103 protein-coding genes, 1 tRNA gene, 2 pseudogenes and 1 riboswitch (2 of these 107 cut by a window edge) are annotated in these 112986 nt (G+C 60.6%); of the genes and pseudogenes, 45 read left to right on the top strand and 61 right to left on the bottom strand.

All coding sequences use genetic code 11. The features are described 5' to 3' along the window. From ACB034_RS04745 to ligA, 3 genes are all read left to right on the top strand, one after another. Positions 1–391, top strand: the 3' portion of a protein-coding gene (locus ACB034_RS04745) for an AAA family ATPase (protein ID WP_371172226.1). 2984 nt of this gene lie to the left of the window's left edge; 391 of the gene's 3375 nt are visible here — the last part of the coding sequence; its start codon lies off the left edge, out of view; it ends in the stop codon at positions 389–391. Between the two features lie 15 nt (positions 392–406). Further along, positions 407–1522, top strand: a complete 1116-nt coding sequence (gene zipA / locus ACB034_RS04740; protein WP_371172225.1) for a cell division protein ZipA — start codon at positions 407–409, stop codon at positions 1520–1522. 99 nt (positions 1523–1621) lie between these two features. Further along, positions 1622–3628 (top strand): NAD-dependent DNA ligase LigA, encoded by a 2007-nt coding sequence (gene ligA, locus ACB034_RS04735; RefSeq protein ID WP_371172224.1) that lies wholly within the window; start codon positions 1622–1624, stop codon positions 3626–3628. 63 nt (positions 3629–3691) lie between these two features. Here ligA and ACB034_RS04730 read toward each other — a convergent pair whose 3' ends face one another. Continuing rightward, positions 3692–4666, bottom strand: a complete 975-nt coding sequence (locus tag ACB034_RS04730; protein WP_371172223.1) for an ABC transporter substrate-binding protein — start codon at positions 4664–4666, stop codon at positions 3692–3694. 446 nt (positions 4667–5112) lie between these two features. Between ACB034_RS04730 and nrdD the strand changes: the two genes are divergently transcribed. From nrdD to ACB034_RS04710, 4 genes are all read left to right on the top strand, one after another. After that, complete coding sequence (gene nrdD, locus ACB034_RS04725) at positions 5113–7230, top strand: anaerobic ribonucleoside-triphosphate reductase (protein ID WP_042027843.1); 2118 nt, start codon at positions 5113–5115, stop codon at positions 7228–7230. A gap of 99 nt (positions 7231–7329) precedes the next feature. Further along, a complete protein-coding gene (nrdG, locus tag ACB034_RS04720; RefSeq protein WP_225634319.1) occupies positions 7330–7839 on the top strand; it encodes an anaerobic ribonucleoside-triphosphate reductase-activating protein in 510 nt (169 codons plus the stop codon). A gap of 64 nt (positions 7840–7903) precedes the next feature. Then, positions 7904–8074 carry a YqaE/Pmp3 family membrane protein gene (locus ACB034_RS04715; RefSeq protein WP_010673454.1) on the top strand — a complete coding sequence of 57 codons (171 nt, stop codon included), beginning with the start codon at positions 7904–7906 and terminating at the stop codon, positions 8072–8074. Positions 8075–8241: 167 nt separating this feature from the next. Then, positions 8242–8634: an energy transducer TonB gene (locus ACB034_RS04710; protein WP_026456627.1), complete on the top strand. Its 393-nt coding sequence runs from the start codon at positions 8242–8244 to the stop codon at positions 8632–8634. Positions 8635–8678: 44 nt separating this feature from the next. Here ACB034_RS04710 and ACB034_RS04705 read toward each other — a convergent pair whose 3' ends face one another. The 4 genes from ACB034_RS04705 to slyA all read right to left on the bottom strand — a co-directional run bounded on the left by ACB034_RS04705 (position 8679) and on the right by slyA (position 11823). Then, on the bottom strand, positions 8679–9035 hold the full coding sequence (locus ACB034_RS04705) for an MliC family protein (protein WP_201940840.1): 357 nt from the start codon (positions 9033–9035) through the stop codon (positions 8679–8681). A 191-nt stretch (positions 9036–9226) separates the two neighbouring features. Beyond that, positions 9227–10255: a DUF2955 domain-containing protein gene (locus tag ACB034_RS04700; RefSeq protein WP_201940841.1), complete on the bottom strand. Its 1029-nt coding sequence runs from the start codon at positions 10253–10255 to the stop codon at positions 9227–9229. Positions 10256–10265: 10 nt separating this feature from the next. Continuing rightward, a complete protein-coding gene (locus tag ACB034_RS04695; protein WP_371172222.1) occupies positions 10266–11321 on the bottom strand; it encodes an HlyD family secretion protein in 1056 nt (351 codons plus the stop codon). Position 11322: 1 nt separating this feature from the next. Beyond that, entirely contained in the window at positions 11323–11823 is a 501-nt protein-coding gene (slyA, locus tag ACB034_RS04690; RefSeq protein ID WP_371172221.1) for a transcriptional regulator SlyA, read from the bottom strand. Between the two features lie 255 nt (positions 11824–12078). Between slyA and ACB034_RS04685 the strand changes: the two genes are divergently transcribed. From ACB034_RS04685 to ACB034_RS04675, 3 genes are all read left to right on the top strand, one after another. Further along, on the top strand, positions 12079–12237 hold the full coding sequence (locus tag ACB034_RS04685; RefSeq protein ID WP_223378661.1) for a hypothetical protein: 159 nt from the start codon (positions 12079–12081) through the stop codon (positions 12235–12237). A gap of 623 nt (positions 12238–12860) precedes the next feature. Next, complete coding sequence (locus ACB034_RS04680; RefSeq protein WP_371172220.1) at positions 12861–14429, top strand: ATP-binding protein; 1569 nt, start codon at positions 12861–12863, stop codon at positions 14427–14429. Positions 14430–14432: 3 nt separating this feature from the next. Further along, on the top strand, positions 14433–15125 hold the full coding sequence (locus ACB034_RS04675; protein ID WP_371172219.1) for a response regulator: 693 nt from the start codon (positions 14433–14435) through the stop codon (positions 15123–15125). Positions 15126–15231: 106 nt separating this feature from the next. On the opposite strand, the gene ACB034_RS04670 is transcribed toward ACB034_RS04675, so the two are convergent. Next, on the bottom strand, positions 15232–16119 hold the full coding sequence (locus ACB034_RS04670; protein ID WP_371172218.1) for a DMT family transporter: 888 nt from the start codon (positions 16117–16119) through the stop codon (positions 15232–15234). A 96-nt stretch (positions 16120–16215) separates the two neighbouring features. On the opposite strand from ACB034_RS04670, the gene ACB034_RS04665 reads away from it, so the two are divergent. Continuing rightward, a complete protein-coding gene (locus tag ACB034_RS04665) occupies positions 16216–17007 on the top strand; it encodes a helix-turn-helix transcriptional regulator (protein ID WP_042027826.1) in 792 nt (263 codons plus the stop codon). 80 nt (positions 17008–17087) lie between these two features. On the opposite strand, the gene ACB034_RS04660 is transcribed toward ACB034_RS04665, so the two are convergent. Further along, the gene (locus ACB034_RS04660; RefSeq protein ID WP_371172217.1) at positions 17088–18605 is read right to left on the bottom strand and encodes an aldehyde dehydrogenase family protein; all 1518 of its coding nucleotides are present in this window, start codon (positions 18603–18605) and stop codon (positions 17088–17090) included. A 234-nt stretch (positions 18606–18839) separates the two neighbouring features. On the opposite strand from ACB034_RS04660, the gene ACB034_RS04655 reads away from it, so the two are divergent. From ACB034_RS04655 to ACB034_RS04595, 13 genes and pseudogenes are all read left to right on the top strand, one after another. After that, on the top strand, positions 18840–20537 hold the full coding sequence (locus ACB034_RS04655) for a sigma-54-dependent Fis family transcriptional regulator (protein ID WP_371172216.1): 1698 nt from the start codon (positions 18840–18842) through the stop codon (positions 20535–20537). Positions 20538–20684: 147 nt separating this feature from the next. Next, positions 20685–22007 (top strand): GGDEF domain-containing protein, encoded by a 1323-nt coding sequence (locus ACB034_RS04650; RefSeq protein ID WP_338610912.1) that lies wholly within the window; start codon positions 20685–20687, stop codon positions 22005–22007. Further along, positions 22004–22417 carry a VOC family protein gene (locus tag ACB034_RS04645; protein WP_371172215.1) on the top strand — a complete coding sequence of 138 codons (414 nt, stop codon included), beginning with the start codon at positions 22004–22006 and terminating at the stop codon, positions 22415–22417. The genes ACB034_RS04650 and ACB034_RS04645 overlap by 4 nt, the downstream gene beginning before the upstream one ends. Before the next feature lie 101 nt (positions 22418–22518). Next, positions 22519–23208, top strand: coding sequence for a phosphate regulon transcriptional regulator PhoB (gene phoB, locus ACB034_RS04640; RefSeq protein WP_026457670.1), 690 nt, complete (start codon positions 22519–22521; stop codon positions 23206–23208). 9 nt (positions 23209–23217) lie between these two features. Continuing rightward, positions 23218–24513 carry a phosphate regulon sensor histidine kinase PhoR gene (gene phoR / locus ACB034_RS04635; protein ID WP_216993971.1) on the top strand — a complete coding sequence of 432 codons (1296 nt, stop codon included), beginning with the start codon at positions 23218–23220 and terminating at the stop codon, positions 24511–24513. 248 nt (positions 24514–24761) lie between these two features. Then, positions 24762–25736, top strand: a complete 975-nt coding sequence (locus ACB034_RS04630) for a PstS family phosphate ABC transporter substrate-binding protein (RefSeq protein WP_124238748.1) — start codon at positions 24762–24764, stop codon at positions 25734–25736. 183 nt (positions 25737–25919) lie between these two features. Then, positions 25920–26726 (top strand): M48 family metallopeptidase, encoded by an 807-nt coding sequence (locus ACB034_RS04625; protein ID WP_026457721.1) that lies wholly within the window; start codon positions 25920–25922, stop codon positions 26724–26726. Then, a complete protein-coding gene (locus tag ACB034_RS04620) occupies positions 26714–27220 on the top strand; it encodes a GNAT family N-acetyltransferase (RefSeq protein ID WP_338610905.1) in 507 nt (168 codons plus the stop codon). Before ACB034_RS04625 ends, ACB034_RS04620 begins: the two co-directional genes overlap by 13 nt. A gap of 107 nt (positions 27221–27327) precedes the next feature. Next, entirely contained in the window at positions 27328–28230 is a 903-nt protein-coding gene (locus ACB034_RS04615) for an ROK family protein (protein WP_042073071.1), read from the top strand. Positions 28231–28271: 41 nt separating this feature from the next. After that, positions 28272–28997, top strand: coding sequence for a copper homeostasis protein CutC (locus tag ACB034_RS04610; RefSeq protein WP_371172214.1), 726 nt, complete (start codon positions 28272–28274; stop codon positions 28995–28997). Positions 28998–29035: 38 nt separating this feature from the next. Then, positions 29036–29128, top strand: a pseudogene (locus tag ACB034_RS04605) (copper homeostasis protein CutC); the annotation flags it as partial. Positions 29129–29284: 156 nt separating this feature from the next. Beyond that, the gene (locus ACB034_RS04600; RefSeq protein WP_371172213.1) at positions 29285–29896 is read left to right on the top strand and encodes an FKBP-type peptidyl-prolyl cis-trans isomerase; all 612 of its coding nucleotides are present in this window, start codon (positions 29285–29287) and stop codon (positions 29894–29896) included. 157 nt (positions 29897–30053) lie between these two features. Further along, positions 30054–30368: a DUF2845 domain-containing protein gene (locus tag ACB034_RS04595; protein WP_371172212.1), complete on the top strand. Its 315-nt coding sequence runs from the start codon at positions 30054–30056 to the stop codon at positions 30366–30368. Between the two features lie 54 nt (positions 30369–30422). Here the strand turns inward: ACB034_RS04595 and ACB034_RS04590 are convergent, their stop codons facing one another. Beyond that, entirely contained in the window at positions 30423–30641 is a 219-nt protein-coding gene (locus ACB034_RS04590; RefSeq protein ID WP_371172363.1) for a DUF1107 family protein, read from the bottom strand. Between the two features lie 206 nt (positions 30642–30847). Here ACB034_RS04590 and yfcD point away from each other — a divergent pair, with 206 nt between their 5' ends. Next, positions 30848–31330, top strand: a complete 483-nt coding sequence (yfcD, locus tag ACB034_RS04585) for an NUDIX hydrolase YfcD (RefSeq protein WP_371172211.1) — start codon at positions 30848–30850, stop codon at positions 31328–31330. Positions 31331–31383: 53 nt separating this feature from the next. Here the strand turns inward: yfcD and ACB034_RS04580 are convergent, their stop codons facing one another. After that, the gene (locus tag ACB034_RS04580; protein ID WP_042027807.1) at positions 31384–32310 is read right to left on the bottom strand and encodes a phenylacetate--CoA ligase family protein; all 927 of its coding nucleotides are present in this window, start codon (positions 32308–32310) and stop codon (positions 31384–31386) included. A 143-nt stretch (positions 32311–32453) separates the two neighbouring features. Here ACB034_RS04580 and ACB034_RS04575 point away from each other — a divergent pair, with 143 nt between their 5' ends. Next, positions 32454–32927, top strand: coding sequence for a peroxiredoxin (locus tag ACB034_RS04575; RefSeq protein WP_371172210.1), 474 nt, complete (start codon positions 32454–32456; stop codon positions 32925–32927). 125 nt (positions 32928–33052) lie between these two features. After that, entirely contained in the window at positions 33053–34021 is a 969-nt protein-coding gene (locus ACB034_RS04570) for a calcium/sodium antiporter (protein WP_371172209.1), read from the top strand. A 68-nt stretch (positions 34022–34089) separates the two neighbouring features. Here ACB034_RS04570 and ACB034_RS04565 read toward each other — a convergent pair whose 3' ends face one another. Beyond that, on the bottom strand, positions 34090–35241 hold the full coding sequence (locus ACB034_RS04565) for a type III PLP-dependent enzyme (RefSeq protein ID WP_342012973.1): 1152 nt from the start codon (positions 35239–35241) through the stop codon (positions 34090–34092). Between the two features lie 507 nt (positions 35242–35748). Beyond that, positions 35749–35859: riboswitch (glycine riboswitch) on the top strand. A gap of 264 nt (positions 35860–36123) precedes the next feature. Between ACB034_RS04565 and ACB034_RS04560 the strand changes: the two genes are divergently transcribed. After that, positions 36124–37500, top strand: coding sequence for an alanine/glycine:cation symporter family protein (locus ACB034_RS04560; RefSeq protein ID WP_371172208.1), 1377 nt, complete (start codon positions 36124–36126; stop codon positions 37498–37500). Between the two features lie 116 nt (positions 37501–37616). Here the strand turns inward: ACB034_RS04560 and ACB034_RS04555 are convergent, their stop codons facing one another. Both ACB034_RS04555 and ACB034_RS04550 read right to left on the bottom strand, forming a co-directional pair. Beyond that, the gene (locus ACB034_RS04555) at positions 37617–38318 is read right to left on the bottom strand and encodes a protein ligase (RefSeq protein WP_371172207.1); all 702 of its coding nucleotides are present in this window, start codon (positions 38316–38318) and stop codon (positions 37617–37619) included. Positions 38319–38404: 86 nt separating this feature from the next. Beyond that, the gene (locus tag ACB034_RS04550) at positions 38405–39814 is read right to left on the bottom strand and encodes a nucleobase:cation symporter-2 family protein (RefSeq protein ID WP_201940857.1); all 1410 of its coding nucleotides are present in this window, start codon (positions 39812–39814) and stop codon (positions 38405–38407) included. A gap of 246 nt (positions 39815–40060) precedes the next feature. Between ACB034_RS04550 and ACB034_RS04545 the strand changes: the two genes are divergently transcribed. Then, the gene (locus ACB034_RS04545) at positions 40061–41182 is read left to right on the top strand and encodes a diguanylate cyclase (RefSeq protein WP_371172206.1); all 1122 of its coding nucleotides are present in this window, start codon (positions 40061–40063) and stop codon (positions 41180–41182) included. 34 nt (positions 41183–41216) lie between these two features. Here the strand turns inward: ACB034_RS04545 and ACB034_RS04540 are convergent, their stop codons facing one another. Together ACB034_RS04540 and ACB034_RS04535 are read right to left on the bottom strand one after the other, a co-directional pair. Further along, complete coding sequence (locus tag ACB034_RS04540) at positions 41217–41465, bottom strand: YciN family protein (RefSeq protein WP_026458620.1); 249 nt, start codon at positions 41463–41465, stop codon at positions 41217–41219. 123 nt (positions 41466–41588) lie between these two features. Next, positions 41589–42968, bottom strand: coding sequence for an MATE family efflux transporter (locus ACB034_RS04535; RefSeq protein WP_371172205.1), 1380 nt, complete (start codon positions 42966–42968; stop codon positions 41589–41591). Between the two features lie 120 nt (positions 42969–43088). Between ACB034_RS04535 and ACB034_RS04530 the strand changes: the two genes are divergently transcribed. Together ACB034_RS04530 and ACB034_RS04525 are read left to right on the top strand one after the other, a co-directional pair. Continuing rightward, a complete protein-coding gene (locus ACB034_RS04530) occupies positions 43089–43946 on the top strand; it encodes a helix-turn-helix transcriptional regulator (RefSeq protein ID WP_371172204.1) in 858 nt (285 codons plus the stop codon). Positions 43947–44002: 56 nt separating this feature from the next. Beyond that, positions 44003–45697, top strand: coding sequence for an NAD-dependent malic enzyme (locus ACB034_RS04525; protein WP_042027788.1), 1695 nt, complete (start codon positions 44003–44005; stop codon positions 45695–45697). 86 nt (positions 45698–45783) lie between these two features. Here ACB034_RS04525 and ACB034_RS04520 read toward each other — a convergent pair whose 3' ends face one another. The 4 genes from ACB034_RS04520 to ACB034_RS04505 all read right to left on the bottom strand — a co-directional run bounded on the left by ACB034_RS04520 (position 45784) and on the right by ACB034_RS04505 (position 50262). Next, positions 45784–46815 (bottom strand): OmpA family protein, encoded by a 1032-nt coding sequence (locus tag ACB034_RS04520; RefSeq protein WP_371172203.1) that lies wholly within the window; start codon positions 46813–46815, stop codon positions 45784–45786. Positions 46816–47027: 212 nt separating this feature from the next. After that, positions 47028–48026, bottom strand: coding sequence for a porin OmpA (locus ACB034_RS04515; RefSeq protein ID WP_026456662.1), 999 nt, complete (start codon positions 48024–48026; stop codon positions 47028–47030). A gap of 318 nt (positions 48027–48344) precedes the next feature. Further along, a complete protein-coding gene (gene ompA, locus ACB034_RS04510) occupies positions 48345–49358 on the bottom strand; it encodes a porin OmpA (RefSeq protein WP_042027784.1) in 1014 nt (337 codons plus the stop codon). A gap of 307 nt (positions 49359–49665) precedes the next feature. Beyond that, the gene (locus ACB034_RS04505) at positions 49666–50262 is read right to left on the bottom strand and encodes a hypothetical protein (RefSeq protein WP_371172202.1); all 597 of its coding nucleotides are present in this window, start codon (positions 50260–50262) and stop codon (positions 49666–49668) included. 258 nt (positions 50263–50520) lie between these two features. On the opposite strand from ACB034_RS04505, the gene ACB034_RS04500 reads away from it, so the two are divergent. Then, a complete protein-coding gene (locus tag ACB034_RS04500; protein ID WP_026456659.1) occupies positions 50521–50787 on the top strand; it encodes a DNA-binding transcriptional regulator in 267 nt (88 codons plus the stop codon). Between the two features lie 197 nt (positions 50788–50984). After that, positions 50985–52346, top strand: coding sequence for a sodium-dependent transporter (locus tag ACB034_RS04495; RefSeq protein WP_216993984.1), 1362 nt, complete (start codon positions 50985–50987; stop codon positions 52344–52346). Between the two features lie 72 nt (positions 52347–52418). On the opposite strand, the gene rssA is transcribed toward ACB034_RS04495, so the two are convergent. Both rssA and ACB034_RS04485 read right to left on the bottom strand, forming a co-directional pair. Then, positions 52419–53288, bottom strand: coding sequence for a patatin-like phospholipase RssA (rssA, locus tag ACB034_RS04490; RefSeq protein ID WP_042027780.1), 870 nt, complete (start codon positions 53286–53288; stop codon positions 52419–52421). 33 nt (positions 53289–53321) lie between these two features. Next, positions 53322–54884 (bottom strand): diguanylate cyclase, encoded by a 1563-nt coding sequence (locus ACB034_RS04485; protein WP_371172201.1) that lies wholly within the window; start codon positions 54882–54884, stop codon positions 53322–53324. 198 nt (positions 54885–55082) lie between these two features. On the opposite strand from ACB034_RS04485, the gene ACB034_RS04480 reads away from it, so the two are divergent. The 3 genes from ACB034_RS04480 to ACB034_RS04470 all read left to right on the top strand — a co-directional run bounded on the left by ACB034_RS04480 (position 55083) and on the right by ACB034_RS04470 (position 61794). Continuing rightward, complete coding sequence (locus ACB034_RS04480) at positions 55083–56132, top strand: efflux RND transporter periplasmic adaptor subunit (protein WP_371172200.1); 1050 nt, start codon at positions 55083–55085, stop codon at positions 56130–56132. Next, on the top strand, positions 56132–59248 hold the full coding sequence (locus ACB034_RS04475) for an efflux RND transporter permease subunit (RefSeq protein ID WP_371172199.1): 3117 nt from the start codon (positions 56132–56134) through the stop codon (positions 59246–59248). Before ACB034_RS04480 ends, ACB034_RS04475 begins: the two co-directional genes overlap by 1 nt. Before the next feature lie 152 nt (positions 59249–59400). Further along, entirely contained in the window at positions 59401–61794 is a 2394-nt protein-coding gene (locus ACB034_RS04470; protein WP_371172198.1) for a YgiQ family radical SAM protein, read from the top strand. 113 nt (positions 61795–61907) lie between these two features. Here the strand turns inward: ACB034_RS04470 and ACB034_RS04465 are convergent, their stop codons facing one another. Further along, positions 61908–62618: a hypothetical protein gene (locus tag ACB034_RS04465; protein ID WP_371172197.1), complete on the bottom strand. Its 711-nt coding sequence runs from the start codon at positions 62616–62618 to the stop codon at positions 61908–61910. Positions 62619–62858: 240 nt separating this feature from the next. Between ACB034_RS04465 and ACB034_RS04460 the strand changes: the two are divergent. Further along, positions 62859–63170 (top strand): annotated as a pseudogene (locus ACB034_RS04460) (DUF3362 domain-containing protein); the annotation flags it as partial. A 59-nt stretch (positions 63171–63229) separates the two neighbouring features. Here the strand turns inward: ACB034_RS04460 and ACB034_RS04455 are convergent. Together ACB034_RS04455 and ACB034_RS04450 are read right to left on the bottom strand one after the other, a co-directional pair. Then, entirely contained in the window at positions 63230–64261 is a 1032-nt protein-coding gene (locus ACB034_RS04455; RefSeq protein WP_371172196.1) for a hypothetical protein, read from the bottom strand. Positions 64262–64349: 88 nt separating this feature from the next. Further along, a complete protein-coding gene (locus ACB034_RS04450; protein WP_082037550.1) occupies positions 64350–65210 on the bottom strand; it encodes a hypothetical protein in 861 nt (286 codons plus the stop codon). Between the two features lie 603 nt (positions 65211–65813). Between ACB034_RS04450 and ACB034_RS04445 the strand changes: the two genes are divergently transcribed. The 3 genes from ACB034_RS04445 to ACB034_RS04435 all read left to right on the top strand — a co-directional run bounded on the left by ACB034_RS04445 (position 65814) and on the right by ACB034_RS04435 (position 67950). After that, positions 65814–66035: a hypothetical protein gene (locus tag ACB034_RS04445; RefSeq protein ID WP_026458329.1), complete on the top strand. Its 222-nt coding sequence runs from the start codon at positions 65814–65816 to the stop codon at positions 66033–66035. Between the two features lie 157 nt (positions 66036–66192). Next, the gene (locus ACB034_RS04440; RefSeq protein ID WP_371172195.1) at positions 66193–67101 is read left to right on the top strand and encodes a Gfo/Idh/MocA family protein; all 909 of its coding nucleotides are present in this window, start codon (positions 66193–66195) and stop codon (positions 67099–67101) included. A 114-nt stretch (positions 67102–67215) separates the two neighbouring features. Then, positions 67216–67950, top strand: coding sequence for a dienelactone hydrolase family protein (locus ACB034_RS04435; RefSeq protein WP_371172194.1), 735 nt, complete (start codon positions 67216–67218; stop codon positions 67948–67950). Positions 67951–68032: 82 nt separating this feature from the next. Here the strand turns inward: ACB034_RS04435 and ACB034_RS04430 are convergent, their stop codons facing one another. The 3 genes from ACB034_RS04430 to ACB034_RS04420 form a co-directional block, all read right to left on the bottom strand. Continuing rightward, entirely contained in the window at positions 68033–68380 is a 348-nt protein-coding gene (locus ACB034_RS04430) for a TusE/DsrC/DsvC family sulfur relay protein (protein ID WP_042027767.1), read from the bottom strand. 21 nt (positions 68381–68401) lie between these two features. Continuing rightward, entirely contained in the window at positions 68402–70570 is a 2169-nt protein-coding gene (gene yccS, locus ACB034_RS04425; RefSeq protein ID WP_371172193.1) for a YccS family putative transporter, read from the bottom strand. Positions 70571–70750: 180 nt separating this feature from the next. Beyond that, positions 70751–71407 (bottom strand): Bax inhibitor-1/YccA family protein, encoded by a 657-nt coding sequence (locus tag ACB034_RS04420; protein WP_026457102.1) that lies wholly within the window; start codon positions 71405–71407, stop codon positions 70751–70753. A 184-nt stretch (positions 71408–71591) separates the two neighbouring features. Between ACB034_RS04420 and ACB034_RS04415 the strand changes: the two genes are divergently transcribed. Next, a tRNA-Ser gene (locus tag ACB034_RS04415) sits at positions 71592–71679 on the top strand. 101 nt (positions 71680–71780) lie between these two features. On the opposite strand, the gene ACB034_RS04410 is transcribed toward ACB034_RS04415, so the two are convergent. The 14 genes from ACB034_RS04410 to ACB034_RS04345 all read right to left on the bottom strand — a co-directional run bounded on the left by ACB034_RS04410 (position 71781) and on the right by ACB034_RS04345 (position 86761). Continuing rightward, positions 71781–73586 carry an amidohydrolase gene (locus tag ACB034_RS04410; RefSeq protein WP_371172192.1) on the bottom strand — a complete coding sequence of 602 codons (1806 nt, stop codon included), beginning with the start codon at positions 73584–73586 and terminating at the stop codon, positions 71781–71783. A gap of 280 nt (positions 73587–73866) precedes the next feature. Then, positions 73867–74640 (bottom strand): chitin disaccharide deacetylase, encoded by a 774-nt coding sequence (gene chbG, locus ACB034_RS04405; protein WP_371172191.1) that lies wholly within the window; start codon positions 74638–74640, stop codon positions 73867–73869. A 55-nt stretch (positions 74641–74695) separates the two neighbouring features. After that, the gene (locus ACB034_RS04400) at positions 74696–76042 is read right to left on the bottom strand and encodes a 6-phospho-beta-glucosidase (protein ID WP_338610848.1); all 1347 of its coding nucleotides are present in this window, start codon (positions 76040–76042) and stop codon (positions 74696–74698) included. 161 nt (positions 76043–76203) lie between these two features. Then, positions 76204–77031, bottom strand: a complete 828-nt coding sequence (gene chbR, locus ACB034_RS04395; RefSeq protein ID WP_026457346.1) for a transcriptional regulator ChbR — start codon at positions 77029–77031, stop codon at positions 76204–76206. Between the two features lie 54 nt (positions 77032–77085). After that, positions 77086–77439, bottom strand: coding sequence for a PTS N,N'-diacetylchitobiose transporter subunit IIA (gene chbA / locus ACB034_RS04390; protein ID WP_026457347.1), 354 nt, complete (start codon positions 77437–77439; stop codon positions 77086–77088). A 27-nt stretch (positions 77440–77466) separates the two neighbouring features. Beyond that, on the bottom strand, positions 77467–78849 hold the full coding sequence (locus tag ACB034_RS04385) for a glycoside hydrolase family 1 protein (protein ID WP_371172190.1): 1383 nt from the start codon (positions 78847–78849) through the stop codon (positions 77467–77469). Between the two features lie 52 nt (positions 78850–78901). Next, positions 78902–80263 carry a PTS N,N'-diacetylchitobiose transporter subunit IIC gene (gene chbC, locus ACB034_RS04380; protein ID WP_042027756.1) on the bottom strand — a complete coding sequence of 454 codons (1362 nt, stop codon included), beginning with the start codon at positions 80261–80263 and terminating at the stop codon, positions 78902–78904. 10 nt (positions 80264–80273) lie between these two features. Beyond that, on the bottom strand, positions 80274–80594 hold the full coding sequence (locus tag ACB034_RS04375) for a PTS sugar transporter subunit IIB (RefSeq protein ID WP_026457940.1): 321 nt from the start codon (positions 80592–80594) through the stop codon (positions 80274–80276). Between the two features lie 769 nt (positions 80595–81363). Beyond that, positions 81364–82671 carry a TRAP transporter large permease gene (locus ACB034_RS04370; RefSeq protein ID WP_042027755.1) on the bottom strand — a complete coding sequence of 436 codons (1308 nt, stop codon included), beginning with the start codon at positions 82669–82671 and terminating at the stop codon, positions 81364–81366. A gap of 2 nt (positions 82672–82673) precedes the next feature. Further along, positions 82674–83234 carry a TRAP transporter small permease gene (locus ACB034_RS04365; RefSeq protein ID WP_342010151.1) on the bottom strand — a complete coding sequence of 187 codons (561 nt, stop codon included), beginning with the start codon at positions 83232–83234 and terminating at the stop codon, positions 82674–82676. Between the two features lie 52 nt (positions 83235–83286). Beyond that, positions 83287–84297 (bottom strand): TRAP transporter substrate-binding protein, encoded by a 1011-nt coding sequence (locus ACB034_RS04360; RefSeq protein ID WP_124238776.1) that lies wholly within the window; start codon positions 84295–84297, stop codon positions 83287–83289. 319 nt (positions 84298–84616) lie between these two features. Then, on the bottom strand, positions 84617–85090 hold the full coding sequence (locus ACB034_RS04355; protein WP_371172189.1) for a YhcH/YjgK/YiaL family protein: 474 nt from the start codon (positions 85088–85090) through the stop codon (positions 84617–84619). A 95-nt stretch (positions 85091–85185) separates the two neighbouring features. After that, positions 85186–85806, bottom strand: coding sequence for a bifunctional 4-hydroxy-2-oxoglutarate aldolase/2-dehydro-3-deoxy-phosphogluconate aldolase (locus ACB034_RS04350; RefSeq protein WP_371172188.1), 621 nt, complete (start codon positions 85804–85806; stop codon positions 85186–85188). Then, positions 85790–86761: a sugar kinase gene (locus ACB034_RS04345; RefSeq protein WP_371172187.1), complete on the bottom strand. Its 972-nt coding sequence runs from the start codon at positions 86759–86761 to the stop codon at positions 85790–85792. Before ACB034_RS04345 ends, ACB034_RS04350 begins: the two co-directional genes overlap by 17 nt. A 380-nt stretch (positions 86762–87141) precedes the next feature. Between ACB034_RS04345 and kdgR the strand changes: the two genes are divergently transcribed. Beyond that, positions 87142–87948 (top strand): DNA-binding transcriptional regulator KdgR, encoded by an 807-nt coding sequence (gene kdgR, locus ACB034_RS04340; RefSeq protein ID WP_371172186.1) that lies wholly within the window; start codon positions 87142–87144, stop codon positions 87946–87948. A gap of 75 nt (positions 87949–88023) precedes the next feature. Here kdgR and ACB034_RS04335 read toward each other — a convergent pair whose 3' ends face one another. The 21 genes from ACB034_RS04335 to ACB034_RS04235 form a co-directional block, all read right to left on the bottom strand. Then, positions 88024–88533, bottom strand: a complete 510-nt coding sequence (locus ACB034_RS04335; protein WP_371172185.1) for a YgjV family protein — start codon at positions 88531–88533, stop codon at positions 88024–88026. Positions 88534–88598: 65 nt separating this feature from the next. Continuing rightward, entirely contained in the window at positions 88599–89360 is a 762-nt protein-coding gene (gene kduD / locus ACB034_RS04330) for a 2-dehydro-3-deoxy-D-gluconate 5-dehydrogenase KduD (RefSeq protein ID WP_371172184.1), read from the bottom strand. 84 nt (positions 89361–89444) lie between these two features. Next, positions 89445–90281, bottom strand: a complete 837-nt coding sequence (gene kduI, locus ACB034_RS04325; protein WP_042027741.1) for a 5-dehydro-4-deoxy-D-glucuronate isomerase — start codon at positions 90279–90281, stop codon at positions 89445–89447. Between the two features lie 399 nt (positions 90282–90680). Beyond that, positions 90681–91448, bottom strand: a complete 768-nt coding sequence (gene exeN, locus ACB034_RS04320) for a GspN family type II secretion system protein ExeN (RefSeq protein WP_371172183.1) — start codon at positions 91446–91448, stop codon at positions 90681–90683. Continuing rightward, positions 91445–91936: a GspM family type II secretion system protein ExeM gene (gene exeM / locus ACB034_RS04315; protein WP_061475846.1), complete on the bottom strand. Its 492-nt coding sequence runs from the start codon at positions 91934–91936 to the stop codon at positions 91445–91447. The genes exeN and exeM overlap by 4 nt, the downstream gene beginning before the upstream one ends. Further along, positions 91933–93117 (bottom strand): GspL family type II secretion system protein ExeL, encoded by a 1185-nt coding sequence (gene exeL / locus ACB034_RS04310; protein ID WP_371172182.1) that lies wholly within the window; start codon positions 93115–93117, stop codon positions 91933–91935. The genes exeM and exeL overlap by 4 nt, the downstream gene beginning before the upstream one ends. Before the next feature lie 106 nt (positions 93118–93223). Next, entirely contained in the window at positions 93224–94225 is a 1002-nt protein-coding gene (exeK, locus tag ACB034_RS04305) for a GspK family T2SS minor pseudopilin variant ExeK (RefSeq protein WP_371172181.1), read from the bottom strand. Further along, positions 94215–94976 carry a type II secretion system minor pseudopilin GspJ gene (gspJ, locus tag ACB034_RS04300; RefSeq protein ID WP_371172362.1) on the bottom strand — a complete coding sequence of 254 codons (762 nt, stop codon included), beginning with the start codon at positions 94974–94976 and terminating at the stop codon, positions 94215–94217. The genes exeK and gspJ overlap by 11 nt, the downstream gene beginning before the upstream one ends. Continuing rightward, positions 94976–95335 (bottom strand): GspI family T2SS minor pseudopilin variant ExeI, encoded by a 360-nt coding sequence (gene exeI / locus ACB034_RS04295; RefSeq protein ID WP_371143625.1) that lies wholly within the window; start codon positions 95333–95335, stop codon positions 94976–94978. The genes gspJ and exeI overlap by 1 nt, the downstream gene beginning before the upstream one ends. After that, entirely contained in the window at positions 95332–95943 is a 612-nt protein-coding gene (gene gspH / locus ACB034_RS04290; RefSeq protein ID WP_371143624.1) for a type II secretion system minor pseudopilin GspH, read from the bottom strand. Before gspH ends, exeI begins: the two co-directional genes overlap by 4 nt. A 4-nt stretch (positions 95944–95947) precedes the next feature. Next, positions 95948–96379: a GspG family T2SS major pseudopilin variant ExeG gene (gene exeG, locus ACB034_RS04285; protein ID WP_026457825.1), complete on the bottom strand. Its 432-nt coding sequence runs from the start codon at positions 96377–96379 to the stop codon at positions 95948–95950. Between the two features lie 150 nt (positions 96380–96529). After that, positions 96530–97750, bottom strand: coding sequence for a GspF family T2SS innner membrane protein variant ExeF (exeF, locus tag ACB034_RS04280; RefSeq protein WP_371172180.1), 1221 nt, complete (start codon positions 97748–97750; stop codon positions 96530–96532). A gap of 1 nt (position 97751) precedes the next feature. Beyond that, complete coding sequence (gene gspE, locus ACB034_RS04275) at positions 97752–99257, bottom strand: type II secretion system ATPase GspE (RefSeq protein WP_371172179.1); 1506 nt, start codon at positions 99255–99257, stop codon at positions 97752–97754. After that, on the bottom strand, positions 99257–101290 hold the full coding sequence (gene exeD / locus ACB034_RS04270; RefSeq protein WP_224210108.1) for a GspD family T2SS secretin variant ExeD: 2034 nt from the start codon (positions 101288–101290) through the stop codon (positions 99257–99259). Before exeD ends, gspE begins: the two co-directional genes overlap by 1 nt. A 22-nt stretch (positions 101291–101312) precedes the next feature. Continuing rightward, positions 101313–102161: a GspC family type II secretion system variant ExeC gene (gene exeC, locus ACB034_RS04265; protein ID WP_371172178.1), complete on the bottom strand. Its 849-nt coding sequence runs from the start codon at positions 102159–102161 to the stop codon at positions 101313–101315. Positions 102162–102411: 250 nt separating this feature from the next. After that, entirely contained in the window at positions 102412–103086 is a 675-nt protein-coding gene (gene exeB / locus ACB034_RS04260) for a GspB family T2SS assembly factor variant ExeB (RefSeq protein WP_371172177.1), read from the bottom strand. Beyond that, positions 103086–104654 carry an ExeA family protein gene (locus tag ACB034_RS04255; RefSeq protein WP_371172176.1) on the bottom strand — a complete coding sequence of 523 codons (1569 nt, stop codon included), beginning with the start codon at positions 104652–104654 and terminating at the stop codon, positions 103086–103088. The genes exeB and ACB034_RS04255 overlap by 1 nt, the downstream gene beginning before the upstream one ends. Positions 104655–104984: 330 nt before the next feature. Continuing rightward, positions 104985–106430 (bottom strand): HD domain-containing phosphohydrolase, encoded by a 1446-nt coding sequence (locus ACB034_RS04250; protein ID WP_371172175.1) that lies wholly within the window; start codon positions 106428–106430, stop codon positions 104985–104987. Positions 106431–106478: 48 nt separating this feature from the next. Then, positions 106479–107600: a beta-ketoacyl-ACP synthase III gene (locus ACB034_RS04245; RefSeq protein ID WP_371172174.1), complete on the bottom strand. Its 1122-nt coding sequence runs from the start codon at positions 107598–107600 to the stop codon at positions 106479–106481. Positions 107601–107657: 57 nt separating this feature from the next. Then, positions 107658–108821: a VWA domain-containing protein gene (locus ACB034_RS04240; RefSeq protein WP_371172173.1), complete on the bottom strand. Its 1164-nt coding sequence runs from the start codon at positions 108819–108821 to the stop codon at positions 107658–107660. Next, the gene (locus ACB034_RS04235; RefSeq protein ID WP_371172172.1) at positions 108822–109664 is read right to left on the bottom strand and encodes an AAA family ATPase; all 843 of its coding nucleotides are present in this window, start codon (positions 109662–109664) and stop codon (positions 108822–108824) included. Between the two features lie 167 nt (positions 109665–109831). Here ACB034_RS04235 and cysK point away from each other — a divergent pair, with 167 nt between their 5' ends. The 3 genes from cysK to ptsI form a co-directional block, all read left to right on the top strand. Beyond that, complete coding sequence (gene cysK / locus ACB034_RS04230) at positions 109832–110800, top strand: cysteine synthase A (RefSeq protein WP_042027719.1); 969 nt, start codon at positions 109832–109834, stop codon at positions 110798–110800. A gap of 453 nt (positions 110801–111253) precedes the next feature. Further along, positions 111254–111511: an HPr family phosphocarrier protein gene (locus ACB034_RS04225; RefSeq protein WP_026457936.1), complete on the top strand. Its 258-nt coding sequence runs from the start codon at positions 111254–111256 to the stop codon at positions 111509–111511. A 44-nt stretch (positions 111512–111555) separates the two neighbouring features. After that, a protein-coding gene (gene ptsI / locus ACB034_RS04220) for a phosphoenolpyruvate-protein phosphotransferase PtsI (RefSeq protein WP_042027718.1) crosses the window boundary here: on the top strand, positions 111556–112986 show its 5' portion. Its footprint extends 297 nt past the window's final position; 1431 of the gene's 1728 nt are visible here — the first part of the coding sequence; its start codon is at positions 111556–111558; its stop codon lies off the right edge, out of view.

Here is a 112986-nt window from a genome sequence, read left to right as displayed (position 1 = left end):
GCTTGAACTGACCTCGGATGATCTTTTGGAGGCCGGAGTGAGCATCATGGCGAGACCTCCGGGTAAGAAGAATGCTACCATTGCCCTGCTTTCCGGGGGGGAGAAGGCGCTAACCGCCCTTGCGCTGGTTTTTGCCATCTTCAGACTCAATCCAGCACCTTTTTGTCTGCTGGATGAGGTGGATGCACCGCTCGATGAAGTGAACGTCGGTCGCTTCTGTTCTCTTGTCAAAGAGATGTCGAGCACAGTACAGTTCGTTTACATCAGTCATAATAAGGTCTCCATGGAGATGGCTGAGCAGCTGGTTGGCGTCACGATGCAAGAGCCCGGAGTTTCGCGCATTGTGTCGGTCGATATCGGTGAAGCCGTCGCTTTGGCTGAGCAAAACTAGAAAGAGAAGCAGCTAATGCAGGAATTGCGTTACATCTTGGTTGCCCTGGGCGGTATTGCCATCGCGGCATTGCTCATTCACGGGTTGTGGAGCAACAGAAAAAATCGTCAGGCACCGATCAAGGAAAAACCGCTTGGCCGGATGGACTCCAAATCGCGGGATCGTGATGACGATGCCTTCGACAGCGATGGCATAGGTCAGGTTCGTGTAGTCAGTGGTGGCCGTCGTGCCGAGCCCAAGCTCCACCGCGAAGAGCGTCAGCCCGAATTGAGCCGTCGTCCTGCCGCCCCTGCCTTCGATGAAGATGAAGAAGACGATCTGCCGCCCCCCGTCGTGCGCAAGCCTGCCGCCCGTCCGGTTCCGCCCCCTCCGGTTTACGAGGAAGAGGAAGCCTTCGACGAGCCGCTGCCAGAGCCGCTGGAGGAGGTGCCTGCCGCCCCCGTGCGCAAGCCTGCCCAGGTCAATCGCCGTACTCCGGTTTACCGTTCCCGTCCCCAGCGTGAACCCGTGATGCCGGTGGCCGACGATGAACCGCTGGTCGAGCCCGCTTACGCCACCGCACCGACCTTCGGTGCCCGCGAACCGGCTCATGCCCCCGAATACCAGGCCCAGCCCCGTCATGTGGCCCCCGAGCCCGTGCATGAGGAGCCGGCCTATGAAGCGCCCGTGGCCGAAGAGCCGCGTCTCGCCCCGCAGCCGGTTGAGAAAATCTGGCAGGATGTTTATGTCATCAACCTGATGGGTCGTCCGGGTCACGATCTGCAAGGGGCAACCCTGCTCTCCTCCCTGATGACGCTGGGCTTCAAGTTTGGCGAGATGGACATCTTCCACCGCCACGAAGATCCCAATGGCAAGGGCGAGGTGCTCTTCTCCATGATCAACATGGTCAAGCCGGGCACCTTCAATCCGTACCGGATGGAGCAGTTCTCCACCCCGGGTGTGTCGCTCTTCATGCAGCTGCCCCTGCGCAGCAACGCTGCCTTCGCCTTCGAAGACATGCTGCAGGCCGCCGATCAGCTGGCAAGCGATCTGGATGCCATGCTGACCGACATGGAGCGCAGCCCCCTGAGCGACGAGACCATTGCCCGTTACCGCCAGGAACTGGCGGCCTACGAGGCCAGTCGCGACTAAGACGCCACGGGCTCTGAGCAATAAAAAGTGCGGTACCTGGGTGCCGCATTTTTATTTGTCCCCTGGCAGGTTTTACCCATCACACTTCGAGACTTTTTCATGAGCGATATCCTCTCCCGCCACCGTCAACTGTGTGAGCTGCTGACCGAATATGGGCATCAGTACTATGTGCTGGACAACCCCACAGTCCCGGACGCCGAATACGATCGCCTGATGCGCGAGCTGCTTGAGCTGGAAGCGGCCCATCCCGAACTGAAAACTCCGGCATCCCCGAGCGTGCGGGTAGGGGGTCAGCCGCTGTCTGCGTTCAAGCAGGTGCGCCACGAGATCCCCATGCTGAGCCTGGACAACGTGTTCAGCAGTGAAGAGCTGCAGGCGTTCGAGCAGCGCATGAGCGATCGCCTCAAGCGCGAGGTTTGCTTCACCTTCTGCTGCGAGCCCAAGCTGGACGGTCTGGCGGTGAGTCTGCTCTATGTGGATGGCCAGCTGGTGCAGGCCGCCACCCGGGGGGATGGCACCACCGGTGAGGAGATCACCGAAAACGTGCGCACCATCAAGGCCATTCCGCTCACCCTGCGAGGCACGGGCTGGCCGGCAAGGCTGGAGGTGCGCGGCGAAGTCTTTATGCCCAAGGCCGGTTTCGAGGCGATGAATGCCAAGGCGCTGGCTGCGGGCGAGAAGGTGTTCGTCAACCCGCGCAACGCCGCCGCCGGCAGCCTGCGCCAGCTCGATTCGCGCATCACCGCCGCCCGTCCGCTGGCCTTTTATGCCTACGGTGTCGGGGTCGGTGGCGACGAGCTGGGGGAGTCCCACTTCGGCCGCCTCAATCAGCTGAAAGCCTGGGGGTTGCCGCTCAGTCCCGAGGTGAAACTCAAAGAAGGGGCGGCCGGTTGTCAGGCCTTCCACGACGACATCCTGGCCCGCCGTGGCGAGCTCCCTTACGAGATTGATGGCGTGGTCTACAAGGTCGATAACATCGCCCTGCAGCAGGAGCTGGGCTTTGTGGCCCGTGCCCCGCGCTGGGCCACCGCCCACAAATTCCCGGCGCAGGAGGAGATGACGCTGCTCGAGAACGTCGAATTCCAGGTCGGTCGCACCGGCGCCGTGACCCCGGTGGCCAAGCTCAAACCGGTTTTTGTCGGCGGCGTCACCGTCTCCAACGCTACCTTGCACAATGCCGACGAGATCGAGCGGCTCGGCGTCATGGTCGGCGATACCGTGATCGTGCGCCGGGCGGGGGACGTGATCCCGCAGATTGTCGCCGTGGTGGAGGCGCAGCGCCCGGCGGATGCCCGCGCAATCCTGTTCCCGACCCAGTGCCCGGTGTGCGGCTCCGCGGTGGAGCGGCTGGAAGGGGAGGCGGTGGCCCGTTGCTCCGGCGGCCTGTTCTGCGAGGCCCAGCGCAAGGAGGCGATCAAGCACTTTGCCGCCCGCCGCGCCATGGACGTGGACGGCCTTGGCGACAAGATTGTCGAGCAGCTGGTGGACAAGGGGCTGGTGAAGACTCCGGCCGATCTGTTTGCCCTCAACGCCATCCAGCTGGCCGGGCTCGAGCGGATGGGGCAAAAGTCTGCCCTCAATCTGGTGGCCGCCATCGACAAGGCGCGCAGCACCACGCTACCGCGTTTCCTGTTTGCCCTCGGCATCCGCGAGGTGGGGGAGGCGACGGCGCTGAACCTGGCCAACCACTTCCTGACTCTGGATGCATTGCGCGCCGCCTCGGTCGAGCAGCTGCTCGAGGTGGCGGACGTGGGGGACGTGGTGGCCAAGCATGTCTACTACTTCCTGCGCCAGCCCCACAACGTGGAAGTGCTGGAGGCCCTGCTGGCGGCCGGCATCCACTGGCCCGAGATCGAGAAGAAAGAAGCCGCGGAGCAGCCTTTTGCCGGCAAGACCTTCGTGCTGACCGGCACCCTCACTACCCTGTCGCGCAATGATGCCAAGGCGGCGCTGCAAGCGCTTGGCGCCAAGGTGGCGGGGTCGGTATCGGCCAAGACGGACGTGCTGGTCGCCGGTGAAGCGGCGGGCTCCAAACTGGCCAAGGCTCAGGAACTCGGCATCACCATCTGGACCGAAGAGGAGCTGCAGGCGGCGCTGCAGGGCTGACCATTGGGTACGTCGTTCCATCATGAAAACCCGGCCATCAGGCCGGGTTTTCATTTTTGGGGCTTAGTCACGCCATTGGACCTTGCTTTGCCATCTTTCTGGCAGGGTCAGGCCCCAGCGGGCCAGTTCATACTTGCTGAAGACATACTCCCCGCGCAGTGCGGCCCTGGGGGATAACCGTCGGGGGAAGGTACCGGCCAGTATGGTGTTGATCAGTTCGGCGGCCTTGATCCCCTGCTCGTGGCCATCCAGCACCAGACCGCCGATGCTCTTGCCCTTGCCCACCGAAAATTCCCAGAAACTGAACAGGGGGACCGGGCTGTGAGCACTGGCCCAGGCCAGCGCAGTCTGCTCGTTGACATGCTTGCCGTTTTTATCCGCCAGGGTGTGGTAGAGGCCGATAAAGATGGCCTGGTAACCATTTTTCCTGGCATCAAGAATTGCTTTCTGCCAACTGGCGTAGTCCCCTATCTGCTGACTGTCGATCAGGGTACGGCCGATGCGCAGGCTGGTCTGCTGCTTGAATTCGTACTCGATGGCGGTGCGTGCCACATGACTGGCATCAAACAGCACCAGGGCTTTGCCAAGGCCGCCCATCAGCTGGCTCATCTCGCTGATGCTGCGCTTGAGCAGGGGGCGCTCCAGCACCCCGGTGATCTTGACGTGACCGACCAGTCCGTTGTTGCGGGGGTTCTCGTTCATCCCGAGAAAGACCACAGGGGTGCCGAAGGACGCGATATCGTTGGCCAGATACTGGATGGCGATGTCGTCTCCCAATACCACCAGATCCGGTTTGACCTTGTGGTAGTAGGTGAGGGCCCTGTCGGCTACCTCGTCGTAATTACTGGCGGGGTGGCGTTTGGTATCCATGTAGAAGTGGCTGAAGGTGTGATCACCCTTGAGGCCTTCACGTAGCCCCTCGTTGTAGCTCTGATCCCATGAATAGCCGGCGTGATAACTGCTGATCACCAGAATATGGGCTGCCCACAGGGGAAGCGGCAGGGTGCAAAGCAGAACCAGCATCAGGGATTTGAGCATGCAGTTTCCCGTTTTTTGTATGTGGTGTGTGTCTTGCCAGTATGCGGGGGCAGGGGGCGGGTTGTCATGTGTCGCATGCTGGCGCAGGCATCAAATTTTCTGATGAGGCCGGATCGGACGCCAGCCCGCATCCCCATTGAGAAGAGGTCTGTTTGGCGCTCTTTTTGGCTGGTTGTGATCTGTCCCGCCAATGGCAAAACCTGTTCTGGATCAATAAATGATGGTCGGCTTTCGGGCCTAATAGACCCCACATATAGGTCTGCATTCGATTTTAATCCCTATATGTTGTGTTATTAAGCTGTGTATAAGCTGTTCCCTTTCTATCTTCAGCCCTGGCTTGTCAAGCCTCGGCTGAATTTGTTTGCGTCCAGGACGAGATGCGGGGAGGGGAGCTCAACAAGGGTGAGCCATCGGCACAGTGCCTGGCCTTTTAACGGGGAAAATCCATGAAACCGGTTGTGATCAAACGTGACGGATGTCGCGCACCATTCAATGCCCAACTGATCGGCGAAGCGGTCAGTCGAGCGGCGGAAGCGGTCAATCAGGCCAATCCTGCCCTGGCGGAGCGCATTGCCAATGCGGTCAGCCAGGAACTGGAGGGGCGTGGTGAAGTTGATATCCACGAGATCCAGAACCGAGTCGAAAACCATCTGATGGCTTCCGACGACAAGGCCATTGCCCGTGCCTATATCGAATATCGTCACGATCGGGATCTGGCCCGCGAGGCCCGCGGCCGTCTGGCCCAGGAGATCCGCGGCCTGGTGGAGCAGACCAACGCGGCCCTGCTCAACGAGAACGCCAACAAGGATTCCAAGGTGATCCCGACCCAGCGCGACCTGCTGGCGGGCATCGTCGCCAAGCACTACGCCACCAGCCACATGCTGCCCCGTGATGTGGTTCAGGCGCACGAGAGCGGCGATCTGCACTTCCACGATCTCGACTACTCTCCCTTCTTCCCCATGTTCAACTGCATGTTGATCGACCTGAAGGGGATGCTGACCCACGGCTTCAAGATGGGCAACGCCGAGATCGATACCCCCAAATCCATCAGCACTGCCACCGCGGTGACCGCCCAGATCATCGCCCAGGTAGCGAGCCACATCTATGGTGGCACTACCATCAACCGCATCGATGAAGTGCTGGCGCCCTATGTGACCATCAGCTGGGAGAAGAATCGCCAGGTGGCCGAGGAGTGGGGCATTGCGGACGCCGAGGGCTACGCCATGGCCCGCACCGAGAAGGAGTGCTACGACGCCTTCCAGTCCCTCGAATACGAGGTGAACACCCTGCATACCGCCAATGGCCAGACCCCGTTCGTCACCTTCGGCTTTGGCCTGGGCGAGAGCTGGGAGTCGCGGATGATCCAGCGCGCCATCCTGCAAAACCGCATCGCCGGCCTCGGTAAAAACAAGAAGACCGCCGTCTTCCCGAAACTGGTGTTTGCCATCAAGGATGGTCTCAACCACAAGCAGGGCGATCCCAACTACGACATCAAGCAGTTGGCGCTGGAGTGCGCCTCCAAGCGCATGTACCCGGATATCCTCAATTACGACCAGGTGGTCAAGGTGACCGGCTCCTTCAAGACTCCCATGGGCTGCCGCTCCTTCCTCGGTGCCTACGAGGAGAATGGCGAGCTCATTCATGAGGGGCGCAACAACCTGGGGGTAGTGAGCCTCAACCTGCCGCGCATCGCCCTCAAATCCCGCGATGAGGCGGACTTCTGGGACAAGCTGGATGCCGCCCTGCGGGTCGCCAAGAAGGCGCTCATGTACCGCATCAAGCGTCTGGACGGCGTCAAGGCGCGGGTTGCGCCCATCCTCTATATGGAAGGGGCTTGCGGGGTGCGTCTCAAGGCGGACGACAACGTCAGCGAGATCTTCAAGAATGGTCGCGCCTCCATCTCGCTCGGCTATATCGGGATCCACGAGACCATCAACGCCCTGTTTGGCGACAAGGTGCACCTGTTCGACAATGGTGAGTTGCAACAGAAGGCCATCGCCATCGTCGAGCGCCTCAAGGCGGCCACCGACGAGTGGAAGGAGGAGACCGGATACGGTTTCAGCCTCTACTCCACCCCGAGCGAGAACCTCTGCTCCCGCTTCTGCCGCATTGATGCCAAGGAGTTTGGCGTGGTGCCGGGTGTGACCGACAAGGGTTACTACACCAACAGCTTCCACCTCGACGTGGAGAAGCAGGTGAACCCCTATGACAAGCTGGACTTCGAGGCGCCCTATCCGCCCATCGCCAGCGGCGGTTTCATCTGCTACGGCGAGTACCCCAATATCCAGCACAACCTGGAAGCGCTCGAGAACGTCTGGGACTACAGCTATGACAAGGTGCCCTACTACGGCACCAACACTCCCATCGACGAGTGCTACGAGTGCGGCTTCACCGGCGAGTTCGAGTGCACCTCCAAGGGCTTCACCTGCCCGCGCTGCGGCAACCACGACCCGGCCAAGGTGTCGGTGACCCGCCGTGTCTGCGGCTACCTCGGCAGCCCGGATGCGCGCCCCTTCAACGCGGGCAAGCAGGAAGAGGTCAAGCGCCGCGTCAAGCATATGTAAGCGCAATCGTGATGAAGAGCTGGCCCCTGACTCAAGGGGCTATTTTCATTGGGCGGCGACAGGTTTCTGTCGTTGCCTGAGCGAGGCAGGAGAGAAGCGATGCACTACCACCAGTACTACCCGGTCGACGTGATCAACGGCCCCGGCACCCGAGCCACCCTGTTTGTCTCGGGTTGTGAACACCAGTGCCCCGGCTGCTACAACCAGAGCACCTGGCGCCTCGATGGTGGCCACCCGTTTGATCAGACCATGAGCGATCGCATCATTGCGGATCTCAACGATACCCGCATCAAGCGGCGGGGTCTGTCGCTCTCCGGCGGTGATCCGCTCCATCCGGCCAACGTGCCCCACGTGCTGGCGCTGGTGAAGCGGGTGCGTGCCGAGTGCCCCGGCAAGGACATCTGGTGCTGGACCGGCTATCTGCTTGGTGAGCTCTCCGATGCCCAGCGCGAGCTGGTTTGCTTGCTGGACGTGCTGGTGGATGGCAAGTTCGAAAAGGGGCTGGCGGACCCCGGTCTGCTCTGGCGCGGCAGCAGCAATCAGCAGATCCACGATCTCAACGCCTGGCGGGAAGGGGGTGAGCGCATTCCCTGTCTGGTTTGCAGTTGAGGCCAATGCTGTTTATGGTTAGGCCACCCAAGTATCGTGACAATCTTTGATGAGGCATTGCGAGATGAACAATCTGCTCAAGATCCTGCTGGCCATTTTCCTGCCCCCTGTGTGCGCCTTTATCCAGGTCGGCTTCAGCCTGCATTTCTTAATCAACATAGTGCTGACCCTGCTCGGCGGCTTGCCCGGCATGGTTCACGCGCTCTGGCTGGTGGTGAGCGACAAGCGTGCCTGACCATCTTCCCTCGTCATCCCGCTCAATTGTTGAAAAAGAAGGGCCAACCTCACGGGTTGGCCCTTTTGTACATGTTCAGCCGACAGCTTTTTCGTTAGGATTCATCACTGACCAAATGGAGAAGCCCGATGGCTTGCAGGCCCGGCAGAGAGAACAAGGAGCGTGGTATGAAGTGGAAGATGGCAATCTGGTCAGGGGTGATGCTGGCACTGCTGCAAGGGTGCCTGTCCCGCGAGGTGGCAGTGGTCGACCGTGAGCCTGTCGCTGTGACGCTGGAACAGTTGCCGAACTACTGGATACAGCAGAACCAGCGCTCATGGTTTGCCAGCGATGAAGAAGCGCTGCCCACCAAACCGGTCAAGGGCTATGTGGACGTGCGTTATGTGATTGATGAGGATGGCAGGCCGACCAAACCCGAGGTGGTGGCGGCCGAGCCGCCCGGCGAGCTGGAGCAGAGCGCCCTGGCGACTCTCTCGCGGATCCGCTACAGCCCGGCAGAGGACAATCCGGACGCCATTCCGGTGCAGGTGACCAACCGTTTCAACATCGAGGTCAATTGACCCGAGCGCGATGACATCAGACCCCGGCCGTGCCGGGGTCTCTCTTATTGCTGTTTGCACTCCCGATAGGCGATCTGCCACTCCCCTTGCGGATCCCTAAGCTCGACAAAACCTTCTTCCCCCTTGTTCCACCAGACAGCCTGGAACTCGTCGCTATAGCGGGCCCCCGACGCGGAGACGGCTTGGGGCAGGGTGTAATCCTTGCCATCCGGCAGTGCCAGTTTGATAAAGTCGAGGCTCTGATCGGAGAGGGTGAAATAGCGTACCTGTACTTTTTGCCCCTGCTCGCACAGGTAGTTGATTGGCTCGCCACCGGTGGCGACCAGAGTGTCATTCTGGGCACAGCCGGTGAGCAGGACAAACGCCAAAGCCGAGGTGGTGAAAAGGGAAATGTGGCGCATGATGTGGACTCCTTTGCTATCTAACGCCGTGAGCCTAACAGGTTGGGCAGGATCTGCAATTGTCCGTTTTTGGGATGTGTCGGCAGCTGTCCATAGCGCTTCTGCCGCCACGCCATAGAGCTTGGCCATAAAAAAACGCCCCGGCAGGCTGCGGGGCGAAAAGCGGATCATCCTTGAAGCACCATGAAAAGTCAGTAGCCGAAGCGGGTCGCCTCGAAGCGGTTGAGCAGGCGATGGATGAGGTAGCAGGCGAGCAGGGTGGCGACGATGGCAAACAGTATGCTGCTCACCCGGTAGAGAGCGCTGAACACCAGATCGTTGCCCGGGGTCAGGTACTGGCCAAACAGGATCCCCAGGGTGGTGAGGGCGCCGAAACCGACACCGGAACCGCTCGCCTCCTTCACATGGGCATGGCTGAACAGCATGGCGCCGAGCCAGAGCAGGGGCGCGACCAGGATCAGCTGCCCGGACCAGTCATAGAGCAGCAGCTGGCCGATGAGGCCAAAGCTCACCCCGAGCAGGGTGCCCATGGCCCGCTTGCGGGCATAACTCAGGGCGCCATTCCAGTGCATGGGAAACAGCAGCAGCAGGGTGGTGGCCTGGGCCGACATGGAGTCGCGCAGATCGAAGGCCTGGAACACCAGGAAGGAGAGGGTGGCGATGCTGGCTCCCAGCAGCGCCTCGTGGCGCATCCGGTGCGGAGCCTTGGGGGCAGCCGCCGGCGTCGGCCGTAGCTCCACATCCGGGAGCAGGGCCGTCATCAGGTAGGCGATCAGCACCGACAGCACACTGGCCCACAGGTTGTTGAGGATCAGATCGTTAAGATCGGTCTGTGGGTAGCTGGCAAAGTGCAGCATGATGCTCAGACTCAGCACTCCATTGGCACCGAACAGGAACAGGCTACCCCGGGACATGGCGGCAAAGCGATAGAGAAACAGCAAGAAGACCAGGAGGGTCATCAGCGCCGGGTGGCTGCCAAATAGTCCCCCAAGCAGGCCCACCTCCACCCCGCAGACGATGGCGGAGGCGATCAGCTGGCGTGCCGCATGACCATTCATCACCGGCACCATGCCCAGCAGCAGGACGGGCGTCACCGTGTAGAAGACGCCATAGTTCCAGCCGAAGATCTTGCAGAGCAAGAACCCCGTGGTGCAGCCAAAGGCGATGCGCAGGCATTGGCGCAACTCGTTGCCGGTCAGGGGCCTGTGCCACAGAGTCATGGTCGTCACCTTAATAGATGTAGTGCAGCAGGCTGAGCAGATGGATCTGGGCGCGAGCCAGCATGGCGGTCAGGCCGTTGTCCGGCAGCAACTGCACGGTAGCGCGGGCGCCGGCCGGCAGATGGCTGGGCAGCTGCTCCAGGGTCAGGTGCAGGCGCAGGCGTTGGGCATCCCGCACCCAGCGATCCGACTCCACCGGGGCCGCCAGGGTGCCATTGGCATCGAACTGGCCGGCGCTCACCCCGGCGTCCAGGCTGCTGACCCGGGCCGGGTAGAGTTCGCCTGGATTGCCGTCGAAGGCGACCAGTGCCCGGGTCTCATCCCCCACATGGCGCAGGCTTTTCTCGCGAAAATCGGCGATCACGTCCACCTGATCCGCCACCAGCGCCAGCAGCGGACCGCCCGCCGTCGCCATGCTGCCCGGTTTGAGTTGCAGGTTGGTGATGATGCCATCCTGATCGGCATGAACCCGGCTGTAGGCCAGCGCCAGTTCGGCCTGGGCCAGCTTGTTGCGCGCCTGGCGCAGCAGCAGGTTGTCCTCACCGCTGGCACCGCGGCTGGCCCTGATCTCGTCCCGTTTGGCCTTGCTGGCCGCCAGGTTGGCCCGGGCGTTGCGCAGGGCGCTGTCCGCTTCGTCTTTTTGTTGCAGTGACACCATGTGGCGCTGGTAGAGGGAACCGATCCGCGCCGCTTCCCGTTCCTTCTGGCTGGCAAGGGCCTCCTTGGCTTTGATATCCGCATCGGCGGCGGCCAGGGCGGCATCCAGCTCGCTGTTTTGTTGCTCGGCCTGATCCAGGGCGAGCCGGGCCTGTTCCACCGCGAGTTCAAAGGGCACGGGATCCAGGGTAAAGAGCAGATCCCCTTTCTTGACATGCTGGTTGTTGTGGACGGCCACTTCCACCACCTTGCCGCTGACCTGGGGGGCCAGCTTGGTGACGACCCGGGTCGCCATGGCCTGGGGGGTGAGGGGCATCAGCAGATCGGCTACCAGAAAGTAGGCAAAGAGAATGACGAAGCCGGCCATGGACCATTTGATCCAGCGGGCAAATTGTTGATCCGGGGTCATTTTACTCTCCTGCTTCAGGGTGTTTCTGGTGGTCGGCCAGTTGCTCGTGGTGCCACTCGATCCTGCCGAGGGCATTGGCCGAGATACGCTGCACTATGGCTTCAAACTGGCGCAGGCTCTGTTCATCTATGCCGACCAGCAGCTCCTGGCGAACGCGCATGATGCGACCGGCAATCTGGTCGAGCAGAGCCTGGCCCTCGGCGGTGACGCAGACGATGCGAGCCCGTTTGTCCTGGCTGCAGCAGTGGCGCTTGATCAGCCCCTGTTCCTCCAGCTGGCCCAGGGTGCGCATCAGGGAGGGCAGTTCGATCTCGAGGGCGTCGGCCAGGGTTTTCTGGCTCACTTCTCCCCCCATGCGGGAGAGTTTCCACAAGGCGGTCCAGCGAGGATGAGTGAGGCCCAGGGGCGCGAGCTCCAGATCGGCGGCGGTGCGCCAAAGCCGGTGCATGCGGGCTATCTGTTCGGCGAGGGAGAGCTCGCGCAACCTTTCCAAATCCTTCACGTCGATCACCTCAGTTTACTTAGCTTGCTAAGCATTATATTTATTTAGCAGGCTAAGTAAATAGTGTGATGTAGATCATCTTTTTGCGCAGGGTGGCAGGTGAGCCTTGGGTGGGATCGATAGAGTCTTTTTTTGCGATGATACGGACAGAGGAAAATAGTGACTCATTATTTTCAGCGTATTTTCATGTCTATCGTGCAGCTTGTTTTTTATTCGCTAATATTATTCAGGTCTGGATCAGGGAGGCATTTTGCGATGGAAAAATATGAGATGGATGGGGGATATCTGGTACTGGATCGCCTGTTAAGCGATGCAGAAAATGCATCTGAATTTCATGCGGGAGCGGGTTGGGAGAGTAGCGAAATATGTCATGAATTTGACCCTGCCAATATTCCTGTGTTGCTGGCGGAATAACTGGAGCATCTATATCTACTCGAATGAATAAACCGGTATGCAGGTATTGGCCGGTTTGTTCCGGCTCTCTCACTCCCTCATTTTCCCATCACCTTTTCCGCGCTCTGCCGACGGGAGCGCTGGCTCCCTGTATGGCGATACGGCCTGGATGACTGTCTGTTGCTGACGAGAAGAATCTGGGGTCGCCATACTCTTCTGTATTATTGTTGGCCTGGCGTCCTGATTGGCGCTGGCAGTTGATCCGGTTTCTCACAGGTGAATGCTGCATGGAGCAATAGTGTGAGAGGCTGGCCGCCGGATTGCCATGCCCCGGTGTCGGTAAAGCATGTCGGGATGGGAGCCGTGGTGTTTAAGTTTTTAATGTTTTTATATGTTTTTGTCGCTTGGGTAAATGACGAAAGGGATGACACGCAATAGAGTGCAGGATGAAACACACGCAGTATTACAATAAACGGCGACCCCGCCCGGGGTCGCCAATAATATCCGCCCGGTGATGTTACTGTGCCGTACGGGTGATACTGCCATCATAGAGCCGCACGCGTCGAAACGCCGGTATCCATGATTGACCCTGCCTCCCGGCATCCGCACTATTGGGTGGCGTTCTGACGTTGTAAGGTTTTTGCATGAAACTTCGCCACCAACTGGTGACCCTCTCCCTCGGTTTATCCCTGCTGCTGATCCTCATTCTGGGCTCGCTGCTCGCCCTCTTCATCCGTCATCTGCTGGAGAGCAATCTGGAGGACAAAGGGGGCGATCTGGCCCGCATCATGTCTGCCGACAGCCGGGTGGTCGCCGCCCTGCAACGCGGTGAGGATCCCGCCCTGCGCGACTATGTGGAAGGGATTTGCCGGCGCACCGATGCCACCTACATGGTAGTGACCGACGAACATGGCCGGCGTCTGAGTCATCCTAGAGCCGAGCTGATCGGCCAGCAATTTCGCGGCGAGGATATCTGGCCTGCCCTGCAGGAGCGGCGCAGCTACTGTTCCCGTGACGAGGGGACCCTGGGGCTGGCGATCCGCTGCTTCTCTCCGGTGATCGGGGCCGATGGCCGCCCCATGGGGGCGGTCGTGGTGGGTTACCTGATGACGGCGGTGGAGGGTATTTATCTGCAGCGCATCTCGCTGCTGGTCTGCGCCATCGCCGCCGTATTCGGTTGCGCGCTGGTGCTGGCATTCTGGATGCAGCAGCGGCTGCGCAAGACCCTGCTCGATCTGGAGCCCGAGGCGATCGTGCGCCGCTTCACCCTGCAGGATCTGCTGCTCGAATACATCACCGAAGGGGTGATAGCGCTCGATGACAACGGCAACATCAGCATGATCAACAGCACCGCCTGCTACCAGTTGCGCCTGCCCGGCACGGGTCGCCATGCTCTCCTGGGGCAGTCGCTGGCCGAACTGGTGCCATCGCTGGCCCCTTGCCTGACCCAGGAGGGTGGCGAGCTCAGCTTCGCCATCCAGGGGGAGCCCTTTGTCGGGCGCTGGCAGGTGGTCAATGGCCGGGCACCGTGGCGGCTGTTCATCTTCAGTCGTCCCGAAGTGGCGGCGAGTCTCGGGGTGCAGGTGACCCACCTGCGCCAGTATGCCGAGATGCTGCGGATGCAGAGCCACGAGTTTGCCAACAAGCTGAGCAGCCTCTCCGGTCTGCTCCAGCTTGGCCACGTGGATCAGGCGGTGGAGCTTATCCAGCAGGAGAATGAAGCCTGCCAGACCATGCTGCAGGAGCTGTTGCGGCTCATCGACAACAAGCCGGTGGCCGGTCTCATCCTCGGCAAGTTCAGCCGTGCCAGGGAGCTTGGGGTGACGCTCGAGCTCGACCCCGATTCGTCGCTCGGGGAGTACTCCGCCTCGGTCTCGGCGGATCTCATTACTCTCATCGGCAACCTGCTGGACAACGGCCTGCAGGCCGCCTGGCGCAACCGCCAGCAGTGCCCCCCCAGGGTGCTCTTGTCGCTGTGCGATGTGGGGCGCCGGTTGGTGATCGAGGTGGAAGACAGTGGCGAAGGGGTTGACGAGGAGCTGGCCGATCATCTGTTCGATTACGGCGCGACTCGCCAGAGCGGTGATCACGGGGTGGGCCTGTTCCTGGTCAAGGAGACGGTGGGGCGACATCAGGGTGTGATAGAATGGCGGCGAACTGCCGAACGGACCACATTGTTTGGCATCTATTTGAATAAAAACCAGTTAATGTGAGCCATGGACCCAATAATCACGCTTGTTATTGAAGATGACGATCGGATCGGCGCCATCCTGTCGGAGCTGGTGGCGGCGACCCCGGGGTTTTCCCTGCTGGGGCGGGCCGGCACCCTGGCCCAGGCCGACGAGATGATGGCCGGGGTGGTGCCGCAACTGCTGCTGGTGGATATCTCCCTGCCCGATGGCTCGGGTCTTGAATGGGTGAACCGCCTGCGCAGTCACAACCGTGAAGTCTATGTCATCATGGTGACCGCCTCCCGCGAGGTGGAGACCATACAGCAAGCGCTCAATCTCGGGGTGCATGACTACATCATCAAGCCGCTGCGGCTGTTTCGCATCCAGCAGAGCCTGGACGAGATCCTGCAACTGCATCGCAAGCTGTGTGAGCGGGGGCGGCTGGAGCAGGAAGATCTCGACAAGCTGCTGGGCAAGGGGCGACCCCAGGCCAGAGAGATGCGCATCACCCCCAAGGGGATCGACAGCATCACCCTGCGTCAGGTGCTCGAGTTGCTGGCGGGGGAGCCGGACAGCGTTTTCTCCACCGATACTGTGGCGCTGCGCCTCTCCCTGAGTCGCACCACGGCGCGCCGCTATCTGGAATATCTGGAGTCGGAAGACAGAGTGGATGTGGAGCTCAACTATGGCCAGCGGGGCCGGCCGGAGCGTCGCTATCGCTGGCGCCGGGAGAGCTGATCTGCCAGCTCGCCACGCATACACAAACGAATATTCAGACAAAAGGGAGCCGAGGCTCCCTTTTTGCTGTTTGTGATCCCGTGTCCTTGCTAAGGGAGCGTCGTTTTCATGCCTCCTGGGCAAGGGCGGGGCGGGCTCTTGGCTTGCGCTGGGCGAGCATAACGCCCCCCAGGATGAGGCTGCCTCCCAGCAGGTGATAGCCGTGGATGGGCTCTCCCAGGGTGATGACGGCGATCAGCGCCGTGCACAGTGGCATCAGGTTCATGAAGACCGAGGTGCGCTCCGCCCCCAGGCTGGCGAGGCCGCGCATCCAGCAGTAGGCGGCGAAGATGGAGGAGGCGAGCCCGGCAAACAGCACCATGCCCCAGCCCTCCCGGGGCACCGCCAGCGACTCGGCGCTGAGGGCGACCGGGACCAGCAGCAGGACCGCCAGCAGGATCTGCAGGTAGAGGTTGAGCCAGGGGCCAAACGGCAGTTGCCAGCGGCGGATCAAGAGGCCATAGAGCGCATAGCTGGCGGCCCCCAGCAGCATCATGCCATCCCCCGGGTTGATGCCGGTGTGCAGCAGCGCCAGCGGCCGGCCTTGACCGAGCAGCCAGAGCACCCCGAACAGGGAGAGGCTCATTCCCAGCAATGCTTGCTTGCCGGGGCGCTGGCCGAAGAAGAGCGCACCCTGCAGCAGGGTCAGCAGGGGCAGCAGGGAGCCGATGACCCCCATGTTGGTGGCCGAGGTCGAGTGGGCGGCGTAGTAGGCGAGGCACTGGTAGAGCACCATGCCGAGCAGGGAGAGCACCAGCAGCTTGCCGAACCAGGGGCGGATCTCGCTGCGCCGGCGCCACAATGCGGGCAGGCAGAAGGGGCTCAGGGCCAGGGCGGCGATCACCCAGCGGTAAAACGAGATGGCGGCGGGATCCACCACGCCGGCGGCGGCCTTGGAGACCACGGTATTGGCGGCCCAGATCAGGATGGCGAGCAGGGGGAAGAGAATAGGCATAGGCACTCCTTGAGTCGATGGCGAGAGTCTAGCCTTGTCTTGAACGATGCAAGTAGCGTAAATAAGACATCTCATAACCGGTTTGGGACATTCTCCATGGGTGACCTCACGATGGCCGAGCAGGATCGCCTGCTGGCCGCCCCCAATCCTCTCTACTTTCGCTATAGCCAGATCCAGGGAGGCAACGCCTGCGCCGAGCACGCCCACCCCTGGGGCCAGCTCAGCCTCATCAGCCTGGGGGTCATGGTGGTGGAGGTGGCGGGGCTGCGGCTGGTGGCGCCGCCCGACTACCTTATCTGGGTGCCGGCCAACCTGCCCCACAGCGCCTTCAACGAACAGACCCTGGACTACACCTCCATCTATGTGGGACACACCCTGGCAGAACGCCTGCCAAGGGAACCCGTGCTGCTGGCGCTGACCCCCCTGCTGCGGGCCCTGCTGGAGGACTTCACCCAGCGCCGGCTCGGTCATATGGAGGATGAGTGGGACCGGCGCCAGGGCGAGCTCTTCATCGAGAAGCTGGCCCGTACCCGCTGTCAGCCGAGCTATTTGCCCCAGAGCCGTGATCGCCTGCTCGCTCCCTTGTTGGCGGCGCTACAGGCCGCGCCGGAGGACAACCGAACCCTGGCCGAGTGGGCCAGTGTCTTGCACACTACGGAGCGCACTTTGGCGCGACGCTGCCAGAAGGAGCTCGGCATGAGCCTCGGCCAATGGCGTACCCGGCTGCGCATGGTGCGTGCCCTGTCCTGGCTGCGCGGTGAGATGCCGGTGCAGGAGATCGCCTGGCGGTTAGGTTACACCTCCACCTCGGCCTTTATCGCCATGTTCCAGCGCGAGCAGGGCTGTGCCCCCCAGCGCTATCGTCAGCAGCTGGGTCAGCCCGGGTGATCCCTGTGGCAGTTGGGAAGCGTTCGACGGAAAAAAGAGAGGGCGCCTTACAGGCGCCCTTTTTATCAGCGATGGCCGGTTTAGAAGAAGCCGAGCGGGTTGATGTCGTGGCTCACCAGCAGGTTCTTGGTGTTCTGGTAGTGGTCCAGCATCATCTTGTGGGTCTCGCGACCGATCCCTGACTTCTTGTAGCCGCCGAAGGCAGCGTGGGCCGGGTAGGCGTGGTAGCAGTTGACCCAGACCCGGCCGGCCTGGATGCCGCGCCCCATGCGCCAGGCCAGGTTGCTGTCGCGGGTCCACAGGCCCGCCCCCAGGCCGTACTGGGTGTCGTTAGCGATGGCCAGGGCATCCGCCTCGTCCTTGAAGGTGGTGACCCCGAGGGCCGGCCCGAAGATCTCCTCCTGGAACACCCGCATCTTGTTCTGGCCGTGGAAGATGGTGGGCTGGATGTAGAAGCCCCCTTCCAGCCCGTTCACCTTGGCCGCGCCGCCACCGATCAGCATTTTTGCCCCTTCGCCGCGGCCGATCTCCATGTAGCTCAGGATCTTGTCGAACTGCTCGCGGGATGCCTGAGCGCCCACCTGGGTATTGGTGTCGAGGGGGTTGCCCTGGACGATGGTGCGGGCGCGGGCCAGCACTCTGTCCATGAAGTCGTCATAGATGCTCTCCTGCACCAGGGCGCGGGAGGGGCAGGTGCACACCTCGCCCTGGTTGAAGAAGGTCATCAGCATGCCTTCCACCGCCTTGTCGATGTAGCTGCTCTCGTGCTGCATCACGTCGGCGAAGTAGATGTTGGGGGACTTGCCGCCCAGCTCCACGGTGGAGGGGATCAGCTTGTCGGCGGCGCAGCGCAGGATATGGGCGCCCACCTCGGTGGAGCCGGTGAAAGCGAGCTTCTGGATCCGGTTGCTGGTGGCCAGCGCCTGGCCCGCCTCGGCGCCGAAGCCGTTGACCACGTTGACCACGCCGGGGGGCAGTATGTCCTTGATGAGATCCATCATCAGCATGATGGTGACCGGGGTCTGCTCGGCGGGCTTGAGCACGCTGCAGCAGCCGGCCGCCAGCACGGGAGCCAGTTTCCAGGCGGCCATCAGCAGGGGGAAGTTCCACGGGATGATCTGGCCGACCACACCGATGGGCTCCTTGAAGTGGTAGCTGACGGTGTTCTGATCCAGCTCGGCGGCGGAGCCCTCCTGGGCGCGGATACAGCCGGCGAAGTAACGGAAGTGATCCACGACCAGCGGCAGGTCGGCGGCCAGGGTTTCGCGCACCGCCTTGCCGTTCTCCCAGGTCTCGGCGATGGCGAGCACTTCGATATTTTGCTCGATGCGATCGGCGATGCGCAGCAGCAGGTTGCTGCGTTCGGTGACGCTGGTCTTGCTCCAGCTGGCGAACGCCTTGTGAGCGGCGTCGAGCGCCAGCTCGATGTCGGCGGCGTCAGAGCGGGCCACCTCGCAGAACACGCGACCATCCACCGGCGAGATGTTTTCGAAGTAGCGGCCGGCGTGCGGCGCCACCCAGTCGCCACCGATGAAGTTGTCGTAACGGGATTTGAAGCTGACCAGGGCACCTGCCTGACCGGGAGCGGTATAAATCATCTCATCATCCTTATGTGTGTGGTCCTGACCGGCCCGATAAAGGGGCTGGTTGCCACGGATATCGCAAAGGGCGTGCCAGAGGGTCTGACCAGCGCCTCAAAAGTTACAAAAACGTTATCAAACGGGATGTGGCAGCGTATCTTGGTTAACCAGTGACCCCGGCTGTGACCATGAAACTGTGCCATTTCTGGACAGTGGTCGTGACAGTCGTGCCATTTGTGAACAGGAGGCGTGATGAGCGAATTTCCCCAATCCGGCCCTATCCAGCGCTCCTGGCAGCGCTGCCTGCATCAGGGGCTGAGCCGCCAGCAGAGCGCCGAGCTGGATCTGTTGCCAAGAGGAGAGCTCACGGCGAGATTGGAAGGGCACAGGGAGCTGATCGCCTGCTTTGAGCGTTTCGTGCTGCCGCTGTTTGGCCAACTGCTGGCGGGGCGTCCTTGCCGCCTGTTGCTGTGCGACGCAGAAGGGGCGATTCTGGCCGCCAGCGGTGACGACGGCTTCGCCCGCCACGCCGAGCGGGTCTTTTTGCGCAGCGGTGCCCGCTGGGGGGAGGGGAGCAAGGGCACCAACGCCATCGGCACGGCGCTCGCCGAGCAGAGCGAGGTACAGGTGCTCGGTGCCCAGCACTTTTTCGCCCAGCACAGTTTTCTCAGCTGTAGCGCCTGCCCGCTGCTCGGGCCCGACGGCAGACTGCTCGGGGTGCTCGATATCTCCACCGAGGCGGCCCACCACGGCGGCGATATGCTGGGAACGGTTCGGCTGTTGGCTATGGCGCTGGAAAACGCGCTGCTGGCGCGCCAGCCGGGCTGGCTGGTGGATCTCGATCCCCAGAGTCTCTGGTCCGCCCGCCTGCTGTTGGGGGAGGGGGGCGAGCTGCTCGGTGCCAACCGGGCCGGCCGGCTCTGGCTTGGCCAACACTCCTTCGATGGCAAGCAACTGCTGCGCGAGGGACGCGGCCTGCGGCTGGTGCCCGAGCCGGTCGAAGGGCCCTCGTCGCTTCCGCTATTGGGGAGCGGGCGGGAATCCTTGCCAGAACCTTCACAGGTACCGCTTAAGATGCTGGAGCGCGGCATCTCCCTGCTTATCGAAGGGGAGACCGGCAGTGGCAAGGAGCATCTGGTGCGAGCGCTGCATCGTCAGTCGAGCCGCCAGGATAAACCCCTGGTGTGCGTCAACTGCGGCGCCCTGCCGGCGGATCTGGTGGAGGCAGAGCTGTTCGGCTATGTCGGCGGGGCCTTTAGCGGTGCCCGCAGCCAGGGCAGCCAGGGCTATCTGCGCGCCGCCCACGGCGGCATCCTGATGCTGGACGAAATTGGCGAGCTGCCGCTCTCGGCTCAGACCCGGCTGCTGCGGGTATTGCAAGAGCGCGCCGTCACCCCGGTGGGCAGCCACAGACCTGAGGCGGTGGATTTCTGGCTGGTCAGCGCCAGCCATCGGGATCTGGCGGCCATGGTGGCGGCCGGCAGCTTTCGCGAAGATCTCTATTACCGCATCTGCGGCTGGCGCCAGCAATTGGCGCCGCTGCGAGATTGGCCGGCCCACGAGCGGCGGGCACTGATCCTGCGGTTGCTGACCGAGATGGATCCGGCGCTGCAGCTGACCCGGGAGGCGGAGCAGCAACTGCTGGCTCATCCCTTGCCCGGCAACGTGCGCCAGCTCAAACAGGCACTCGAAGTAGCTTGCGTGCTGGCGGAAGGGCAAGAGTGGGTTGAAGCCTCCCACCTGCATCTGCCTGCGGTCGTTGCTGCGCCCGCGCTGATACCTGTTCCGCCATCCACTTCAGTGACTGCGGGCATCACCAGCTTGCGCGAGCAGAGCCGGTACCAGATACAGCAAACTCTGGTGGATTGTGGTGGCAACGTGAGCGAGGCGGCGCGCCGGCTCGGCATCAGCCGCACCACTCTATATCGGGCGCTGAAGGCATGTAACTGATGGAATTTTAAGTATTTTCAATTAATTGCATGCTTGTTCCCGCCATCCTTTGTATCATGTCGGACCAGAACGGTGCTGAACCATGAGTGGATTCAGTGCGACCCTGCCCCGTTGGGCAGCTGCGTCAATCGTGATGCCAGGCTAAGCATGACCTCTTCCTACATTCGTCTTGTCGACCGCTCTTTTCGCGCCCTGCTGGGGCTGACCCTTGCCATCATCCTGCTGTTCGAATTCGGCCCGGAGCGGGTACTGGATCTGCAGGAGTGGCCCGTTATCGTCACCGTGCAGCGGGCGGCGGATGTGACGCCGGAGCAGGCGCGCTATCTCTCGTCGCCGGAAGGCAAACCTGGCGTGCAATGCATTCTGCCCGCCCGTCAGCACATAGTGCCGGGCTGCAGACTGACCTTGACCCTGACGCTCCCCGATGAGGGGCTCGACCTCGCCCGCTTTGACACCCTGCATGTGCGCCTGAGCGTGACTGGCGAAGGAGGTCAGGATTGGCGTCTCTATCTGCGTAACCATGATCCGGCCAGCGATCTGCCCGGGGATCCCCTTGCCCCCAAGTTCAACGAGATCATCTTTCGTCCGGCGGATTACGGCAGGCTCCACAAGGTGCCCCTCGACGTGTTCGCACCGGCAACCTGGTGGATCAAGCAATACAATGTGCCGCTGCAGCAGCAAGGGCCTGACTTGCACCGGGTCTATGCTATCGAGCTCGCCGCCGGTTACGATATGCAGCCTGGCACACACGGGGCCATTATCGAGGAGTTGCATTTTCATGGCCCCTGGCTCGATGCCAGTCTCTTCTATCGCCTGATCCTGGCGGTCTGGTTTATCTATGGTTGCATCATACTGGTGGCCAACCATCTGCATATGAAACAGCGACTGCAGCATGCCCATCAGGCCAGATTGGCGGCGGAGGAACACAATCGCACCCTCTGTGAGGAGAGTCGCCGCTCCCGCGAGGAGGCTACTCATGATCCCCTGACCGGTGCCTTCAATCGTCTGGGCGGAGAAGAGCTGCTGGAGGGGTTGGGTGAGCGCGCTTTTTCCCTCATCTATCTGGATGTGGATCACTTCAAGCAGATCAACGATGGCCATGGCCACCCGGTGGGGGATGAGGTGCTCAAGCATCTGGTCAGCCAGATCCTGCGCCACTGTGATACTTTCTGCCACCTGGTGCGCTGGGGCGGGGAGGAGTTCGTGCTGATCTGCCTTCACTACGATCAGAAGCAGGCTTGCGCACTGGCCGAGCGGCTGCGCCTGATGCTGGCGGCGGATCCCCACTGGCCCGAAGCGCTCAGGGTGACCGTCTCGTTCGGGGTGGCCGAGCGCGCCGGCGATCCGCTGGAGCAGGTGATCCGGCGGGCAGATGCCGCCCTCTATCAGGCCAAGCAACGGGGCCGCAACCGGGTGGAGACAAGCTCGCCAGTCTCTCCCTCCATACTGACGACAAGGGAAACAACATGACGGGACAAACAATCGGCGCTCTGACCCTGCTGGTGGCCGACTACGACGAGGCCATCGCCTTTTTTACCCGGGGGCTTGGCTTTACGCTGCTGGAAGACACACAGCTCGATGAGCCGGGCAAACCGGGCAAGCGTTGGGTGCGGGTCGCCCCGGCGGGCGGGCAGGGTTCGGCCCTGTTGCTGGCCCGCGCGGCTACCCCGGAGCAGCAGGCCGCCATCGGCCGGCAGGGCGGCGGGCGGGTCTTCCTGTTTCTCGAGACCGATGACTTTTGGCGGGATTACGAGCGGATGCAGGCCTATGGCGTGCATTTTTGCGAGCAGCCGCGCAGCGAACCTTACGGCACTGTGGTGGTATTTGAGGACATCAGTGGCAACCGCTGGGATCTACTGCAACGCACGGCTGCCAACTGAATCTGAAAACGTTTATCATCCGCCCTGTCATCGAGTCATAAAAGTGTCACAGAAAATTCTAATAATTGGCGCACCCATCTTCACAGAGGAGAGAGAAGGGAATGGCTAAGCGAATTCTGGTGGTTGAGGACGAGGCACCGATCCGCGAAATGCTCTGTTTCGTACTGGAGCAGAAGGGATACGAGACGATTGAGGCGGAAGATTTTGCCGATGGACTGGCGAAGGTGCGTGAACCCTACCCCGAACTCATCGTGCTGGACTGGATGATGCCCGGTGGCAGCGGTATCCAGTTCATCAAGCAGCTCAAGCAGGATGAGGTGACCCGCCAGATCCCGGTGGTGATGCTCACCGCTCGTGGCGAGGAAGAGGACAAGGTCCGCGGTCTCGAGGCGGGGGCCGATGACTACATCACCAAGCCGTTCTCTCCCAAGGAGCTGACTGCTCGCCTGCATGCGGTGATGCGCCGGGTCTCTCCCACCTCGGTGGACGAGGTGATCGAGGTGCAGGGGCTCAAGCTGGATCCTGTCTCTCATCGGGTCAGTGCCGAGGAGAAGGCGCTGGATATGGGGCCGACCGAGTTCAAACTGCTGCACTTCTTCATGACCCATCCCGAGCGGGTCTACAGCCGCGAGCAACTGCTGAACAATGTCTGGGGGACCAATGTGTATGTCGAGGACAGAACCGTGGACGTGCACATTCGTCGCCTGCGCAAAGCGATCGAAGAGACTGGACACGACAGACTGATCCAGACGGTACGTGGAGCCGGATACCGTTTCTCAACCCGTCTCTAAGAGGCAATTATGTTGCAACCTTACGCCTGGCGGCGACAGTTGTGGCGAATGGTATTCTTCTATTCGCCGTTCGTGTTGGTCGGCTGGTTGATTGATCATCTTGCCCTCTGCCTGCTGGTGGCAGCCCTGCTCCACCTCGGTTGGCACTACCGTTTCCAGAAGCGCCTGTCGGACTGGCTGTGGCACGATCGCAGCCTGGTTCCCCCCCATGGCAGTGGCAGCTGGGAGCATATCTTCAACGGTATCTACAAGTTGCAGCAACGCCACCGGGCCAGACGGCGCGAGCTGGCGGGCCTCATCCGCCGTTTTCGCGAAGGGGCCGAGGCGCTACCCGATGCGGCCGTGGTGATCCGCACTGACGGCAGCATTCTCTGGTGCAACCGGCTGGCCGAACAGCTGCTGGGGTTTCGCTGGCCGGAGGACGCGGGCCAACACGTGGGCAACCTCATCCGCAATCCGGCTTTCGGCGCCTACCTCGGCAAGGGGGAGTATGACGAGCCCCTCGAGATGAACTCCCCGGTCAACGAGGAGAAGTTTCTCGAGTTTCGCATCATGCCCTACGCCGAGGATCAAGCCATGCTGGTGGTGCGGGACGTGACCCGGCTGCGCCATCTGGAGAAGACCCGCAAGCACTTCGTCTCCAACGTCTCCCACGAGCTGCGCACCCCGCTCACCGTGCTCAAGGGCTATCTGGAGATGACCGAGGAGCCGCCGCCCCCCGCAGTGTGGGCCAAGGCGCACAGGGTGATGATGGAGCAGACTATCCGCATGGACAACCTGGTCAACCAGCTGCTCACCCTGTCGCGCATCGAGGCGGCGCCGTCGGTGGATCTCTCCCATCTGGTGGACATGCCCGCCATGCTGGGGCTGCTGGAGCTGGAGGCCAGGGCGCTCTCCGGCGAGCGGGGACACCAGATCGAGTTCAACGTGCAGTCAAACCTGTTCGTGCGCGGTGATCAGGAGCAGTTGCGCAGCGCGGTGTCCAACCTGGTCTACAACGCCATCCACTACACCCCGGCGGGGCGCAACATCACGGTGGAGTGGCGTACCCAGGGCACCATGGCGCTGTTTGCGGTCAAGGATGAGGGGGAGGGGATTGCCCCCGAGCACCTGGCGCGGCTCACCGAGCGTTTCTATCGGGTCGACAAGGCCCGCTCGCGCCATACCGGTGGCTCGGGGTTGGGCCTTGCCATCGTCAAGCATGCCCTCAGTCATCACGACTGTCACCTCGACATCGAGAGTCGGATCGGCCTTGGCAGCCGCTTCAGCTTCCTCATCCCGGCGCGCATGGTGGTGATTAAATAATCTTTTTAGACAATGAGTTAGATACGAAAGAAGGGCTGCATCCGCAGCCCTTCCTGCATTTGTGCAAATCCTTGCTCATGTCATTAAAGTGTCACATTAAATCCATAAATTTGTCACTGCCAGGTCAGATACTGGCGCCGTTTCAAGAACGGACCTTCTGTAACTTTGGAGAGGGTGATCGGGTTTGAACCATGTATCAACGTCATACTGACGATTGCCTTCTGCAACCTTGGACTTGGAGAGATTGGATGAAACTCAACAAACTGGCTGGTGTTATCGGATTCACCGCTGCAACCCTGTTTTCTGCCAGCACCCTGGCCTATGGTGTCGATAAGGATCTGCCAGAGTACGCCCCGACCAGCGGCATCTCCGGCAACCTGTCTTCCGTCGGCTCGGACACCCTGGCCAATATGATGACCCTGTGGGCCGAAGAATTTAAGCGTGTCTATCCCAACGTCAACGTGCAGATCCAGGCCGCCGGTTCTTCCACCGCGCCGACCGCCCTGACCGAAGGGGTTGCCCAGTTTGGCCCGATGAGCCGCGCCATGAAGGCGGGCGAGATCGAGGCGTTCGAGAAGCGTTACGGTTACAAGCCGACCGCCATCCGCGTGGCTGTCGATGCCCTGGCGGTGTTCGTCAACAAGGACAACCCCATCAAGGGGCTGACCATGCAGCAGGTTGACTCCGTCTTCTCCAGCACCCTCAAGTGCGGCGAAGCCAAGGCAGCCACCAAGTGGTCTGATCTGGGTCTGGAGGGCAACTGGTCCAGCAAGGATCTGCAGCTGTTCGGCCGCAACTCCGTCTCCGGTACTTACGGCTACTTCAAAGAGCACGCCCTGTGCAACGGCGACTTCAAGAGCGGCGTGAACGAGCAGCCGGGTTCTGCCTCCGTGGTGCAGTCCGTCTCTGCCTCCCTGAACGGCATCGGCTACTCGGGCATCGGTTATGTCACCTCCGGGGTGCGCGCGGTACCGCTCTCCAAGGATGGCAAGACCTTCGTCGAGGCGAACTCTGATAACGCCATCACCGGCAAGTATCCGCTCTCCCGCTTCCTCTACGTTTACGTGAACAAGCACCCGAACAAGCCGCTCTCCCCGATGGAGCAGGAGTTCGTGAAGATGATGTTGTCCAAGGCGGGCCAGAGCATTGTCGCCAAGGACGGTTATGTGCCGGTACCGGCCAAGGTCGCCATGGCCGACCTGAAGAAGCTGGACATCATGTAACACAGCTGCCAGCCCGTGACGCAAAAACGAGCCCCCTGCGGGCTCGTTTTGTTTATGGGACGCCGTTTTGGCAAGCCGGACAGGATCTTCTCGGCCATTTTTCGGCTATTGAAAAATGCACTCCCTTGCGTCCCGAGTCGGCATTTCCGAAAATAGGGCAACGTTATGGTTAAGGAGTCTTTCATGACCGCCCCGTTTTACAAGTTTGGCCTGGCAGCCCTGTGCACGTCTCTGCTGCTTGGTTGTGCCCAGTCACCGACCGGTCGCAGCCAGATGTTGCTCTACTCCCCCCAGCAGATGAGCCAGCTGGGAGCAGACTCCTTCGAGCAGATGAAGAAGCAGGAGAAGGTGAGCACGGATGCGAGGCTCAATGCCTATGTCTCCTGCGTCGCCAGGGCGGTGACCGCCCAGGTGCCCGCCAGCTATGGCATCAGCAACTGGGAAGTGGTGGTGTTTGACTCCAAGCAGGTTAACGCCTTCGCCCTGCCCGGTGGCAAGATCGGGGTCTACAGCGGCCTGCTCAAGGTGGCCAAGAATCAGGATCAGCTGGCCACCGTCATCGGTCACGAGCTGACCCACGTGCTGGCCCAGCACTCCAACGAGCGTCTCTCCCGCAGCCAGCTGGCGGATATCGGTCTGTCGGTAGCGGACATCGCCATGGGTACCAGCGAATATCGCGGTGCCACCATGGCGGCCCTCGGCCTTGGCATGGAAGTCGGGGTACTGCTGCCCTATGGTCGCGAGCAGGAGAGCGAGGCAGACCGTCTGGGGCTGGATCTGATGGCCCGCGCCGGTTTTGATCCCGCCGCCGCCATTCCCCTTTGGCAGAACATGAGCGCAGCCTCCGGCGGCAAGAACCCGCCCCAGCTGCTCTCCACTCACCCCAGCAACGAGAGCCGCATCGCCGAGCTGCAGGCGCAGCAGGCCGAGGTGCAGCCTCTCTATCAGCAGGCCCGTGCCAACGGCCTGGTGCCCCAATGCAAGGCATAAGCCTGCGCATGGCGCGGCCCGATGATGCCGCCGCCATGACGGTGATGCAGCGGGCCAGTTGGCTCGCCGCCTATAGCCAGGTGCTGGGCCAGGACATGCTGGCCCGGCTGGACGTGACCGAGCATCTGCAGATCTGGCAGGGTCGGCTCGCCGAACCAGGTCCGCGCCCCATGCTGCTCTGCCTGGATGAGGTGGTGATAGGCCTTCTTTACTGGCAGCAGGAGCAGGAGGAGGGCCTCGCCACCGCCAGGATCCGGGCGCTTTATCTGCATCCGGATCACTGGCGCCATGGGTATGGCAAACGATTGTGGCAAGCGGTGGCGATGCAGATGCGGCGCAGCGGCTGCGAGTGCGTCAGATTGTGGCTGCTCGATGGCAACCGGATAGGCGAGGGGTTTTACCTGCGCCGAGGCTTCGTGTTCGACGGCAAACAGCGGACCCTGACCAGCCTTGGTCAACCCTGTCTGCAGCGGCAAATGTTCCGCCTGCTTTGATCCCGCTTTGGTTTTACGCCCCGTGTCACTTTATTTTTTTTGCGAATTAATACAATGTCCCCCCAGAACTGATCCGGATGACAGATAACAGACAAGGGAGTGCGGGCATGTATTACGGCTTTGATATCGGTGGTACCAAGATTGCCTTTGCGGTGTATGACGGGGCCTTGAATCTCTGTCATGAGGAGCAGGTGGCCACACCGGGCAATGATTACGAGGCGTTGCAGCAGCTGATCCGCGAGCGGGTCGAGCAGGCAGACGCCCGCTTCGGTGCCAGGGGGGCGGTCGGCATCGGCTTTCCCGGCATCCTCAATCGTCACGACCACAGCATAGTGGCGGCCAACCTGCCCGCCATCAATGGTCGTCATCTGGGGGCCGATCTGGTGGAACTGCTGGATCGCCCGGTCAAGGTGGACAACGATGCCAACTGTTTCCTCTGGTCGGAAGTGCACAAGGGAGCGGCGGATGGCGCCGGCAGTGCCCTTGGGGTCACCATCGGCACCGGTATCGGCGGCGCCGTCTACCTCGCAGGCACCCTTATCCAGGGACGCAACTGGCTGGCCGGCGAGATAGGCCACTACCCGCTGCCTGCCACCATCCTGATGAAATACCCCGAGCTGCCCCGTCCCCGCTGTGGCTGTGGTCGTCTGGTCTGTTTCGAGACCTACGCCTCCGGTACCGGGCTGGAGCGGCTCTATCACCATTTTCACGGTCAGCGTGCCACGGGGCGCCAGATTGTGGCACGTTTCGAGGCCCATGAGCCCCATGCGGTGGCCACGATCGATTGCTGGCTGGAGATTATGGCCGCCGGTCTGGCTACCGCCATCTCGGTGATCGATCCCGAGGTGGTGGTGCTGGGCGGGGGCCTGAGCGGCCTGCCCGCTCTCTACGAACAATTGCCGCTGCGCCTGCCCGGCCATCTATTGCCCGGGGTCGCACTGCCCGAGATCCGCCAGGCCCGCTTCGGCGGTGCCGGTGGCGTGCGTGGCGCAGCCTTGCTCAACCTGTGAGATCGGATGTGGGGTCTGATCTCCCCGATAAAGGAGTCGTCATGACCCGTCTTGAAATCTGCATCGACAACCTGGAATCCCTGTTTACCGCCCAGCAGGCGGGGGCGGATCGTATCGAACTCTGCTCCGCCCTGGGGCTGGGTGGCCTGACCCCCTCCCATGGCTTCATGCAGTTGGCGGCGCGCCATGCCACCGTGCCCGTCTATGCCATGATCCGTCCCCGTGCCGGCGACTTCTGTTTCAGCGATGGCGAGTTCGAGATGATGTTGCAGGATATCGCCGCGGCGCGTTCGGCCGGTTTGCAGGGGGTCGTCGTCGGTCTGCTCGATGAAGAGGGGCGGGTGCCCGCCGCCAGGCTCAAGCAACTGGTGGAAGCGGCAGGCCCCCTTGGTGTCACCTTCCACCGCGCCATCGATCTCTCCTCCGACTGGCGGGCGGATCTGGAAATCATCGTCAATGCCGGTTGTGAGCGCATCCTGAGCTCAGGCCATGCGCCGACCGCGCTGGCGGGGCTTGAGACTCTGCAGGCCATGCAGCAGGCGCTGGCGGGCCGTGCCAGCCTGATGCCGGGGGCCGGAGTCAATGCCGACAACGTGCGCACCATCATCGAATTTACCGGGGTGAGCGAGGTGCACATGTCCGGCATGGGCTGGCGTGGCGGCATGGTGCCTCATGGAGTCAACATGGGCACCTCGGACGATGGCCGGGTCAATATCACCGATGGCGCCAAGGTGGCGGCGGTGCGGGCTTTGCTGGACAAGATCTGATGCGGGCCGCGCGGCGGCATGGTGTCTCTCTATCGTATGGGGTCAACATGGGCACCTCGGACGATGGCCGGGTCAATATTACCGATGGCGCCAAGGTAGCGGCGGTGCGGGCCCTGCTGGATCGACCCTGATTCTTCTGATCAACGCCGCCTGTGGGCGGCGTTTTTGTCGCGGCATGTGAACTCACTCCCACGGACGGGGAAATCAGGGGCGCCGCCGGCAGCACCTGGCACAAAAGTCTGATATCATCCCGACTCTTTTACATCAGGACCCGGAGCAACATCTCAATGTCCCAATACGACTCTATCGAACAGAAGGCCAGCTATGGCATCGGCCGCAACATGGGTGATCAGCTGGCGCAGCAAGCCTTCGCCGGTCTGGATATCCCGGCCCTGCAACAAGGCCTGGCGGATGCCCTGAACGGTCTGGAATTCGCGGTAAGCCGTGACGATATCAATGATGCCTTCCAGGTCATCACCGCCCGCATGCAGGAAGAGCAGGAAGCGGTCGCCAAGGCAGCTGCCGCCGAAGGCGAAGCCTTCCTGGCCGACAACGCCAAGCGCGCCGAAGTGACCGTGACCGATTCCGGTCTGCAGTACGAAGTGCTGGTCGAAGGCAACGGCGCCGTACCGGTAGCCGGTCAGTCCGTGCGTGTTCACTACAACGGTACCTTCACCCACGGTGGCGTATTCGACAGCTCGGTCGCTCGCGGCCAGCCGGCCGAGTTCCCGGTGACCGGCGTGATCAAGGGCTGGGTTGAAGCCCTGCAGCTGATGCCGGTTGGCTCCAAGTGGAAGCTCTACATTCCGCAGGATCTGGCTTACGGTGCCCGTGGCGCCGGCTCCATCCCGCCCTACTCCGCTCTGGTATTCGAAGTGGAGCTGCTGGACATCCTGTGATCCGGCTGGCGTGATGCAAACGGCGACCCTCGGGTCGCCGTTTGTTTTTGGGCGAGCTTGCTGGTGGGTTAAAAGGTGGCGACGAGCACCCATTGGGGGCTTTTTTCGCCGCCGGGAACCGTCATACTGCAACTGAACCCCAGTTGAGGTGTGTCCCATGAACAAGATGATGAAGGTGGCGGTGGTCACGGCTGCGCTGTTTGCCACACTGCCTGCCAGCGCCGATGCGATGCGTTGCAAGAATGCGTTGATCACCGAGGGCGACAGCACGGCCCTGATGCTGCTCAAGTGTGGAGAACCCATGCTGCGCGAAGAGCTCAGTCGCAATGAGGAGAACCAGTTCGGTTATCTGGTGCCGGTGAAGTATGGGGAGCGCTGGACCTACAACTTCGGTAAGAGCGAGTTCATGCGCTTCGTCACCGTGCGCAACGGCGTCATCACCGATATCGAAAACGGCCCGCGCGGCGAGTAGCCGGCGGGCAAACAGCATGGAAGCATTAAGGACAGGAGGGCAAATCCCCTTGACTCACTGTTCCGGCAAGGGCTCGGCGTGACTGAGCTGGCGCAGTGCCTGGTTGATCTGGCGCGCCAGTCTCAGGCGCCGGTGGCAACTCAACCCGTGCAGACTGAGCCTGCCTGCGCTGAATTCAAATGTTCCCCATGACTCGATGGCAAAGGAGCCCCGGTGGAAACTCTTGATATATCTTGCGATCTGCCGCGGAGATAACTGCTTGAACACCTTCATCACAACGTCACCTGCTTGCTTGAACAGGGCACACTATGGGGGCAGTTGATGACAGTCATGTGACGTTTTATAGAGTTTTGCATGAATCCTGTTTTGGTGATCCCTTCGGGCAAAGCAAGGGCACCATTTGAAAAATTAGTGCCATCACAATCCCTTGCACCGATATACTGCGGGCTGTCGAATGGAATGAGCAAAAGGGCCCGCACGTGGAATGGGTTGATGTGGTGGATGAAGAGAACCGGGTGATCGGGGTGGCCGAGCGGGCCAAGGTGCGGCGGGAGAATCTCTGCCATCGTGCCAGCTACATCCTGGTGCTCGACGAGGCGGATCGCATCCTGGTGCAGCGCCGCACCCTCTGCAAGGATTTCTGCCCCGGCATGCTGGATGCCTGCGCCGGTGGCGTGGTGACCGCGGGCGAACAGATGGAGCCCTCCGCCCGGCGCGAGCTGGCCGAAGAGCTGGGGATCCACGATGTGCCGCTGCAAGGCTTCGGTACTTTTTATGCCGAGGGGGAGGGGTATCGAGTCTGGGGTGGCCTCTACAGCTGCCGCTATCAGGGACCGCTCCAGCTGCAGGCCGAAGAGGTGAGCGAGGTGCACTGGATGAGTCAGGCCGAGATCGCCGCGCGGGTCGACGAGTTTACCCCCGATTCCCTGCTCGCTATTGCCACCTGGCAGGCTCGTCGCTAACAGCAATCTCATCCAGAACAACACGGGCAGCCACTGGCTGCCCGTTTGCGATCCTAGTCCAGCTTGAGCCGCCGGTTGGTGCGCCCGCAGGGGCTGGGGGTCGCCAGCCAGTGCCCCTGCCAGTCGGTGACAAGGCGCAGCAGTGGATACTCCAGATCGAGCCTGGTCACTACCAGCTGTCCGCTCTCCCCTGCATTGACCGGTTGGCCGCTGGCCGGGTCGATGATCTCCACGAGGCAGCTCTCGTTGACGATAAAGCCCTCGCCGGGCTGGCTCTCGTAGGCCACCACGCCTATGTCCTGCCAGACCAGGCAGTTGAACGCTTGAATGCCATAGATGGCTTGCAGCGGGGCCGTCTCGGGGTGGGTAACCTCGCACAACAGGGCGGTTTGCAGGGAGTCGGTGGCCACCTCGGCTGCCTCGGCGGCTTCCAGCAGATCCAGCAGGGTGACCAGCGGGCCGACAAAGCCGGTAGGCTGGTAGCGTTGCAGCGCCTCCAGTTGGCGCTGGGTGTCATGAGGGCCGCAGGGCACCACAGGAGCGCCGAGCTGGCGGGCGCCGTTGTCGAAGATGAAGGCGGTTGGGCCGGCGTGATAGTCGTGGCCGTTGAGCATCACCTCGCCGGACTTGAAGCCGGCGGCAAACAGGGCGCGCGCGGCCCCCCACCAGTCCGCCCCCGCATATTCGGGAATGGCCAGCTGGCCCGGGCTTGCGAAGGCGCGCAGTGCCTGGCTGGCGGGGCGGCCGGTCAGTCCGGCAAACGGCGGGTGGGCCTGCTGGGCGGCAAACAGTTCGGCGCTGTCGAGCAGGGGCAGGGTGGCCAGTTCGGCCAGATCCTCGAGACGGCATTGACGATAGGCACTGGAGTAACCGGCGCAATACTGGCTGACGTGGGTAAGTTGATGATTAAGCTGGTCCAGTTGCTGTTGTGCACGCAAGGCGGGGGGACGAATTTCCAGACCATCGTAGTAGTGTTGCATGGGGCCTCCTGGCGCCGTGAAACCTGCTCAAGATTAGTCTGCCTGCTGGAAAAATGCCTGCCGGGGAGCGCGTCGCTGCGATGGGATATGACGAATGGCTGCGCTAGACTGGAGCTTCACCAATCGACTCGGGACGAGAGATCATGATTGCAGTTGGCCAACCCTTGCCTTCGGGCGAATTTACCTTCATCACGGCTGCGGGCAAGCAGATACAGGATGTCCAGACCCTGTTTGCCGGCAAGAAAGTGGTGCTGTTCGCGGTGCCCGGTGCCTTCACCCCCACCTGCTCCAACGCCCATCTGCCGGGCTATGTGGTGCTGGCCGACCAGTTTCAGGCCAAGGGGGTGGACGCCATCTGTTGTCTGTCGGTCAACGATGCCTTCGTGATGAAGGCGTGGCAGGATACCCAGAACGCCGATGCCATCACCATGCTGGCGGACGGCGACGGCAGCTGGACCCGGGCCCTTGGCCTTGCCAAGGAGACCGGCGCCTTTGGCGGCCTGCGTGCCCAGCGCTTTGCCCTCATCGCCAACGATGGTGTGGTCGAGCAGCTCTTTGTGGAAGAGCCGGGCAAGTTCGAGGTGTCGGATGCCCAGAGCCTGCTGGCGGCGCTGTGAAATCATCAATCGTCGTTTGATTTCCCCTTGAAATAGAAAGGCGGCCCGCTACACTGGGCCCGCTTCTGGAAGAAGCCAGGCCCGTGCCTGGCTTTTGTGTTTGCAGACCATGGAATAGAGACGATATGACCCTGGCTTTTGTTGCCCTGATTGCCGGACTGGCGCTGCTGGTCTGGAGTGCGGATAAATTTGTCGATGGCGCTGCCGCGACCGCCCGTTATGCCGGCATGCCGCCGCTGCTCATCGGCATGGTGATCATCGGTTTTGGTACCTCGGCCCCCGAGATGGTGGTGTCGGCCCTGGCCGCCTCCCAGGGCAACCCCGGGCTGGCGCTCGGCAATGCCTATGGCTCCAATATCACCAATATTGCCCTGATCCTGGGTTTGACGGCTCTCATCAGCCCGATTGCCGTTGCCTCCCAGGTGGTGCGCAAAGAGATCCCCATCCTGCTCGGCATCACCCTGCTCTCCGGTGTCCTGCTCATCGACGGTCATCTGGGTCGCACCGATGCGGCCATCCTGGGCGTCGTGTTCGTGGCGCTGATGGGCTGGTCCATCTGGGCCGGCATGAACGGCAAAGGGGATGCGCTGGATGCGGAGACCGAAGAGGACATCGAGAGCGAAGGCATGTCCCTCAAGCTGGCCCTGTTCTGGCTGGTGGTAGGGCTGGTGCTGCTCATCGGTGCCTCCCGCCTGCTGGTATGGGGCGCAGTGACCATCGCTCAGGGCTTCGGTATCAGCGATCTGGTGATTGGTCTCACCATAGTCGCCATCGGCACCTCGCTGCCGGAGCTCGCCTCCTCCCTCATCGCCATTCGCAAGAATGAGCACGATCTGGCCCTCGGTAACGTGCTGGGTTCCAACCTGTTCAACACCCTGGCGGTGGTCGGGATCGCGGCAGGGATCCATCCGCTGGATGTGGCGCCGGAAGTGCTCTCCCGCGACTGGAGCCTGATGATGGGCCTGACCCTGCTGTTGCTGGTGATGTGCCTGGGTCGCAAGGGGCAGGGGCGGATCAACCGGCTGGAGGGGGGCGTGTTGCTCTCCTGCTTCGTGGGTTACACCGGCTGGTTGCTGACCAGCCAGTTTATCTGACGATTCGCCAGACAATAAAAAGAAGGGGGAAGCATCGGCTTCCCCCTTCTGTTTTTGGCGAAGGCCAATCAGGCCACGGCCACCAGCTTTTGCCCCTGCTGGGCGCTGTCCAGGATCAGGATGCTCGCCTTGGGGAAGAAGTTGAAGGTGGAAGCCGATGCCCAGGTGTAGGCCCCCATCACCCGGCCGACCACCAGCTCGCCAATCTCCAGATCTGGCAGCATGATGCCGTCGCGGATCACGTCCACGCTGTCGCAGGTAGGGCCGGAGAGCACGGCGTTGTGCAGCTCGCCGTGGGCATAGGGGGTGCTGACCGGATAGGTGACGTGGTCATAGAGCTGGCCGTTGTAGCTGCCGTAGAGACCATCATCCAGGTAGTACCAGATCTTGTCGCCGCGGTGGGCCTTGCCCATGACGCTGGCCACCGAGGTCATGGCCGGCGCGCTGATGAAGCGGCCCGGCTCGGCGATCTTCTGCACGGTGGCGGGCAGCTTGGCCAGCGCCTCGCGGATCGGGGCGCAGAAGCCGTCGATGTCGAACTCGCCGCCGTCGTAATCCACCGGGAAACCGCCGCCGATATCCAGCACCCAGGGCTTGAGCCCAAGATCCCAGGCCTGCTCCATGATCTCGCGACAGGCGTCGATGGCCTGCACGTGGCGACGGGCGTGAGGCACCTGGGAGCCGACGTGGAACGACAGCCCCATCACCTTGATCCCCTTGGCCTGGGCCAGCTGCAGCAGGGGCAGCGCCTGCTCGGGTGTACAGCCGAATTTCTTGGAAAGATCGACCTTGGTCTCGGGATTGGGGAAGCTCACCCGCAGCAGCAGCTTGACCTCGTCCTTGTAGGGCAGGAACTTCTCCAGCTCCAGCGGGTTGTCATAAACGAACACGGTGCAGCCGTACTCCAGCGCGTAACGGATGTCGCTGTCGCGCTTGATGGGATGGGTATGAATGCAGCGCCCCGGGCGGACACCCTGACTGCGCACCAGATCCACTTCGCCATTGGTGGCCAGATCGAAACAGGCCCCCTCTTCCTTCAAGACAGAGACCACCGCCTCGTGGGGCAGGGGCTTGAGTGCATAATGCAAGCGCACATCGGGCAGGGCGGCCGCCAGGGCCCGATACTGTTTGCGGACGGCTGCCTTGTCGAGCAGCAGCAGGGGGGAGCCAAATTGTTCAACCAACTGACGGTAATCTTGTGCGACCAGGGTCTCGTTCATTCTCTTTTGAAAGTCCTTAGGGGGCGTGATATGCCCAAGCCATATGCGATTGAACCGGCGACGGCCGGGTCAGGCGAGCGGTCCGGCGGGACCAACCTGGCACAGTGCATAAATTTAGAGCAAAGCGCTTGGTTATGCGCGGGATTATCGGCTTATTGAGTTTCTGTGCAAGCATTTTGATTGGATATGTTGTTGAGTTTTTCTGCATGAAACGAGATAGAGAATTGCTTTTTATCCCGTCATCTTGCGCGTCGGGACACGTTTGATGCAGGCCAAGTTAACTCTATGATTGTTAACCACTATTTAACATCTTGCCGATGAGATGGCCGATCATGAAAAAAGTGCGGGAGCGGGCCGGCAAGTGCGAGACAGCTCACAATTTTTGGATTACCATGCCCGCTTCCTAATCCAAATTAGTTCGGATGAAGGTAGCAGGAGAGTGATGGGCAACCATCCACCGAAGAAGTGAATCTTTCAGGTACCGGGCAACCGGTGTGGACTGCTACTGGACGATACTCTGGAGAGACCCGTTGAATCGGGCGCCGAAGGAGCAAGGCACCATGATTGCATCGCAATCTGGCGCCGGAAACTCTCAGGCAAAAGGACAGAGGGGATGGGATGGTTGTACCTGAGCTTGGAACTGTTCACGATCTGTAACGAGAGGTCGTCAGCAAGGTAAAGAGCAGCGCAGGAACCGGAGTGTATGTGAATACATGAGCCTCTCGGTCCCACATAAGCGAGCTGCGCATTAGCCTTGATCACGGCCTCGCAGTAAGAGTGTGAACACGTTCTTAGCCCGCATCCGATCGCCTCTGGCTGATCGCGACACCTATGGGAAGATCATCCTTCTCCTCCTTAATTTCTGTTTCTTAAGGAGGATGCATGTCATCAATTCAAGCGGCGCTCACCGCCATCGATAGTTTTGTCTGGGGGCCACCCCTGCTGATCCTGCTGGTCGGGACCGGCATTTACCTTACCCTGCGTCTGGGACTGCTTCAGCTGGTGCGTTTGCCACTCGCCCTGCGTCTGGTATTCGGCCGTGATCAGGGCCAGGGCAAGCAGGGGGATGTCTCCAGCTTTGGCGCTCTGTGCACCGCCCTCTCTGCCACCATAGGCACCGGCAACATCGTCGGCGTTGCCACTGCCATCAAGCTCGGTGGTCCGGGCGCCCTGTTCTGGATGTGGATGGCAGCCCTGTTTGGCATGGCCACCAAGTACGCCGAGTGCCTGCTGGCGGTCAAATATCGCCAGCAGGATGCCAACGGCCAGATGGCCGGTGGCCCCATGTACTATCTGGAAAAGGGGCTTGGCTCCAGGGTGCTCGCCAAGCTGTTCGCCCTGTTTGGCATCGGCGTGGCCTTCTTCGGGATCGGGACCTTCCCCCAGGTCAACGCCATCTCGGATGCCATGACACTGTCGTTCTCGGTGCCCCGCGAGGCGACCGCCGTGGTACTGACCCTGCTGGTGGGCCTGGTGACTCTGGGGGGGATCAAGTCCATCTCCAGCGTGTCAAGCAAGGTGGTCCCCTTCATGGCCCTCTTCTATATCGCCGCCTGTCTCGGGGTGCTGTTTGCCAATGCCGCTGCCTTGCCGGATGCGGTGGCGCTGGTGCTGCAGAGCGCCTTCACCGGCCATGCGGCCACCGGTGGCTTCGTCGGTGCCGGCATCATGCTGGCGATCCAGTCCGGGGTGGCGCGAGGCGTCTTCTCCAACGAGTCCGGGTTGGGCTCGGCCCCCATCGCCGCGGCGGCGGCCAAGACCAATTCCTGCGTGGAGCAGGGGCTGGTCTCCATGACCGGCACCTTCTTCGACACCATCATCATCTGCACCATGACCGGCCTGACCCTGGTGGTGACCGGAGTGTGGAGCGGGGATCTCAGCGGCGCCGCCATGACCAGCCAGGCCTTCTCCCAGGGGCTGGATGCCCATATCGGTCAGTATCTGGTGAGTATCGGCCTGCTGTTTTTTGCCTTCACCACCATCCTTGGCTGGAACTACTACGGCGAGCGCTGCACCGAGTACCTGTTCGGGGTCAAGGCGATCAAGCCCTACCGCCTGGTCTATCTGGTGCTGGTGGCGTGCGGCGCCTTCCTGCATCTCGACATGATTTGGCTGCTGGCCGATATCGTCAACGGTCTGATGGCGGTGCCCAACCTCATCGGCCTGATTGGCCTGCGCCACGTGGTAATCGCCGAGACCCGGGCCTACTTCAGCCGTGACCGGGATACGGAGTCCGAGCCTGAGCCGCAGACCGCCTGATCTCGCCACCGCGTCTCACGTTCCCCTTGAAAAGAGCAAGCCACGACCCAGGGTCGTGGCTTTTTTGTGGGTGCCTCCAAGGGGCGGGGGCTCAGGGGAGCTGCACAGAGGAGGGGTCAGTCAGTCGTCAGCAACCGTTGCAGTCTGTGGTTGACCTCGGCCACCAGTTCGCCATCGCTCCCTTGCCAATGGATGGCTTGCGCGAGCGTGGTGGAGGTGCCCGGCAAAAAGCGCAGCTCCCCGCCCGCCAGCTCGTAGAAGCGGCTCGCCATCCGGGTACCCTCATCCACATCCCCCGTCACCAGCAGCATGGCCTGGGCCAGCACGGCGCCGCCGTGATCCTGACCCGGCGCCAGCCAGCGCTGGGCGGTGCCGGTTATCTTGCGCCCCCCGATCACCAGGTTGTACTGGCCGTCACAAAACGAGCCGGGCACGAAGTCATAGCTCCCCTCAAGGCCGTATTGCGCCAGCAAACTCAGCAGCGGCGCACCCAGCAGCCGGTAGTAGTGGGCGAGATCCGTGGTGGTGCGGGGCAGCAGCAGGGAGAGGTTGAGGATGCCGGCGCCGTGAGGCACGGCGGTGCCGCCGCTGTCGCGCACAAACACGGGCCAGCCTTCGGCGGCGAGCTGCGCGCAGGCGCTTTGATAATGAGGCAGTCGGGTGTCCTTGCGGGTAACGATGAGGCATTGGGGCGCCTGCCAGAGGTGGGCCATGGCCGTACCCGTGTGGGCGCAATCGCGCAGCCAGTGCTGCTCCCGGGCGAGGATTTGATCCGGGGTATGGCTTTCAGGCAGAGGGGGAAGCAGGGAGTAGAGCATGGTGGCATCCTGAAGCATGACAGGCTTTGCACACTACCCGTGGCGGGTAGCCAGGTAAAGCCCCGCATGGCGGGGCTCTATGGCCGTTAACGGGGAGCTTGGGCGCAGGGCTTGCTGCGTTTGGGCAGCAGCAGGTTCAGGACGATGGCGGTGAGGCCGCCGGTGGCGACGCCGTAGGAGAGCACGCTCTTGGCCAGCTCCGGTAGATGCTGCAGCACCTCCGGCACCTGGGCGACCCCCAGCCCCATGGCGAGCGATACTGCCAGGATCATCAGGGCACGGCGGTCGAGCTCTTCGCGGGCAATGATGCGCACCCCGGCGGCGGCGATGGTGCCGAACATGACGATGGTGGCACCGCCCAGCACGGGCTCGGGGATCTGCTGCACCAGGGTCGCCACCGCCGGGAACAGACCGAGCAGGGCCAGCATGGCGGCGATGAAGAGGCCGACGTGGCGGCTGGCCATGCCGGTGAGCTGAATGACCCCGTTGTTCTGGCTGAAGGTGGACATGGGGAAGGTGGAGAAGAGCGCCGCCAGCATGGAGTTGCAGCCGTCGGCCAGCACGCCGCCCTTGATCCGCTTCATGTAGACCTTGCCGCTGACCGGCTCGCCGGAGACATCCGAGGTGGCGGTCATGTCACCGATGGCCTCGAGCGCCGTCACCACGAAGATGATGGCAAGCGGCACGAACAGCTGCCAGTCGAAGCCGAGACCGTACTTGAGGGGGACGGGCACCATCAACATCGGCCCCTCGAAGGTGGGGGCGTTGATCTTGCCAAGCAGCAGCGCCACGGCATAGCCCACCAGCATGGCGATCATGATGGCGGAGAGGCGCAGCCAGGGGTTGCGGCTGCGTTGCAGCAGGACGATGAGACCAAGCACCAGCAGGGAGAGAAACAAGTTGCTGTGGCTGGCGAAGCTGCCATCGGCGAGGGCACCGTAGCCGCCCCCCATGCTAATGAGGCCCACCTTGATCAGGGTCAGACCGATGAGCAGCACGACGATACCGGTCACCAGCGGGGTGATCACCTTCTGCACCAGGTGCAGGCAGCGGCTCAGGATCACCATGGTGAGGGCCGCCACCAGCATGGTGCCGAACAGGGTGCCCAGCATATCGTCGGTGGGCATGGCGGCCTGTTTGAGGGCGAGGCCGGAGGAGATGATTGGCCCGAGGAAGTTGAAGCTGGTGCCCTGCACCGAGAGCAGGCCGGAGCCGACGGGACCGAAGCGGCGGGTCTGGATGTAGGAGGCAATGCCGGACATGACCAGCGACATGGAGACGATATAACGGGTATCTTCGGCGGGCAGGCCCAGGGCGTTGGCGATGATGAGGGGCGGGGTGATGATGGCGACGAACATGGCAAGCATATGCTGCAAGGCGGCGAACAGCGTCTGGGGCAGGGGCGGGACATCGTCTATGCCGTAGACCAGTTCGCTGTGTGCCCGCCTGGGGGGATGGGCCTCGGGGGCGGTCTGCGTGGTGGCAACCTGTTCCATAAAAACCTCAACGTGTGTGGGGATGGGGAGAAAAATTGGGCGCTATTGTAGAGATTGGCGCGCTGCTGACCAGCGTTTATTAATCAGAAAAAGGTTTATTTTTCGGTGGGTTGAAACGTTTGCGTGCGGCGATTATGATATGTCGCTTTGTGTGAGCCAGATCTCCTTTTTATTCATTGCGCAAATGACATTCTTACCACTTAGTAGGTGTAAAATGGGCCCCCGACCTTGATGTGGAGCCGCTGGATGCTCAAGTTGTCAGAGTTCTGGAGTGCCAAGGCACACTCCGAAGACTTTACCCGCACGCGCATGGGTTTTATGACGGTGCGTTTGCGTTTGCTCACCTGCCTGCTGATCGTCGGTTTGCCCGCCTGGGCATTGGTGGATTGGCTGACCCTTTCCCGTACCCATTTCGAAGAGCTGCTTCAGGCCAGGATCTTCTGTGCCCTGGCGCTCTCGCCACTGATCCCGCTCTCCTACCTCATCAACTTCAGACTGCAGCGCATGAAGCTGGCGCTCGGCTACCTGATGGTGGTGATGATGCTCTTCTCACTCGTCAGTTTGCACAGCTTCGGGACCGAGCAGCAGCTGCAGGTAGGCTATGTGGTGTTCCCTTATCTCTTGATCACCCTGTTTGCCATCTTTCCCATTCCCCTCCTGCGCGGTTTGCAACTGGCCGGCGTGGTGCTGCTGACCATGGTGCTGGGGCGCTGGTTGTTGGTGGGGCAGACCCTGTGGAGCCAGGCCACCCTGAACCAGGTGTGGGTGCTCAGTCTGTTTGCCATGGCCAGCTGCTGGGTGCAGTGCGGCCAGCTCAACATGCTGCTGCGCCTCTATCGGGAGTCCACTACCGACGAGCTGACCGGCATGATGAATCGCCGCCTGTTGCTCAAGCAGCTGGAGCAGGCCCGGGCCCGGTTGCTGACCAGACAAAAGCCGTTTGCCGTGCTGCTGCTGGATCTCGACCGCTTCAAACGAATTAACGATATCTATGGCCATCTGGCGGGGGATGCGGTGCTCAAGGAGGTGGCCACCACCCTGGATGAACAGCTGGAGTCCGGCATGGTGCTGGGGCGTTATGGCGGTGAGGAGTTTGCCATCTTGCTGCGCAACTGTGGCGATCCCGAGGAGGCGGTCCGCATCGCCGAACGGCTGCGGATATCGGTCGAGGCGCGTCTGGTAAAGAGCCCGACGTCCGACGAGTTGCTGGAGGTAACGGTCAGTATTGGCATCGCTCTGGCGCGGAGAGGCGAGAGCATAGATGCCCTTATCAACCGGGCCGATGAGAGCCTCTATCAGGCCAAGATGGCGGGGCGCAACTGCGTGGTGGTGGAACGCCCGCAGGCCGAAAAAGCAGATGCCGCCTGAGGGCGGCATCCTGTGGTTTGCTTGGGCGTGAGGGTCAGCCCAGGCGGTATTTGCCGGAGAGCTGCTGGGCCAGCAGCTTGAACATGTTGAAGACCGCCATGGTCTTGCCGGTCGGGGTGCCATCTTCGGCCAGGAAGTACTCCCCCTTGAACACCAGGATCTCCCCCTTCTGCTCCACCGAGTCGGCACGCATGCCGTGGATGAAGTCTTCGTGTTCCCGGATCATCTTGTTGGCCATCTCCAGCAGGGCAGTCTCGGTGATCAGCTCTTTCTGTGGTTGCATGCTCGTCTCCTTAAACGACTACTGGACAGGGGCATAGCAGGCCCTGCCTCTGATTGAAGAGGGGGCTAGCATACTGCAAACGGGGTTTTTCTGTCATTGATATGACCCCGGGTTTGTTCTCCCCTATCCCATCACCAGGTTTCTGAGCCAGCGGCGCTGGCGGATCCTGTGCTGCACCAGCAGTACCTTGCTGAGTTCCTCCAGCAATACCACGGCGACCACCCATGAGAGAGGCCAGTCGAGCAGGCTCACCGCCACCCAGGCAAGCGGCAGGCCGATGCACCACATGCCGACAATGTCGATGAAGATGCTGTAGTTCACATCGCCCCCCGAGCGCAGCACCCCTATGATGCCCACCATGTTGAACACCTTGAGCAGCATGCCAAGACACATGATGGCAAGCACCTGCCCCGCCTCGCCCATCAGCTCGGGGGGCAGGTTGCCGACCCACTGCAGCAGGCTGGTTTGCAGCAGCCAGACCGCAACGCCAACCAGCAGGGCGCCCACGGGGGCGAGCAGCAGGAAGAGCTGGGAGTGTTGCCAGGCCGCCTCGTACTCCTCGGCCCCGAGCCGGTGGCCGAGCAGGGTGGAGCAAGCCACCGCCAGCCCGAAGAAGAGGGAGATGAGGATGCTCTCCAGCGTCCCGAGGGTGGTCATGATGGCGAGCGAATCGGTGCCAAGGTGGGCATAGAGAAAGCCGTAGAGCAGCATGCCGAAGGCCCAGAGACCGTCATGAAACAAGAGCGGTAGGGCGATCAGGGTAAAGCGCACCACCTCCTTGCGTTTGAAGGCGGCCAGCCAGTCGACAGCGCGCGGAACAAGGCGCGACTCGTGACGTCTCACGTAGAGCAAGAGCAAGGCGGTCTGCAGCAGTCGGGAAAGTGTGGTGCCCCAGGCCGAGCCGGCCACCCCCATGGCCTCGAAGCCGAAGTGGCCGAAGATGAGGACATAGTTGAGGATGACGTTGGCAATGATGGCGATGATACCGATGCGGGTCGGCGCCGTTGCGTTGCCGATGGAACGCAGGGCCGACTCCAGCGGCACCACAATGGCGGTGCAGAGGATGGTGGCGCCGGTGATCATCAGATAGTGGTCGGCGAGCGGGCGCAACTCGGGATCCTGGCTGGCAAAGCCCAGCACGCTACCCGGTGAGAGCACGTAAACGAGGGCAAACGGCAGGCTCACCAGAGTGGCCCCCACCAGCGCTAGCGCCAGGGAGCGGCGCACCCCGGCCATCTCGCCGCGACCATAATATTGTGCCGCCAATACCGAGACCCCGCCTGCGAGGCCCGCTATCACCAGCAGATTGAAGAAGAAGACCCGGTTACCCAAGCCGACAGCCGCCACTGCCGTGGTGCCAAGCTGGCTCACCATCATGATGTCGATGAGACCGAGCAGGGAGAACATCATGGACTGCAGTGAGACGGGCAGGGCCAGTCGCCACAGTCTGGACATGAACTCGCGATCGGTGGTTTGTTTTAAAATTGCTTGCCAATAATTCATTTGTGTTAACCGGGTATAAGAAAAGCAAGGCTTGTCAGGGGTATGATAAGAGGCTAAGCGGGTGGTCTCACTGTGAGTGAGTCTCGGTTTTCTTGTGCAAAACTATCCTGTTGGGGTGTTATGGGATTTGTCAGCGATTGTCTGGAAATTGCACCGTCTTGCGAAGAGCGGATGCTGGGGCGTGAAGGTCTGCCCCTGCTCGGCGAGGCAGGCATCTTCCTGACCGGCCTGTCGGCGATCCGCGAACACTACCTTATTCGTCGCAACCGGCCCGAGTTTCACATCCTGATGGTGAGCCACGACGAGGGGGGCGCACTGCTCACCGACGGGGGAGAGCAACCCATTCCTGCCGGGTCGCTTATCTTTTTGCCCGCAGCCGTGCCGGGTGGCCTCAAGCTGGTGGGCGAGCAGTGGCACACCAGCTGGATCCTGCTTGACGATGTGCCGCGCTGGCAGCATCTGCACCGGCTCGGCCATCGCATCTGGCAGGGGGATGGCGGAGAGCAGCTCCATCATCTACTCAGCCTGATCCAGGGAGAGGGGGCCCGCTCGCCCTTGCAACCCCAACTGCTGAGCCTGTTGCTGGCGCTCTTGGAGCGTACCCTGCAGGGTGAGGTGCGTGGCACTCCCGAGATCCGGTTGCAGGCGCTGTTTCGCCGGGTGGAGGCGCATCTCGACGAGCCCTGGAGCGTGGTTCTACTCGCCGATCAGATGGCCTGCTCAGTACCCCATCTGCATCGCCTCTGTCGCCAGGTGTTCGGCATGGGGCCCATGGCCTGGCTCACCCAGCTACGGATGAACAAGGCGCGCCAGCTGCTGCTCTATACCAACTGGCCGCTGGCCGAGCTGGCCGGCCGGGTCGGTTACAGCGATGGCGCCAACTTTGCCAACCGCTTTCGCCGGCTGACCGGCCAGACACCGGGCGCCTTTCGTCGCCTGGGTCGCAAACCTTTTGCAACGGATGTGCAAACTCTTTGAAATTAACGGCGCAAGCCCATAGGATCGGCTGGCCCCAACGTTTAGGTACCAGACCCATGTTTGAAGATAATAATCAGAAACGTCCTCTCTACATTCCCTACGCCGGTCCGGCCCTGCTGGAGACCCCGCTGCTCAACAAGGGCAGTGCCTTCACCAGCGAAGAGCGCAGCAACTTCAACCTCGAAGGACTGCTGCCCCACAACATCGAGACTATCGAGGAGCAGGCGGAGCGGGCCTACCGTCAGTTCATGGCGTTTGGCAACGACATGGACAAGCATATCTACCTGCGCAACATCCAGGATACCAACGAGACCCTGTTCTACCGTCTGCTGCACAACCACCTGACCGAGATGCTGCCGGTTATCTATACCCCGACCGTGGGTAAGGCGTGCGAGGAGTTCTCCAACATCTATCGCCGCGCGCGCGGTCTGTTCATCTCCTATCCGGACAAGGACAGGATCGATGACATGCTGCAAAACGCCACCAAGCAGAACGTCAAGGTGATCGTGGTCACCGATGGCGAGCGGATCCTGGGTCTGGGGGATCAGGGGATCGGCGGCATGGGCATTCCCATCGGCAAGCTCTCCCTCTACACCGCCTGTGGCGGTATCTCACCGGCCTACTGCCTGCCGGTGGTGCTGGACGTGGGCACCAACAACCAGCAGCTGCTGAATGACCCCTTCTACATGGGCTGGCGCAATCCGCGTATCTCGGGTGAAGAGTACGCCGAGTTCGTCGATGCCTTCATCCAGGCGGTCAAGCGCCGCTGGCCGGAGATCCTGCTGCAGTTCGAGGACTTTGCCCAGAACAACGCCATGCCGCTGCTCAACCGCTACAAGAACGAACTGTGCTGTTTCAACGATGACATCCAGGGCACCGCCGCCGTGACCCTGGGCAGCCTCATCGCCGCCTGCAAGGCCTCCGGTGCCAAGCTCTCCGAGAAGCGGGTCGCCTTCCTCGGTGCCGGCAGCGCCGGTTGCGGCATCGCCGAGCAGATCGTGGCCCAGATGAAGGCCGAGGGGCTGACCGATGCGCAGGCGCGTGGCCGGGTCTTCATGGTGGATCGCTTCGGTCTTATCACCGACAAGATCCCCAACCAGCTCGACTTCCAGCGTCGTCTATCCCAACCGGTGGAGCGCATTGCCGACTGGCCGGTGGGGGACAACATCTCCTTGCTGGAGGTGATGGAGCACGGTCGTCCGGACATCCTCATCGGGGTCTCCGGCCAGCCGGGGCTGTTCACCGAAGAGGTGGTGAAGACCATGCACAAGCACTGTGCCCGTCCCATCATCTTCCCGCTCTCCAACCCCACCTCCCGGGTCGAGGCGACCCCGGCGGATCTGATCCGCTGGACCGATGGTCAGGCCCTGGTAGCGACCGGCAGCCCGTTTGCACCCGTGGAGTACAAGGGCAAGCGCTACGTCATCGCCCAGTGCAACAACTCCTTCATCTTCCCGGGGATTGGCCTTGGCGTCATCGCCTCCGGTGCGACCCGGGTGACCGATGCCATGCTGATGTCGGCCAGCCGCGCGTTGGCCGAGTGCTCGCCGCTGGTGAAAGGGGAAGAGGGGTCACTGCTGCCGGATCTGGCGGACATTCACGAGGTCTCCCGTTACATCGCCAAGATGGTAGCCAAGACAGCCATGCTGCAGGGCAAGGCGGTGCAGACCCCGGACGAGGTGATCGATCAGGCCATCGAGGCCAACTTCTGGCACCCCGAGTACCGCCGCTATCGCCGGACCTCCTTCTGATACGGTCGCGCAAGTAAAACAAAAGGGATGCAGCAGCATCCCTTTTTTGTGCACCTCTGTCATCGTGATGGCCTCATGAAGCGGGACTACTCACCGGCCTGCTGGGTACCGGTCACCCGGATCTCGACCCGGCGATCCGGGGCCAGGCAATCGATCAGCGCGGCTCTGGCCTTGATGCCATCACACTGGCTGCCAGTGACCGGGTTGCTCTCGCCGTTGCCCTGAATACTGACCTGATCTGCGGGCAACCCCTTGTTAATCAAAAAGTTCGCAACCGTCGTTGCGCGCGCCTCCGACAGGGTCTGGTTGCTGGCATCCGAGCCGATACGGTCGGTATAACCCATCACCATGGCACTGCCATCCTTGGGTTTAACGTCGACGATCTGCTGGTAGAGTGAATCGAGCGCCTGCATGCCTTCCGGTTTGAGGTCCGCCTTGCCAAAGGCAAACAGCACGTCCGAACTCAGGTTGAAGGTCTGATCCACCGGTTCGGGGGCGGGCGGTGGTACGGGCACCACCATGGGAGCGGGTTCAGGTTCGACCGTTTTGCTGCGGTTGGGATGGATTACCAGCTCCAGGGTGGCTGCGCTGATGTCACTGACCCAGCGCTGGGTGCCGCTGCCGACCTTGTCGTTGTCCGAATCATCCCCGACTCGCACCATGTAGCGGTAGCGCGCCTGAATATCGATCCAGTCGTGCACTCTGGCGGTCAGCCCGAGCCCGGCCAGCGGGGCCAGGCTGTCATCCCCCCCGTTGATGGAATTGACGTGGTAGATATAGCCACCCCCTTCCGCAAACACCGAGAAGATATCGTTGAGAGGCAAGCGGCCGATGACGGAGAGGGTCGCCCCCTTGCTGTTGAAGTCCGTGCCATTGATATCCCAGTCACCGGTGGAGAGGTAACCGAGTTCGGCGCCCAGGTTCTCGTTGAAGTTGTAGCCCCCGAACAGGGAGAGTGCGGTCGCGTTCTTGTCGGCATCCTGGCTGAAGTCATCCAGATCGTGGGCGATGGCGACGCCGCCACCGATCCCGCCGTACCAGTCGTTGGCATGGGCCGCCGAGGGCAGTGTCACGGCCAGCGCCACCGCGAGCCAGACGGGTTTGGGTGTCTTGTTCATCTTGTATCCTCATTTGTTGTTATCTGGGGCAGCATTCCAGTTTTGAGGTAGTTGCCGCTCTTAGTTATAGGTGATACCGACTGTTTAACCAGTCAGGCACTGCGAGGGGGAACACTCATGGGGCAATGGGTGGCCGGGAGTGGCCGAATGGCGCGCAAAAAAAGAGGGAGCCCTTGCGGGCCCCCTCGGCTTGTATGCATCGGGTTGCGAGATTATTCGGTCACTTGCTGTACGCCGGTGACGCGTACTTCTACGCGACGATCCGGGGACAGGCAGGAGATCAGCTCGGCCTTGCCCTTGACGCCGTCACACTGGTTGCCGGTGACCGGGTTGGCTTCGCCACGACCTTCGATGGAGACCTTGCCAGCCGGCAGGCCCTTGCCGACCAGGAAGTCGGCCACGGTACGGGCACGGGCTTCGGACAGTTTCAGGTTGTAGGCATCAGAGCCGATGCGGTCGGTGTAACCGACGACCACGGCGCTGCCATCTTTCGGCTGCACGTCGACGATGTCCTGATACAGGGTGTTCAGCGCTGCAGCACCTTCTGGCTTGAGGGTAGATTTGCCAAAGGCAAACAGCACGTCAGAGCTCAGGGCGAAGTTCTTGTCGACAACGACCGGCGCGACAGGCTCGGGCTCGGGAGCGGGAACCGGTGCAACATAGGAGGTACGGTTCGGGTGCAGTACCAGTTCCAGGGTCGCCACGCTCATGTCGGTTTCCCAGGTCTTCGGCTCGTCGCCCAAGTTCCACAGATAGCGGTAACGGGCCTGTACGTCGATCAGGTCGGAGAGCTTGGCGGTCAAACCGATGCCGGCCAGCGGTGCGGTGCCGTTGTCGCTGTCGCCATTGCCGTTGACGTGGTTGAAATAGGCACCACCTTCCGCAAACAGGGAGAAGACGTCACCCATGGGCAGACGAGCAATACCGGACAGGGTGGCACCCTGGGTCTTGAAGTCGGCGCCATCAATGCCGCCTTTGCCGGCATAGAGATAGCCAAGCTCGGCACCAAAGTTCTCGGTGAAGTTGTAGCCGCCGAACAGACTCAGGGCAGTGGCGTCCTTGTCTACATCCAGACCCTGAACATTATCCAGATCGTGGGCATAGGCCCAGCCTGCACCGATACCGGTATACCAGTCACCAGACGCCTGGGCAGTGGTACCGGTGGCCGCGATTGCCAGCGCAATCAGAGTGGGAGCCATTTTGATTTTCATCGTTTTATCCTCGTTGCGTGAGCCCCTTGAGGGCATTCTGTGCACTTGTTTTTATGGTGGCGAAAAAATTGCCAACAAGATGGATAGCAGATGGCTTCGGGACACTCATGATGCGTCTACATCATGGACAACAGGCCGGACAGAAGCGCTTTTTAGTGCTTATCCAATGCCTTAGAGGCTTAGCTACTTTATGCTTTTGAGGTAGTACAGGCAAGCTAAGAGTCAAATGTGACAGGGGGATGTCAGGAAGGAAGAGGGGATAAACAAATGGGGATGCTATTGCATCCCCATTTCGCACTTTATCTTGCGCAGTTCAGATTATTGCTGAACTTCTTGTACGCCAGATACGCGAACTTCTACACGACGGTCCGGGGCCAGGCAGGAGATCAGCTGAGCCTTGGCTTTCACGCCGTCACACTTGGTGCCGGTAACCGGGTCAGCTTCGCCACGACCTTCGATGGCAACCTTGCTGGCAGCCATACCCTTGCTTACCAGGAAGTTGGCAACGGTGCGGGCACGGGCTTCGGACAGTTTCTGGTTGTAAGCGTCGGAACCGATACGGTCGGTGTAACCAACGACAACAGCGCTGCCATCTTTCGGCTGGAATTCAACGATTTGCTGGTACAGAGCGTCCAGAGCCTGAGCACCTTCCGGCTTCAGGGTGTCTTTGCCGAAGGCAAACAGCACGTCGGAGTTCAGGGCGAAGCTCTTCTCGACAACTTGCGGAGCCGGAGCTTCTTCAACAACCGGAGCCGGAGCCGGTGCTACGTAGGAAGTACGGAACGGATGGTATACGGCTTCCAGGGTAGCCACGCTCTGGTTGGACTTGTAGTGGGTGCCTTCTACGTTCAGGTCAGCCACGTCCCACATGTAGCGGTAGCGAGCTTGCAGATCCAGGGCGTCGTTGACTTTGTAAGTCACACCTGCACCGGCCAGCGGGGATACTTTGGTATCGCTGATGCCCAGACCATCGGTGTGAGCCCAGTAGGCGCCGCCTTCAGCGAACAGGGAGAAGTCGTTGCCCAGCGGCAGACGAGCGATACCGGACAGGGTGGCACCCTGGTTCTCGTAGCGCAGACCTTCGGTGTTGCCACGGCCAGCGTACTGGTAGCCCAGCTCGGTACCGAAGTATTCGTTGAAGTTGTAACCCACGAATGCGTTGGCAGCAGCCGCATCTTCTTCACCGTTGTTCACGCCTTCGATCTTGTTCAGACCGTTGAAGTGAGCAGCACCGACACCGGCACCGAAGTAGATGTCGTCAGCAGCGTGAGCAGCAGTAGCACCCATGGCAGCCATGGCGATGGCGATCAGGGAAGGAGCCATTTTCATCATAAAAAAATCCTCGTTGAGAGCGCACGTTATTCACATGCTTCGCACTTTGTCATTTATGTAAGCTGCAGGCTCCGCCGAACGGCTGGCGTCGAGTCTGGCAGATGACCCGGCAGATTCCGGGTCGCACACTCTCCTGGTGTGTCGAGCAACTTGGTCGGGCACGCAAAGGTGAAAACCGCGACCAGGCAGCAGGTGTCATTCCGATGACGAGGCGCACTCTATGCCGTTTTTAAAACATGATCAAGCTCACAAATGCACCGGATACAAAATTATCAGGAAGGGATAACTGGCTGTTTATGCTGATTAATTAGTGATCTAGGTAGGCACGGTGCAGCTTTTTTTCCAGTCTCATATAGGCCTGAACCCAGTCGGAATGCGGGTTGGCCTGATTTTCCCTGGCGGCGAAAACGGCGAGATAATCGACCTCTGTTGCGCTTTGTAACAGCGGAATGAAGCTCGTCAGAAAATGACGCGCCAGATAAGGGTCCAGTGGCCAGATGTTGAGAATGGCACGAGCCACCGGTTGGACCGCCGCCGGACAGATGAAATGAAGGTGACCTGCCTCCAGCCAGGTGGCCATGTCCGGCATGCCGGAGACGGGGACCAGGCCGCCATCGCCAGGGGTCACGGCCAGCCCGAGAACCTGACCGTTGCGGGTGAGCAGACGACCATGACTGTCCTGGCCACCATCGTGGCTACGCAGGGAAAGGGTCGGTTCATCCTGTTCCAGATAGAGGCTGCATTTGTCTGACAGCTGGGCCAGTACCTCGTTGGCATGATGCTGCAATGCCGAAGGGAGCCAGAAGGCTTCGGCGCGATACTGTTCACCCTGGGTTAGTTGTTGTTGCAGTTGGGATACGTTCGGGACGGTGTGCAGGCGGGAAATAATGCCGGGAAACGCCATACTAATTCCTCTTTATGGGTAGCTGGCGAATTATACGAGCAATTCTGTTGCCAACAATAAGGGTTTCTTTTCGAGACTGTTTACCTGAGGCGGCTGAGCGATTACCATCCCCGTTGATAGCAAGGGTTGTCGCCGAAAGGCGCTCATAAAGATAGAGACTCGACCATAACGAGTCCGTACAAAACTGATACACTTGACTACGAGTCGTCGCGAAAAATAAAAGGCGGAGTACATCCGCCAAACGGAGTATGGAACAATATGAATTCAAATATCGTCACTGTTGGCAAGAAGATCCGTCAGATCCGTGAAGCAGTCGGTTTGAGCCGTCCTAAATTTGCTGATTTGCTGGGTGTTCCCCCCACAACCCTGAAGAACTACGAGCTGGGTTATCGTGAAGTTGGTGGCGCCTTCCTGGTTGCCCTGGCTCACCACCCCGAGCTGCACAAGTTCACCCTCTGGCTACTGGCTGACAAAAAAGTCGCCGAAATCGGCCAGATCGGACCGGACGACCTCGCCAAGGCGTGAGTGTCACTGTGACAGAAAATGCCGCCATCGGGCGGCATTTTTTTGTCTGGAAAACAGGACTGATAACCGGATGTAGCGCAAATCGTGCTCCAGATAGCGCTTTCCCCTGAAAAATATTGGCAAGCAATTACAAACCTCAGAAACTTCCTACCCTTTAATCCGCTACCCCGCATGATGCGACAGAGAGTGAGACAATAATGAGTCAAACCACCCCCAAGGCCAGAGACGGCTTTACCAGCAAATTCGGCGTGCTGGCCGCGACCTTAGGCTCCGCCGTTGGTCTCGGCAATATCTGGAAATTCCCCTACCTGACCGGTGAAAATGGTGGCGCCGGTTTTCTGCTGGTGTATGTGATCGCCACTCTGCTGGTGGGGCTGCCGGTGATGATCTCCGAGATCATGCTGGGTCGCAAAGGCAAGTCAGATGCGGTCAGCACCCTGACCAAACTGGCTCCCAAAGGGCAACCCTGGTGGCTGATCGCGGCCATGGGCGTGCTGGCCGCCTTCCTTATCATGTCGTTCTACTCCGAAGTGGCGGCTTGGGTCTTTGCCTACATCTTCAAGGCGATCGACGGCTCCATCCTCTCGACCAACCCGGAAGTCACCGGCGCTGCGTTCACGGCGCTCATCACCAATCCGCTGCAGAGTTTGCTGTGGCAGTGGCTGGTGCTGATCCTGATGGGGGGCATACTGCTGATGGGGGTCTCCAAGGGGATTGAGGCGGTGACCAAGAAGCTGATGCCGGTGCTCTTCATCCTGCTGCTGGTGATCGGCATTCGCAGCCTGACTCTGCCGGGGGCGAGCGAAGGGCTCTCCTTCCTGTTCTCCCCGGACTTTTCCAAGATCACCGGTGCCGTGGTGCTGACCGCCATGGGGCTGGCCTTCTTCAAGCTCTCCATCGGCATGGGCACCATGATGACCTATGGCAGCTACTTTCGGGCGGATCAGAACATCCCTGCGACCGCGTTTCGGGTGATGTGCGCCGATCTGTTCGTCTCCATGTTGGCCGGCATCGCCATCTTCCCGGCAGTCTTTGCCTTTGGTTTTGAACCGACCGCCGGTCCCTCCCTGCTGTTCATCACCATACCGGCAGTCTTTGCCAGCATCCCGTTTGGGCATCTTTTCATGGTGCTCTTCTTCGTGCTCTCCGCCATCGCGGCCACCGGCGCCATGCTCTCCATCCTGGAGGTGCCGGTTTCGGTGCTTTCCGAGCGCTTTGGCATGAGCCGCCGCCGGGCCACCCTGATCAACCTGCTGGTGCTGGGGGTGGTGGGGTCCACCTGTGCGCTCTCCAACAGCACCATGGCGGACGTGCAGATCGCCGGCAAAACCTTCTTCGATCTGTTCGACTACCTCTCCTCCAACGTCCTGATGCCGCTGGGGGGCATCTTCCTCTGCCTGTTCGTTGGCTGGGTGTGGGGCGAGGAGCGGATGAGAGAGGCCCTGACCAATGGCGGCGAGCTGGCACTGCCCATCCTCAAGCCGCTCTTCTTTATCATCCGTTATGTATCGCCGTTGCTGATCCTGATCGTGATGCTCAAGGGGCTGGGACTCTTCTAGGTTTCGCTGAGCCGAATAGCAAAAGAGCGCCGCAAGGCGCTCTTTCTGTTTTGCTTGTGTGTTGGATAATGATTAGAGCACCCCGAGTCGTCCCAGTTCATCCTTGAGCTGATCCAGGCTGCGCTCGACGCAGGCCTCCCCTTCGTTGATGGCATCGACGGCGCGATGAAAATCCATGATGGAGAAGCTGCCAAGGCGCGGGCAGAGCTGGATCTCCGGCGGATCCCCCGCCATCCGGGCCCGGGTGATGCGCTCCTGCATGATGTTGATGGAGCCCGTCATCACGCTCCACATGCCCGGGGTGGCGGGTGTGCTCTCGCCCCGGTTGAGCCACTGGCTGAGCAGGCCGCCGTTGCTGACCTGATCCGGCTGGTCGGTCCAGGGTTGGTGCATGTCGGTGTTGAGGTTGACCGCGATCACCACCTCGGCCCCCATGGCGCGCGCCAGGGAGATGGGCACGGGGTTGACCACGGCGCCATCCACCAGCCAGTGATCGTTGACCCGGGTCGGGGTCAGGATCCCCGGCATGCCGCAGGAGGCGCGTACCGCCTGGCGCAGCGACCCCTGCTGCAGCCAGACCTCGCGGCCGGTATCGAGTTCGGTGGCGACGCAGGCGAAGGGGAGGGGAAGGTCTTCCAGATCCGGGTTACCCAGGTAGTTGGCGGCGATGCCAAACACCTTCTCGCCGCGAAACAAGCCGCCGGAGAGGGCGGGATCGAGCAGGCTCACTACCTGCAGCCGGGTAAAGTCGCGCACCCAGGCCTCCAGCCGATCCAGCTCGCCGGCGGCGTAGGCTCCCCCCACAAAGCTGCCGATGGAGCAACCTGCGATGAGATCCGGCTTGATGCCGAGGCGTTCAAGGGCACGGATGACGCCGATATGGGCCCATCCTCTGGCGGCTCCGCTCCCCAGCGCGAGCCCTATGCGGGGTTTTCGTGGCACGACTTTCCTCCTGAAAGGGGTTGGAACACCAGCTTACCCCGTGTGTTCGCAGGCGTCACTCTGCCATCTTTCACTGCGGTTGCGACCGTTGGCCTTGGCCTGATAGAGCGCCACATCGGCGCGGCGCACGGCCTCGTGGTGGGGGATATCCTCGCAACAGGCGTGGTGGCCCAGACTGATGGTGACGGCAAGACCTGGAGCGATGGCGCCCCAGTCATGCCCGGCGACGACGGCGCGCAGGCGCTCGGCCACCTCGGCGAGCAGGGCACCGTCGCTTTGGGCGATCAGTACCAGAAACTCCTCGCCGCCCCAACGGATCAGGCAATCCTCGCGCCTGAGCTGCCCCTGGCACAGTCGCACCAGGTGGATCAGCACGGCGTCGCCGACACCATGGCCGAAGGTGTCATTGACCCGTTTGAAGTGATCCGCATCGAACATCAGAAAACCGGTCTGCTGCGCCGGCGTCAGGGTGTTTTGCTGCTCCAGCTGCGCCAGGTAATGACGGTTGAAGGCCCCGGTCAGATTGTCGTGGCAGGAGAGGTAGTTGAGTCGCTGGTTGAGCCGCCTGGCCCTGAGATTGGAGAGCGCCGCCAGCAGCATGAAGAGGATGGCCAGCAGGGTGGGGCCCGACTGGCAGATCATGGCCTGCAGCAGGGGCCAGAGGGAAATGGTGTGGATCAGCCGCAAGGGGGTGTCCGGAATGGCCAGGATCAGGCGCAAGGTGCCCTGCTGCCAAAGATAGGTCGAGGAGGGTGTCAGATCGGCGGGCGCGACCGCGTTTGCCGCGCTGCTGGCCAGCACCTGGCGATACTGGTTGATCAGCATGTAGTCCCCGAGTTCCGGGATCAGCTCGTCAAGCTGCTGATGCAAGCGCGAGAGCTGGATATCCATGCTGAGCATCCCCACCAGATGACCATCCTGATAGAGAGGGCGTGACAATGTGATGAGCTGGCCTGTCCCTGCGAGGTCGTTGAACGGGCGCGAGATAATGGTGCCCCGCTCCGGGTTGTGGGCTGCCAGGGCATCCTGCCAATAGGTGCTCTGGTAGAGCGAGGGAGAGAAGCGAAACCGGCTGGAGGGGACCCAGGGATAGAGATAGATAAAGTGGTCCACTCCGGTGAAGTAGACCCAGGCTATCTCATTGTCAAACTCCCGGCTCGCGGTGGAAAGCAGGGGGGAGAGACTCAGGGCCAGATGCAGTCTGGCTTCCCGTTTGCTCCCCGGTGGTGGCAAGGGACCTGCGCCGGTCAGGTTGCCTACCAGCTTCCGGGGCAACTCGAGTGGTCGATGGTCAAGCGCCAACCCCTGGTCCGGTAGTGCTTCGATATGGTGATAGAGCTGGCGGGTCAGAGCCGACTGGGGTGTGCTGCGCAGCCGCTCCTCGGCCTGGCCGTGCATCGCCTCCAGAAACACCTGGCTCTGCCTGAATTGATCCCGCAGATGGATGGCGCTGTTGAGGGTGTCGCTCTGGTAGACATCCTCTATCTGCTTGAGCGACTGGCGTAGAGCCAGGATGATGAGCAATGCGGCCAGCGCCAGCAACGGCCAGGTGAAAGGGGAGAAGAAGCGGCGATCAAACAACGTCGATAGGAACAAGGTGTCCACACCTGTTGGTAATGGAGAGCCTCCATTTTATGCCAATCTGTTGAGGAATTAATCATTTAATCACCAACACGATGATCTTCCTCCCTTTTTGTTACGTTTTGTCACATTTGCTCATAGTCACGGCATAGTCAGGGGCTAAAATGGCCCCTATCCGGAATATCTTTCCTTCTACTCTCCATGGATCGTTCGATGAAAATGCGTATCTGGCTCAGCCTGGGACTTCTTTGTGTCGTGGTGGCCGCCGTCTGGGCGTATCGCCACAGTGAGCCTGCCGCCAAGGCACCCGCCAGACAAATCAATATCCGTACCCAGACCGTGACCCAGAGTCTGGCGGAGCCGACCCTCAAGCTGGTGGGCAAGCTCACCGCCAACCGTTCCGTCATCATCAGCCCGGAGGTCACGGGTCGCATCGTCAACATAGCGGTGCAATCGGGCCAGACGGTGGCCAGGGGCGAGACCCTGATCGCGCTGGACTCGGGCAAGCAGCAGGCGGAACTGGCCGAGCAGAGCGCAAGCCTGCGCGACGAGACCCGCAAACTGAATGAAATGCGCAAGCTGGTGGCCCGCGGAGCCGTGACCCAGTCCGAGCTGGAGGGGCAGCAGGCCGCCGTCGATCAGGCGAAGGCGCGGCTCGATGCCGCCCGTTACGAGCTCTCCCTTCGTACCCTGCTGGCCCCGTTTGCGGGCCGGGTGAGCCTTATCGATCTCAGCGAAGGGGCCCTGGTCAACAGCGGCGACAACCTGCTTCATCTGGATGAAGTGGACAAGCTGCGCCTCGATCTGGCGGTGCCGGAGCGTTATCTCTCCCTGCTGCACCCCGGCATGGCGGTGACCGCCACCAGCAGCGCCTGGCCGGATCAGCACTTTGCCGGCACCCTCACCACCCTGGACAGCCGCGTCTCCAACGGCAGCCAGAACATCAAGGCGCGGGTGATGATCCCCAACGCCAATGGCCAGCTGCGCCCCGGTATGCTGCTCAATGTGGTGCTGGCCCTGCCGGCCCGCCAGCTGACCCTGATCCCCGCCCAGTCGGTGGAGTACGTGGGTGAGCAACGCTTCGTCTATCGTCTCGAGGCCGATGGCCGGGTCAAGCGGATACCCGTGGTGCTGGGTGAAACCGAAGGGGAGACCGTCTGGGTCACCGAGGGGCTCAAGGTCGGCGATCGCATCGTGGTCGAGGGGCTGGTCAACCTGCGCGATGGGGTGCTGGTGCACGATCTGGCGGAGGTCAATGGCTGATGTGGCTCTCGGATATTTCGGTCCGCCGCCCGCTGGTGGCGGTCGTGCTCAGCGCCTTGCTCACCGTGTTTGGCCTGGTGGCGTTTTCCAAACTGACGGTGCGGGAGATGCCGGACGTGCAGACCCCGTCCGTCTCCATCACCACCACCTATGAGGGGGCGGCCCCCTCGGTGATGGAGAGCCAGGTCACCAAGCCCATCGAGGATCAGCTCTCCGGCATCAGCGGCATCAAGAACATCAACTCGGTGACTCGCAAGGGGCGCTCCATGATCACCGTCGAGTTCAAGCTCGGCTGGAACATGGTGGAGGGGATCTCGGACGTGCGCGATGCCCTCTCCCGCGCCCGGCCGCGACTGCCCGATGAGGTAGACGAGCCCCTGGTAACCAAGGACAGCGGCAACGGCGACGTGGCGGTCTGGCTCAACTTCAGCAGCAGCCAGATGGACCGCACCGCCATGACCGACTACGCCAACCGGATCCTGGTCGATCCCCTGAGCCTGGTGGACGGGGTGAGCGAGGTGATGCTCTCCGGCGATCTCACCCAAGTGATGTATGTGCGGCTGCGCCCCGCCGACATGGCGGCCCGCGGCATCACGGTGGCAGACGTGGAGGATGCCCTCAAGCGGGAGAATATCGAGCTGCCCGGCGGGGAAATTCGCAACAACAGCATGACCATGTCGGTGCAGATAGCCCGTCTCTACCACAGCGCCGAAGATTTCCAGAATCTGCAGATCACCACCGCCAGCAACGGCCAGAGCATCTATCTGGCGGACATCGCCGATGTCGAGGTGGGGGCCAAGAACGAAGACAGCGCCTACCAGCGCAATGGCCGCGAGAGTCTGGGGATCGGCATAGTCGCGCAATCCACCGCCAACCCGCTGGCGGTGGCGCAAGGCATAGAGAAAAAGCTGGGCGAAATGCAGCGCTTTTTGCCTGAGGGAGCCGTGCTTGAGGTGGACTATGACTCCACCATCTTCATCAAGCAGGCTATTGACGAGGTGTACGAGACCCTGGCCATCTGCGCCGTGCTGGTGGTGGCCGTGCTCTATCTCTTCCTCGGCCAGGGGCGCACCACCCTCATTCCGGCGGTGACGGTACCCGTGTCGCTCATCTCGGCCTTTATTGGCGCCTGGTATTTCGGGTTTTCCATCAACCTTATCACTCTGCTGGCGCTCATTCTCGCCATCGGTCTGGTGGTGGATGACGCCATCGTGGTGGTGGAGAACATCCACCACCATCTGCAGCGGGGTGAATCTCCCTTGCTGGCCGCCTGGCACGGTACTCGCGAGGTGGGCTTTGCGGTCATCGCCACCACCGCCGTGCTGGTGATGGTGTTTGTGCCCATTGCCTTTATGGATGGCATGGTGGGCAGGCTCTTTACCGAGTTTGCCATCCTCTTGTCGCTCGCCGTGCTCTGCTCCTCCCTGGTGGCGCTCACCCTGACCCCGGCCATGGGCTCCTGGCTGATGCGTCCGCTGGACAGGCCCAACGCCCTGACCGCGGCTCTCGATCGCGGCCTCGGCTGGGTGGAGGGGCACTATCGCACTCTACTCGGCGCCGTGCTGCGCCACTCCCGCTGGACGCCTCTGGTGCTGCTGCTCTGCCTTGGTGGCATCGGCGCCCTGTTCCAGCAGTTGCCCACCAGCCTGACCCCGACCGAAGACAGGGGCGTGGTCTATGTGTTCGTCAAGGGGGCAGAGGGGACCAGTATCGAGCGGATGAAGCGCAACATGCAGCAGGTGGAGGCGGCCATCATGCCCATGTTGGGCAAGGGGCTGGTGCAGGCCATGAGCTTTAGCACCCCGGCCTTTGGTCGCGGCGGCGATCAGACCGGCATGGTGATCATCCAGCTCACCGACTGGGCCGAGCGCGACGTCACCGCCACCGAGTTCTCCCGCTCCCTGGGGGGCAAGCTGGCGGGCATTCCCGACGTGATGATCCGCACCTTCCAGCCGGGTTTTCGCGGCGGCTCCACCGCGCCGGTGCAGTTCGTGCTGCAGGGCAACGACTACGACGAGCTCTACCAGCAGGGGCTGGCGCTGCAACAGGCCGCCCAGGGCAGTGGCCTGATGCTGACGCCGGATCTCGACTACGCCGAGAAGACCCCGGAGCTGTGTGTGACCATAGATCGCGACAGTGCCAGCCAGCTTGGCATTCCAGTCTCCACCGTGGCGAGCACCTTGCAGGCCTTGCTGGGCGGGGTGAGCAAGACCACCTATGTGGACCGGGGCGAGGAGTATGACGTCTACCTGCGCGGCAACCAGCAGGAGTTCAACGGCGTCTCGGATCTTGGTCGCATCTATCTCAAGGCCGCGAACGGCGAGATGGTGAGTCTCTCGACCCTGGCTACCGTCAAGCAGGTGGCTACCGCCAACCGCCTCAACCACTACCAGCGGCAAAAGGCGATCACCCTGACTGCGGACGTGCACCCGGATCACACCCTGGGGGAGGCCCTCGACTTTCTCGATGGCTGGGCCAACACCCACCTGCCCACCGGCATGACAGTGGATTACGCCGGCGACTCCAAGGATTATCGCGACAATCAGGGGGAGATGGCGCTGGTGTTCGGCCTCGCCCTGCTGGTGGTCTATCTGGTGCTGGTGGCCCAGTTCGAGAGCACCCTGACCCCGGCGGTGGTGATGATGACGGTGCCGTTTGGCACCTTCGGCGGCCTGCTGGGGCTCTGGCTGACGGGGCAGGAGATGAGCATCTACAGCCAGATCGGCATGATCATGCTGATCGGCATGGTGACCAAGAACGGCATCCTCATCGTCGAGTTCATCAACCAGCTGCGCCAGCGCGGCGAGTCGTTCGAGCAGGCGATCATCGCAGGCTCGGTGCGCCGCCTGCGCCCCATTCTGATGACCTCGCTCACCGCCATTATCGGCGCCGTGCCCCTGATGCTCTCCATGGGGGCGGGTTACGAGAGCCGGATGGCGGTGGGGACCGTGGTCTTCTTCGGCCTCTCCCTGGCGACCCTGGTCACCCTGCTGGTGGTGCCCGCCATCTACCACCTGATCGCCCGCCACGCCGGCATGACGGGGGCGCGGGATCGCCAGGTGGACGAGGCGCTGACTGCCAAGGGGGCAGGGGATCAGCAAACTCCGGCGGCATAAGTTGCCAGCCTCCATCATCAAAAGGGCGCCTGCGGGCGCCCTTTTTCATCGTGGAGCCCCTTATCCCGCGCGACTTATGGGGGCAAAAAGCCATCGCTCCCCTTGGCAGCAATCGGTATAATGCGCGACCCGAATTGTTCCAGGTGGTTAAAATGCAGCCGGTACCCAACCTTTTCTCCTATCCCCGCTACTGGGCCGAGTGCTACGGCACGGCGCCCTTCCTGCCCATGTCCCGCAAAGAGATGGACAAGCTGGGCTGGGACAGCTGCGACGTCATCCTGGTAACCGGCGATGCCTACGTGGATCACCCGAGCTTCGGCATGGCGGTGATTGGCCGCATGCTCGAATCCCAGGGCTTTCGGGTCGGCATCATCGCCCAACCGGACTGGTCATCCAAAGATGACTTTATGCGCCTGGGCAAGCCGAACCTCTTCTTCGGGGTGACGGCGGGCAACATGGACTCCATGATCAACCGCTACACCTCCGATAAAAAGCTGCGCCACGACGACGCCTACACCCCGGGGGATGTGGGCGGCAAGCGCCCCGATCGCGCCACCCTGGTCTATACCCAGCGCTGCAAGGAGGCCTTCAAGGAGGTCCCGGTGGTCATCGGCGGCATCGAGGCGTCGCTGCGCCGCATCGCTCACTATGACTACTGGTCCGAGACCATCCGCCGCTCCATCCTGCTCGATGCCAAGGCCGACATCCTGATTTACGGCAACGCCGAGCGCCCCCTGGTGGAGGTGGCCCACCGCATCGCAGGCGGCGAGACCATCGAGACCATGCAGGACATTCGCGGCACCGCCGTCATTCGCCGCGAACCGCTGCCGGGCTGGCGCGGGGTGGATTCGAGCAAGCTCGACCAGATTGGCCGCATCGACCCCATCCCCAACCCCTATATGGAAGGGGCGCCGTGTTCTGAAACAAAGAGCGGGGATGATGAGGGTACAGCGCCAAGTGAGCAGGAGGCCAAGCCCATCCTGGTGCAGCCGCCAAGGCAAAAGCCGTGGGAGAAGACCTACGTCAAGCTGCCGGCGTTCGAGCGGGTGAAGGAAGACAAGGTGCTCTACGCCCACGCCTCGCGCATCCTGCACCACGAGACCAACCCCGGCTGCGCCCGCGCGCTCTCCCAGGCCCACGGCGATCGCATCGTCTGGGTCAACCCGCCCGCCTTCCCGCTCGAAACCGACGAGATGGACGGGGTGTTCGGCCTGCCTTACCAGCGGGTGCCGCATCCGGCCTATGGCAACGCGAAGATCCCGGCCTTCGACATGATCAAGACCTCGGTCAACATCATGCGCGGCTGCTTCGGCGGCTGCTCCTTCTGCTCCATCACCGAGCACGAGGGGCGCATCATCCAGAGCCGCTCGGAAGAGTCGATCTTGAAAGAAATCGAAGAGATCCGCGACAAGGTGCCGGGCTTTACCGGTGTCATCTCGGATCTCGGCGGTCCCACCGCCAACATGTACAAGCTGCGTTGCAAGAGCCCCAAGGCCGAGCAGACCTGCCGTCGCGCCTCCTGTGTCTGGCCCACCATCTGCCCGCACATGGACACCGACCACAGCCCGACCATCAACCTCTATCGCAAGGCGCGCGACCTCAAGGGGATCAAGAAGATCCTCATCGCCTCCGGCGTGCGTTACGACATCGCGGTCGAAGACCCCCGCTATATCAAGGAGCTGGCCAAGTACCACGTCGGCGGCTACCTCAAGATCGCGCCGGAACACACCGAGGAGGGGCCGCTCTCCAAGATGATGAAGCCGGGCATGGGCAGCTACTACCAGTTCAAGGAGCTGTTCGACAAATACTCCAAAGAGGCGGGCAAGCAGCAGTACCTGATCCCCTACTTTATCTCTGCCCACCCGGGCACCACGGATGAAGACATGATCAATCTGGCGCTCTGGGTCAAAGAGAACCGCTTCAAGCTCGATCAGGTGCAAAACTTCTACCCGTCGCCGCTGGCCAACGCCACCACCATGTATTACACGGAGAAAAACCCGTTAAACAAGGTGAGCCGCGAGGGGGGCGATGTGTTTGTCGCCAAGGGCGAGCGCCGTCGCCGCCTGCACAAGGCGCTGCTGCGCTACCACGACCCGGCCGGCTGGCCGATGATCCGCGAAGCCCTGCTCGCTATGGGCAAGGGCCACCTGATTGGCAACGGCCCCGGCTGTCTGGTGCCGCCGGAAGGTCGCAACGAACGTGCCGCCTCAGGTAAAGGGATGAAACCGGCCCTGACTCGCCACAGCAACATCAGCCATCAGCGCGGCAATGGCGCGGGCAACAAGGGGGCAGGCCAGAGCAACGCCTCGGCTGCCAACAAGAGCGGCAAGGGCAATGGCAAACCGGTGGGCGCCGAGCTGAAGTTGGGGAAGGGGAACAGCAAGCCCGTCGCCCAAGGTGCAGGACAAGGTAAACCGGCCGGCAAACCTGCCCACAAGGGCAAAGCCCCGACCTGCGCAGGCTCCGCCAAGCCGGGCACTAAACTAGCCGCTCAGGGCGTCAAACCTGCGGCCAAAGGCAATAGTGCCAAGCGACCGGTGCGGTGAGGTTTCCTGATTGGCAAACGATAGAAATAAAAAAGGCGACCAGAAGGTCGCCTTTTTAAGAAAGTAATAATGGATAAACATACATTTAATATACTAGTGATATTGTCACTATATTAATAAGAGTAATAAAAATAGAGATAAGGAGGGATTTTATATTCCTTCCCATCATAGACTAGTGTGTCGACTCGCCGGTCTGTTTCAAACTCCTCATTAATGCACTCCACGCTTCCTCCATTAAATTTCTCGGTCGACTTGGTGTTACTGGATATACTAGTCAGAAGAATATCCTTGTAACCGGATGATGAGTCATTTTTTCGGACATGAAGCAATGATTTTCTGACGGCATATTCAGCGCTGCACATCTGATTACTTTTGCCAAGCCGATGGTGGGAGTCAACAATCAACCCTTTCATAACCAAGGCAAGAGACCCATTATCTTTCGGCTGGAACAGGTTCAAGGTAGTAGCAAGACGGCGCTTTGTATCCCAGTTAATTCTTAAGCCAAACGCAAGATGTGAAGGGTTCAACTGATATGGTGCGGTATCAATAAACATATCACCATCGGAATAATCCTCATGTTCGAGGAGGTCGTGACGCACCGTTCTATATTTGATGCTCATATCATTACTATCAATGACTGCAACATCCAGACTGGAGTACATCATTTGACCATGGGCTCGCAATGGAATCGCGATGATCACCATATTGTCATGCGCAGGCCATGTTTTACACGTATAATTCTGTGTTAATCCCTGATACTTCTTGTTATTATAAACGATCTCGACATGATCATTGTAGTTTGCTGCAGCCAGAAGTGACTTCATGTACTGTAAACATGGGTCGGCAGATGCATTGGCACTAACCAAAATAAAAAATGAAAATAACAACCTAGATATCATATCTCTTACCATTTGACCTATCGAAAAATATAACGCTCATACAACATATACCACTATTTTTACTTTCATTATCCTAGCTAGATCAGCTTCATGGCAGTACACAACATTTATATCTTAAACGCTATGAAATAATGAAACCAGGGTAAATGGACATCCAACTTTTTGCTGCTGCGCTACCACGATCCGGCTGGCTGGCCGATGATCCACGAAGCCCTGCTGGAGATGGGCAAGGGCCACCTGATCGGCGACGGCCCCGGCTGTCTGGTGCCGCCGGAAGGCCGCAATGAGCACTCCGCCTCAGGTAAAGGGATGAAACTGGCCCTGACTCGCCATAGCAACATTGTTTACCAGCGCGGTAATGGGGCTGGCAATAAAGGTGTTGGCAGTCAGAGCCATGGTGCGGCTGCCAACAAGAGCGGAAAAGGTAATGGCAAGCCTGCGGTAAAAGGGAACTGTGCCAAGCGACCGGCTTGGTGACTCCCCTCGTTTTGAGAAGATCTAGAAACAACAAAGGCGACCATCTGGTCGCTCTTGTTTTACTTACTTACTTCTTTGATTGCTTGAGTTACAGGTGTAGAGAGAATTTCAACAACAGATTTCTGATTTGAAATGTCATTATCGGAAGATGCATATCCAGTTGATTGAGGTGAAAATATACAGGAGGCAGCTTGAAGAAGAACTGCATCACGAATTCCATCATTACCAGATGCTTCAACTAGGGCGGAATGAGTCATCAGAGCATTTTGTCTATGTTTATTGATAATGGCGTTATGTTTATGATTTAAAAAATTTTTCGCCGATAAAAAAAGCATATAAGCCATGACAGAGAAAATTAAGAATTTACTTATGGATAGTTGAATTGCATCATAAGTACTCTCTGGTTTTAAAAAAGGTATCTTATGTATAAAAAGAGAGAAAAAAGCAAATAGACCCAAAGCAATTGATAGTTTAACTGAATATCCTTGCCATTTTTTTGCCTCATCTAAGTGTAGGTTGTATTCTGCATTAAAGTGAGACGCTTGTTTTGTTACGCCTTCTTCTGCTGCAACTCGTCTAATTTCATTTAATACATCACTGGCATCTTTCTCATGTCTAGATAATTTATTAGCAATTTTCTCTGACTTGTCTTCAATAGCTTGAAGGGTAGCGCGCGCATCAGAATCCAAACGTTGAAAATCAGCCGATCGATGTAAAGAATATGATATGTATGGATGCAGAGCTTGAAAGGCTGGTTGATATGCATTCTTTAAAGAGGATATTAAAGAAGTTCTGGCGCTAGTTGGGCTTTGTTGTTCCAAATCAAAATCTAATATCTGTGAAAATATTTTGAAATGGCTATTGGAATTATCTCTAATTTTAGTTAACCCGTCATCAGGAAAATCTTGTAGTGCTGTGGTTGAAAGCCTATTGTAAAGGTCTATTAATAATTTGGCATATGAGATAGCTTCAGAAAAATTGAGTTTTTGTCCTAGTTCTGATTCTCTTGCTAAAGAATTAGGATCAAAGTTTTGAATGCGAGTTAATGACTGCATAGTCTCATTATAAATGGATTCAGTTCCTACAAACATATGTTATCCCCAGTATTTTATTAGGACATTTTTAGGCGTTACGTAAAATAAGCCAAGTTATGGTAATTTAAGTTTTAGTCGCATGAAGTTAATTTTTTGTGGATGTTAAAATATATTTCCTTCTAAATGAAATGTATTTTGTAAAACTAGTTCTTATGATTGCCTTGCCATTTGGTGAAAAGCCAACATGACCAATTATAATCACATCGGAACCATCCAATTCTGAAACTGTATTTAATTTAAAGTTTTTTATAAGCTGCCCTGTTAATTCTGGTGTAAACATTATGCTCGGTTCTTTTCGGTAGTCACCATAGTTGAGCCATAAAACGCCTCTTTGGTCAATGTTGAGGTTGTTTATCGTACCCCAAAAAATACATAGTCTACCTATATGATTTTTAGTTACCTCTTCAATTTTGACTAAATTATCTTGTAGCGTACCATTTAAAATCACTCGTCCAGAATCAGCGACAATACTGATGTCTTGTCCTTTCTCTGCGTAATTTTTATTGCGACATAAATTTGTCAATATTTGTTTGAGAGACTTATTTATAGGAAAGCCAGATATATTTCCTAATGCTTTTTTTGGCCTATGTGTTTGCCATTCTGATTCAATGTCATCATGTTTTTCGTTAGCTTGAGATATATAAATAGATGAGCTGATGTTTTTATCTAAATCAACTCTAATATTTGAGTTGTTTTTACTTTCATCAGATTCAATTTCGTCATCATCATCTGAGCCTATCTCAATAGTGGAGGCTTTGCACTCTTCTTTGTGGTGAGCCGCAAAGCAAGCTACACGTTCAAATTTTTCTGTTGTGTAGCTTTTTATATACCAAGCTTTTCTATTGCACTCTAAGCAATAGATCAGCCCCCTATATTTATCTGATTCTTTCTCATAATCTAATGTTGTGCAAACAGTGTTATCCTCTATATATAAGCATTTTAACATATGGAATATCCTTAAACTTTAAAATTTTATTTATGAGGAGATTATGAGAGAGATTAAAAATCTTATATGTTGGGCTAAAAATCGTAGGTCTGGGCAGAACGAAGTGAAGCTCAACGTTTACAGCGAAAATAGATCTTTAATTTTGATGCGTTGATCAATTCCATCCACGATTGTCCCGTTTTGGTGGGGCGATAATTCTCGTCTGTTGGGCTTTGCTACGCTCTGCACCAACCTACAAAACCACGCTACCGCCCATGGATTGCAGCCTCCAAAATGCTCACTTAACCAGCAGGGTAGTTACCCATTACTGATTAATAGGCACCGTATGGGGATGTTAACCATACGAGGCTGCTGATGCGAGCACAAATTTGACATAACTATCAGAAAGACCTCGTTTTTTGAGCTCTGTCATCAAAGCACTTGGAAGCAATCGATAAAGGCAGCCAGGCGGAGGCGGTTTTGCTATCTTGGCGGCCGATTAACAGGGGGGGAGGCCTGATGGCGTCCCCGAGCGCATCGCAGCCATTTTTCCGGCATAGCGCCGGCAAAAACCGGCGCGTCACTGACATAGAACCGATACGGCACCGACAAGGGAGTAGTGAGATGGCAGTAAAAAGCAAATCCAGAAGCGAGAAGATCGGTAGCGGGCTTGGGCTGGTATTCGGGATTATCGGTTTCAATATGCTGGTGCCCGTGCTGTTCGGGCCGCAGGCCGGGTTTGAGCTGGTTCCGATGATCCTGGCCATGGTCAGTGCCGTGGTTGGCTCCGAACTGGGGGCCATGATCGGCAAGCGGATCGATGCCCGTAAGCAGGCGAAGCCATAAGCCATCACCACAGAACAAATAATCAGGGCGACAGAGGTCGCCCTGATTATTTATGGTTATCGCGCTACCTGCGCCTTGGGCACTGGCGCTGGCTTATACCCTCAGTGGCAAGGGCGTGCTACCTTGCCCACCACAGTGTTGATGACAAGGAGTTGCAATGCGCATTGCCCTGATTGGTCTTGGCGATATCGCCCAGAAAGCCTATCTGCCGCTCTTGGCGAGCGACGAGCGGATCACCCCGCTGCTCTGCACCCGCAATCCGGTGGTATTGGAGAAGCTGGCCCGCCAGTACCGGGTCGCCGAGTGCTTTACCGAGGTGGCGGCCATGCTGGCCAGCCGCCCCGATGGGGTGATGATCCATGCCGCCACTGCCGTGCATAGCGAGATTGCCCAGCAGTGCCTGCGCGCCGGCATCCCCACCTTTGTCGACAAACCCTTGTGCGACAATCTGGCTGACGCCGAGGGGCTAGCCAATCTGGCCATCGCGCAAAACTGTGCGTTGTTTACCGGCTTTAATCGCCGCTATCTGCCGGCTATGGCGCCTACCCGCGCCCAGCCGCTCAGCGAGCTCAACTGGCAAAAACACAGATTCGCCCTGCCCGGGCGGGCACGGGATTTTCTGTTCGACGACTTTATCCATGTGCTCGATAGCCTCTGCTTCTATGGCGGCGTGCCGGACGGGGAGCTACATGCCGTGCTAAGGCGCAGCCCAACCGATGCCAGCCTGCTGACCGGGGTGAGCGTGGCCTGGCAAAGCGGCGATCGCGCCATCAGCGGCAGCATGAACCGCAGCGCCGGTATCACCGAGGAGCGTATCGACGCTTACGGCGACAACTTGTCGCTTCATCTGGAAAACTGCACCCGCGGCATCGTCGCCCGCGACAAGACGGCGCAGGCGCTGGTGCCAAATGACTGGCAGCCGGTGCTGGCCCAGCGGGGCTTTGCCGCCATGCTGGAACACTGGTATCAGCAAATTGAGAAGGGCCGTGCCGATGACGAGCTGATCGCCTCCTACCTGCACGGCCACCGGCTGGCGGAGCAGCTGGTCGCGCTGGCGGGGGAGTAACCATCCCTCAATCCGGTGCAAATGACGGTGTCGTTCATACTTGGGCTGCCTGCGGGCAGCTTTTTTATTGGGCGCCTGGCGGCCTATCACCACGCGATGGAAGGGAGAGAAGGGATGAAAGGGATCTGTGCACTGATGGCGGCGCTGCTGGCCGCCCCGATCTGGGCCGCCAGCCTGACCTATCAGGTCGCCGGTAGCGACTTTGAAGGCTACCAGACCAGGGGGCGCGACGGGGGGCCGATTATTTTGCTGATCCACGACTGGGACGGGCTCACCGATTACGAGATAAAGCGCAGCGAGATGCTGGGCAAGCTCGGCTACAACGTCTTCGCGGTCGATCTGTTTGGCAAGGGCGTTCGGCCCGCGACGATTGAGGCGCGCCGTGAGGCAACCGGGGCTCTCTATCAGGATCGCGCCCGTATGCGCCAGCTGCTGGACGGTGGACTGGTGGCGGCCAGGCAGGCGCTGGGGGAGGGGCCCGTGGTGGTGCTGGGTTACTGCTTTGGCGGTGCCGCGGCCCTTGAGATGGCGCGAAGCGGCAGCCCGCTTGCCGGGGTGGTGAGCGTACATGGCGGTCTGGCCACGCCGCCGGATCAGGATTATGGCAAGACCCGGGCCGCGTTGCTTATCCAGCATGGTTCGGCGGATGTGTCCGTCTCGCTGCAGGAGTTTGCGAGCCTGGCCGAGCAGCTGGAAAAGGCGGGTGTGCGCCACGAGATGACCACTTACAGCGGGGCGCCCCACGCTTTTAGCGTGTTCGGCGGAGAGCGCTATCACCAGGAGGCGGATGCCAAATCCTGGCAGCGGCTGGTCGGCTGGCTGGCAGAGGTGACGGGGCGCGCCGGCTGAGATGAAAACAGGCGGCAGGGTTGCCCCTGCCGCCTGTCGCTTTTTCCCTGGCCGCCCGTCGTGGGGCCTGCACATCAGGGGATCAGATGCATTTTACCGGCTTGGGCAGGCCGCCAATCTTGGTTGCCTGCTTGGCGGGCCCTTCCGGGAACAGCTTGTAGAGGTAGCGGCTGTTGCCCTTCTCGGGGCCGTATTGTTTCTCCATCGCCTTGACCAGCGCGCGGATGGCCGGGGAGGTGTTGAACTCCAGATAGAAGGCGCGCACGAAGCGCACGACTTCCCAGTGCGGCTCCTCCAGCACGATCCCCTCCTGCGCAGCCAACACCAGCGCCAGCTCCTCGCTCCAGTCGTTGCTGTTGAGCAGGTAGCCCTTGGCATCGGTCTCGATGAGTTGGCCGTTGAATTCCAGCTGATGTTTGTCGGCAGACATGGGGGCTCCTCGCTAATGGGGCTATCGGGATTGGGCGGGCATGGTAGCGCCTTGATCCCCGGTGAGCAACCGGCTCTCGTTGGCAAGGTTCAGTAGCTGATCCGCCAGCTCGCTGATGAGGTTGAGCTGCTGGGTCAGCATCAGCTGCTCCTCGCTGCACTCCTGCGCTTCATCCGGGGTGATCAGCAGGCGCTGGCCGCCAAGAGAGCTGGAAGGAGTACCCGCCAGATGACCTGCCGCCTGTTCCAGGGTGTGGCAGATGTGGTAGCGCATCTCATCGAGCCCGCTGATGGCCTCCAGCTTGTCGCGATGGGCCCCGAGCGCCGAGATGTAGGAGAGCAGGGCGTGGTTGCGCCAGGTGAGGGTAAAGCAGAGATCGAGGAAGCGGCGGCGCTTTTGCGGCTCCACCAGCATGCTCTGCCAGGCGGTGGCCAGTTCGCTGTCCGCGAGATGGGCGCTCTTGCGCGCCACCCGGTAGTCGATGGATTCATCCCGCTGCGGCTTGAGGCTGGCCAGCACCGCTGAGAGGTAGCGGGCATTGGCTGACAGCGAGTTGGCAATCAGGGTCGGCAGGCGCTTGTATTGCCAGTCCGGCCAGAGCCAGGCCACCAGGGCGTAGGCGATAAGGCAGCCGAGCAGGGTATCGAGCAGGCGCGGCCCCAGGATGGCAAAGCCGATGCCGTCCAGCAGGTTGAACGCCATCAGCACGTAGAGGGTGATAAAGCAGACGGCGGCGCTGTAGTTGTTGCGCACCTGGGTGAAGAACAGAAAAGCCGCGAGCCCCATCACCACCAGCTGAACGTGCAGCTCGGGGAAGAGCCAGAGCACTGGGATCCCCACCAGAATACCGGCGAAGGTGCCGAGCATCCGCTGCACCAGCCGGCGGCGGGTGGCGCTGTAGCTCGGCTGGCAGACAAACAGCACGGTGAGCAAAATCCAGTAGCCCTTGTCCATGTCAAAGGCCTGCAGTATGCCGTAGCCGATCACCAGCCCCAGCGAGAGCCGCAAGGCGTGGCGAAACACCATGGAGTGCAGGGTGAGGTGCTGTTTGAGCTGGGTCAAAAATGGCAGGCGAGGGGGGCTTGCCAGCGGCGGCAGGCTCTGGGGGGCCTGATCCGGGTTTTGCAGCCCCTCGGCGCTGCCCAGCAGCTGGTTGATGCTGGCCAGGTTGCGGCGCAAAAACTTCATCGGTGTCAGCAGGGTTTTCGGGTAGTGCTGCTTGAGGTGGGTGAACTCCAGCTGATCGCCAAGGGCCTCCAGGGTCCAGTGGATGCGCTTGTTGTGGGCATAGGGCTTGTGCACCAGGATGGCGTAGCCGAGCCGCTGGCACGCCTCAGAGAGCTGCAAAAAGACCTCCTGAAAACCGTCCAGCACTATGCCCTGCTTGAGCTCGGCTTCCAGCCGGCTGTAGGGGTAGTGGCTGGAGGTGGCCCGCTCGTGAATCTCCAGCGCCAGCAGGTAGAGGCGCAGCAGGCTGGCGAGCTCCGGGCTTGCCGGATGGCGCGGGGAAAGGCGCGCATTGAGGGCCGACTTGGTGAGGTTGAGCGCGCTCACTAGGTTGATGTTGAGCTGGGCCAGATTGTGGCGAATGGCCTGGGCGCCGTGCTCGTCCGCCGGGAAGAAGCGGGATTTTTCCAGCAAGTAGCGGCCGAGGGCGAAGTAACTTTGGGCCAGCTGCTCGTGCAGCGTCTTGTAGGGCAGCAGCCAGAGCCAGAGCAGCGACACCAGCCCGTACCAGAGGGCGCCGGTGCCGAGCGCCAGCGGCTGGTAGAAGAGGCTCGGCGCATGGGCAGCTCCCAGCATGGTGTAGATGGCAATCAGCAGGGTGCCGAAGCTGATGGTGGCGTAGCGGGCACCGAGCGCCCCCACCATCACGAAGATAAAGGTGGAGCTCGCCAACCCGATGGCAAACAGCCAGGGAGTGGGGTAGAGATACTGCACGCACAATGAGGCAAACAGGAAGCAGAGCAGGGTCATCCCCAAATTCTTCACCCGGCCCCACAGGCTGTCGTCGGTTTCGGCGATGGCTCCCGCCACTACCCCGAGGGAGAGCAGCACGGTGAGCTGGATGTCGCCGGTCGCCAGGGTGAAGGCAAGCAGGCCGAGGATGGCCAGCAACACCTTGAGGGCGAAGTAGATATGGCTGTCGGTCAACAGGCGGCGCAGCAGGCCGGAAAAGTCCATCGGCATGGAAGTGAGAACAACCCTTTAACGAAACGAGTGCGGGATGGTAACCCGCCAGGATCGGCATGGCCCTGATTTGGATCAGGGCCACTTGGCTTCATCTCCTTGATCTGCAACTTATCCTGACAGAATCGTGCGCCAATAAAAACCCCGCCGAAGCGGGGTCTTGTTCATCATCGACATCTATCAGTTGCGGTTGCCGCCCAGCAGGCTCAGCAGGCTCAGGAAGATGTTGTAGATGGAGACATACAGGGTCACGGTGGCGGAGATGTAGTTGGTCTCGCCGCCGCGCACGATCTGCTGGGTAGTCAGCAGGATGGCGCCGGAGGAGAACAGCATGAACATGGCGGACAGGGCCAGGCTCAGGGCGCTCATCTGCAGGAAGATGTTGGCGACCATGGCCACCAGCAGTACCCAGAAACCGACGAACAGCATGCCGCCGATAAAGGAGAGATCACGCTTGGTGGTCAGGGCATAGGCAGAGAGGCCGAAGAAGGTCAGCGCGGTACCGCCCAGCGCGGTCATCACGATCTCGCCGCCGCCGTTGTTCATGTACATGTTGATGATGGGGCCCAGGCTATAGCCCAGCAGGCCGGTCAGGGCGAAGGTGAACACCAGACCCATGCCGTTGTTGCGGTTCTTCTCGGTCAGGAACATCAGACCGTAAACGCCGATGAGGAAGATGGCCCAGTGCAGGGGCGGCATGTTCATCACGGTTGCGACCCCCGCCACCACGGCAGAGAAGCCCAGAGTCAGGGAAAGCAGCATATAGGTGTTACGCAGTACCTTGTTGGTATCGCGTACGGCACTTTGGGTGCCTGTGTAGATAGAACGGGTATCCATCTTGGTGTCCTCTTGATTTCCGGGTGAAGCGGCAAATTCCGCTTCGTTCATCGCATTGTATGCACTGAAGGTTGGGATGACGAGTGCTGATTTCAAGCGACACCCCAGCTCATTGCCTCCTACTATCCCAAAACAAATATGTATTGCATATGAACAAGGGCTTGACGTAGTATGCACGCCGTTCGGAGGGGTGGCAGAGCGGCTGAATGCACCGGTCTTGAAAACCGGCGATGGGCGACCATCCGTGGGTTCAAATCCCACCTCCTCCGCCATATTGATGAAAAAGCCCGGTCGATGATTCGACCGGGCTTTTTCGTATCTGCGATTCGGGGCAAGGTGGCCCGACGCGCCAGTGCGTCAGGCCAATCTGCACTCAGTGCGGCTGATGATGCAGCATGCCGGCCGCCACCATCGCCGTGGTGGCCACGGCGCTGCAGCGTGCCGAGTCCGCGCAGCCTTGCGAGGTGCCGGCGCTCTGCGCGTCACGTTGGTAGACGGGGACTCCCTCTTTGATCGTCTCCTCGACCCGGATATCGGCCAGGGTCTCGGGTTTCACCTTGAGCGGGTTGGCCGAGAGCACCACCATGTCCGCCAGCTTGCCCACCTCCAGAGAACCCTTGCTGCGCTCCTCCTTGTATTGGGTCGCCGCCCACAGGGTCTGGGCTTTCAATCCTTCCAGCGCGGAGACTCGCTGATCCGGTCCGATGGGGCGGCCGGTGCGGCTGACCCGGTTGACGGTCGCATAATAGACCCGCATGGAGTCAGGCAGCGCCACCGGCGAGTCATGGTGGGAGGTGAAGATCATCCCCAGCTCGCGTGCCCATCCGGTGGGGGAGATATGCTGCGCCCGCTCCTTGCCGAGCACGGAGTCACTGTGCCAGTCCCCCCAGTAGAAGGTGTGCATCGGGAAGAAGGAGGGGAAGATGCCGAGCCGCTGGAACGAGGCGACCTGATCCTTGCGGGCGGTCTGGGCATGGATGGCGACGAAGCCGCGATCCGGCTTGCCATGCTGTTTCTCGCTGGCCTCCACCCCCTTGATCAGCTGATCGATGGCGGCATCCCCATTGACATGGGTCAGCAGTTGCCAGCCGTTGCGCTGGGCCAGTTCGATGTAATGGGCTGCCTGCTCGTCGCTCATGCTGGGGTAGCCCTTGTAGCCGGCCTTTTGTCCTGCTGGCGGGACGAAATAGGGCTGGGTCAGCCAGGCGGTCTTGCCCTGGGGGGAGCCATCGAGATTGAGCTTGGCGCCCGCTACCCGAAAGCCGTTCATGTACTGCTGGGCATAGTAGGGCGGTGCGATGACATCCCGCGCGATCTGGATATCGGGATAGGCCGCCACGTCGAGGGGCAGCTTCTCTTTCTGGGCCAGCTGGTACATGGTCTTGACGGCGGACGAGGAGGCTCGTCCCTCCTGGGCCGTGGTGTAACCGAAGCTGGCGTAGAGCGCCATGCCCGCCTTGAAGATTGCCTCGTTTTCCTGGTTGTTCAGTTTGGCGAACATCGGCAGCAAGGCGCCAAAGAAGGCGGTCTCCTCCAGCACACCATCCGGAGTCTTGCCGTCCGCTTCACGGCGGATCTTGCCCCCTTCCGGATCCTTGCTGTCCGGGCTGAAGCCGGCCAGCGCCAGCGCCTTGCTGTTGAGGGTGGCGAGGTGGCCGGACTGGTGGATGATGATCACCGGCAGATCCTCTGAGACCGCATCCAGCTCCTGACGGGTGGGGTGGCGTTTTTCCTTGAGCTGGGAGTCGTCATAGCCAAATCCCAAAATAATCCCGTGCGCCTTGTTTTGCGGTTTGGCGGCCCAGTCGCGCAGTCCCTGCTGCAGCTCCGCTATGCGGGTCACGGCGCCATCGGGCGGGGCCAGCAGGTTGGCCGAGAGCGCCTGAATGCCGGTGTTGAAGACGTGACCATGGCCATCGATAAAGCCCGGGATCAGGGTCTTGCCCTGCAAGTCGATCACCCGGGTCGCCTCGTCGCGCAGCTTGAGGATGTCGGCCTCGCTGCCCAGCGCCAGAATGCGGCCATTCTTGATGGCCAGCGCCTCGGCCGTCGGCGCCGCGTCGTTAACGGTGACTATGTCGCCCCCGAGGTAGATGGTCTGGGCGGTGGGTTTGGCGGGGCTGACGGCATAAGCCGAGCTGGCGGCCAGCAGGGCGATGGCGATGGGGGCAAGTTTCATCTGGCATTCTCCGTGCGCGTTGTCGGTGCACCTTGTCCGTGCAGATTGTCCATGTAAACAATGACCCGGGAGGGTGACGGTACCCTGTCACGCAACAGGGCGATCACGTCCCGTCCGGGCAGGTTTGCTTCGCAGCAAATGAATGAATATACAAGGAATTACCCTGCTCAAAAGTGATGCAGCAGCCAAATTGACCGATTTCATCATAAACGCGGCGGGGGTGCCACCAGGCTCCCCCGCCGTTTCCTTTTCCGGCACTCCCTCATGCTGGCAGCCCTGTTTATGACTCAGTGTGCCACTCCCGATAGTTGGCGAGGAGATAGCCCCGCTGGGCGATGAGTGGCGGCAGCGCCGGGTCGGTCAGGATGGCGAGCTCGGTGAGGCGGGGCTGGCAATAGGAGCTGCCCTGCATCTCCAGATCAATGAAGGAGGGGTGGCACATGATCTCGAGGGAACTGGCCCCAAGTTCATCAGCCTCGTCCAGCAGCTGCAGCAGGGTGTCCCGGGTCAACTGCTCCCCATAGAAGCGGGCGTCAAACTGATCGCAGCTCAGGGTATGGTGCACGCTCAGGCCATGGCGGGCGATCTCGCCGCGGTCGATGCGAAGGGGCAGCCGGTGCTCCATGGCAAAGGCTTCCACCAGCGGGTAAAGGGTCGGCAGCATATGCACATGGTGGTGGCTGTCGATATGGGTGGGCGCCTTGCCAAATACGTCTATAAAGCGCTGGTACTGGCTTGCCAGCTCGCAGCGGATCTCCTCGGGATCGAGGGTGCCCGCCTCGCTCTTTTGCCAGATCCCCTTGTCCAGCATTCCCTGTTCGTTGACCAGGCAGGTGAGCGGGGTGAGCGGGCGTCCCCAGCTCAGCATGAAGTGCAGCCCCACCGGCAGCTCGGGGAAGCGCCCGGCCAGCCAGGCGGCATGCTCGATGGCCGGGGAGGTCACGATGGCGGTGGTGGAGCTGACGACGCCTTGAGTGAAGGCTTCGATGATGCCGTAGTTCTGGGCGCGGCACAGACCGAAGTCGTCGGCATTGATGATCAATCTCTTGCTCATGACGGTTCTCTTCCTTTCAGGCGCCCCGCTCGTAATCAAACGGGGCGCGATGGTCTCAGGCGAGGGCGTCGATGGCATCGGCGAAGTTTGGCAGATGTTCGCGGTGGGCCAGCAACAGCTCGCGGGCAACGAGGCGGGCATCGTTGTCGGAGTGAATGAGCGGGTTGAGGTTCATGGCGAGCAGCAGATCCTCCATGTTGCCGCTGATGGCGGCCCGGGAGGCGGCGATCTCGAAGCTCTTGATGAGGTGTACCAGACCATTCACCTTGTCGTCAAAGCGGGTGAGGCGGGGGTGAGGGATGGCGCCGTCACGTCCGATCCGGCAGGTCATCTCCACCGTCCAGTCGGCCGGGATATTGGTGACATGGCCCTGGTGGGGAATGATGACATAGTGCTCGCTCTGCTTGTCGTTGTAGATGGCGCTGATCACCTCGCAGGCGGCATCCGAGTAGTAGGCGCCACCACGAAGCTCCAGCTCCTTGGGTTTTTCGCACAGCTCGGGGTTCTGGTAGAGATCGAACAGCTTCTTCTCGACCTCCTGCACCACCTGGGCGCGGGCCCCGCCCTTGTAGAACTCGCCCATCTCGATCCCCAGCATCTCTTTCTCCTTGAAGTAGTAACGCAGGTAGGAACAGGGGAGCAGGCGCAGCCCGCGGATGAGGCTGGCATCGAAGGGGAGGTCGAAAATGTTCTTGACCGAACTGGCGCGAGTCAGGGTGCCGTCGGCCACCCCTTCCAGCAGCTCGTCGAAGCGGGACTCGCCGTTCACCAGCACGTCGCCGATGAATACCAGGTGGTTGAGGCCGAACAGATCCATGGAGAGGTGATCCTGCTCGGTCAGCTTCAGGGCATCCTTGACGAACATCTTCATGCCGACCGGGATGTTGCACACCCCGACAAAGCGGCGGAAGTTGGTGTGGCGGTGGACTGCCTCGGTCACCATGCCGGCCGGATTGGTGAAGTTGATGAGCCAGGCATCCGGGCAGAGCTCCTCGATGTCACGGATAATATCGAAGATGACGGGGATGGTGCGCAGCCCCTTGAACAGGCCGCCGGCGCCGTTGGTTTCCTGCCCCAGCATGCCGTGGCTCAAGGGGATGCGTTCGTCTTTTTCTCGCGCCTGCAGCTGGCCGACCCGCAGCTGGGTCGTCACGAAGTGGGCACCCGCCAGCGCTTCACGGCGATCCAGGGTCTTGTGCAGCGTCATGGGGATGCCGGCCTGGCGGATCATCCGCTGGCACAGACTGAAGATGATGTTCAGCTTCTCTTCGCCGGCGGGAATGTCGACCAGCCACAGCTCGCTGATGGGCAGCTCGGCATAACGCTTGATGAAGCCGTCGACCAGTTCCGGGGTGTAGCTGCTGCCGCCGCCTATGGTGACTACCTTGATCTTCTCGTTCATAAATCCCTCTTTCATCTTTCTCTATCTGGTTGAACAGGGGCCGCTCTGCTCTGGCGCCGGGCCAGGGATGAGCGGGGCCGCAGCCGCCTGATGCAGGGGCTGGTCAAAATGGGCGAATTGTTATCTAACTCACTGTTTTAAATCGGGAACAGGGCCCCGCCTCAGGCAGGGGTTTCAAATTTCGGGTAGAGATATTTGCGATAGCTGCCCGGGGTAAACGAGGTCAGTTTCTTGAAGTTCTTGATAAACAGGCTGACGTCGTTGTAGCCGGTCTCGAAGGCGATGTCGGCCACCGAGTTGTTGGTCACTTCCAGTTGCATCTTGGCGTAGTTGACCCGGATCTCGTTGATGATCTGCATCGGCGTCTTGTTGTAGTAACGCCGGGTGGCCCGGGTCAGGTACTCCTGGCTCTTGCCGCAGAGGGAGACCATGTTGGCCAGCGCATCTTCGGCAAAGAGGGGACGGTTGTGCATCTTTTCCACGGTCTCGTGGAGCCAGAGGGGGAGATCCTCGCTGGCGGAGGCCTCCTTGTAGTGACGCAGCCGGTTCATCACCGCAAAGGTCACCACCTCGAGAAATTCGGTCAGCGCCTCTTCCCGAAAACCGGGGGAGACCAGCACCGACTCTATGTAGCTGAGAAACTCGCTCTTGAGCTGATAGGCCTGGGAGGCGACGAAGTGATCCGGCAGCAGGTATTTGAAGTGCTCGTCAAAGTAGCTGCGGCTGATCCCGACGTTGAAGATGCGGGTGGTGCCGAACTCGTAGAAGCTCTGGTGGCTGGAGCCCAGCGGGATGAAGACCACGTCTCCCCGCTCCAGCAGCACCCGCTTGCCATTGACCTCCTGATAGTAGCGACCGGTCAATACCAGGGTGAACTCGTAATAGTCGTGCTGGTGCAAACCAGTTCCGCTCACCTGCTTGTTGTAGATGAACATGTGGAACGGTTTGTTGTTGAACAGCTCGGTTTCCCGGATTGTCTTGACGCTCATGAGTCGCTTCCTGATCTGCGAACCTATGGCGGGGCAGGGTGCCCCGCCCTGGGATTACTTGCTCTGCAGCTTCTCGTGCAGCTCGATCAGCTCGCTGATCAGCTCACGGGCCAGCATGGAGGTCATCAGGTGATCCTGGGCATGCACCAGCACCAGGGTGACCGGGATCTTGCCTTCCCCCTGATCCCCCTCGATCAGCTGGGTCTGCACCAGGTGAGCGGCATTCAGTGCCTCGCGGGATTGGGCCATCAGCTGGTGGGCGGCGGCCAGATCCCCCTCCTTGGCTTTCTTCAGGGCGGTATAGGCCAGGCTGCGGGCCTGCCCCGAGTTGATGATGAGCCCCATCACTACCTCTTCCAGATCGCTGGCGGTATCGCTCTCTGCGGGGATTTGATCCAGATCGAACATGTTTGCTTTCTCCTTGATTGAAACCGGTTAATTGAAACCATTGTGACGGGCGACGTCGGCAAACCAGTGACCGCTCTTCTTGATGGTACGCTGCTGGGTTTCGAGATCGAGGCGCACCAGGCCATAGCGGTTTTTATAGGCATTGAGCCAGGACCAGTTGTCGATAAAGGTCCAGAGGTGATAACCGCGACAGGCGCTGCCCTCCTCGAGGGCGCGGTGCAGCCACTCAAGGTGCCCGCGGATGAAGTCGATGCGGTAGTCATCTTCCACCCGCCCTTGCGGGCCGATGAAGCGCTCCTCCCCCTCGACTCCCATGCCGTTCTCCGAGATGTAGCAGGGCAGGTTGCCGTAGTTGACCCGCAGATCGGTGAGAATGTCGTAGATCCCTTTCTCGTAGATCTCCCAGCCGCGATGGGGGTTCATCTTGCGCCCCGGCATCTCGTAATAGTCGAAGAGATCCTCCGGGGTGCGCGGCGTGCCCGACCAGAGTTCGTCCTTGGCCTTGACCCGGCGCGGCTGGTAATAGTTGATGCCGAGCAGATCCACCTTGCCGGCGGCGAGCAGCGCCTTGTCTCCTTCCGCTACCTGGGGTAGCAAGTCGTACTGCTCCAGCAGGGCGATCAGCTCGGGGTCGTAGCAGCCCTTGAGGGCCGGGTCGAGGAAGCTCTTGTTGAGCAGCAGATCCGCCCGACGGGAAGCCTGCAGATCGGCGGGCTCTTGGGAGCGGGGATAGGTCGGCGTCAGATTGAGGATGATGCCAATTTCGCCATCCTCCTGGCGTGCCCGGTAGGCCTGCACCGCGCCGGCGTGGGCCAGCGCCGTGTGGTAGGCGACGGTGACCGCCCGGCCAAAATCGACCACGCAGGGGTAGTGATGGTGACCCAGGTAGCCGCACTCGACCGGCACTATGGGCTCGTTGAAGGTGAACCAGTGCTTGATGCGATCGCCAAAGAGGGCAAAGCAGTGGCTGGCGTAGTGGATGTAGGCGGCGACCACTTCCCGGCTCTCCCAGCCGCCACGCTCCTGCATGCACATGGGCATGTCGAAGTGGTAGAGGTTGATGAGCGGAGTGATCCCCTCGGCCAGCAGGCGGTCAAACACTGCGTTGTAGAAGGCGACGGCCTCGGGGTTGATCTCGCCGGTGCCATCCGGGATCAGCCGTGACCAGGAGATGGAGGTGCGAAAGCTGTTGTGGCCCAACTGCTTGAGCAGGGCGATGTCGCTCTCGAAGTTGTCGTAAAAGGTGGAGGTATCGGTCGGGCCTATGCCACCGTGAAAGCGCTCCGGCGCGATGGCAAACCAGTGATCGAAAATGTTGGCGGACTTGCCGCCACGAGCGGCGGCGCCCTCCATCTGCGGTGCCGAGCTGGCACTGCCCCACCAGAAGTTATCCGGAAAACGATACTGCATACTGCGTTTCTCCAAACTGGCGGGAGGAACCGGGCTCCTCCCGCGCGTGTCGTCAGAACTTCAGGGCCTGAGCGATATCTTCCTCGCTCTCTTCTTCCTCTTCGATGACGTTCTGGGCCTTGTTGGCGATGATGACGAACGGCACATACATCATGGTGGCCACCCCCAGGTTGAACAGGGCCAGCAGGAAGGCCGCCACGCTGCCGTTGGTGTTGAAGAAGGCCCCCAGCCCCGCCGGCATGGTCCAGGGCGCCATGTTGGTGATGGGTGGAATGAACCCCGTGTAGTAGGCAAACAGGGTGATGCCCGTCAGTACCGGCTGCACCATCACGAAGGGGATGAGCAGCACCGGGTTCATGATGACCGGCAGGCCGAACAGGATGGGTTCGTTGATCTGGAACATGCCGGAGGGCAGGCCCAGCTTGGCGACCTGACGGTAGTCATCGCGGCGGGAGACCATGAAGATGGCCAGGATAAGGCCGAGAGTCGCACCGGTACCACCCAGATAGATGTAGGAGTCGAGCATCGGCTTGGTCCAGACATGGAACTCCTTGCCGGCGGCCAGCGCCGCTTCGACCGAGCCGTACTGGGTGTAGAGCGCCACGTTCTCCAGAGTAAATGGCACCAGGATGCCGTTCTCGAGGGCGGAGAGGGCCAGGGAGCCGTGTACCCCGAAGAACCAGAGCAGCGGGGAGAAGAGCACATAGACCCAGCCCACCAGGCCACCCATGCTGGCCAGCGGCGTGGAGATGGTGTCCATGATGAGCTGGTGGAAGTTGGTGCCGGCGTTGCCGAGCAGGTAGGCGATTACCCCCATGATGGAGAGGATGATGAAGCCCGGGATCAGCGCCGAGAAGGAGCGGGAGACTGAGCCTGGCACGCTGTCGGGCAGGCGGATCACCCAGTTGCGGCGCACGATGAAGGTGAACATTTCGGCCACGGCGATACCGATCAGCATGCCGGAGATGATGTTGGCGCCGCCCAGCCAGTTGGCACCGACGGCGTAAGCCTCACCGACGCTGAACGGAGTGACCGTCATGAAGGCGGCAACCGACAGCAGACCGGCAGCGAGCGGGTCAACTTTGCGCTCTTCCGCCAGCGCCATGCCGATGAAGAAGGGGGTCATCAGGGACATGATCCCCAGGGTGCCGTTGTAGACGCTGCCCCCTATGCTCTTGAAGCCATCCAGGGTGGCGATGGTGGCGGGATCGAGCCGCACCCCCATTGAGTAGAAAAAAGAGCCCTCGCCAAAGCTCAGAAACACGTTGTTGATCAGCACAAACATGGCCCCGGCGAGCGTCAGGGGCATCAGTTTGATAAAGCCGTTCTTGATGGCATTGACGTGAGGCTGTTTGCCCAGCTTCACGGCAATCGGCAGGATTGCCTTCTCCATCGATGCGATAAGGTTGCTCACATCCCTCTCCTTACTGTGCGCTGTGCTGCTTGATGGCCGCGACGGCCGCCTTGAGAACACCCAGACCATCCACTTTTCCGTACAGGATGGAGTCGATCACCTCGACCGGCTTGCCCGGCAGTTGTTGCTGGATTTCCGGCAGCATGTAGGCGATTTGCGGGCCCAGCAGGATCAGATCGGCATCGACCCCCTTCTCGGCGGCCAGGGTCTCCGGATAGGCATCGATCACCACGGGGACATCATATTTTTCTGCCTGCGCCTTCATCTTCGAGACCAGCAGTGACGTGGACATCCCGGCAGAGCAAAACAGGTAGATGTGCTTCTTTTCCATAACCATTCCCTCAACGCTTGAAAATCAAATGAACAAACCGGTCGAGACGGCGGCGAGTCGCGCTGCAAGCCTTGATCATCTCAAATTGACCTCATTGTATCGACACATCCTGTTTGACAGGTATTTCGCAGTCCACATCAATTGTCTCTGGTTGACCAGGCGATCTGCCGCTCTTCACAGTTTTCGATGTGCCAGGATTGGAAAAAAGACGATATAACGAAGATAAAAAGAGAGGTTGATGATTTATTTTTATTTAAATCAATTAATTGTGTATTTTCTGTGGGTCGTTGACCTGCTTTGCGAGAAAAATGCGAAATTGTCTTCACCGGCTCAAATCTGCAAATTAATGCAATCTGATTGATATTCCTGCCAGATCTTTCAGATTGTCTGAATATCACTCAGATGGGGTTTTATTGACCTCGCGTTAATGAGAAATCAACCAGAGGGGTGGTCTCGGTCAGGGCGTCAGAAAGGTGAGAGAGGGGCAAAAGAGATACAAGGAAGAGTGACAAGCGCTAACTGGCAAAGAGCGGGAGAGGCAGCAGAAAGCGGGACAAACAAAGCAGAGCCGTCGGTGAAGCAAGCAAAGCGGCTCAGATCAAAAAAGCTGATCCTGTAGAGGAGAGAAACGCCTTGGCTTGCGTTCTCTCTCCCCCCTGAAAAGGCCAAGGCGCCAAGGCGAGAGAAAAGCAGCGGCCCCGGCACAGGGTGCCGGGGCCGCGAGTCGTCTCTTGCGGGGCGCAGACGCCAGTATGTCAATGTTGGTGAATTATCCCACCAGACCCATCGCCTGGGGCAGTGCCATCGAGATGGCTGGCACATAGGTGACCAGCAGCAGCACCAGCGCGATGACCGCGAAGAAGGGCAGCAGCGGCTTGATGACCCCCTCAATCTTGATCTCTCCAATCTTGCAGCCGGTGAACAGGATGGGGCCGACCGGGGGCGTGATGGTACCGAGGGAGAGGTTGAAGATCATCATGATGCCGAACTGCACCGGATCCATGCCGAACTGGGTGCAGATGGGCAGGAAGATGGGGGTGAAGATCAGCACTGCCGGGGTTGGGTCCATGAAGGTGCCCACCAGCAGCAGCACCAGGTTCATGATCAGCAGGATGATCAGGAAGCTGTCAGTGAAGGAGAGCAGGCCGGAGGCGATCAGGGCCGGGATCTTGGTAAACGCCATCACCCAGGACATGATGGAGGAGGCGGCCAGCATCAGGATCACGATGGCTGTCATCTTGGCGGTCGCCAGGAAGATGGCTGGCAGGTCGGCCGCCTTGATGTTCCGGTAGCAGATGCCGAGCACGAGGGAGTAGACCACGGCAATGGCAGAGGCCTCGGTGGCCGTGAAGATGCCGCCCAGGATGCCGCCAATGACCACCACTATCATCATCAGGCTGGGAACCGCATCCAGCAGCAGCTTGAGATGCTGACCCTTGAGGGAGTTCTTCTCCGCCACATAGCCACGACGCTTGGCGATGAAGCCCGCTACCAGCATGACCCCCAGTCCCCACAGGATGCCGGGGACGTATCCTCCCATGAACAGGGCGGTAATGGAGACGCTGCCTGCCACTGTGGCATAGACGATCAGGGAGTTGCTGGGGGGGATCAGCATGCCGGTCGGGGCCGAGGCAATGTTGACCGCGGCGCTGAAGGCGGGATCGTAGTTATCCTTCTTCTGGATCGGGGACATGATGCCGCCGATGGCCGCTGCGGAGGCGACGCCGGACCCACTGATGGAGCCAAACAGCATGTTGGCGACCACGTTGGTCTGGGCTAGGGGGCCGGGCAGGAAGTTGCTGACGATCTTGGCGCAGTTGATCAGCCGGATGGCGATGCCGCCATTGTTCATCAGGTTGCCGGCCAGGATGAAGAAGGGGATGGCCAGCAGGGCGAAAGAGTCCAGGCCGACGAAGACTCGCTGGGCCGAGGTCAGGATGGCGCCATCAAACGGCAGGATCATCGCCATCGCCAGGAAGGAGGAGAGCCCGATACTGATGCTGATGGGGGTGCCGATGAACAGCAGGATAAACGCACCGATGAACATCACCAGCGCAACAACAACCGCAATATCCATGGTTACACCTTTTGCTTGAAGGAGAATTGCTTGGCCAACCCGTACTGGTTGTACAGGCAGTAGAAGACAGCCAGCACGCCGCTGATGGGAATGGCGGCATAGATCACCCCTATGGGGATCTGCAGCGCGGAGTCGAGTTGCCCCATCTGGCGATTCATGCCGATATAGCCACCCACTGTCAGGACCAGCAGGGCAAAGGCCGTGGTGGCCAGCTCGCCGATCATCTCCATCAGGATGCGCACATTGTGGGGCATGCGATCGCGCATGAAGGTGATCGCCATGTGCTCGCGCAGACCGAAGACGTAGGCACCCCCGATCAGGACCAGCCAGATGAACAGATAGCGGGAGAGTACTTCGCTTACGGCACTGGGGCTGTTGAACAGATAACGGGTCACGACCTGATAGGTGACCAGCAGCGTCATCACCCCCACGAGGGCGATGCAAAAGTAGGAGACGGCAAGATCCACTTTCTGCTTGATGCTGGTCAGGGTGGCGCAGAAGCTCTTCTGAACAGCGGGTTCACTTGGTGCAGAGAAAGGAGTCGGTTGTTCAGTGGGTTTCATGACTGATCCTCATAAAAGGGGCTGCGATGGCAGCCCCTGGCAACAAGCGGCATTAGTTGGCCAATGCGCGGATCTTGCTGAAAATGTCTTTCTGTTCCGGCGTGGTCAGCAGGGTCTCCTGCAGCGGCTTGCAGCGAGCCTGGAAGGGGGCGATATCCACCTCGGTAAAAGTGGCTCCCTGGCTGGTAGCAGTCTGCTTTGCGCTTTCCAGTGCCTGGCTGAAGAGGTCAAACTCGGTCGAGGTACTCTCCTTGGCCAGCTTGCGGAAGGTGGCCTGATCCGCGGCATCCATCTGGCTCAGGAAATTTTCGTTGACCACCAGCAGGTCGGCCACCATCACATGACGTGTATAGGAGAAGTGTGGTGCCACCTCGTACTGTTTCAGGTCGGCATAGGTGATCTCGTTATTCTCGGCACCATCCAGCACCCCTTGCTGGATGGCTGAGTAGACCTCGCCCTGTCCCATGGGCACACCGGTTCCCCCCATGCAGCCCAGCATCTTGACCATGGTGTCGGACTGCATGACCCGGATCTTCTTCCCTTTCATGTCTTCGGGGGTCTTGATGGGGGCTCCCTTGACATACATGCTGCGCGCGCCAGCGGTATAGGCGGTCAATACCTCGAAGCCGTTGCCCTTGGTGGAGCTGAACAGAGCATCCAGAGTTCCGCCGGTGAACACTTTGCGCTGGTGCTCGGGGCTGTCATAGATGTAGGGCATAGCCAGTACGGAGAAGTTCTTGTTGAAGTTCTCGACCAGGGGGTTGGCGACCACCGCCAGCTGGATGGCGCCGGACTGGACCAGCTCCAGCGCGGCACGCTGATCACCCAGCAGCTCGTTCGGGTGGATCTCCAGCTTGTATTTCCCGCCGGTGGCGGCCTCCAGTTTCTGGCTGAAATCTTCAAGAGCCTTGTACTGGGGGTTGTTCTCGGACTGGTTGAACGCTGTTTTCAAAATCACGGGACCAGCAGCCTTGCTGTCTTCACCACATCCAGTCAGAAACAGACCAGCGGCTACAACAGTGCCAATAAGAGACAACTTGGGCAGAGCATTCTTCGTACGCATGTGTAACCCCTCTATGGGTTGGTTATCTTGATGGTGTTCATGCTACGTGAATCCGGCACGATTTCAGTGATCAAACTCAAGATAATGAAATGGCGTTTCTGTTTTGTAAGAATTTGAAATCATTTTTTGTGGGATGGCGGTGTTGCATTCCGTTACAGGCGGTAAGGCAAGGCTGCAAACCGGCTCTCAACGCGGGGTGCAGGGGGGGAGTGGAAACTTGCCAATGGGCTCTAGGGCTGGCTGTGTTGGCGATCCAAAAGGGGATAAAAACAATCAGCCCCCACAAGGGCGGGGGCTGTATCGCAGACGTTGGCCCGGATTACTGCGCGGCCAGCCAATGTTTGCAAACCTTGAACACAGCCTTCTTGATCCTGGCTGGTGCTCGTACCTGGCAGGTGGGTCTGTGTACCTCGCCGGGGTAGAAGATGGCGAAGTCACCGCGCTCGAGCTGCAATCGGGTGGTGATAGTCGGGTTCTCCAGAAAGAGCAGATCCGGTTTTGTTTCCGGGTAGGTATGAGGAGAGCTGACGGTGGCGCTAGTGGCGATCATCTCCTGGCCATCCAGCACTATCTGGATATCGAGGTAACGATCGTGAAACTCGCTCTTCAGGTTTGCCTCCTGAGCCGTGGTGGGGGGCGAGACGATATAGAAGACGGCATCGTCGATGAGATCGTATTTCCCCTCCTCCTGTTGCTGCAGGCGAGACAGAGACAGCTCGTCGCGAGTCAGGAGTTGCAGCAGCGGGGCGGGCAGCATGGCGATGTCGAGCCGGTTAAGATTGCCAGTGATCATGGCGTGAGCTCCTTGGATGGAGCCGGCGACTCACTCGTGTTGCATCGCCGGATCCGAGGTGACGTGACGGACCCGCGAGAGGGGTCTGCGCAAGGTTACAGGGCGGCCATGGCCTCCTTGGCCAGTGCACCAATCTTTTGCCATTCGCGGTTGTCGATGAGGTTGGCGGGGACCATCCAGGTGCCACCACAGGCAAAGACGGCGGGCAGGGCCAGATAGTCTTTCACATTGCTCGGGCTGATGCCGCCGGTGGGCATGAAGGAGACCGGGTAGACGGCGCTCATGGCCTTGAGCATGCCCAGTCCACCGGACGGCTCTGCCGGGAAGAACTTGAGGGTATGCAGACCCAGCTCCATGGCCTGCTCCACCAGGCTGGGGTTGTTGACGCCCGGGATGATGGGCACGCCGCGGGCCTGGCAGTATTGCACTATGCGCGGGTTGAGCCCCGGGCTCACGATGAAGTCTACGCCGGCCTCGATGGCCTGATCGACCTGGGCCGTGGTCAGTACGGTACCAGCACCGATGATCATCTCCGGAAAGGCTTCCCGCAGGCGGCGGATAGACTCGGCGGCAGCCGGAGTGCGGAAGGTGATCTCTGCGCTGGGCATGCCGTTGTCCATCAGGGTCTTGCCGAGAGCGACGGCATCATCGGCATCCTTGATGGCGATGACGGGGATGATCTTCAGGGCGGAGAGTTGTTCAAGCAATATCGACATGGGAAGCCTCGTTGGCTGAGTGGTCAGGAGTAATGTGGGGTGGCATCGCCGTCAGGGGGATGATGGCACCACGGTGTTGAATAACGGTGCTTGCCAGCAGGTGGGCATAACGCGCTGAGTCGGCCGGGGATTGCCCTGCCAGTCTGGCAGCAAGGTAACCCGCACTGAACGAGTCACCGGCAGCGGTCGTGTCGATCACGCACTCTTTTACCAGCGCCACGGCCGGCACTTCACAGCTGTATGCCTGCTGGACGATGAGGCAGGGGGCGGCGCCACGCTTGATGACGATCTCTTCGACACCCAGCTCGCGAGTGCGGGCCAGGCATTGGGCCTCTTCGCTGTCGCCCCAAAGGGCAAACTCGTCATCCAGGGTCAGGAAGGCGATGTCGGTCAGGGCCAGCATGGCGCGATAGGCTTGCCTGGCCGCTTCCCGGCTCTCCCAAAGGCGTGGTCGATAATTGTTGTCGAAGACGATTCGGACGCCGGAGGTCCGGCACTCGGCCAGCCGCTGCAGCAGAGTCTGGCGATCCTCATCAGAGAGGATGGCGAGGCTTATGCCGCTCAGGTAGAGGTAGTCAAACGCCTGCAGCTGGCGGCAGATCTCGCCGCTTTTGGGTGTCTGCAACCAGTAGCGGGCCGCCGCGTCGTTGCGCCAGTAGTGGAAGGTTCGTTCCCCCCGCTCGTCCGTCTCGATGAGGTAGAGGCCGGGCAGCTTGTGGCCGAGCCGCTGTACCAGTTCGGTGTGTACCCCCTCCTGTTGCCATTGGGCCAGCATGGCACTGCTCATGGGATCCGTGCCCAGGGCGCTGACATAATGCACGGCGACATCTGGATTGGCGCGCGTCAGATAGACGGCGGTGTTGAGGGTGTCCCCCCCGAAATGGCGCACTATGCCGTCCTGGTTTTCGGACAACTCGATCATGCACTCGCCAATGACGGCGACTTTGATAGCCATAATTTCTCCCGCGTACTTCGCGTTGGTGACCCGACCATTTTATTTAATTGCCATTCAATTGAAATAAAGTAAAACGTAATTTCATTAAATTTGTGACATCGGTCTTATGTATGACAAGATGACGAAATGCGCCCGCCAAAGGTGTTTCTACTATCGAGGGAATACAGGGCGAGAAAGAGGGGCCATGGAGCGGGTGAGGTGGTAACAGCGGGACGAAACCTGGTCGTTCCCGTGTGGTGAAGAGAGGGGACTCAACGTGAGCAAGGCCACATAATGTCCTCATTATTCACTGATTTATCTGGATAATCGCCACCAACTCTATGACTGCCAGTTCATTTCAAATACAATGAAACAATCAATCATTTTTTTTGGAAGTAGACATGTCTGTGATAGATAACTCGCCTGATTCAGTCTCATCTGTGCTCAAGGTGTTTGGCATTTTGCAGGCGCTCGGGGAACAAAAAGAGATCGGGGTGACGGAGCTTTCCCAGCGCATCATGATGTCCAAGAGCACCGTCTACCGCTTTTTGCAAACCATGAAGACCCTGGGATATGTCTCCCAGGAAGGGGAAACCGACAAGTATGCCCTCAGTCTGAAACTGTTCGAGCTGGGCGCCAAGGCGTTGGAGCACCAGGATCTGGTCAAGATCGCCGATGAGCAGATGCACCGTCTTGGCAAGCTGACCAAGGAGACCCTGCATCTGGGTTCGCTGGATGAAGACAGCATCGTCTATCTGCACAAGATCGACTCCGAATACAACCTGCGGATGTACTCCCGTATCGGCCGCCGTCGTCCCCTTTACAGCACCGGTCTTGGCAAGGTGATGATGGCCTGGTTGCCCGAGACCGAGGTGCGCGCCATGCTGGCCGACGTGACCTTCGAGCGCTTTACCGAGCACACCCTGAAGGATGTCGATGCACTGCTGGTGGAGCTGGCACAGGTGCGGGAACAGGGTTATGCCGAAGACAGGGAAGAGATGGAGCATGGCCTGCGGTGCTTCGCCGTTCCCATCTACAGCCGTATGGGGCGGATCATTGCGGGGCTCTCCCTGTCACTGCCCCTGGTGCGTTTCCATGAGGAAGACAAGGAGACGCTGGTGGCTCAGTTGCATGATGCCGCGGCCAAGATTTCCGCCGGTCTGGGCTTCCACGACTATCCCTTTGGGATGAACGACCAGCGCGGATAAGGTTCATCCGTCATAAAAGAGCAGGCTTGGCCTGCTCTTTTTTTATGTGTGGTATGGGACTGTTTGCCTGCGCGGTCAGGCGTTTTGCGGTGTTGCCCGGTAGAGCTTGAAGATGGTGTGGCTGTTGATGACGAAGAAGATGCTCTCCTGCAGGATGCCGCCGATGGATCCCGCCCAGACATTATGGGTCAGCCAACAGACGGTACTGCTCAGCATGCAGAGCCTCAGAGCAATGCCGTTGAGGCGAAACAGGGCATAGGTGCTCAGGGTGGTGCCGAGCAGGGTCAGTATCTGCACCGGATGGGTAATCTGGGGGATGACCAGCAGCCAGGCCAGCGCCAGAAACAGCACCATGACGCCCAGGCCGCGGTAGTACCCCGAAACCCAGTTGCGTACTGCACAGAGCAGACAGTTGATGGCGGCCACGGAGGATCCCAGCAGCAGGAAGTGCAAACCCATCAGGGTGCCGTTGAGGGTGAGGTGGAGTCTGAACTTGTTGTCCTGGCGTTGCATGAAGGCCGTGGCGCCAACGAGGCAGGCCAGCAACCCCACGGATTGGGCAAACCAGTTGCTATCGAGAAACATATCGCCCTCCTGTCAGGGGACAATGACGAAAGGCGCCTTGCGGCGCCTTGTCACATTGCGCTGGATCAGCGGGCCAGCCAGCCGCCATCGACGGCAATCGTGTAGCCATTGATGTAGTCGGAGGCGGCGGAGGCCAGGAATACCACAGGGCCCATCATGTCGTCCGGTTCACCCCAGCGCCCTGCCGGGATCCGCTCCAGAATGGCGGCATTGCGGTCATCGTCGGCGCGCAGGGCTGCGGTATTGTTGGTGGCCATGTAGCCGGGGGCGATGGCGTTGACATTGATCCCCTTGCTTGCCCATTCGTTGGCCAGCAGGCGAGTGATACCCATGACGCCGCTCTTGGAGGCGGTGTAGGAGGGGACGCGGATCCCGCCCTGATAGGAGAGCATGGAGGCGATGTTGACTATCTTGCCGCCTGTGCCCTGGGTGATGAACTGTCTGGCTACCGCCTGGGACATGAAGAAGACGCTCTTGATGTTGATGTTCATCACGTCGTCCCAATCTTTTTCGCTGAAATTGATCGCATCTTCCCGGCGAATGATGCCGGCATTGTTCACCAGCACATCCACATGACCGAAGTGGGAAACTGCCTGATCCACCAAGGCGGGCAGGCTCTCCACCTTGCTGACGTCGGCCTTCAGGCTCAGGAAGCGGCGACCAATCGCCTCCACTTTGGCGATGGTCTCGGTCGGCTCGACGATGTTGATACCGACGATGTCACAGCCCGCCTCGGCGAGCCCGAGAGCCATACCCTGACCCAGCCCGGTATCACAACCGGTGACGATGGCGACCTTACCTTTCAGATCGAATGCATTAAGAATCATAACGTTACCTCTAAACCACGGGACGGTGGAGTGTCTTGCCACGGCGAAGCGGCCACCCTGGCCGCCCACCATTCATTGTTTTGATCAGCGCAGGTCGCGGACCGCGACATGGTCCATGTCACCGAACACCTGGTTCTCGCCCACCATGCCCCAGATGAAGGTGTAGGCCTGGGTGCCGACGCCGGCGTGAATGGACCAGCTCGGGGAGATGACGGCCTGTTCGTTGTGCACCAGCAGGTGACGGGTTTCGTCCGGCTTGCCCATCATGTGGAAGACGGCGGCGTCTTCCTTCATGTTGAAGTAGAAGTAGACCTCCATGCGGCGCTCGTGGGTGTGGCAGGGCATGGTGTTCCACAGGCTGCCCTCTTCCAGTTGAGTCATGCCCATCACCAGTTGGCAGGTCGGTAGCACGTCCGGTACCAGATACTTGTAGATGGTGCGACGGTTGCTGGTGGAGGCATCGCCCAGGGTCGCCGGAGAGGCTTGGGCCTGGGTGACCTTGCGGGTCGGGTAGTGGGTGTGGGCGGGGGCGCTGTTGTAATAGAACTTGGCCGGTTGGGCGGCGCTGACGCTGGCAAAGCTCAGTTCCCGTGCGCCCTGGCCAACGTAGAGGGCTTCTGCATTGCCTACCTCGTAGGTGGTGCCATCCACGACCACCACTCCCGGGCCACCGATGTTGATGAGGCCAAGCTCGCGCCGTTCGAGGAAGTAGGTGACGCCAAACGCCTTGCCCAGCTCGTCGGAAAAGGTCAGCGTGGTATCGACCGGCATGAGACCACCGAACACGATGCGGTCGATGTGGCTGTAAGTCATGGTCAGCTGATCCGGGGTGAAGATCTCTTCCACCAGAAACTCACGGCGCAGGCCCTGGGTATCCAGTTGCTTGGCATGGTCGCTATGGATGCTTTGACGAGTTTGCATAATGAACCTCAATTTCAGGGCCTTGGCGGCATAAATGACAACGTATCTGGGAATTCTCTTTGTTGAAAACACGATACCAACAAAAAGAAATGCCATCAACATAAAAACAAAACGATGTTTTATATTTGTGAGGTGGTCGTTTTTATTCGAACCGGCAGACAGGCAAAGCGAAGCATCGGGCGACGGATGTTCAGGGGGAAGGAGCGGAATGCTAGGGTGGTGAAATCAGAGTGATGTGCCTTGTCAGCAGCTTGCGCGACGCGCTGGGGCCGGGTCATCCAGGGACAGTCTTGACGGGGTTAAGCCTGCCGGCGGCCTTGGCTCAGAAGCAAGGTCGCCAGGCTGAAACGATAGCGGCCCCGGCACAGGGTGCCGGGGCCGCTGGTTAAGAGGAAGGGCTCAGATCCGTCCCTGATAGCGCAGGGGGAAGCGCCCCTGACTGTCGGGCTGGCCGAGGAAGGGGAGTCCCTGCTGCATCTGGGCGGGCAGATCCGGCCCCGGCTTCAGGCTGCCCTGGAACAGGTACTGGCCGTTGGCCTGCAGCTCCAGGCGACCCTGGGTCTCTACCGCATTGGAATCCTGCTTGAGTTCGGCCACTACCCTGGAGTCGAGGCAGGTGAGTTTTACCTCGGGGTCGGCCAGCGTCAGCTTGCCGGCCGGGGTATCGGCAATGGCGTCATACCAGTCGAGGTTGCCGTAGAGGTTGTCGCACCAGGGAGCCCCCTGGGCAAACTGGTCGATCTTGAGTTGCAGCTGGCCGGCCACGGTGAGCGGGAAGGGCGGGCGCAGCGGGAGGCGGGCCAGCAGCCAGGGCGCCGGGGCGTTGAGGGTGAGATCGCGGGCAAACAGGCTGCCCTGCCAGCCGATCACCCCCTGGCCATTGAGGCCGTGGCGATCGCCAAAACGCACCGACACCTCGGGGGCGAAGCGTAGCAAAGACCAGCCATTGAGCTCCCAGCGCAGCTGGTTCACCGATTCGCTGGCGTATTGCAATCGGGCTATCTGGCCACTCCAGAGGGTGCCGCTGACCCCCTCCAGCTTGAGCAGGTTGGCCATCTGGGCAGGCAGCGGCAGATAACGCGCCACCAGGGCCGCTGGCAGGGTGGCCAGCAGGAAGATGAGATAGGCCACCAGAAACAGGGTGGCAGTCAGGATTCGCTGTTTCATTGGGGACGACTCAGTTGCAAACGTCTGACCTTGACCAGGCCCGGGGCCAGGTCTTCGCGGGCGATCTCGATGACCTGGATCTGGATGCCGTGCTGCTCCACCAGGGTGGATAGCCAGAGCAGCAGATCATCGAACTGGACCGTATCGATCCACACCTGCAGTTCGCTGCCCTGGGGTTGCAGGCGGGCAATCTTGATCTTGTGGTTGAAGGCGGTGCGGTTGACCGTCCCTTCCAGGGTGCCGCCGGTATCAGCCGGCACCACCTGGTTGCCGCGCATGGCGATTACCTCGGCCCCTTTCTCCTTGAGCCAGGCCAGGGTTTGCTGCTGGTTTTGTACCTGGCGCTCCCGCTCCGCGATACGGTTGTTGAGGGGATGCCAGACGCTCCAGTAGCAGAGCCCGATCAGCAGCAGTATGCCGCCTGCTGCCACCAGCCGCTGTTCCCGGGCGGTGATGCCGTGCCACCACCCATGCAGTTTTGCCATCATGATGATTTGTCCTTGAGCACCAGTGCACCCTCTACCTTGCCCTCGCCGCTGCGTACCTCGCCCTGCTGCACCTCGAAGCGCTTGCCAGCCAGCTCGCGAAAGCGCTCTATCTCGCCATAACCGGGAGCGCTGACCTGCAGGCGCAGCTCGCTGCGGCTGGCATCAAAGCGCAACACCTGGGGCTTGAGACCGGGGATCTCGGCGAAGGTGGGGGCCAGTTCAGTCAGCATCAGCAGGATGCCGTTTTGCGGGGCCTGTCCCAGTTGCTTGAGGTGCTGGGCCATCTGGCTGCGTACGTTCACAATGCGGCTCTCCCCGGGGAAGATGCGGGTGTAGACCTGGCGGATCTCCCCCTTGAGCGCCTTGTCCTGCTGTTCCAGCTGATAGAGCTGCGCGCCACGCTGGACCAGGGCTACCAGCAACAGCAGGGTGGCAGTGATGGCCACCTTGCGCCACTGCTGCCAGTAGCGGGCATATTCGGTCTGGGGACGGTAGGGTCCGGTGAGCAGGTTGGCGCGACAGGCGAGCGCCCCCCTGGCCAGTAGCAACATGGGCAGCTCGGGCTCGGCGGCCTGCCAGTTGGCATTCGCCATGGCGGGGGGCGGCGTATGGCTGTGGATGGTGACCGGTTCGGCCTCGGCCGCCAGCAGCAGGGCCAGCAGGGCCTCGTCGGTGACGATCCCCTGCCATGGGCCCTGACGGATCAGCCACTCTTGCTCCAGTTGCAGAGCCGACCAGCCGTCGCTTGCGGGGGGCAGGGCCAGCACATCCGGTAGCAGTTGCAGGCTTTTGAGCCCGGCGGCCTCGAGCCAGCCGAGCCACTCGGTCATCTTCTGGCGATCCACCGCCATCAGATCCACGTTGGGGCCATCGTGGGCCAGCGCTACCAGGTGAAGATCCTCCACATCGGAGGCGATCTGCTCCTCCAGCAGGTAGGGGAGGGCCGCCGCCGACTGGCGGCTGTAACGGCCGGGCAGGGTGACGCGCCGAAACAGCAGATCGCTGCCCGGCACCAGAGTGACCACGGGACGGCCACCGGCCCGTTCCTGCAGCTCGTTCAGCGCGTCGGCCGAGGGGAGCTGGCCGGAAGCGATGATCTCCTGCTCCTGGGCAGACCAGACCAGCCAGGCCACCGGTTGTTGTTTATTGGTCCCCAGACGGATGACCAGACTCTCGCTCACGCATCTCTCTCCTGCGATGCCGGCGCACCCCGAGTGGGCCGCCGGTGCGCAGCCTGCCGGCTGCATCCAAAATCGGTCGGGTGCCGAAGGCTTGCTTCGGCTTCCCTCATTCGGCGGTGCCGTTCAAACGGCGCAGCACCACCAGCTTGTTGTCCTTGCCGCGCTGGAACAGGGTCTCCAGCCAGGCGCGGGTGTCCCCCGTCTCGGCGACCACGCGGGCGGCAAAAAAGTCGCTCTTGACCACCAGGGCCTCCTTGAGCCCCTTGATGCTCTCAAGGGGGACACCCATGCGATCCGTCATCAGCTTGATCTCTTTCCACCCCTTCTTGGGGCGCTCGGTCAGCAGCCGTTTGGCATCGTCCGGTCCTATCTTGCCCCGGTAGAGTGCCACCAAGAGGGCCGGCTGCTCCGGATCCAGCGTGTTGATATTGATCTTCAGCTTGCTGCTTGGCAGGGCGCAGACATAGGGGGCCAGTTTGGCATAGACCCTGGCCGTGACCCCGCGCACCGCCCTCAGCTCATCCTTGCCCAGCATCCATTGGTTGGCAGTCAGATAGGGAGGCTTGAGCCCTTCGTAATAGGCGTCCTCGGCCCCCAGACTCGAGACCAGCATAGTATCCTTGTCGACCCAGTCGCGCACGGCATCGGTAAGCTGGGCCGCTTCGTAATCCTCCATCCCCAGCTGGCTCAGGAGTTCGCGAAACACCTGCACCGGATAGGGCTGCTGTTCCAGCTCCTCGCCCACCCCCGCGGCACTCGCCACGCTCAGGCTGTTGAGGTTGAAGCAGGATTGCAGGTCGGTCACCTCGCCACGCAGCTTGCCATCCTCCAGCGGGAACACCGACTCCTTGCGGGCCCAGTTCTGCCCCAGGCTCACCACCTCGGGGTCATCCTTGAAATCCTGGGTCAGCACCTTGCTCACCAGTGCCTCCGCCGACATGGCATACCACCAGGCCTGCTTGCCCGCAGTGAGGTTGGCGGTGCGGCGCAGCTCCAGCTGCAGGCGGCCGCTCATGTTGCTGGCGACGATCACCATCACGGAGAGGATGAGCAACACCACCAGCAGGGCCATGCCCCCCTGGCGGTCCAGGCGGGCGCTACCCCTCATTGGGAGTGACTCCACTCTGGTTGTCATTCACGCTTCCGCCATTGTTGTCTGTTGTGCCACCCTGATCGGTGCTGCCGTTGCCGGTGTTGTTCCCGTTGTTGCTATCCGGGTTGTCCTGGCTCTGGCTGTTCTCTTCGTAGCGCTGGCCGCCGGCACCGATCAGGAACTGGCGGCGAATGGTGCCGTAATCCTCCAGATCCAGCTCGACCGCGAGCCCGTAAGGCAGCACGCTGCGCTGGGTCCACTCCTCTCGCCAGCGCCCCTGATCGTAGAAATAGAGGCGCAGGGCTGTGACCCCCTTGAGCACCGGCTGGATGCGCGGCTCGCTGCCGATCACCGGATCCGGGTAGAGATAACTCAGCCGCTCCAGGGTCTGATCCTTGAGGCGCCAGCCGACCCGCTGCAGCTGGGAGCGGGGCAGCATGCCATCCGGGTTGAGCCAGCCGCCGCGCATAAACGCCATGCCCCAGTCATCGCTCTGCTGGCCGAAGCGCGACGCCGCCAGCAATACCTTGTTGCTTTCGCCCTCGATGCGGCCGCTTCTGGGCACCATCTGGGTGACATCCCGCTCCAGCAGGGTGAAGGCGAGTTGCAACTCGTAGAGCCTGGCCTCCTTGCGCTTGGCCACCTCGTCGCTGGTGAGCACCCCCTGCAGCACCTGATAGGCGCCAAGGCTCAAGGTGGCGAAGATGGCGATGGCCACCAGCATCTCAAGCAGGGTAAAGCCGGCGTGACGGGGGGGGTGGCGCATCATCGGTTGATATAGGTCCGCAGCATGGCGACCGGGCTTGCTGATTTCGCCTCGGTGCGCACTTCCATATCCAGCGCCTTGAAGTTGTTGTCGCTGGTGGCGACGCCGCGATAGCGCCAGTACCAGGTCTGTCCGGCCAGCTGCTCCTCTCCCTCCACCCAGCTGTCGCCGGGCCACTTCTTCTCGAGCTTTTGCTGTACCAGCTGGTTCTCCGCCACCCAGGTGGCCAGCGTCTTCTCTTCCAGGTAGTTGAGGGCCGAGAGGTGCTCGCTGGCTGTCTTCATCACCGCCAGGCCCGCGATGGCGAATACCGCCAGCGCGACCATCACCTCCAGCAGTGTCATGCCGCGCGCCTTCATTCTGGCTGCTCCTCATCACCGGTCAGCAGGGTCAGGCGACCGAACTCGTCCCCCTTGACGATGCGGATGTAGCGGGCATCGTCATCCTGCTGGGTGAAGGTGAGGGTAAACGACGTGAGCTCGCCTCCCGGGAAGATGAGCAGCTGGGGCGTGCGTTCTTTCTCGTCCCGTTTCTGCTCGCGCTCCTCGTCGGGATCGGGCTGCCAGCCAAAGCCGCCGAGCTCAAGGCCCAGCGTCATGTTCTCTGGCAGCTCGACCTGGCCGAGCTGTCTGTCATCGGCGATCGGCTGCCATTTGCGATCCCGGGCGGCGCGCTGCATGTACTGCCAGCCATTCTCCTCGATGCGAAGACCCACCAGGCGCCCCTCCATTACCGCATACTCCTGTGCCAGCTGCAGGGTCGCCATCAGGCGGCGTGCCTGCTGGTCGAGCTCCCTGTCGCCCCGGGCGCCCCCCATGCTGAGGGTGACGGCGGTGGCCACCAGCCCCATCAGCATGGCGACCAGCAAGACCTCCAGCAGGGTAAAGCCGGATTGGCGACGAAGGGCCGGACTGACTCTCACGCAGACCTCAGCGGGCAGGGCGAAGCAGGATGCAGGGGCACGCATTCACTTACTGGAAGTCCTTCAGGTTCCAGTTGCCGATGTCATCATCGCTGCCGGCTTCGCCATCCGGTCCCATGGTGAAGATGTCGAGCTTGCCAAACTGGCCCGGGCTCAGCAGCTGATACGGGTTGCCCCAGGGATCCTGCGGCAGGCGCTTGATGTAGCCACCCTCGCGGTAGCTGCGCGGCGCCGGATCGACGGTCGGCTGGGTGACCAGAGCCTCCAGACCCTGCTCTGTGGTCGGGTAGCGGTTGTTGTCCAGCTTGTACATGTCGAGGGCATTTTCCAGCGCGACTATGTCGGAGACCGCCTTCTGCTGGTCGGCCTTCTCCTTGTTGCCCATCAGGTTGGGCACCACCAGGCTGGCCAGGATCCCGAGGATCACGATGACCACCATGACTTCCAGCAGGGTAAAACCGGATTGACGACGTTTTTGCATGACTGACTCCCTAACGAAATGAGATGGCATGAACCATCAACGATTAATTGTTAAACCGCGATCGTTCGATTACGCCTGTCGGCTAATCGAACCTACGGGTTCGATTGGGTTTGTAGGTTCGAATAGCGAAGCGTATTCGGACACCCTCACCTACAGATTCACCATATTGTTGAGCTCGAGGATCGGCTGCAGGATCGACATCACGATAAACAGCACCACCCCGGCCATGGAGACCACCAGCATGGGTTCGAACACCCCGAGGGCGATGTTGACCTGGGACTCGAACTCCCGATCCTGGTTGTCCGCCGCCCGTTCCAGCATGCCGTCGAGCTCGCCGCTCTGCTCCCCGGAGGCGATCATGTGCAGCATCATGGGCGGGAAAATCCTGGTTTCCGCCAAGGATTTGCGCAGGCTGGTCCCCTCGCGTACCCGCTCGGTGGCCTCGCCGATCCGCATCCGGGCAAAGTCGTTGGAGAGCACTTCACCGGCGATCCGCATCCCTTCCAGCAGCGGTACGGCGCTGGCGTTGAGGATGCTCAAGGTGCGGGCGAAACGGGCTGTGTTGAGGCCGCGGCTGACCCGGCCTATCACCGGCAGGCGCAAGATGACCTGATGCCAGCGGCGGCGACGCTTGTCGTCGGTCAGCCACCAGCGCCAGACCAGGCTGCCGGCAAACAGCAGCAGCAAGAACCAGAGGCCATAGGCCTGCATCAGCTCGCTGGTACCGATAAGAAAACGGGTGGTGCCGGGCAGCTGCTGGCCCATGTGCTCGAACTGGGCCACCACCTTGGGGACCACGGCGGTGAGCAGAATGGAGATGACACCGATGGCCACGCAGGTGAGAACGATGGGGTAGATCATCGCCTGCAGCAGCTTGGTGCGCATGTGCTGGCGCTGCTCGGTGTAGTCGGCCAGGCGGTTGAGCACCTTCTCCAGGTGACCGGACTTCTCGCCGGCCGCCACCATGGAGCGAAACAACTGATCGAACACGTGAGGGAAGGCCCCCAGCGAATCGGCCAGCGAATACCCCTCCACCACCTTGCTGCGCACCGTCGCCACCAGACTGCGCAGATGGGCCTTCTCGCACTGTTCGGCGACCGCCTTGAGGGCCTCTTCGATGGTGAGGCCGGCGCCCACCAGGGTCGCCAGCTGGCGGGTGATCATCGCAAGCTCAGCGGTGCTGGCACCACGGCGGAACAACACGAAGCGGTTCGCCTCGCGCTTGGCCTTCTCGGTGGACTCGTTCACCTCGAGCGGGGTCAGCCCCTGCTCGCGCAACAGCTGGCGTACCTGACGGGCGGAATCCCCCTCCAGTACGCCACTCTTGTTGCGTCCCTTGCCGTCGAGGGCCTTGTATTCAAATGCCGCCATCTCAGTCTTCCCGGGTCACGCGCAGCACCTCTTCGAGGCTGGTCTGCCCCTTGAGTACCTTGTCGATGCCGTCGCGGCGGATGCTGGGGGTATGGCCCCGGATCAACCGCTCGATGGCCAGCTCGCCACTGGCGCCGTGAATGGCCTCGCGCACTGCTTCGTCCACCACCACCAGTTCGTGGATGCCGGTACGGCCGCGATAGCCGGTGTGGTTGCACTGCTCGCAGCCCATCGGATGCCAGATCTGCTGAGCGGCGGTCAGTTCGATACCCATGGCGAGGCGCTCCTGCTCGGTAACCGGGCGCGGGGCGCGACAATCCGGGCAGAGGGTGCGCACCAGCCGCTGGGCCAGCACCGCCAGCAAGGATGAGGAGAGCAGGAAGGGCTCGATCCCCATGTCCCGCATCCGGGTGATGGCGCCGATGGCGGTGTTGGTGTGCAGGGTCGACATCACCAGGTGACCGGTCAGGGATGCCTGCACTGCGATCTGGGCGGTCTCCAGGTCACGGATTTCCCCCACCATCACCACGTCCGGATCCTGACGCAATATGGCGCGCAGGCCGCGGGCGAAGGTCATGTCCACCTTGCTGTTGACCTGGGTCTGGCCAACCCCTTCCAGGTCATATTCGATGGGGTCTTCCACCGTGAGGATGTTGCGATCCCGCGAGTTGATTTCGGAGAGCGCCGCATACAGGGTGGTGGACTTGCCCGAGCCGGTCGGGCCGGTCACCAGGATGATGCCGTGGGGCTTTCTGATGAGTTCGCTGATGATGGTGCGGTTGCGCTGGGTCATGCCGAGCTGCTTGAGCTCGAGGCGGATGGTGTTTTTGTCGAGCAGACGCAATACCACTCGTTCGCCATAGCTTGACGGCATGGTGGAGACCCGCACGTCGACGGCGCGCCCGCCAATGCGCAGAGAAATACGGCCATCCTGGGGCACCCGCTTCTCGGCGATGTCCATGCGCGACATCACCTTGATGCGCGATACCAGCAAGGAGGCGAGCTTGCGATGGGGGCGCAGGATCTCCCGCAGCACCCCATCGATGCGAAAACGAATAACCAGGGCACGCTCGAAGGTCTCGATATGGATGTCCGATGCCTCCTCTTTGATCGCCTCGCTCAGCATGGCGTTGATGAGGCGGATGATGGGTGCATCGTCGTCGGCGTCCAGCAGATCCTCGCTCTGGGGCAGCTCTTCGGCGAGGGTAAAGAAGTCCATCTCGTTGCCGAGATCTTCCATCAGCTGGCGTGCCTCAGAGGAGTCGCGCTGGTAGTGGGCCATCAGCAGCTCTTCGAAGGCGTCGCCATCGAGCATCTCCACCGCGAAGGGGACGCCTGCGACCCGGCGCACCTCGAGCAGGGCCTGCGGCGTGACCCCCTGACGGCACTGCAGCAGGGGGGCGCCATCACGCTCGGTCAGGATCACCCCGAAGTTGCGGGCAAACGCAAATGGCAGCTCGGGCAGTGGCGGCGGCAGTTCGCTGTCGTCCAGCTGGTAGGCGCTCATCAGGGCTTGCTCTGCACAAAGGGTGTGGTGCTCTCGACCGTGCTTTGCTGGCGAAGTTGCATCTGCTGGAGCTGCTTTTTCACCTCGGGGGAGACCATCACATCCTGACCGTATTCCGGCAGCACCTGGCGCTTGGGCGAGGTGAGGTAGGCATCCTGAGCGGCGGCTTCCAGCTGCTCGGCGCGGAACAGGGAGTACTTGTTGTTGGAGATGCCGGAGTAGACATTGGCATCACGCAGTATGGTCGGCCGGATAAAGACCATCAGGTTGCGCTTGGAAGTCGTATTGGCGGTGGAGCGGAACAGGTAGCCCAGCACGGGGATATCCCCCAGCACCGGCACCTTGGAAATCTCTTCCTTGGTCTGTTCGTCCATCAGGCCGCCCAGCACCACTGTCTCGCCGCTTTTCACCAGCACGGCGTTTTTCACGGTCCGGGTATCGAAGGTGGGGCCGAGCTCTGCGGTGCCCGAGGCCTGCGCCTTGGCCACGCTGGAGACCTCCTGCTCTATGGTGAGCAGCACCGAATCTCCTTCGTTGATCTGGGGAGTGACCACCAGCTTGGTGCCCACCGTCTTGCGCTCTATGGTGTTGAAGATGTTGTCGCCCGAGGTGGAGCTTTGCGAACCGGTCTGGACCGGTACCTCCTGACCCACGTTGAACGACGCCTCCTTGTTGTCCATGGTGACTATGCTCGGGGTGGAGAGAATATCGCTCTTGGTGTTGGAGGCGAGCGCCGTGGCCAGCATGGCCCAGTCGCCATGGTAGAAGCCGGCGGCCATACCGTTGAAGCCGCTCAGCAGGTTGCCAAGACCATCGGTGTTGCCGTTGTCCTTGTAATCCTTGCCCGCGATGATGGCAGAGCCGAGTCCGACTCCTGTATTGGTGAACTGGGTGCCACCGCCATTGGCGTTGCCCCACTGGACCCCGAGGTTGAGGCCATCGCCATCCAGCATCTCGACGATGATGGCTTCGACCAGCACCTGGGCACGGCGGATGTCGAGCTTGGCGATCACCTGCTCGAGCTCCGCCATCACGTCAGGCTGAGCGGTGATGACCAAGGCATTGGTGGTCTCGTCGGCGGAGATGGCAAGCTTGCCACCGCCGATGCTGGCGCCCCCCGTGGTGGCCGCAGTGCCCCCCTTCTTGTCAGCCTCGATGCTGGAGCTGACCCCTTTGAGCACCTCGACCATATCCTTGGCCTTGCCATATTTGAGGTAGAAGACCCGGGTGTTGCCCTGGCTCTGGAGATCCCGATCAAGCTGGCGAACCATCTGGATGATGCGGGCGCGCGCCTTGGGTTCGCCGCTGACCACCACCGAGTTGGTGCGCTCGTCGGCCACCACCTTGGGGCTCAGCAACAGGCTGGCGGTGCTTCCCTGGGGGTTGCCATCCTTGTTGAGGTTGGTCACCAGGCGCACCATTTCGCCGGCGGAGGCGTATTTCAGCTTGATGATGTCGACCTCCTGATCCCCGGCGCGGTCAACCCGGTTGACCACCTCCACCAGGCGATTGACCACGGCGGCGCGACCTGTGATGAGCAGCACGTTGGACGGGTCGTAGTGGACCACGTTGCCACCGCCTGCATTGTCGTTGAGCTGGCGCAGCAGGGGGGCGAGTTCGCGCACCGAGACGTTGCGCACTGGCACCACCCGGGTCACCATTTCGTCGCCGGAGCCCGGGTTGCTGCCATCCACTACCGGAATGGCTGAGGTCTTGGCATCCCGCGAGCGCAGCACCTTGAGCACGCCGTTGTCCATGGGGACCACGGCAAAGCCGTAGACGTCGAGCACGCTCAGGAAGAACTGGTAGTATTGATCCTCGTTGAGCAGGTCATAGCTGCGCACGTTGATCTTGCCCCGCACCGACGGCTCTATGATGACGGTCCGGTTGAGGTTCTTGCTCACCGTGTTGATGAACTCTTCGATTTCGACGTTCTTGAAACTGGCCGCGTATTCGGTGGCCCAGGCACTGCCTGCCATCATCAGTGCCGCAGCCATGGTAGCCAGACGCCAGCCTTTCCCTTTAGTGCTCATTCTTGGTACGACTCCAAAATCATTATTCTGCCAGGCTCACATAGACGTCGAGCTGTTCGCCCTGACGCTCTATGGTTACCGTCATTTCCGTGGCGCTAGCCATCTGTTGCATCGCCTGCATGGCTTGCATGTTGTCTCGTAAATCCAGCCCGTTGATGGCGATGGCCAGATCATTGGCCTGCAGTCCGCTCTGGTTGAAGAGGGTAGGATTGCTGCCCGGATTGAGGCGATAGCCCGTCATCCGGCCATCCACCTGCACCGGTGAAACATTGAGGTAATCGGTGATCTTGCCCGGGTTGGCCATCAGCTCCTGGCGCAGGTCGGTGAGGGTGTTGCCCGGTTTCTCCGGGGTCGGCAGCGGCTTGCCGTACTCCTCCCCGTCCAGCATCAGGGTCTCGTCGCGGCCGTTGTGGGCGATGATGACCCGATCGGCAAAGATCTGGCGGATTTTGGCCTGGGTGCCGTCGATCATATCCCCGACACCGTAGGAGTTTTGTCGCCCGGAGATGGCGATGATGGCGATCGACCTGGCCGGATCCGAGCTCGCCAGCACGCCGTTGAGCTGGGCATTGAGTTGGGTGCGGGGAGCATTGGCGGCCACGGCAGTGTTGTCCTGCGCCCTGGGCAGGGGCTTGCCAAAGAGGGCAAGACGGCTGATGTCATCAAGCTCGATGCGCGGGCTGCCCGGGCTGGTAGTGGCGACCATGGCCGGTTGCCAGGGTTCACTTTGCTGGGGGCTTGCCAGGGTGAGCAGACGCCAGGTCAGGCTGGCACTCTGCTGGGCCAGCATGAGCAGCAGCATCAGGAATACCAGCTGGGCAATCCTGGTCATGGGGAGGCGCCGGCACTGGGCCAGCAGCCTGGTAAACATGTCGTCCCTGAATCGTAGCGCCATATTAATCAATCACTTCCAGGTTCCGGTGTGGTTGCGTATTGTGAACGGCCCGTTTGCCTGACACAACAGGCGTATGCATACAGGTGAGTATTTAATCATTTCGTCGCAAGGAGACACGGCGCCACTTGAACGCCAGGCGTCAGGGGTTGTCAGTTGTGACCCGTTTGGCATCCTCTTCATATCACAGACCCGCGACCCGGGGTGAACGGTTTGCTTCATCACCCTGCTAACCATGCCAGTCCTGCAGCGCCTTGAGGGTGACGCTCTGCCCGCCCACATCCAGCACTATGTACTCCTGCGCGATGGCGACGAGGCGCACGCCGGGTGCCAGGTCACTTCCCTCCCGGTATTCACGGCCATTGAGCAGCACGGTGCGTTTGGCCGGGTTGGAGGAGAAGACATGAGAGCCGTACATCAGCGGCGGCACCTGCTGGCGCACCGCGGGCGGCGCCGCATTCAGGCTCATCAGCTGGCTCGGGGCGACCGCTGGCCCGCTGGCCTGGGGCTCCTGCAGCGGTGTCTCATTGAGGGCGCGCAGCAACTGTTCGGCCAGACTCGGGGCCGGGTTGCCATTTTTAACCACCGCCCTGGGTTGCTGCACCACGGGCTCCGGCAGGGGAGGCGGCAGCGGTCGGGTGATCATCGCCTTGGGCTCGACTCGCACGAAGGGGGGCCTGACCACCTCCTTTACCTCGACCTTCTCCTCAATGGGACGATTGTGCAGCAGGTGCCAGCCATAGTTGGCGCCGGCGCCCAGCAGCAGGGCCAGCGGCGCGAGCAGCCAGCCGATGCGGCGAGGGTGACGCTCCTCCTCCCGGGGTAGCGGCAGCCCCATGGCGGGGATATGGGCCGGGATGGCCGGTTGTTCGGCGCGGCGCAGCGCCTTGAGCAGGGTAGACATCAGGAGGCCTCCTCCAGTCTGGGCATGGGCTCGCCGGAGAGGGCGTTGAGACGCAGCAGGGTATTGCTGCCGGCGATGCCGTCCGGGGTCAGCCCCTGATCCCGCTGGAACTGCTGCAGTTTTTGCTTGAGCTCGCCATCGAAGCGGCGCACCTTGCGTTCCGGTTGCTGCAGGGCGCGGCTCAGGGCGTTGTCGAGCCACTGGAGCTGGGATTGGCCAGCGTTGCTGTTGATGAGGCCCACGCCACCCTTGGGCATGCGCCACAAGAGGGTGTAGCTGCCGCCCCAGTTATCCTGGAGCCATTGGCGCTCTACTTCCCAGCTCTGATCGCCGATCATCAGGCTGGCCTGCTTGGGGCCCAGGGTTACCAGGGTGGCGTAGTAGATCCCGCCGGTCTCGTCGGTCAGGGTGATCATGGCGGGGTGCTGCAGGGCGCGCAGATCCTCGAGGCTTGCTTCCCCCTCCTGACAGCGCAGGCCGGCACGGGGGGCATTGGCACAGGTGGCGTCGTCCAGTTCGGGTTCATATCCCCATACCCGGTAGAGATTCTGCATGGCGCTGTCGGGATCGAGCGCCTGGTTGATCGCCTCGGTCAGCTGCTCCTGCTGCTCGGCGGTCTCGTCTATGGTGACCGGCACCTCGACCTTGACCACGGGGCGTTCGGGAAAAACGCCGAAAAATTGCCAGCCCCACCAGCCGGCAGCCACCAGCAGGGCGCCGGCCAGGGTCACGGTCAGCCCCGAGAGCCAGCTCCCTTCGTCCCGCACACCGGTCACCTCGAAGGCCGCCTGGCTGATGTCGGTAGGGGCAACCTTGTAGCTGGCGCGGGCGAAGGCAGCGATCAGGGCGCGATCGCAGATGAGGTTGATGAGGCGGGGCACGCCGCCGCTCAGGCGATGCAGGGTCTGGATCGCACCCGGGGTAAAGATGGGCTGCACGCAGCCGGCCACCTGCAGGCGGAACCTGACGTAGGCATCCACGTCGGTGGCGGAGAGCGGCAACAAGTGGTAACGGGCGGTGATGCGCTGGGCCAGCTGGCGCAGCAGGGGCTGACGCAGCATCTGCTGTAGCTCCGGCTGGCCTATCAACACCACCTGCAACAGCTTCTTGTCGTCGGTCTCGAGGTTGGTCAGCAGGCGTAGTTGCTCCAGTACACCGGGCAGCAGGTGCTGCGCCTCGTCCACCAGCACCACGCTGCGCTTGCCCGCCGCCAGGTTGGCCAGCAGGTGATCGCGAATGAGATCGAACAGCGCCTTGATCCCGGCCTCTTCCCCATAGGCAAGCTGGAACTCGTCGCAGATGGCGGCCAGCAGATCCCGTTCGGTCAGGGAGGGGTTGAGGATGTAGGCGATCTCGGTATCCTCCGGCAGCTGTTGCAACAGGCAGCGGGAGACTGTGGTCTTGCCGGTACCCACCTCGCCGGTCAACAGCACGAAGCCGCCCCCATCCTGCAATCCGTAGGTGAGGTGAGCCAGGGCTTCGCCGTGGCGTTCACTCATATAGAGGTACTTTGGATTGGGGGAAATGGAGAACGGAGGTTCCGAGAGGCCGAAGAACTGTGTGTACATGGGTATTCTTTTGTGACCGGCGGCAGGTGATAAAGATTCAGGGATGATAACAAACCTGGCTCTGATTGGCAGTCATGATTGGCTCCTTCGGCCCGATATCGTCACTTTTATATCGCCTTGTGATCCAGGTTCCATAATTCTCGGGGCCAAATGACTAAAAAATGACACATTATTTAAAAATAATATATTTATCAGCTGGTTGTGTGTTAGTGAGGAAAACGTTAGCGCGACTCTGAGGGCCATCAACCGCAGTGAATGAAGGGGATTATGGCGGCTGCGAAAGGGGAATGACGCCGGAGGGGGAGGGCCGCCATGTTGACGGCCCCTTTGTCAGTGACTGTCCTGAAAGCGGGCGGCAATCTGCTGGAAATTTGCCTCACAGGCGAGGAAGGCATCGACGATGGCAGGATCGAAATGGCTGCCGCGGCCCCGGACTATGATCGCCTTCGCCTCCTCATGGCTGAAGGCGGGCTTGTAGACCCGCTTCGAGATGAGGGCGTCGTAGACATCCGCCACTGCCATCAGTCGGCCGGAGAGGGGGATCGCCTCGCCGACAAGGCCGCTCGGATAACCGCTGCCATCCCACTTCTCGTGATGGGTGAGGGCAATTTCCCGCGCCAGGTGCAGGAAGGAGTTGGAGCCGAGCTGGGCCTCGGCGCTCGCCAGGGCATCGGCGCCTATCTGGGGGTGGCGCTTCATGATGGCGAACTCCTCGTCAGTCAGCTTGCCCGGCTTGAGCAGGATGGCATCGGGAATGCCCACCTTGCCCACATCGTGCAGGGGGGCCGACTTGAACAGCAGATCGATGGTGGCGTCGTCCAGCGGGTAGCGGGCCCGTTCGTGACGGCTCAGGTATTCGGCCAGCACCTTGACGTAGTGCTGGGTACGGATGATGTGGGCGCCGGTCTCGTTGTCCCGGGTCTCCGCCAGGGAGGCGAGCCCCAGGATGGCCACGTCCCGGGTCAGGTGCAGCTCGTCATGGCGCGCTTTCAGCTCCCCGATCATCTGATTGGTGCTGGCGGCAATCAGGCCGAACTCATCATCCCGGATAACCGGCACCCGGGCGTTGAGATCGCCGCACTGCACCCTGGCCATGGTGCGGGTCTGGTGCATCAGGGTCAGGGAGAGGTTGCGGCCATAGCCGTGAATGATCAGGGAGAGATAGCCGAAAGTCACCACCATCACGAAGGCTATTTCCAGCAGTATGTAGTGCTGGGCTGTGAGGTGCGGCAAGGTATCCCCGACCGTGATCAGCCACTCCAGATCCTTGTTGAACAGCAGGAAGAAGACGGCCCCCAGCAGGGTCAGGGTCGCCAGGGCAAACAGGGAGAGCTTGCGCGAAACCGGCATCGCCAACGGATGACTCAGGGCGAAGGAACCCTGCTGTTCCCGCTGTTTGGCACTGAGCCAGTCCCGGGCCAGGGTCAGGTCCGCCGCCACCAGAAAGCCCAGGGTCGTCATGCCCAGCAGGATCTTGAGATGACTCTCCAGCGGGAAGGTGTGCACCAGGGCGTTGTAGGTGGAGATCATCAGGGCGCCCAGCAGGAAGAAGCCGACCTCGAGCCCGAAACCGCCCAGCCCCCGGGCGGTGAGGCGGCTGCGTGGCAGCAGCCAGCTGCGCATGACGAACATGAAAGTGAAGGCCACCAGGGTGGGCATGACCAGCTGGGGCAGGGTCAGGCTCTCGAGAAACGGGCAGACCTGCAGCCCGTAGAGACAAAAGAGTGACAGTGTCACGCCGTAGTGAAGGGCACAGCGCCCCGTGATCTTCTGCATAATGTCGCCCAAACAACGGATGATTGTTATGAGGGGCCAGGCCCCTTTTTACAGGCGCCGCAGCAGCAGGCTGCCGATGGAATAACCGGCTCCGAATGAGCAAAGCACGCCGCAGGCCCCCGAAGGAAGGTCGCGATTGTACAGATGGAACGCGATAATGGAACCCGCAGAGCTGGTATTGCCGTAACTGTCGAGGATCACCGGGGCCTCCTGCTGGCTGGCATCGTGCCCCAGCAGCTTGCGGGCGATGAACTGGTTCATGGTGAGGTTGGCCTGATGAAGCCAGAGCCGGTTCAAGGCATCCGCCCTCCAACCCTGCTCGTCCAGCTGGTCGGCGATCAGGTCGCACACCATGGGCAGCACCTCCTTGAACACCTTGCGCCCCTGCTGGCGAAACAGCTTGTCATCGCCGTAGCGGGTGCGTGGGCTCAGGCGGTTTAAAAAGCCGAAGTTGTTGCGGATGTTGTTGGAGTACTGGGTCATCAGCTTGCTGGCCACCAGTTGCCAGGGGTTGGCCACCTTGCAATCGGTCTCCCGTTCCAGCAGCACGGCGGTGCAGGCGTCGCCGAAGATAAAATGGCTGTCCCGATCGCGAAAGTTGAGGTGGCCCGAGCAGATCTCCGGGTTGACCACCAGCGCCAGTTTGGCTGTGCCTGCCGCCAGCATGTCCGCCGCCGTCTTGATGCCGAAGGTGGCGGAGGAGCAGGCCACGTTCATGTCAAAGGCCATGCCGCTCGCCCCCAGATAGTGTTGCAGCTCGATGGCGAGCGCCGGATAGGGGCGAGGCATATTGGAAGCAGCGACGATGACCAGATCGATCTCCCCCGGCTCGCGACCGGCGGCGATCAGCGCCTGCTCGGCGGCAGCCACCGCCATCTCCACCATGATGGAGGGCTTGTCATCGGGGCGCTCCGCCATCAATGGCTGCATGATGTCGGGATCCAGCACACCTTCCTTGCTCACCAGATAGCGGCTCTTGATGCCGGAGGCCTTCTCGATGAATTCGCAGCTAGAATGCTGCCTGGCCGGCAGCTGGCCCGCATCGATGGCGGAGGCATTCTCCTCGTTGTAGAGATCCACATACTGGTTGAAGGCTGCCACCAGCTCTTCATTGCTGACGGCAAAGGGTGGGGTATAGAGGCCTGAGCCACTGATCACGATAGGGGTCATCTTTGCTCCTCGCCGGGTGCACTCCCGGCTTGTTGTCCGTTCGGGTAGAGAGGTTCATTACAGCTGGTCGATAGCTTGAGTGAGACCGGCCAGGGTCAACGGGTGCATGCGCCCGCCGATCAATTCGTTCATCAGCTTGATGGAAGGGTGCCAGAGCCATTCCCGGCGCGGTGTGGGGTTGATCCACACCAGCTTGGGGAAGTGCTGCTGCAGCCGGGCGAGCCACACCTGGCCGGGCTCCTCGTTCCACTGTTCGACACTGCCGCCGGGCCAGGTGATTTCGTAGGGGCCCATGGTGGCATCCCCCACCAGGATCACCCGGTAGTCGCTGCCGTAGGTGCGCAGCAGCCGCAGGGTGTCGAAGCGCTCCTCGTGCCTGCGGGTGTTGTCCTGCCAGACAAAGTCGTAGAGACAGTTGTGAAAGTAGAAGTACTCCAGGTGCTTGAACTCGTGGCGCAGGGCGGAAAAGAGCCGCTGCACTTCGGCCACGTGGGCATCCATGGAGCCCCCCACGTCGAAAAAGACCAAGAGCTTGACCCCGTTGTGGCGCTCGGGGCGCAGCTTCACATCGAGCCAGCCTTGCCTGGCCGTGCTCTGGATGGTGTCGTCGAGATCCAGCTCGTCGGGGCTGCCCTGGCGCACCCAGCGCCTGAGTTTGCGCAGGGCCAGCTGGATGGCCCGCTGGCTCAAAGGCGAGTCGTCGCTGAAGTTGCGATAGTGACGCGCCTCCCACACCTTGACCGCCCGGCCGTGCTGTCCCTCTCCCCCCATGCGGATCCCTTCGGGGTGAAAACCGCCGTGGCCAAACGGGCTGCTGCCGCCAGTGCCGACCCACTTGTTGCCGCCGGCGTGACGCTCTTTCTGCTCCGCCAGGCGCTGGTTTAGGGTCTCCAGCAGCTGGTCGAGTCCGCCGAGGGACTTGAGCAACGCCTTCTCCTCGGGGCTCAGCAGCCGCTCGAACTCCTTGCGCAGCCAGTCGTCGGGTAGCGCTTCGGGCAGCAGGGGAGTGGCCTGCAGGCCGTCGTAGTATTCGGCGAAGGCGCGGTCGAAGCGATCGAAATGGGCCTCGTCTTTCACCAGCAGGGTGCGGGCAAGCAGATAGAAGTCATCCATATCGACGCTGGCCAGGCGAGCCCCCAGGGCAGCGTGCAGATCCAGCAATTCACGCAGGCTGCAGGGGAGCTTGTGGCGGCGCAGGTGGGTAAAAAAATCGATCAGCATCTAGCTACCACGGCGGGCCAGAAAGGCGAGCTTCTCAAAGAGGTGCAGATCCTGCTCTGTCTTGAGCAGGGCGCCATAGAGGGCGGGCACCAGCTTGCCGGGCTCGCGGGTGCGCATCGCCTCCGGGGCGATATCGTCGGCCAGTAGCAGCCGGATCCAGTCCAGCAGCTCCGAGGTGGAGGGTTTCTTGCGCAGTCCCTCTACCTCGCGCAGCTCGAAGAAGAGCGCCATGGCCTCCTCCAGCAGCGCATCTTTCAACTTCGGATAGTGCAGCCTGACGATGGCCTGCATCTCGGCCTTGTCGGGGAAGCGGATGTAGTGAAAGAAGCAGCGGCGCAGGAAGGCATCCGGCAGCTCTTTTTCGTTGTTGGAGGTGATGATGACCACGGGGCGCTGGCGGGCCTTGACGCGCTCGCCGGTCTCGTAGACGTCGAACTCCATGCGATCCAGCTCCAGCAGCAGATCGTTGGGAAACTCGATGTCCGCCTTGTCGATCTCGTCGATAAGCAGCACGGGTCGCTGGTCGGCGGTGAAGGCCTGCCACAGCTTGCCGCGGCGAATGTAGTGGTCGATGTTGGCGACGTTCTGGTCGCCGAGCTGGGAGTCCCGCAGCCGGGCCACCGCATCGTATTCGTAGAGCCCCTGCTGGGCCTTGGTGGTGGACTTGATATGCCAGGCGATAAGTTCAGTGCCCAGATGGTCGGCGACCGCCTCGGCCAGCACCGTCTTGCCGGTGCCCGGCTCGCCTTTGATGAGCAGCGGCTTCTCCAGCACGATGGCGGCATTGACCGCCATGCTCAGTGCATCAGAGGCAAGATAGTGGCTGCTTCCTGAAAATCCCATAGCGTCCGATCCTTTGACGAGGGGAGGCCCGTGGTGATGGCGGGACTCAGTGAGAGAATAAGCTCTATATGTTGTAATAACATATTGTTATAACGATTCGTCACTTCTCATTCAGAAACCACAGGGTAATCTTGTTTCATCGCCTTAACAAACACAGGGATAGCACCATGAGCAAAATTTTCGAGGACAACAGCCAGACCATAGGCAACACCCCGCTGGTTCGTCTCAACCGTGTTACCAAGGGCCGCGTGCTGGCCAAGATCGAGAGTCGCAACCCGAGCTTCAGCGTCAAGTGCCGGATCGGCGCCAATCTCATCTGGGATGCCGAGAAGCGCGGCGTGCTGACCAAGGGCAAGGAGATCATCGAGCCCACCAGCGGCAACACGGGTATTGCTCTGGCCTTTGTGGCCGCAGCTCGTGGCTATCCCATCACCCTGACCATGCCGGCCACCATGAGCCTGGAGCGTCGCAAGCTGCTCAAGGCCCTGGGAGCCAACCTGGTACTGACCGAGGGGCCGCTCGGCATGAAGGGTGCCATCGCCAAGGCCAACGAGATCCTCGAATCCGAGCCGGGCAAATATGTCCTGTTGCAGCAATTCGAAAACCCGGCCAACCCGGAAATCCATGAAAAAACCACTGGCCCCGAGATCTGGGACGCCACCGATGGTGAGGTGGACGTGTTCGTGGCCGGCGTCGGCACCGGCGGTACCATCACGGGTGTTTCCCGCTATCTGAAACAGACCAAAGGCAAGGCCGTGGTCTCCGTGGCCGTCGAGCCGGCCGAATCTCCTGTCATCAGCCAGAAACTGGCGGGTGAAGAGATCAAACCGGGCCCCCACAAGATCCAGGGGATCGGCGCCGGCTTCATCCCGGGCAACCTGGACCTGACCCTGCTGGACCGTGTCGAGCAGGTGACCAGCGACGAGGCTATCGAGATGGCGCGCCGTTTGATGGAAGAGGAGGGCATCCTGGCCGGGATAAGCTCGGGCGCCGCCGTGGTCGCAGCCAGCCGTCTGGCCGAGCTGCCGGAGTTTGAAGGCAAGACCATCGTTGTCATCCTGCCGAGCGCGGCGGAGCGTTACCTCTCCAGCGCCCTGTTTGCCGGGGTGTTCACCGAGCAGGAACTGCAGCAGTAAATGTACGGATCTTTTCAAAACAACGGCGCTCCTCGGAGCGCCGTTTTGTTATGGACTAGACTCTGCACTTGGCCGTGACGCGAGGGAGCGTCACTCGACCCTTATTTTTTGGGGTAAAATAACAAGCGTTGCCGCGACAAAAAAAGCAGACATTCTGTGATAAATCTCATATCCTGTGCGGCGTCACGCGGTTTTTGATGGCTAGGTATCACAAAGTAACAAAGTGTTATTTTTCGTTATAAATTAATTTCAGGCCAGTCCTGATGCGGCTTTCAGCCGGATAACGGAAAAACACCGGCCAACAAACCGATTACTGCACAGAAACTTGACCTGGATTAAACCATTGCGGGTCTGCTTTCGTTACTTTACAACATATCCATACTGACACGGTGGGGCGAATCGTTTGATAAACGCTCAATCCATCAAAAAATATCAATAATATGGGGTGAAACCATGTACGAGAAGTCTGTTGTTATTACTGCTGAAAACGGCCTGCACACCCGTCCGGCAGCTCAGTTCGTGAAAGAAGCCAAAGAATTCCAAAGCGAGATCACTGTGGTCTCCGGTGGCAAGTCCGCCAGCGCCAAGAGCCTGTTCAAGCTGCAGACCCTGGGCCTGACCAAAGGCACCAACGTGACCATCCAGGCCGAAGGTCCGGATGCTCAGCAAGCCGTTGAGAAGCTGGTTGCCCTGATGGACGAGCTGGAGTAATCCAGCTTTATTCCTCCCCCACAGTCGTTTTAATAGGAAGGATTATGATATCTGGCATTCTTGCGTCCCCCGGTATCGCATTCGGTAAGGCGCTTCTTCTGAAAGAAGATGAGATCGTTATCAATCAAGGCAAGATTTCCGCCGATCAGATTGATGCCGAGATCAACCGTTTCCTCGAAGCTCGCACCAAGTCAGCTGCCCAGCTGGAAGCCATCAAAGAGATGGCTGGTCGTACCTTCGGTGAGGAAAAAGAGGCCATCTTCGAAGGTCACATCATGCTGCTCGAAGATGAGGAGCTGGAAGGGGATATCAAATCCTTCATCAAAGACAACAAGGCTTCCGCCGACAAGGCGATTTACGAGGTTATCGAACAGTACGCCAAGATGATGGCCGAGCTGGACGACCCCTACCTGCGTGAGCGCGCCACCGATTTCCGTGACATCGGCACCCGTCTGGTCAAGAACGTACTGGGCATCGCCGTTGTCAACCTGAGCACCATCGACGAAGAGGTTATCCTGGTCGCCAAAGACCTGACCCCGTCCGAAACCGCTCAAATCAACCTGAAGTACGTGCTGGGCTTTGTCACCGACATCGGTGGCCGTACCTCCCACACCTCCATCATGGCCCGCTCCCTGGAGCTGCCGGCCATCGTGGGTACCAACGATATCACCGAGCGCGTCAAGAACGGTGACGTGCTGGTGCTGGATGCGATCAACAACCAGATCGTGATCAACCCGACTGCCGAGCAACTGGCCAAGTTCAAAGAGATCCAGGCCCAGTTCCAGGCCGAGAAGGACGAACTGGCCAAGCTCAAGGATCTGCCTGCCATCACGCTGGATGGTCACCAGGTCGAAGTGTGCGCCAACATCGGTACCGTGAAGGATACCGAGGGTGCCATCCGTAATGGCGCCGAAGGCGTGGGTCTGTACCGTACCGAGTTCCTGTTCATGGATCGCGATGCGCTGCCGACCGAAGACGAGCAGTTCAAAGCCTACAAAGAAGTGGCCGAAGCGATGCCGGATCAGCCGATCATCGTCCGTACCATGGACATCGGCGGCGACAAAGAACTGCCGTACATGAATTTCCCGAAAGAGATGAACCCCTTCCTGGGCTGGCGTGCCGTGCGTATCTTCTTCGATCGCGCCGACATCATGAACGCCCAGCTGCGGGCCATTCTGCGTGCGTCTGCCTTCGGCAAACTGCGCATCATGTTCCCGATGATCATCTCCGTCGAAGAGTTCCGTAGCCTCAAAGCTACCGTAGAGACGCTGAAGGCCGAACTGCGTGCCGAAGGCAAAGCCTTTGATGAAGCCATCGAAGTGGGTATCATGATCGAGACCCCGGCTGCTGCCGTCATGGCTCATCATCTGGCCAAGGAAGTGGATTTCTTCAGTATCGGTACCAACGACCTGACCCAGTACACCCTGGCTGTCGACCGTGGTAACGAGATGATCTCCGCCATGTACAACCCGCTG

The sequence above is a fragment of the Aeromonas sp. S18(2024) genome (assembly GCF_041402525.1).
Lineage (GTDB): Bacteria > Pseudomonadota > Gammaproteobacteria > Enterobacterales > Aeromonadaceae > Aeromonas > Aeromonas enteropelogenes.
This window is presented reverse-complemented; position numbering and strand designations above follow the sequence as displayed.

What these genes read in the sequence shown, in the direction of transcription:
- ACB034_RS04500 (WP_026456659.1), top strand. Translation starts at nt 50,521, where the DNA reads ATGAATTCAAATATCGTCACTGTTGGCAAGAAGATCCGTCAGATCCGT.
- exeK (WP_371172181.1), bottom strand. Translation starts at nt 94,225, where the DNA reads ATGAGGGGTAGCGCCCGCCTGGACCGCCAGGGGGGCATGGCCCTGCTG.
- ACB034_RS04430 (WP_042027767.1), bottom strand. Translation starts at nt 68,380, where the DNA reads ATGTCTGCCGACAAACATCAGCTGGAATTCAACGGCCAACTCATCGAG.
- gspH (WP_371143624.1), bottom strand. Translation starts at nt 95,943, where the DNA reads ATGCGTGCCCCTGCATCCTGCTTCGCCCTGCCCGCTGAGGTCTGCGTG.
- ACB034_RS04335 (WP_371172185.1), bottom strand. Translation starts at nt 88,533, where the DNA reads ATGTTTCTCGATAGCAACTGGTTTGCCCAATCCGTGGGGTTGCTGGCC.
- ACB034_RS04525 (WP_042027788.1), top strand. Translation starts at nt 44,003, where the DNA reads ATGTTTGAAGATAATAATCAGAAACGTCCTCTCTACATTCCCTACGCC.
- exeC (WP_371172178.1), bottom strand. Translation starts at nt 102,161, where the DNA reads ATGTTTACCAGGCTGCTGGCCCAGTGCCGGCGCCTCCCCATGACCAGG.
- ACB034_RS04250 (WP_371172175.1), bottom strand. Translation starts at nt 106,430, where the DNA reads ATGCAGAAGATCACGGGGCGCTGTGCCCTTCACTACGGCGTGACACTG.
- ACB034_RS04600 (WP_371172213.1), top strand. Translation starts at nt 29,285, where the DNA reads ATGTCCCAATACGACTCTATCGAACAGAAGGCCAGCTATGGCATCGGC.
- ACB034_RS04445 (WP_026458329.1), top strand. Translation starts at nt 65,814, where the DNA reads ATGGCAGTAAAAAGCAAATCCAGAAGCGAGAAGATCGGTAGCGGGCTT.
- ACB034_RS04565 (WP_342012973.1), bottom strand. Translation starts at nt 35,241, where the DNA reads ATGAACGAGACCCTGGTCGCACAAGATTACCGTCAGTTGGTTGAACAA.
- ACB034_RS04705 (WP_201940840.1), bottom strand. Translation starts at nt 9,035, where the DNA reads ATGCGCCACATTTCCCTTTTCACCACCTCGGCTTTGGCGTTTGTCCTG.
- ACB034_RS04575 (WP_371172210.1), top strand. Translation starts at nt 32,454, where the DNA reads ATGATTGCAGTTGGCCAACCCTTGCCTTCGGGCGAATTTACCTTCATC.
- ACB034_RS04630 (WP_124238748.1), top strand. Translation starts at nt 24,762, where the DNA reads ATGAAACTCAACAAACTGGCTGGTGTTATCGGATTCACCGCTGCAACC.
- ACB034_RS04645 (WP_371172215.1), top strand. Translation starts at nt 22,004, where the DNA reads ATGACGGGACAAACAATCGGCGCTCTGACCCTGCTGGTGGCCGACTAC.
- phoR (WP_216993971.1), top strand. Translation starts at nt 23,218, where the DNA reads ATGTTGCAACCTTACGCCTGGCGGCGACAGTTGTGGCGAATGGTATTC.
- gspJ (WP_371172362.1), bottom strand. Translation starts at nt 94,976, where the DNA reads ATGCGCCACCCCCCCCGTCACGCCGGCTTTACCCTGCTTGAGATGCTG.
- ACB034_RS04560 (WP_371172208.1), top strand. Translation starts at nt 36,124, where the DNA reads ATGTCATCAATTCAAGCGGCGCTCACCGCCATCGATAGTTTTGTCTGG.
- cysK (WP_042027719.1), top strand. Translation starts at nt 109,832, where the DNA reads ATGAGCAAAATTTTCGAGGACAACAGCCAGACCATAGGCAACACCCCG.
- ACB034_RS04540 (WP_026458620.1), bottom strand. Translation starts at nt 41,465, where the DNA reads ATGCAACCACAGAAAGAGCTGATCACCGAGACTGCCCTGCTGGAGATG.
- ACB034_RS04410 (WP_371172192.1), bottom strand. Translation starts at nt 73,586, where the DNA reads ATGAAACTTGCCCCCATCGCCATCGCCCTGCTGGCCGCCAGCTCGGCT.
- ACB034_RS04700 (WP_201940841.1), bottom strand. Translation starts at nt 10,255, where the DNA reads ATGACTCTGTGGCACAGGCCCCTGACCGGCAACGAGTTGCGCCAATGC.
- ACB034_RS04625 (WP_026457721.1), top strand. Translation starts at nt 25,920, where the DNA reads ATGACCGCCCCGTTTTACAAGTTTGGCCTGGCAGCCCTGTGCACGTCT.
- ACB034_RS04350 (WP_371172188.1), bottom strand. Translation starts at nt 85,806, where the DNA reads ATGTCGATATTGCTTGAACAACTCTCCGCCCTGAAGATCATCCCCGTC.
- ACB034_RS04715 (WP_010673454.1), top strand. Translation starts at nt 7,904, where the DNA reads ATGAACAATCTGCTCAAGATCCTGCTGGCCATTTTCCTGCCCCCTGTG.
- ACB034_RS04235 (WP_371172172.1), bottom strand. Translation starts at nt 109,664, where the DNA reads ATGGGATTTTCAGGAAGCAGCCACTATCTTGCCTCTGATGCACTGAGC.
- phoB (WP_026457670.1), top strand. Translation starts at nt 22,519, where the DNA reads ATGGCTAAGCGAATTCTGGTGGTTGAGGACGAGGCACCGATCCGCGAA.
- ACB034_RS04475 (WP_371172199.1), top strand. Translation starts at nt 56,132, where the DNA reads ATGTGGCTCTCGGATATTTCGGTCCGCCGCCCGCTGGTGGCGGTCGTG.
- ompA (WP_042027784.1), bottom strand. Translation starts at nt 49,358, where the DNA reads ATGATGAAAATGGCTCCTTCCCTGATCGCCATCGCCATGGCTGCCATG.
- ACB034_RS04375 (WP_026457940.1), bottom strand. Translation starts at nt 80,594, where the DNA reads ATGGAAAAGAAGCACATCTACCTGTTTTGCTCTGCCGGGATGTCCACG.
- ACB034_RS04245 (WP_371172174.1), bottom strand. Translation starts at nt 107,600, where the DNA reads ATGACCCCTATCGTGATCAGTGGCTCAGGCCTCTATACCCCACCCTTT.
- kdgR (WP_371172186.1), top strand. Translation starts at nt 87,142, where the DNA reads ATGTCTGTGATAGATAACTCGCCTGATTCAGTCTCATCTGTGCTCAAG.
- exeI (WP_371143625.1), bottom strand. Translation starts at nt 95,335, where the DNA reads ATGAAGGCGCGCGGCATGACACTGCTGGAGGTGATGGTCGCGCTGGCG.
- ACB034_RS04545 (WP_371172206.1), top strand. Translation starts at nt 40,061, where the DNA reads ATGCTCAAGTTGTCAGAGTTCTGGAGTGCCAAGGCACACTCCGAAGAC.
- ACB034_RS04440 (WP_371172195.1), top strand. Translation starts at nt 66,193, where the DNA reads ATGCGCATTGCCCTGATTGGTCTTGGCGATATCGCCCAGAAAGCCTAT.
- chbR (WP_026457346.1), bottom strand. Translation starts at nt 77,031, where the DNA reads ATGAGCGTCAAGACAATCCGGGAAACCGAGCTGTTCAACAACAAACCG.
- ACB034_RS04665 (WP_042027826.1), top strand. Translation starts at nt 16,216, where the DNA reads ATGGGTGACCTCACGATGGCCGAGCAGGATCGCCTGCTGGCCGCCCCC.
- exeD (WP_224210108.1), bottom strand. Translation starts at nt 101,290, where the DNA reads ATGAGCACTAAAGGGAAAGGCTGGCGTCTGGCTACCATGGCTGCGGCA.
- ACB034_RS04420 (WP_026457102.1), bottom strand. Translation starts at nt 71,407, where the DNA reads ATGGATACCCGTTCTATCTACACAGGCACCCAAAGTGCCGTACGCGAT.
- exeM (WP_061475846.1), bottom strand. Translation starts at nt 91,936, where the DNA reads ATGATGGCAAAACTGCATGGGTGGTGGCACGGCATCACCGCCCGGGAA.
- chbA (WP_026457347.1), bottom strand. Translation starts at nt 77,439, where the DNA reads ATGTTCGATCTGGATCAAATCCCCGCAGAGAGCGATACCGCCAGCGAT.
- ACB034_RS04530 (WP_371172204.1), top strand. Translation starts at nt 43,089, where the DNA reads ATGGGATTTGTCAGCGATTGTCTGGAAATTGCACCGTCTTGCGAAGAG.
- ACB034_RS04550 (WP_201940857.1), bottom strand. Translation starts at nt 39,814, where the DNA reads ATGGAACAGGTTGCCACCACGCAGACCGCCCCCGAGGCCCATCCCCCC.
- ACB034_RS04580 (WP_042027807.1), bottom strand. Translation starts at nt 32,310, where the DNA reads ATGCAACACTACTACGATGGTCTGGAAATTCGTCCCCCCGCCTTGCGT.
- ACB034_RS04620 (WP_338610905.1), top strand. Translation starts at nt 26,714, where the DNA reads ATGCAAGGCATAAGCCTGCGCATGGCGCGGCCCGATGATGCCGCCGCC.
- ACB034_RS04695 (WP_371172222.1), bottom strand. Translation starts at nt 11,321, where the DNA reads ATGACCCCGGATCAACAATTTGCCCGCTGGATCAAATGGTCCATGGCC.
- ACB034_RS04655 (WP_371172216.1), top strand. Translation starts at nt 18,840, where the DNA reads ATGAGCGAATTTCCCCAATCCGGCCCTATCCAGCGCTCCTGGCAGCGC.
- chbG (WP_371172191.1), bottom strand. Translation starts at nt 74,640, where the DNA reads ATGAGCAAGAGATTGATCATCAATGCCGACGACTTCGGTCTGTGCCGC.
- yccS (WP_371172193.1), bottom strand. Translation starts at nt 70,570, where the DNA reads ATGCCGATGGACTTTTCCGGCCTGCTGCGCCGCCTGTTGACCGACAGC.
- ACB034_RS04450 (WP_082037550.1), bottom strand. Translation starts at nt 65,210, where the DNA reads ATGTTAAAATGCTTATATATAGAGGATAACACTGTTTGCACAACATTA.
- ACB034_RS04660 (WP_371172217.1), bottom strand. Translation starts at nt 18,605, where the DNA reads ATGATTTATACCGCTCCCGGTCAGGCAGGTGCCCTGGTCAGCTTCAAA.
- kduI (WP_042027741.1), bottom strand. Translation starts at nt 90,281, where the DNA reads ATGCAAACTCGTCAAAGCATCCATAGCGACCATGCCAAGCAACTGGAT.
- gspE (WP_371172179.1), bottom strand. Translation starts at nt 99,257, where the DNA reads ATGAGCGCCTACCAGCTGGACGACAGCGAACTGCCGCCGCCACTGCCC.
- kduD (WP_371172184.1), bottom strand. Translation starts at nt 89,360, where the DNA reads ATGATTCTTAATGCATTCGATCTGAAAGGTAAGGTCGCCATCGTCACC.
- ACB034_RS04590 (WP_371172363.1), bottom strand. Translation starts at nt 30,641, where the DNA reads ATGAAGGTGTTCAAGCAGTTATCTCCGCGGCAGATCGCAAGATATATC.
- nrdD (WP_042027843.1), top strand. Translation starts at nt 5,113, where the DNA reads ATGAAACCGGTTGTGATCAAACGTGACGGATGTCGCGCACCATTCAAT.
- ACB034_RS04225 (WP_026457936.1), top strand. Translation starts at nt 111,254, where the DNA reads ATGTACGAGAAGTCTGTTGTTATTACTGCTGAAAACGGCCTGCACACC.
- ACB034_RS04650 (WP_338610912.1), top strand. Translation starts at nt 20,685, where the DNA reads ATGACCTCTTCCTACATTCGTCTTGTCGACCGCTCTTTTCGCGCCCTG.
- ACB034_RS04680 (WP_371172220.1), top strand. Translation starts at nt 12,861, where the DNA reads ATGAAACTTCGCCACCAACTGGTGACCCTCTCCCTCGGTTTATCCCTG.
- ACB034_RS04685 (WP_223378661.1), top strand. Translation starts at nt 12,079, where the DNA reads ATGGAAAAATATGAGATGGATGGGGGATATCTGGTACTGGATCGCCTG.
- ACB034_RS04515 (WP_026456662.1), bottom strand. Translation starts at nt 48,026, where the DNA reads ATGAAAATCAAAATGGCTCCCACTCTGATTGCGCTGGCAATCGCGGCC.
- ACB034_RS04615 (WP_042073071.1), top strand. Translation starts at nt 27,328, where the DNA reads ATGTATTACGGCTTTGATATCGGTGGTACCAAGATTGCCTTTGCGGTG.
- ACB034_RS04505 (WP_371172202.1), bottom strand. Translation starts at nt 50,262, where the DNA reads ATGGCGTTTCCCGGCATTATTTCCCGCCTGCACACCGTCCCGAACGTA.
- ACB034_RS04570 (WP_371172209.1), top strand. Translation starts at nt 33,053, where the DNA reads ATGACCCTGGCTTTTGTTGCCCTGATTGCCGGACTGGCGCTGCTGGTC.
- ACB034_RS04240 (WP_371172173.1), bottom strand. Translation starts at nt 108,821, where the DNA reads ATGCTGATCGATTTTTTTACCCACCTGCGCCGCCACAAGCTCCCCTGC.
- exeN (WP_371172183.1), bottom strand. Translation starts at nt 91,448, where the DNA reads ATGAAACAGCGAATCCTGACTGCCACCCTGTTTCTGGTGGCCTATCTC.
- zipA (WP_371172225.1), top strand. Translation starts at nt 407, where the DNA reads ATGCAGGAATTGCGTTACATCTTGGTTGCCCTGGGCGGTATTGCCATC.
- ACB034_RS04360 (WP_124238776.1), bottom strand. Translation starts at nt 84,297, where the DNA reads ATGCGTACGAAGAATGCTCTGCCCAAGTTGTCTCTTATTGGCACTGTT.
- ACB034_RS04710 (WP_026456627.1), top strand. Translation starts at nt 8,242, where the DNA reads ATGAAGTGGAAGATGGCAATCTGGTCAGGGGTGATGCTGGCACTGCTG.
- ACB034_RS04365 (WP_342010151.1), bottom strand. Translation starts at nt 83,234, where the DNA reads ATGAAACCCACTGAACAACCGACTCCTTTCTCTGCACCAAGTGAACCC.
- ACB034_RS04470 (WP_371172198.1), top strand. Translation starts at nt 59,401, where the DNA reads ATGCAGCCGGTACCCAACCTTTTCTCCTATCCCCGCTACTGGGCCGAG.
- ACB034_RS04400 (WP_338610848.1), bottom strand. Translation starts at nt 76,042, where the DNA reads ATGAACGAGAAGATCAAGGTAGTCACCATAGGCGGCGGCAGCAGCTAC.
- ACB034_RS04595 (WP_371172212.1), top strand. Translation starts at nt 30,054, where the DNA reads ATGAACAAGATGATGAAGGTGGCGGTGGTCACGGCTGCGCTGTTTGCC.
- ACB034_RS04370 (WP_042027755.1), bottom strand. Translation starts at nt 82,671, where the DNA reads ATGGATATTGCGGTTGTTGTTGCGCTGGTGATGTTCATCGGTGCGTTT.
- ACB034_RS04455 (WP_371172196.1), bottom strand. Translation starts at nt 64,261, where the DNA reads ATGTTTGTAGGAACTGAATCCATTTATAATGAGACTATGCAGTCATTA.
- ACB034_RS04730 (WP_371172223.1), bottom strand. Translation starts at nt 4,666, where the DNA reads ATGCTCAAATCCCTGATGCTGGTTCTGCTTTGCACCCTGCCGCTTCCC.
- exeG (WP_026457825.1), bottom strand. Translation starts at nt 96,379, where the DNA reads ATGCAAAAACGTCGTCAATCCGGTTTTACCCTGCTGGAAGTCATGGTG.
- ACB034_RS04520 (WP_371172203.1), bottom strand. Translation starts at nt 46,815, where the DNA reads ATGAACAAGACACCCAAACCCGTCTGGCTCGCGGTGGCGCTGGCCGTG.
- ACB034_RS04535 (WP_371172205.1), bottom strand. Translation starts at nt 42,968, where the DNA reads ATGAATTATTGGCAAGCAATTTTAAAACAAACCACCGATCGCGAGTTC.
- ACB034_RS04675 (WP_371172219.1), top strand. Translation starts at nt 14,433, where the DNA reads ATGGACCCAATAATCACGCTTGTTATTGAAGATGACGATCGGATCGGC.
- ACB034_RS04435 (WP_371172194.1), top strand. Translation starts at nt 67,216, where the DNA reads ATGAAAGGGATCTGTGCACTGATGGCGGCGCTGCTGGCCGCCCCGATC.
- ACB034_RS04610 (WP_371172214.1), top strand. Translation starts at nt 28,272, where the DNA reads ATGACCCGTCTTGAAATCTGCATCGACAACCTGGAATCCCTGTTTACC.
- exeB (WP_371172177.1), bottom strand. Translation starts at nt 103,086, where the DNA reads ATGTCTACCCTGCTCAAGGCGCTGCGCCGCGCCGAACAACCGGCCATC.
- ACB034_RS04465 (WP_371172197.1), bottom strand. Translation starts at nt 62,618, where the DNA reads ATGAAGTCACTTCTGGCTGCAGCAAACTACAATGATCATGTCGAGATC.
- ACB034_RS04255 (WP_371172176.1), bottom strand. Translation starts at nt 104,654, where the DNA reads ATGTACACACAGTTCTTCGGCCTCTCGGAACCTCCGTTCTCCATTTCC.
- ACB034_RS04555 (WP_371172207.1), bottom strand. Translation starts at nt 38,318, where the DNA reads ATGCTCTACTCCCTGCTTCCCCCTCTGCCTGAAAGCCATACCCCGGAT.
- ACB034_RS04670 (WP_371172218.1), bottom strand. Translation starts at nt 16,119, where the DNA reads ATGCCTATTCTCTTCCCCCTGCTCGCCATCCTGATCTGGGCCGCCAAT.
- exeF (WP_371172180.1), bottom strand. Translation starts at nt 97,750, where the DNA reads ATGGCGGCATTTGAATACAAGGCCCTCGACGGCAAGGGACGCAACAAG.
- ACB034_RS04480 (WP_371172200.1), top strand. Translation starts at nt 55,083, where the DNA reads ATGAAAATGCGTATCTGGCTCAGCCTGGGACTTCTTTGTGTCGTGGTG.
- ACB034_RS04495 (WP_216993984.1), top strand. Translation starts at nt 50,985, where the DNA reads ATGAGTCAAACCACCCCCAAGGCCAGAGACGGCTTTACCAGCAAATTC.
- ACB034_RS04345 (WP_371172187.1), bottom strand. Translation starts at nt 86,761, where the DNA reads ATGGCTATCAAAGTCGCCGTCATTGGCGAGTGCATGATCGAGTTGTCC.
- ACB034_RS04355 (WP_371172189.1), bottom strand. Translation starts at nt 85,090, where the DNA reads ATGATCACTGGCAATCTTAACCGGCTCGACATCGCCATGCTGCCCGCC.
- nrdG (WP_225634319.1), top strand. Translation starts at nt 7,330, where the DNA reads ATGCACTACCACCAGTACTACCCGGTCGACGTGATCAACGGCCCCGGC.
- ligA (WP_371172224.1), top strand. Translation starts at nt 1,622, where the DNA reads ATGAGCGATATCCTCTCCCGCCACCGTCAACTGTGTGAGCTGCTGACC.
- ACB034_RS04385 (WP_371172190.1), bottom strand. Translation starts at nt 78,849, where the DNA reads ATGCAGTATCGTTTTCCGGATAACTTCTGGTGGGGCAGTGCCAGCTCG.